We start from the raw sequence: 115,343 nt of genomic DNA on the forward strand, positions 1-115,343 counted from the left end.
AATCCTCCGCTACGCAATCAACCTAGTCTGTTCCATGGGTGCTGATGGCGGACAATCTGTGTTTCCCCGCTTTTGCCTATTAGGGCAAGGTCGATCTCCTGGGTTATTCCAAATGCTCAAGCATTGGCTTCAAGTTATGAAGATAGAAAAAGTACGGCTTGCTGACAGCGAACATTGGCGTTTTCCGCCATAAAATCAGTGATTTAGTTAGCTTGCCTTGAACGGGGCTAGGCTCTCTTGAAACTGTTCGATGAACTCTAGCGTCACCAGTGACGGTTGCTTCAAAATCGGACGCACAAGGGAAAGCGTATGTGACAAGAGCGGTTTGAACGGTCGGTAGCTCAATCCGTTGTCTGCATATTGGACGGCATCCAACTCGCTGACCACGGAAATCCCAACACCTTTTACAGCCAATTCACAAGCTGCCGTAAACTGCCTGACTTCGATGTGGGAGTTGAGTTTGACGTTGGCGCTTTGAAACGCTTTTGAAAGTTTTCCAAAAAAGTCGCTGTCGCGCCTTGTGTGAATAATCTTGGCATTCGCAAGATCCGTAGGTGACACCTCGGAGAGTTCTTCCAATTCATGTCCGGTAGGAAACACGCAAACTGTACGGACATCGATGTCTCTGCTTTCGACGGCCGGATGCCCGTTAAAGCTGTCTGTGATTCCGAAATCATATTGCTCACCGATCATCCACTCGAGAATGCGTTCTGGTCTGTCAGGCTCGATCGTCATGGTCACACCTGGCCGATTTTGTAAAAAGGTGGCGATGACGTTGGGAAGGTGACTGGTGGCGAACCCGGGCAAACATGCGATTCGGATGTGTCCCGCTTTGCGTTGGGTTATGTCCTGACTAACGTCCGAGATCTGCTTCATCAATTCCAAAACGCGCTCTACGCTGGGTTGCAGATAACGCACCTCCTGCGAAGGAACTAAGCGACCTTCGCGGCGATCAAAAAGTTGAAAGCCAAGCGATTTTTCCAGATCAGAAAGCAGTCGGCTGACCGCAGGCTGGCTTATCCCAAGATCCTTAGCTGCAGCAGTGACCGACCCGTTTGAGGAAACTGCCATGAGCGCTTCCAATTGGCGGATTCTAAAAGTTTGACTCATGCTTTGAACCTGGTTCGTTGTTTGCTTAGTAATTTCATAACGTAGTGTTATGTTTTTTTCAAAAATTTAATGCTTGAATTATAGATTTGTAACGTTAACGTCGTGAAATCGTCATGTGTGCTGATTACGCGTTGCGGTCGGTATTCAACGAAGCATCAACACTGATGCATGGGAGGAATCATGAATAAGCAATTTCTCGGCGCTCTCGCCGTAACTACTGCGTTGTCCCCCGTGGCGGCGATGGCGCAAACTGAAGTTCAGTTCTGGCACGCTTTCACCGGTCGATTGGGTGAGCTTGTTAAAGCGCAAGTTGATGAGTTCAACGCCAGCCAGGATGAGTTCGTCGTGGTCGAAAGCCACAAAGGCAATTACTCGGAAACTCTGAACGCAGGTATTGCGGCTTTCCGCGCCGGCGAGCAACCCCACATTCTGATGGTTTTCGAAGTGGGTACGGCAACGATGATGTCGGCCGAAGGTGCGATCAAACCCGTCTATGAAGTGATGGCTGAAAGCGGTGCGTCGTTTGATCCTGACGCGTACATTGGCGCTGTCAAAGGTTACTACACTACAACGGACGGTGAAATGCTCTCTCTGCCTTTCAACTCGTCCACACCGGTTCTGTGGGTCAATCGCGATGCCTTCGAAGCGGCGGGTGTTGATCCGGACACAGATCTATCGACTTGGGAAAAGGTTGGCGACGTACTTGAGCAGCTTAAGGCTGGCGGCGAGGACTGCCCGCTGGTGACCGCATGGCAAAGCTGGATTCACCTCGAGAACCTGTCGGCCTATCACGACGTTCCGTTCGCATCGCAGGACAACGGTTTTGCCGGTCTGGATACCGAACTGATGCTGAACGGTCCAGCGCAGGTTGCACACCTGACAGCAATGGGTGACTGGGCCAAGGATGGCAAGTTCATCTACACCGGGCGCAGAAACGAAGGTGGTGCAAATTTCCGGGCCGGTGAATGCGCGTTGTTCACGGAAAGCTCGGCCGGTTACGCCGGTATCAGCTCTGAAGCTGAGTTTGAGTTCGACGTAAGGCCGCTGCCCTATTGGGAAGCAGTCACCAGTGAGCCGCAGAATACCATTATCGGCGGTGCATCCCTTTGGGTTATGGAAGGCCATGATCCCGAGGAATACAAGGGCGTTGGAGAGTTCCTAAGCTTCCTTTCCTCGTCGGACGTTCAGGCTGCTTGGCACCAAAATACCGGTTATCTTCCAATCACGGCCGAAGCGGGTGAAGCTACTCGTGCTGCAGGTTTTTATGATGAAAACCCGGGCACCGACATCGCGGTAATCCAGATGACTGCGAAGGAACCAACCGCAAACTCGAAAGGTCTGCGTCTGGGCTCGTTCGACCAAATTCGCGGCATCATCGACGAAGAGCTTGAGGCCGTCTGGTCCGGTGAAAAGACCGCTCAGGAAGCGATGGATAGCGCAAAAGAGCGCGGTGACGCACTGCTGCGCCGGTTCGAATCCGCCAATCAATAAGTCGTAAACTGATGCGGGCCTATTAAGGGCCCGCATTTTCTTTCTTCGGTGGATTATCAAGATGGAAAAACGCGTCACCTTCCGCGGCTGGCTTTTGCCATTGGCGCTGATCGCCCCTCAGGTCATCATTTCCGCCGTTTTCTTCTTTTACCCCGCAGGCCAGGCCGTTTGGCAGTCTCTGTTCATACCTGATCCCTTTGGGTTGTCGTCCCAATTCGTCGGGCTCGGCAACTTTGAGTTCCTTCTGAGCGACAAGTTCTACCGCGCCTCTTTTGTGACAACAGCGGTGTTTTCAACGCTCGTAACGCTGTGTTCAATGATCCCGGCCTTGTTTCTGGCGGTCATCGCAGATCGTCTAATCAAGGGATCGGGCGTCTACCGGACATTGCTGATTTGGCCCTACGCCGTCGCCCCCGCCGTGGCTGGTGTACTGTGGCTGTTCATGTTCAACACGCGCGTTGGTGTCGTGTCTTGGTACCTCGGCCAGCTTGGCTATGACTGGAACCACGTTCTGAACGGCACCGAGGCCATGGGGTTGGTGGTTGTAGCATCGGCTTGGGGGCGCATCAGTTATAACTTCCTGTTTTTTTTCGCAGCTCTGCAATCGGTTCCGCGGTCGGTGATCGAGGCTGCCGCGATCGACGGAGCGCGCTTCTGGCGCCGGTTCTTCACAATTGTACTGCCGCTGCTATCTCCGACGGCGTTTTTCCTGCTGGTGGTGAATGTCGTTTACGCTTTCTTTGAAACCTTTGGCGTTATCCACACCATCACAGGCGGAGGCCCACAACAGGCGACGACCATTCTGGTCTACAAGGTCTTCTCAGACGGCTTCGTCGGGCAGGATCTAGGTTCATCCTCGGCGCAGTCAGTCATTCTACTAATCGTGGTCGGCCTATTGACCGTCATCCAGTTCAAATATGTGGAAAAAAGGGTGCACTACTGATGGCCGCCCAACAACACGGTATGGTCGAAAAACGCGGGATGGGGATCTGGTTGACCCATGCGCTAATGATACTTGGCGTTCTGATCATCTTCTTTCCGATCTGGCTGGCATTTGTGGCCTCGACCGTTACCCAGCCGGAAATCGTGTCACCGCCGATGCCGTTGGTTCCGGGTGATCAGTTCTGGGAAAACTACAAGGCTGCATTGTTTTCTGGCGTGAATGTGCCTGTCGCCACGATGTTGTTCAACAGCCTCGTGATGGCCATTGGTATTGCGGTGGGTAAGATCATCATTTCATTGCTGTCAGCCTTTGCGATTGTCTATTTTCGATTTCCCGGTCGAACGACGTTCTTTTGGCTAATTTTCCTGACGCTGATGCTACCGGTCGAGGTTCGCATTGTTCCAACTTTTGAAGTTGTCGCCGGGTTCGGCATGCTCAACAGCTACTATGGGTTGATCTTCCCACTTATCGCCTCGGCCACGGCAACGTTCCTGTTCCGGCAATTCTTTCTGACAATTCCAGATGAACTGGCCGAAGCAGCTCGAGTCGACGGTGCCCGCCCGATGCGGTTTTTCATTGATATCGTTGTGCCCATGAGCAGGACCAATATCGCGGCGCTGTTCGTGATCCTGTTCATCTATGGCTGGAACCAATACCTTTGGCCGCTGCTCATCACCACCGACCCTGAAATGAACACCATTGTGATGGGCATCAAACAGATGTTCCCGTCCGGCGATGATGTGGCCGAGTGGCCGGTCATCATGGCTACATCAATTCTAGCAATGATCCCACCGGTCATAGTGGTGGTATCGATGCAAAAGCTCTTTGTCCGCGGCCTTGTCGATAGCGAGAAGTAAGAAATGGCAACAGTAACCCTAGAGAACGTCAAAAAGAGCTTTGGCCCAACGGACGTCATCCACGGCATCGATATCGATATTGCTGATGGTGAGTTCATCGTGATCGTCGGACCCTCGGGCTGCGGCAAGTCCACGCTGTTGCGGATGGTTGCGGGTCTAGAAACCGTGACCGATGGCGAAATCCGAATTGGAGAAGAACGAGCCAACGACAAAGAGCCGATGGATCGCGACATCGCGATGGTGTTCCAGAACTATGCACTCTATCCACACATGTCTGTGCGCCAGAATATGGGGTACGGCCTAAAGATCGCCGGTCTGCCCAAGAGCCAGATCGACGAGAAGGTGACTGAGGCTGCCAAGCTGTTGCAACTGGAACCCTTACTGGATCGCAAACCAAGACAACTTTCCGGCGGCCAGCGTCAGAGGGTGGCAATGGGTCGGGCTATTGTCCGCGAACCAGCAGTATTCCTGTTTGATGAACCGCTGTCGAACCTAGACGCTAAACTGCGTGTTCAGATGCGTCTGGAAATTCGTGAGCTTCAGGAGAAGCTGGGCATCACCTCGCTTTACGTAACCCACGATCAGGTCGAGGCGATGACGATGGCAGACAGGATGATCGTCATGAACGGCGGTATCGCCGAACAGATTGGAACTCCGCTGGAGGTGTACGAAACACCGAGAACATTGTTCGCGGCACAGTTCATTGGCAGCCCGGCGATGAATGTGTTTGATGCCCGGCGTGAGAACGGGACAGTCAAGATCGGTGAAATAGAAGTTGGCCCATCTGCGGGTCCCGATAACGCGTTGAAGCTGGGGATCCGCCCAGAGCACCTGTTGTTGGATGATAGTGGTCCGCTAGAAGCGGCGATCCAGATGGCGGAACCGTTAGGGGCCAACACTCTGTTACACGGTCAACTCGCGAGAGGCGGCGGAGCGATCACCATAAGCCTTCCGGGAGTTCATCCGATCGAGGACCGACATCCGAATATGCGGTTTTCGGTCGCCTCTGAGCACATGCATCTGTTTGACCAATCAACCGGGGAAAGGCTGGAAAGCTAATGGGGTTTCCGCAGGTCGAAGCATTTCGTGGTGGAAACAACCTGATCCGTGTTGTGGGACATCGAGGAGCAAGAGGCGTTTTGCCTGAAAACAGCATGATTGGTTTTGATTTCTCGCTGTCCATCGGCGTACCGCTTCTTGAATTTGATGTCGTTCTAACAGCTGATGACGTTCCGGTCATAACCCACAATCATCGTCTGCACGCATCTGGCTTTCGCGACACCAATGGCCTGTTTCTGACCGGTGAAGAGCCGAAAGTCTCATCTCTGACTTTCGAGCAAATCCAACAATTCGATATTGGACGGTTAGACGGGCATTCTGACTATGGCCAACGTTTCCCGGATCAGGCGCAACTGGACGGCGTTCGTGTTCCAAGGCTGATAGACTTGCTCGATTTGGTAGCCGAAGCAAAATACGGCGATGCCTATCTGATGCTCGAACTGAAATCGGATCCTGACCTGGCTCACGATGCGATTTTTCGAGAGAACTTTGTTGGGCGAGTTCTTCAGGAGGTTCGCGCCAAAGGTCTATCTACGCGCGCGGTTTTACACAGTTTTGACTGGAACCTTTTGGAAGAATGCCAGCGGCAGGCTCCGGACATGCCGTCTTCTTACCTTACGCAGCTTCCGGAAAACGAGGACGAAGTGGGCGAAGATTCCTCGAAAGCGGTTTGCCCAGACTTTCGCGGTCGCTGCGACGAAATCCCATTTTTGGTCAAGCAAGCCGGTGGTTCGCTTTGGTGCCCATATTATGCGGATGTGACAGCAGAAAATGTGGCCCTTGCAAAAGAGCTGGGCTTATGTGTCGCCGTTTGGACTGTCAATGAGCACGAAGAAATAAGCAGGATGATCGACCTGCGCGTGGATGCAATTGTATCTGACTACCCTGGGCGGGTTCAAAGGCATCTGTCGGATTTGGGCATGGGGTGGCATATCGACAACCAGTGAATTCTGCGTCGCTAATTGGTGACGTTTTTTTGTGTTTCTACCAGTCACAATCGGAAAGGATCGGTCACATCATCACTTCAACCTGCTGTGGAGGGCGAGAAGCATAGTGGCTCAGCGTACTAAACAAGTTGCAGCATTGCCTCTGCAGTTGTTCGTCGACCGCCTCAAGGTACTCCTTATCACGTCGCGTGACACAGGGCGCTGGATCATGCCCAAGGGCTGGCCGATGGTCGGCGAGCAAGACTGGCGCGCGGCAGAAATTGAAGCGTTGGAGGAGGCTGGGGTGGAAGGTACAATTTCCCGCAAGCCGATCGGTGAGTTTGAGTACGCTAAGATTTTTAACGACGGTACCAGTGTCCTAGTGAAGGCCACCGTCTACCCGCTCTACGTCGATAAGGTGAAGCGCCGTTGGAAGGAAAGGCACGAAAGAAAAAGGCACTGGTTTTCACCGAAAGGAGCTGCGAAAGCACTCAAACAGCCAGAGCTGGAAGACTTGCTCTTAGACCTAAAAGACGACCCTAAAAAGAACAAATCAATTCGCGAATTGCTACCTTGAACCGATGCGTTGCAGTTTTTCCAGACTTAGGTCGATAGCTACTTTGCTCTGAAAAAACGGCTTAACCCTTTCATTCAGAAGTTGTTTTCTAGGCTTATAGCCAGCGGAAATCCTATATCATGGGATTAAGTGCCAAACTTCGACACCTCAGTGCTGCACGAAGGTTGATTGTCCGCATCGCAACTCGATGAAACCATCTTGAGGTTCATTCAATTCAAAAACTTCTTCTGGGGACAAGTTCAAGTAGATCCCTCGAAACACGCGCAGGGTTAAGCCGTGGCCAACAACTATGACAGCCCCCTCAAACGACTTGCCGGAATACCAAGCAAAAACCCGGTTATGTACGTCAGCATAGGATTCTCCGCCCGGCACAGGATAGTTCCAACGGTCAGAACTGCGCGCGTCCCATTCCAGGGGAAACCGCCTTATGATCTCGTTTTCCGTCAAGCCCTCCCATTGTCCAAAACTGCATTCCACCAAACGATTCTCATATTCGATGGTTTCTGGTGGCAGGCCAAGCTCTTCAAGGACGATGGAAGCCGTTTGTGCCGCTCGACCAAGTGGGCTTGAAATTACCGTCAGAGGGTGACGGCTGGATAGGCGGTGCCCCAGTCTTTTTGCACTCGCCAATGCCTGAGCGACCCCTCGCTTAGTCAAGAGCGAGTTCTGCCGACCTTGACGTCGTTTCTGCAAATTCCATTCGGTTTCACCATGGCGAAGCAAGAAAATAGTGGGGCTGAGTTTTTGGTTCAAAACGTATCTAAGCCATCCTGCACTGAAGCAAACCGAATTACCTGATTTCTCTTCCACGTAGTGCGCAGTTTAAACGGATGCCCCAGAATTCGATAGAGGCTTCGGATTTGTGCGGTTAAGTCTAGGGCGATAGAAAAAGTGGTCATACAACCTTCGCGCCAAGTGCTTTGTCGCTTCACTTGGACTGCTTTGGGCTCAGAGCAGCCGTTTTCTGGGCTCTGTTCGAGTTACCCCTACGCGGACTTTCTCTACATTCGTTTTTCGTGCCTTGCTGACGCAGCATTTGTTCGCGGCTGCGGCACACGTGCTGATGCAACGCAGCGCTTGTCGTCAATCCGGTCATTCACGAGTGTTGTTCTAGTTGGAACTGAGACTGAGCTTTCTCCGAACCGTGTTTAGAATCGAAAGACGACGACAATACGGACTTTTTTTCGCCAATGGGAATTGCGTGGCCATGGGAAGCGTTCAGATCAAAATCATGTTCGTTATTGACCGCTACAGCAACACTAAGATCGCGATTTGGCACCGAGGCAAATTGGCTGAGTGCGCTGTACGGAATCAGCCCGAACAAAATGAACTACAAGGGGAAGCGTTTGAAAATCACCCAAAGTTTGGGGCTACCGGCCAGCTTCGGTGGGAGGATGAAGATTCTGAGAGAAATACGGGGTGTCAAGAATTTTTGTCGGTTGCAACGAAAACCGCAATCGCCGTCGATTGGGCTTGGAATTGGTTGCGAAAGCGCGCAAAATTGTTGGGCTTCTTCGTAGTCAAGTAAGACTACGTATTATCTCGCTGGGCGTTGAATTTAAGGACATTGCAATTGCCAACCGAGCTCTATGTTTACCTGCTTATGGGGGCGGCAGCTGGTGGGCTCATCAACGGATTGGCGGGATTCGGCACAGCTCTTTTTGCACTTGGCTTCTGGCTAAATGTCATGCCGCCGGTTCAGGCGGTTTCAGTGGTTGTTGTGATGTCCGTCGCCAGCGGTTTGCAAGGCGTTTGGTTGGTACGAAGGTCCATTGCAAATCAGCCAAGGCGCCTCGCGCGCTTCCTGCTGCCCGCTCTTCCAGGGATACCGATGGGCGTAGCCGCTCTTTCGTACATTCCGGTGGAGACACTTAAGATGATCATCGCAGGTTTCATGCTGCTCTATGGCGGATTTTTCACTTTCCGCACCACGTTGCCAAAACTCGAACGCCCCGCACCAATAATCGAATGCATCGTCGGATTCTTTGGTGGCTTACTTGGAGGTGCCGCATCGTTGTCGGGCGCATTGCCGACGATGTGGTGCGCCATGTGTCCTTGGCCTAAGGCTGAAACCCGTGCTGTGCTTCAGCCTTTTAACGTGGCTGTCTTGGCGCTCGCGTGTATCATGTTTGCGGTCAACGGAGCCTATTCGTGGGATACGCTGATACTCATCGGCTTAGCGCTTCCTGTTACTATTGTCTTTGCCCAGATCGGGATCTCGCTGTTCAAGCGGCTGGACGATGATCAATTTCGTCGCTTGATCATCGCAATGATGTTTCTGTCGGGCATTATACTGATGCTGCGCGCGCTGATTACTTAATTCGAGGTGCCTTAAGGAAAAGTGTTCGCGCGAATGTGAGAAATTGCGGGTACTCTGGACATCGCGGAATACTCTGACTGTACTTCACTTGCCAGTTGCCTGAAGGCCAGCGCCCTAAGTGAGATCACCGGTTCCTAACGCCGCACAAAGCATCACCAATCTACGACCAAAAATAGAGAAGCTCGGCAATCCAGAACTCTGGATGAACTCTTGCTCTTCCAATGCCTCGAAATGCGGTTGCAGCACCGCTGTCTCTATTTCCAAGGATTAACCCGTGTCAGCCACGGACATCGGTCGATCTGACTTCACCAATGTCTCCAGGATAAACAATGGTATGAGGCACTCCGATTCCCGTGCGACTTCATCTTTATGCGCATCGATAGGCATACCTTCAAATGACCTCATCCGTGCGGTCGTCACTTTCGCCATAGCGTTTAAGGGTTGCAGGCCTGGTGCCCTCGTAGACCCGTGCTACGTTCTTAGCGATTTTGGCGTTTTCCCGTTCAAAAAGACAGTCACCGTACATGTCGGAGGCGACGATGAAGGGGCCCATGCGGTTGCATTTGAGAACCCACATCGCCTGCGCGAGGCCGAGTTCCTCGTTCCAGTGCACAGCCTCGACATTCTCAACGCCGCGCCCAAGAAGCGCACCCGTGCCGTATCCGACGGTCGACAGGTAGACTGCGCCATTAGGCACGAAGTATTCCTTGTAGTCCTTCGATGTCATGCCGCCCTTGCCGACGATTAACTTTGCCCCGGTCTTGGCCATCCATTCAGGCAACCATTTGGCAAAGCGGAAAGATGCCGTCGCCGTCACAGCGCCCATGTCAAAAGACCCATCCGGGTTGATTCGAGCGGCGGGTGAGCAGTGGAAGTTGGCGGCGGATTGGGAGGGCAACTCCATCGGGATATTCGCCTTTTCCTCTAGAGCGCGCATATAGACGCCTTCTCGAGCTGTGTACATCAGGCCATCAAGGTAGACGACATCGCCCAGGCGCAGATCTGCGATCTCTTCGTCGGCGGGGGTGGTGGACAGGATGATTTCACGCGGTGCGCTCATTCTGCTGCCTCCCGCATAGGTTCCCAGTCAATGGTTTCACGACGCTGATAGTCGGTGAACCAGTCTGGGTCCGTGCGATGTTCGACTTGCCCGTCCGCGTGGATGCGGGCGACGGCGCGGCGCGAGCTTAGACAGAACGCATGCACCGACATGGGCATTCCGCCCGTGTGGCAATACCCAACTTCGATATTACAATCGATTACCATGTTCTTGCCGACAAACCCCATGGCACCCATGCCGATAGAGTTGCCAAGTTCTTTGAATTCATCCTCCATCTTGGCGATTTCTGGATCGCTGTTACGCGATCCGACGATCCGCAACGTCGAGGCGCGTTTGCCCAGTGTCATGCAGATATCCTTGGATCCCCCCAACCCGATGCCGATGATGGCAGGCTGGCAGGCAAGGCCGCGTTTGCCGAAAGCCATAAGGCTGTCGAGGTAGAAACGCTTGATCCCCTGAATACCATCAGACGGGAACAGCATCCGGTAATCCGAACCAAAAAGCCCGCCCTTGTGGACGGTGATCAGATCTACCCATGCGCCCTCGGGCTCATAGCCATATTCGATCTCCGGCGCGCCGATGCCCACGTTGTTGTTGTGATCCGTCCGCCACAATGGATGCACTCGGTTCGGTCGTAGCGGAACACCGTTGGTGGCATTCGCCGTTGCGCGGCGCAGAGCGGCTTCAAGTGCGACCATACCGCCTTCAACCTGCGCTTCGTTGCCCATCTTGACGAACCAGCGCGGCACGCCAGTATCACCGCACATCGCGCGTCGGTCTTCCTTGGCGGCCTCGTAATTTTCCAGCATCGCCTTGAGAACAAACGACGACAGATCGCCGTCTTCTGTCCTAGCGGCCTCTTGCAAGCCATCGAGGTAGTCTTGCGGGATTTCAATAGCGGCCTTGTCCATCAGGGTTTCGGCGGTGGATTGGATCAGGTTTATGGGTATCATTGTGCTGCAACCAATGTTTCAGGCGCACCTTCGGGCAAGACAGTCTCGCCCGGACGCACGATGGTGAATTGAACGGGTTCATTGTTCACGGCCACCCTGCCGTTTTGCAGTGTTGCGACAGTAAATGCGCTGTCTTCCATCGCACCAGGCTCTGGATAGTCTTCACGGAAATGCGCCCCGCGGGAGTTTTCACGAGCAATCCCGGCTTTGGCAATGACCTCGGATACATCGCACAGTGAACGTAGATTTAGCCAGTCATGCCAAGTCAGGTTAAACGCTAGATTACTGTCCTCAACACCTACATCCATCAAGGCCTCAGAGACGCTTGCTATCCCTTTCAACCCGCGCTTCATGCCAGCCTCGGTGCGCATGACACCCACGTCGTCCCACATGATATTCTGCAACTGCTTTCGCAGCGGTAGGACAAGATCCGGCTTGCGGCTCAGCGGATAGATGGCGCGCTCGAACTCTGCCGCCAGCACATCTTCGTCTGGGTCACGCAGGCTCATGCCTGCCACATCGCGCCCCATCGTGTCGCCTGCGATACCGCCATAGACGGTGGAATTGGCCACACCATTCCCGCCTAAGCGGTTGGACCCATGGGCGCCGCCGGCGTCCTCGCCGGCGACATAAAGACCCTCCAACTCCGTGCGCGTGTCGACATCGACGACGACGCCGCCCATGAAGTAATGCGCCGTTGGCACAACTTCGACCTTACCGGCGGCCAGATCGAAGCCGCTGTCAGCGCAGCGGTTGACCATGCCTTTAAACTTCTTACGCACGTTATCCGGCCCAAGATGTGCCATTGAGATGAAGACGCCCTCTTGTTCGGGATTGTTGTTCTTGCGCATCTCGGCATAGATACCCCTACTGACCACATCACGGGTGGCACGTTCGCCTCTGTCGTCATAATCGAACATGAACCGCTGACCAGTGTGGCTGATGAGCTGTCCACCAGCGCCGCGCAGGCCTTCTTCCAGAACGGTGCCGGTCATGCGGGTATGATCCCCGGCAAGCAGCCCTGTTGGGTGAAACTGCACCATTTCCATGTCCCGCAAAGTTAGCCCCGCACGCAAAGCCATGGCCAGACCATCCATGGTCTTGTCACCGGATGGAGTGTGGTATTTGTACATGGTCGGCCCGCCGCCCGTGCCCATCATCACCGTTTTGGCACGCACCAGACGGAACTTGCCAGTCCGCATGTCGATCATCAGAACGCCCGCCAGCGCACGGCTGTCTTTGGTCGGGATTAGACCCACCGCGCGGTGTTCTTGCAGTTTCTCAACACCGGAGGCGAGGACCTTTTCCATCAACCGATTGATGATCTCGATCCCCGTCAGATCACCCTTGTGAACCGTCCGGTCCGCCGTTTGCCCGGCAAATGCCTTTTGGTGTAGCGACCCGTCCGCGTTGCGGTCAAAGAAACACCCGACCTCGTTTTCCAGCTCGCGAATGCGGATCACGGCCTGCTCACACAAGCGCCACGCCATGTCCTGATTGGGCAGCCATTTGCCGCCATTGATCGTGTCCATGAAGTGCCGTTCAACCGTATCGCCGCCCCCAAGGGCCACGTTGTACCCGCCCTGAACCATTCGAGTGCAGCCGCATTTTCCGATCAAGCCTTTCACCGCGATGGTGATTTTCGCCCCCTCTGGTGCTGTCTGCTGGGCGTGAAGTGCAGCGAACAAGCCAGCGCCTCCGGTGCCGAGGATAAGAATGTCGGTGTCGTGGCGTTCAATGTCAGAAACTTTCATGTCAAATCGCTTTCATGAAAAAGAGAATCGCAATGCAAAAAGATCCCGCCGTTGCACCTGCCGCTAGTGTCTTTTGGGGTGCGCTCCACGGCAGCCATTCCATCGCTATCAGACGCAAACCGCCAAACATGTGAATAGCCAGAAGGAAAACGAGACCAAACTCTGCGATCTTCACCGCGGCCGCTTCGGTGAGATGAAGGAAGCCGTCCAGCCTAACGGGGTCTGTCATCGCCATGGCCAGCACCCAGAAGTGTAGGGGCAGGAACAAGGCCAGCGCGAGCCCGGACAGGCGGTGCAGGATATAGGCAAGCCACAGGGGATGCGCGCGGGATGTGATGCCTTTTGCCGCCTTCATACGCCCACTCCTTGCGAAAAGGTCACCGCCCAAACGGCGCGCGCGCCAAGCGCTAACAAACCCAGTCCAACAAGCCACATGAACCCTTCCAACGCAGCGCCTTTCAATCCGCCCCATTCCAACGCGATAGCACGCAAGCCAATGGCGCCATGGATGGAAACCGCGACTACGAAGATGCCATAGAACAGAAACCAGAGCACAGACCCTTGGGTACGCTCCAAGATCTCAGCAGCACTCAACCCACCCTGAATGGCATAGATCATCACCGCCAGATGCCCGACCACAAAGGGGGCCATCAGCAGCGCGCTTAGCCGTTGAAACATGTAAAGCCGCAAACTCAGCATCAGCGCCCCCTCTTGAAGAAGTTTTTTGCGGTTTCTCGTTTCAGCCCCGCGATAGCTGACATCGGGTTCAGCTCATTCGGACAATACATCGTGCATGACCCCATCGAGTGACAGTTGTGACATCCACCACTGCCGGAAACAGCATCCAAAATCGCGACGCGCCCTTCGTCCTTCGCATCGTTCAGGAGGGTCCAGGCCCGCTGTAAAGCAGCCGGACCGAGGTAGTCGGGGTTGCTCGCCACTGTGTCACAAGCGGCGTAACACACAGAACAATTGATGCATTCAATTCCGGCATTCGCTTCGACCCTCGTGGCGCTTGTCTCATGCACCGGGGCAATCTCGTCATCTCGTGTGAGAGCGCCGTGATGCACACCTTCGGCGGCAACCCATTTGTCAAAAAACGGATCCATATCAACGGCCAGATCCTTGATGACGGGCAAGTTGCGCAACGGTCCGATCATCACCGCATTGCCATCAACAACCTTGGAGATGTGTGTGCGACAAGTCCAGCGCGGGACACCGTTGACCATCATCGCACAGCTGCCGCACATGCCGACACGACAGGCAAACCGATAACTCAAGGTCGGGTCCGCGTTTTGCTGCACCCAGGACACTACATCCAATACAGTCTGGTTCTCATAGGCGGGCACATCGAAAGTTTCGACGCGGTCTGCATCGCGCTGAATGGTGACTTTCAGAACCTCTGCCGTCATTTGGAGAAATCCGTAATCACTGCTGTTCCGGGACGCGTCGGGCCCTTCATCGAGCGCAATTCAGCACTTGCCCCAGATAGGGTGACTTCGCGATCCAACATGGGGGTAAGATCCACGTCGCCCCGTTCGATCATCTCCAACAAAGACGGGTATTTCCATGCAGGCATGCCGCGGGTCCCGAAAAAGGCCAATTGTTTGGAATAGATGGCACGCATGTTAACCTCCATTATGCCATCACCGGCGGGCATGCCCACATGCACGTGCCGACCAAGGGTGGCGAGACATTCAACAGATGCGTTCGTCGTCTGCGCGATGCCAAGCGCCTCAAGTGAGACCTGCGCACCGCCCTTGGTGATCTCGCGGATGGCGTCGGGAACATCCTCGGTCGCTGCGTTCACGGTTGCATCTGCGCCCAGCGTCAGCGCATGATCCAGCTTTTCCTGAACGACATCGACGACAACAACCCGCGCCCCCAGCATTTTGGCCAGAAGCAAAGCCGACAGGCCAATGCCGCCCGTGCCATGTACGGCGACCCATTCACCTGCCCGCACATTAGCGCGATCAGTCAATGCGTGCCACGCGGTTGTGACCCGACAGCCAAGACCAGCGGCCAGCGCGTCTGGCATTGTTTCAGGCAAGTGAACTAGGTTGTGGTCAAACGGAACGGCAACAAATTCTGCGTAGGCGCCCGGCGCGCCAAAACCGGGGACAATAGCACTTTCACAGGTGTTCGAGTGACCCGTCTGACACGCCAGGCAATCACCACAGCCCAAAATGAACGGGGCGATCAGTTTGTCGCCGATCTTGTGTTTGGCCTGCGCGCCTGCCTCGACCACTGTTCCGCAGTATTCATGCCCTAGGATTGAACCACTGGTGACTTTGGGATGACTGCCCACCCATCCATGAAAATCAGAACGACACACCCCGCAGGCAGCCACTTCGAGAACAACGCCGTTCTCGGGGCAGCTTGGGTCCTCTACCGTTTCAATGGAAAGATCTTCATTGAAGTCTCTGACAACAGCGGCGCGCATCGTTCATTCCCTTATTTGTTGAGCCAAGCTCTGTGCAGCTCCGTCCCCTCGGGACGCGGTGATTTCTTGTCAGGCGTCCAAACCGGCAACGCACATGTATTTGACAGACAGGTAATCCTCCGAACCCTGACTACCGCCTTCCTTGCCCATACCGCTTTCCTTGAGTCCTCCGAACGGAGCTTCGACGGTCGTGATCAGGCCGGAGTTGATCCCGATCAACCCATACTGAAGCCCATCATTTAGCCGAAAAGTGCGCCCGAGCGATTTGGTGTAGGCGTAAGCTGCAAGGCCGAACTCGGTGGCGTTAGCGGCTTCAAAAGCTTCTTGTTCGGTCTCGAACTTGAAGACAACGGAAAGCGGGCCAAAGATCTCTTCGGTTGCGCATTTCATGTCGGCGTTTGCAGCGGTGATCACTGTTGGTTCAAAAAAGGTGCCGCCTATCTCGTGCCTTTTGCCACCAGAGACGATTTTGCCACCCTTGGAAGTCGCATCCGCGATCATATCTTCCACTTTCTCGACGCCTGCCATGTCGATCATCGGCCCTTGTGCGACACCATCATGCGCGCCATCCCCGACAACCAATTCCTCGGACGCCTGCTTTAGCCGCGCGACAAAGGCGTCGTGAATACAAGCCTGTACGTAGAAGCGGTTCGTGCACACGCAGGTCTGGCCCATGTTGCGATACTTCGCGATCATTGCCCCTTCGATAGCCGCATCAATATCTGCATCGTTAAACACGATGAACGGTGCATTGCCCCCTAGCTCCATCGACACTTTCTTGAACGTGTCTGCAGATTGGCGGATCAACACTTTGCCAACGTCTGTTGACCCGGTAAAGGTGACCTTGCGCACATCAGGGCTGGCCATCATGGCTCCGGCGATTTCTCGGGCGGAGCCGGTCAGGATGCTGACGACACCGTCAGGAAAACCGACATCCTGGCACAGCTTGACCCAGGCAAGACCAGAATAGGGCGTAGCCGTCGCTGGTTTTGCAACTATCGTGCATCCTGCGGCAAGCGCGGGTGAGGGCTTTCGCGCCAACATGGAGGACGGAAAATTCCACGGTGTGATTGCCCCCACAACTCCCACAGGATGGCGTGTCACCATGAGTTTGCGATCGGCGGTCGGAGACGGCACAATCTCGCCTTTGGCGCGCCGCACCTCTTCAGCAAACCAGCGCACATAGGCCGCGCCGATGGCAATTTCGCCACGCGCCTCGGCAAGCGGCTTGCCTTGCTCTGCTGTCAGCAGCTGCGCCAGGATTTCCTGGTTGTCCATCAATGCGTCGTGCAACTTATGCAGCAGACCAACACGGAAAGACAGATTGCTGGTTGACCAGCCGTCGAACGCTTCCGTCGCTGCCGCAATCGCGCGATTGGTCTCGCTTATACCGCAACTAGGCACATGTTCGATGACTGTACCAGTTGCCGGGTTCGTCACCGAAATGGTCTCACCGCTTTCCGATCCGCTCCAAGCGCCGCCGATCAAGTTGGCCTGTTGCAACATGTCACCATAGTCACTCACGGAATTTCCCTCTAAACAAGCGATGAGAAGCGCACCGGACACAGCCGAAAAGCCACGATAGTGACTCTGATTAACAGTAAGACAATCTGTAAATAAGCGAAAAAATATTTATATTAAATTTAGTAAAGCTTTCAAAATACCATTTGGTCGTTATAGAGACAGTCATTAGCTCGTGCGGCCCCAAGGCCCCAAGCGGCCCGACATTGGCTGAAAAATCGACCCAATGGGTGAAAGGATTGGACATGACGATCCGGCAACTCCGAACCCTAGTTGCTATTGCAGACACCAAAACATTTGGTGAAGCCGCGAATGTCATTCACGTGACCCATGCCGCGATCAGTCAGCAAATGCAGGCACTTGAGGCCCAGCTGGACATTGAACTGTTTGATCGGAGCACGCGCACGCCAAAGCTTACCCCAGCGGCGCATCTGATCGTTGCAAAGGCCCGAACGCTAGTCGATGCTTATGACAATCTGGTACCGTCCGCCTTAGAAGACGGCGGCCTCAAAGGCATTATCACTCTTGGAACTCTGCGTACGACACTGACAGGGCTAACGCCAAAGGCGATGGCAGCCTTGAAATCCAAGTGGCCCGAAATTGGGCTTCACATTCGCCCTGGGCTGACAGGCGCCTTGCTAACAGAGATTGAACGTGGAGGCCTGGACGCTGCAATTGTTGTCAAACCAAACTTGATGCCTGCCGGTCTCACCTTTCGAGAACTGGCGCAAGAGCCAATGCAACTGATCGCATCCATCGACGAAACAGAAGTGGACCCGGTGGTTCTTTTGAAATCCAAGCCATTTATTCGATTCGATAGGAACGCTGTTGCAGGGACTCTAATAGACAATTGGCTTCTCTCGAAACGTATTCAGGTGGCTGAGACAATGGAATTGGATAGCCCAGAAGCGATTGTATCGATGGTACACGCCCGCCTTGGTGTATCCATCGTCCCTGATCTTGCGGTCAAGCCGTTTGATGCCGTCCCAGTAATGCGCATTGGCCTCGGCCCGGATGCGCCAATAAGAACGCTCGGCCTAGTTTACAGAGACAACCAAGTCAAAAAACGGGTTCTCGACGAGTTATTCGAGGCGCTCATGCATGCCATTGAGATATCGCAAAAGTGACAATCGCGAAATAAGGAAAGTATCTTGTTTCAAGAGCCGTCTCACTTTGACCTGATGAAAGAATATCACGGTAGTGAATCCGAGAAGGTATTTGCTTCAGTCCATTAGCGACGTGACAAATTTTCTGATTTCTGCCTTCGCATACCTGTTGCGAAGGAAAATAGGAGCTGCAACATAAATGATTGCGGCGACCATTATGGCACCCAAGCACCACTCCGGCAGAATGAAGACCAGAACGCAGCAGAGCAGGATCAGTCCTACGTCAACCCACCAAGATCCTTTATTGGGCAACGGAGAAAAAATGGTTTCGGCCGACAGTACTTCAGTTTCGTGTTCTGACCTTGCAAGTGTTGTGATAGCTCGGTACCCGTAAGCGTCAAAGCAAACCTTGTTGCGACTCCTGGGAATCAATTGCCAACCGTGCTGCACCGCAGTCCGCGAAATGTATTCCTCCAAAGCCCACTGTGAAGAAATTTGTTCGCCCATTCTGAATTGTTGGCAAAGGACGTTCTCTGGCTCGTGTGTTACGACTTCTGACATCAACCCTCCGCGTCCTGAAGTGCTTAGCATCCTAGCGTACAAATCAATTAAGCTCGAAGCCGCATGACCTAACGTAGTTACCAAAGTCAGCACGTTCGGGCTCGCTATACTGCCGAACTTTGTCTTCAGACCAGGAATACCTTTCGCTGTCCGCAAATTTCTTTGGAAATCTCTGTTTTTCATAGGGCTGCGACGTCGCGCGCTCTTCATCGTATTGCACAATTGTCTCCTTCAAATTGACCTCCCTATAATGGTCGACGTGACATGTGACCTGTAGTGGCAGCCGCTTAGAGATCTTCGGCGTTTGCGCGGGAAAACCAAATGCGAGGCCCGCAAATGGAAAAACATGGTCCGGCAGATCAAGCAGGTCAGAGACCGCCGCAGCCTTGTTTCGCACAGCGCTGATCGGGCAGCAGCCGAGTCCAAGCACTTCCGCCGCTGTCACGAAAGCGCCCAGCGTAATCGCTGCATCCCCCGTTGCATTGAAAAACGCGTCAAGATGGTCGTTTGCGAAGGGGACACCATGCCATTCGTGCAACAACCTTTGGCGACGGTTGTTGCCGCAAATGACGGCAATCATCGGCGCATCCGCGACCCAAGACTGACCCGACACAAGTGTTGCAAGACGTCTTTGGATATCTTCGGATTCCAGCAAGATGATATCACACTGCTGCAGATCGCTCTTTGTGGGCGCGGATAGGGCGATCGCGGAGATGGTGCGGACCCAATCGGATGGGATTGGCTTGTCCGTGAATGCACGACAAGAACCACGGGCCGCCATGGAATACAAAAGGTCCGATTGTGCGGTGCTTTCAACTTGTGAAGGTGCATCGCTGAAACGCGCCGCGAGGGCGCGTTGCAAGTCCGATTGGGGTGCCTTCGACATGCTGGTCCTTCTCTTTAGCTGCTTGTTTCTTAAAGTACACATAGAAGCTGAACGGTTTTTTGCTTGCTTAGCAACTGCAAGATGTTCCACCGGCACACGCGCCGCGTAGTTTCTTTTCCGTCATGAACGGCAATTGCCTGTTCGCACATAAACCCGCAAGCATTGCCGAAAATGTATCACCGCGCTAAGATACGCCGAAACCTGCGGCTCTCAAGCTTTGCCGCGAAAGCCGCGACAGGCAGATAAAGTAAATCGAAGCAGCAATGCATGACATTTCCCTGATCGCGTTTGCCAGCGCCGTCCTGCTGCTGGCAGGCGCAGTGAAAGGTTTCATTGGGCTGGGAATGCCGACCGTCGCGCTGGTTCTGTTAACGTTTAAGCTCGACGCAAGATCCGCCGTCACATTGATCCTGATCCCAATGTTGCTGAGCAACGTCTGGCAATTCTGGCGTGGACCTGACATGGTTGGATGCGCGAAACGGCATTGGCGCTACGCGGCCATTTTGATCCTATGCGTCGCTGGAACCGTCTGGTTCAGTCAATCCACTCCAGATCGGTTTTTGCGCGCTGTGCTAGGTGCGTTTGTACTGGCGTTTTGCTTTTTCAGCTGGCGTGACATGGTGCCTCCGATCCCGTCAAGCACAGTGCGCTTGTTCGAAATAATCAGCGCTTTGGTTGCCGGGCTGGTTGGTGGGTTGACTGCCGCATGGGCGCCACCATTGGCTATGTACCTGACCGGTCTCCGACTGGAGCGTGACGCATTTGTTCAGGCACTCGGGTTCTTAATCACGGCTGGTAGTGTGTCCGTTTTGGCGATGTTCATAGCTGTCGGGCACAGTTCGCAAGCGGATCTGGCAGTCTCGGTCTTCTTGCTGGTTCCGACCCTGATTGGGTTTTCCGCAGGTGAGCGGTTGCGGCATAGGGCAAATTCCGAAGCCTTCAAAGGCTTTTTCTTAGGCGCATTTTCGCTGCTGGGGGCGAATTTGTTGTTGGGCACTCTCTGGGGGTAGTGCGCAGCGGAATCATCGCACGCAGCACTGCGTCTGGATCTGTTGCAAACTTTTGACTGTTGACGCTCATAAGTTCTTCGAGTGATTGGATATCGAAATATTGAAGTTGAAAGTTTGTTATTATGATCTCTTTCAAAGGCGGGCAGTATCCGAAAGATGTGATCCTCTTCGCAGTGTTTTTCTATGTCCGATACGGTTTGTCATATCGCGATCTGGAAGAGATCATGCATGAGCGAGGCGCTGCAGTAGATCACACGACGCTGAACCGCTGAGTGACGCGGTATGCAGGCGCAATTGCTGAAGCGGCGCGTCGTCGAAGGGGGCCGTGCGACCGCTCCTGGAGAATGGACGAAACTTACATCAAGGTGAAAGGAAACTGGGTCTATCTCTATCGAGCTGTCGACAAGCACGGCAAGACGCTTGATTTCATGCTTTCGCAACGTCGAAACAAACCCGCGGCCACCAAGTTCTTTGCCCGAATGCTGGAGGTCAACGGCCTTCCGAGAAAGATTGTCATCAACAAAAGTGGAGCTAACACCGCTGGCCTCAAGGCCACCAACAAGATGCTGAAAGGTTTTGGTTGCCAGGTCCCAATTGAAATGGTCAGGCGAAAATACTTGAACAACATCGTGGAACAGGACCATCGTTTCATCAAAAGACGAACCCGCCTGATGTTCGGCTTCAAGTCTTTTGCTTCGGCATCAGCGACTCTGGCTGGCATCGAGGTCGCGCACATGATCCGTAAAGGCCATTTCACACCGGGACTCTGCCCGTTTCGTCAATTCTCCGAGTTGGCAATCTGACCCGGAAGCGATCGCAGATCTATTTGGCCGACCTAAAACTTTGCAACGAAACCGTGTCAACTCTTCGGTCAGTAAGAAACTTTGCAACAGATCCCCCTAGATAACACAATTTCTTGCTTAAGCTTATTTTAATGATCATTTTTTAAACTTATTGCACGTTACACGACACCTCACGTAAGCGCACCTTTTCTCACTCTTGGAGCATTAAGAGCCAAGTCGTAGCTGAGCGCTGGCAGAGAACGAGGCAAGGACGGTGTTGAGTACCCTGCCCTAGACCAAGGTTCAACTTGACCAAAACGTAACTCAAACAAAAAACTCCGCTCTGCGGCTGCCAATATTTGCCAAAACCTTTTGTCTAGCACATGACAAACCTTGCTGCGTGGCTGGACCCCCCAAAAGAGTTGCACAAGTTGGATGGTCTCTAACTGAAATCAATATCGTAAACCGCCAGACTCCACGCCCCGAGCTAAAGGCAAGAAGCATAGGAAAATCAGTGGAGCATCACATGAGTGTTTCAAAAAAATTGCTGCGAGCGGTGGTAACGTTATCCTTAGAAGGGCTGCATTCCAGAGGATTGGTTTAATCGCCAGCTTCAAACTTTGGCTTAGTTCCACGTTTGTGCGCTGCTTTGCGAAAAATAGCTTCTGCCTCAGCATAGGCCCTCAATGCCCGCTCTATCATACTCAAAACGAACTAGCTTGGCCCGATCCTGGATGCCGATACTGGCCCCGGCTTAATACGTCTCCAACAAAAAAGGCGCGAACTGCAGTCCGCGCCTTTGATAGATTACTGCCCTAATTCTTACCCGTGGGTAAGGTCATCTTCTTCAGGCAAAGCTTCAATAAAAGCGGCGATCGCCTCTTCCAGTTTGTTGCGATCCACCCGCGTGAAGTCCAAGTTGTATTTCAACTCAATACGCCCGCTGGAAGCAGAGCATTTCGCAACCCCTGCCCGGCCGGTTACTTGAAACGTAGTTTTCGCACGCCGAGGCTTACTGGAGCTTTCACCCTTAGGCTTCTTGTCTTCGCTGGCCTCTGACGCCCCTAAAAAAGACCTGAGAATCGCGACCTCGCGAACGCCGTCACGATCCGGTTCGCTCATCAACGTCTCGCTCACCTGCCGCACAAGATTTGGCGTTGCATCGAACTTGCGTTTAAGTTCCACGCCGACATTTCGCGGAATGTCATTTGGATGCATCAGCACTTTGTCCAACATCCTCAACAAACTGGCAAACGACCTGATATAGCTGCGCTTGGTGTAGCTTGCCGACTTGAACAACGTGGAAACGGCCTTGTCCACGTCCGGGCAATCATTTGACGGGTTTTCTGCATACGCTCGTGCGAGTGCGCCCATTTCCGCAAATGAGATATCCTTACGGATCAAGTTTTCATCCACCATGCGACGGTAGCTGTTGTCGAGGTCACTAGCCTCTGAAATGCCCGCCGGAATTCGGGCGTACACGTCCTTACCCGTTTCATCGAGCAATGCTCGATAAGCAGATAGGCGACGCATCCCTTGGATGAGTTCGAACCGCCCATCCGAACGACGTTCAAGTCGGATTGGATTGGACAGCCCAATGTCCCGAATAGAATCTTTGAGCTCGTCCAACTCTGGATCCGGTCCAGGCTTGCGATCTCGTGTCAGCTTTTCGGTCAAGACATTGGCCAGAGGTACATGTTCAGTGACCAAACCTTCGTTCCGAAGGCGGACCAACTCATGTGCCAGGCGATCGTTTTCTGCTCGAATGGTTTCTTCTGTCGATTGCTGATCCCGCAATGCATCGGCATTTTCAGAAATCGCCGCTGCCATCGGACCTCGGCGCTTCTCAAGAACTTTGTCCGGCACTTTCCCGACAGGAATGTCGTCCATTGCCGGTATGTCGATATCGAACATTCTGCGCTTGCGGCTCATGCCTCATCCTCCAGCTTGTCCCAGGCCGACAACATGACGCCCCGGAATTCTTCATATACGTTGTCAAATGTCGAACGCGCTCGACGCCAGGTTTCCCGTGTCATCTCGCGATAATCCATTTCATAAACCGAGCTAAGAAAGCGGCCCGACTGCTCAACTGCGCGAGTCATTTCCACCGGGTGCTCGGCGACGTGCTCACCAAAGACCTTTTTGAAAGCCTCGAACATCGCATGGTGAAGAGCGTTACCCGGCTCATATCGTGTGAGTAGGAACCGCAACTCACAAAATGTTTTCGGCAAGCCGATCTTACCCGTGGGTAAGGTTTTGTCGAAGCCGTAAGCCAGATCCTCCAGCGCCTCGGCAAGCTGACCTATGAAAGACGTGGTGGAATCGTACTCCCAGTATCCCGGGCCCGATGGAATATAAAGCATGTCAGCAGCAAAGACGGCATTCATGGATTGATAACCAATGGCCGGAGGACAATCGAAGATGATCAGGTCATAGGCATCATCGGGGATTTGATCCAGATATCGCGACACAGCCGCAAAGAATGACCACTCAGGGTTAAGATGCCGATACTGCGCCGAAGCAAATTCAACGAAGGCAGCATTGGCACAGGACGGGATCGCGTCGATCGTGGACCAGGAAGTCTTTCTGATGAAGTCCGAGATTCTGAGGTCACCAAGACCCATATCTGTAATTGACGGCGGCAGTTCACGGCGGGGTAGGGCAGTCCCTGATTGCGCGGCAACGGGGCGATTGTTCATACGTTCCGTTTCACGGATTAGATCCCGGGCCATGATGCCCCAGACAGTATAATCCTCGGCCACATCCGTAAGACCCATCGAATGGCTCAGCGTCGCCTGTGGGTCAAAGTCCACCACAAGCACACGATACCCATCCAGTGCAGAGGCGTGCGCAAGATGTAACGCCACGGTCGATTTTCCAGCTCCGCCCTTGAAGTTGGCAACAGCAGCGCGAATGGCGCGCTTGCCTTCGGGGCGCGGGGGCATCAGGGACTTCCGGTTCACCTTGAGACGTCGTCGCAACTCGTTCACCTCTTCCAGGCTGAACCACCTCTGGCGCCCATCCGGCTCGACCTCGCCACTGGGCAGGGACGGATCCGCCGCCAATTTGCCGCGAAAGGTCGACTGGTTGACTCGGAAGATCAGCTCGGAAACCTCCCAGCTTGAAAACCGGCGGAGTGTCTTCTCCATTTCGGGGCTAAAAGTCTGCTGGCGAATCCAGCCCTGCAGCTTGAGGGATTGGTTGCGCAATGCGCTCAGGTCTTCGTGCGTGTACATGCCTCTGATCTCTATATTTGGAACGTAAATTTCTGTTCGTTTCCTATTTACGACCGATTTGCACTTTACGCAAAAGAAAATATCATGAAACTGCAACCTTACCCACGGGTAAGAAAACAAGGCGTCTAAGCGCAAAAGCGATTCGGGAGATTCGGCCGCGCCGCTCAGCGAGTCATGTACCAGGAACCTCGTTATTTAGGGGGACAGGGAACTGTCAAATCCTATATATAGGGGGACATTAGAACTCTTTAAGGGGACGTACTGCATGTCCCCCTTCACCAGTGATTCACCAAATTCTTTTCTTTTTTGAAGGATGACCGACCTAAAGGTTGCCTCGACTTCAGACTCTTCTTGACAGAATCGAAGGTTTGGACGCTAATTAGGCCAAGATGGCGAAAAGCGTTGGAAAACAGCGCGGACATGGCGGGATAAACCCGTCTGAGGCAGAAGAAGCGGTGAGAACGGGTATGCAACTGGCTAAACCGGTCGGGCGTAATGCGGCGGCCTTAAAATACGATATACTCTCTGCGCTGACCATTCACGCCTTGTCAGGAGACAAACATCGACAGCGTAGTGTTCTGCGTATCATCGCCTTGATTACGACCAGATATAACTGGCGCAGCAATGAATTGTCGATTGGACGCGAAGAAATTTCGCGCCTTTGGGCAGTGAACGAAAGGACAGTAAAGCGCGAAATGTCCAAATTTCGCGCATTAGGGTGGGTATCCGTCAAAAGGCCTGCGGCGCGTGGCAGAGTCGCCGTATACGAGATTGACCTCAAACAGATCATGATCGACACGCAAGAGGTGTGGCCGATCATAGGTTCGGACTTCCATGCGCGTATGATGCATGAACCGGAGCCGGAAACAAATATTGTGCCGTTCACGATGAAACCCGCGCCCACCGAAGATGGCGAGAGCGATGTCTGGTCACAGGTCCAGTCGAATCTTCATGAACGAGATCCAGAACTGTGGGCAAGCTGGTTTCAACATTTATCCGAAGCTGAGCGGGCAGGGGGGACTGTGACCCTCGTTGCTCCTTCGCGGTTTATGGCTGATTACATTTCTCAAAAGTGGAACCAACGTTTGCTCGCAGCCTATAGCCGGGTCGATCCCAGCATTAGAGTTGTGCGGGTGGAGTCGGCGGAGTGAGGGGCATCCGCCCATACTGGCGCAAGCCATCTGACCAACAGGAGAGCTCGTCCATGTTTCTGAAAAACTGCTGGTATGTCGCCGCTTGGAGCAAGGATATCGGGCGCGAACTGAAGGCCGAGACCTTTCTAGGCGAAAACATTGTGTTCTACCGCCAGCAGGACGGCACCCCCGTCGCGCTTGAGGATGCCTGCCCGCATCGCAAGCTGCCGCTGTCTAATGGCAACCTGATTGGCGATGTTGTGGAATGCGGCTATCACGGTCTGAAATTCGACTGCTCGGGTAAATGCACCGATAGCCCGACCCAGCGCGGTATGACCCCGCGTAGAGCGGTTGTAAAATCCTACCCGGTGGTGGATCGCTATCGCTTTCTGTGGATCTGGATGGGCGACCCGGATCTGGCCGATCCTGACAAGATTTTCCCGATTGATAACTTCGATGACCCAAGCTGGGGCAAAACCGATGGCGGGGTGATGGATATTGACTGTCACTACCTGTGGGTCTGCGACAACCTGTTGGACCCAAGCCATGTAGCCTGGGTTCATGTGTCGTCCTTTGCAGGTGCAGGCACGGATGAAGAGCCGTTGGATGTGAATAGAACAGATCGAGGCGTAATCGTTTCGCGCTGGATCGAGAACAAGCCGCCGTCGCCTTATTACGCGAAACTGGTGGCCTTTGACGGTGATTGTGACCGACTGCAGCACTATGAGATGTGTATGCCTGCGATCGGGCTGAACAAATCCATCTACACGCCCGTCGGGACCGGAGGCTATGATAAGCAACCGGTTGCTGAGACATTCATCAACATCTCTTACAACTTCATGACCCCGATTGATGAGGATCGAACCCGGTATTTTTGGTTCCAGCACCGCAATTCCGATCCCGACAATGCCGAGGTGTCCAAATTCATGAATGATGGCGCGCGGATGGCGTTTCTTGAGGACAAAGAAGTGTTGGAAAAGGTTCATCTGGGCATGAAATACGCCAAGACGCCCCATATTGATCTGGGACTGGACGCGGGGGCCAAACTGTTCCGGAAAGCTTTGAACCGCGCGATTGAGGCTGAGGCTGGACCGATCGACATGGTTGAGCGGTTGTAAGGCTTGCTGGTCGGTTCTGAAACCCACTAGGCATCGAGAGGAAAGTGAAACCGGGGATGCACCGCATCCCGCCGCTCGAATCCGCAAGCCAGGTAGGCGGCTTGGGCTTTTGAATTGTCGGGGTGGGTGCCGACCATCATGTAGGAGCAGGACAGCGCGCGCGCCTTGTATATTGCGCCTTCGATCAGCCGCCGCCCGACGCCCATGCCGCGATGGGGCCGTTCGACAAAGGGGTGGTGCATGTCGATACCACGACGACCCAGCTGCAATTGGCTGAGCGGGCTCAGGACGGTGTAAGCTTCGCGACAGTAGCACAGCCATTACTTTCTCGAAGTAGGAAGAGTTGGAAGCTTGTCTTCTAACAAACTTCGATCATACGAAAGTGGCTGACTGCACACTTAGCAGACAGGTTCTGAAGTCAATATCAGCGTCGGCAGGTAGATCGAGTTCCAAAACTGTCAGCGCCCAAAGCCGCCCATCGCGGCAAGCCCCAACCGCAGTTTATCGCTCAGAAAAGGTGAAATCCAACCCAATTAGCGGAAGCAGAGACAGTTCAATCTTTGGCGTAGATGATTGTTCAGTCTGACAGCAATTGAACAACTTGGCCCGTTTCAGGTCTGCGTCTCGATTGTTCTGGCATTTCGATCACAAGAGAACGACCTGTATGGCAGGATTGACTATGCACGGGCGTCAAAGCACCAGAAGCTAAAGCTTCTTCGATCAGACACATATGTCCGATCAACATGCCTGCGCCGGCCTTGGCCTCTTCGACGGCAAGGCTGTAGAGCGAAAACTGAGGTCCACTTTGATCATCGCGCAGTTTATACCCAGTATTTTGGGCCCAAGTGGACCAATCGTCTTTCCAAGCCTGATCATGCAGTAGTGGAATGTCTTCAAATCCGTTTCCGCCTCGGGCGCGATCCAGAAGCGTAGGCGCGCAAACCGGAGCGATAATGTCCTTGCAAACAGCGATCTGCCTTGGCGATCCATCCGGCACGGCGAAGAAGATCGACAAATCGAACAGCTCACGCCCAAGAGTGGGCGGAGTTTCCATGGCTGTTACAGAAAAAGTGATGTCTGGCAATTGAGCTCTGATCTGACGCAGACGCTTGGGCAGCCAAAGTTGGGCAACACTGGGCAGGGATGCGATGTGAAAATCGGCCTTGGGCGTTAAGTTGCGCAACGCTCGGGCCGCATCGGCCACTTGGTCAAAGGCCGAGGTGAAATCCGCGACAAGTGACTGCCCTTCAGGGGTGAGCTCAACGCCCTGGGCATTGCGGCGAAACAGCGGGGACCCTGCCCAACCTTCCAGTGTTTTTATGTGTTGAGATATCGCGCCCGGTGAGACGCTCAACTCTTCGGCTGCCGCGGCAAAGCTTACGTGGCGCGCAGCAGCCTCAAAGGCGCGCATGGCGTTCAGAGGTGGTCCATTCGGGCGATTAGGAACAACGCTCATTTCAGAAGCCTTAGTTTTTCTACGCCAAGAAATATCAATTCTGCTTTGCGATGTCACGCGGCAGTCGTCACATTGAGAAAAACAGGAGATCGTCAGATGACACTTGCGCAAAGAGATTGGGTGCCCGCCGTAAGCGAAACCTTGGTTCAGGACATCGCAACAAAGGCCGCTGCGACACCGTCGGGTGATCTATTGGCCCGGATTGAGCATTTGGCAGAGGAAAACCGTCGCATCCACGAGAAAGAGTGCTTCAACCTAAACCCGGCAACCAATGTGATGAACCCCAAAGCCGAACTGCTTTTGTCTTCAGGCATTGGGTCGCGACCTTCCTTGGGTTACCCCGGCGACAAATATGAAATGGGGCTGGAAGCAATCGAAGAGATCGAAGTTATCGCCGCAGAACTGTGCGCCGAGGTTTTTGATGCCCAGTTTGCCGAAGTTCGCGTGCCTTCAGGCGCCATTGCCAACCTCTATGGGTTTATGGCGACTTGCAAACCAGGCGACACAATAATCGCTCCTCCCGCCTCAATTGGCGGGCACGTTACCCATCATGTAGCTGGTTGCGCCGGACTTTTTGGTCTGCGAACAATCGAAGCACCTGTGAACGCTAATGGCTACACCGTCGATCTGGATGGGTTGCGCGAACTGGCGAAGTCTGAGAGGCCCAAGCTGATCACGATTGGCGGCAGCCTTAATCTGTTTGAACATCCTGTGGCCGAGGTCCGCGCCATTGCGGACGAAGTAGGAGCATGGGTTATGTTCGACGCCGCCCATCAGTGTGGCATCATTGCCGGACGCGCGTGGTCCAACCCGTTGAAAGAAGGTGCGCATTTCATGACTATGAGCACCTATAAGAGCCTTGGTGGTCCGGCTGGGGGTCTGATCGTTTCAAATGAAGCCGAAATTGCGAAAGCGCTGGACGCGATAGCCTTTCCCGGCATGACTGCCAATTTCGATGCAGCCAAGACTGCTGCTCTCGCCGTCACGATGTTGGATTGGAAGGAATTTGGTTCGGCCTATGCGCGCGAGATGATCGCCATGTCACAAGCGTTGTCCCAAGCGTTGCACGAGCAGGGTGTTCCGATCTTCACTTGCCGGGATGGTTTTACAAATTCCCACCAATTCGCGGTTCTTGCGAAGGCTTTCGGCGGAGGTCAAACAGCATCCAAAAAGCTGCGGGCAAGCGGGTTCCTCGCATGTGGCATCGGCTTGCCGGTCGAACCCGTAGAGGCGGACATGAACGGCCTGAGGATCGGCACCCCAGAGTTGGTGCGGTGGGGTATGAGGTCCGACGACGCTGAGCGTTTGGCCGATCTGATCATGCGCGGCCTGAGTGGTGAAACTGTTCTAGCAGAGGTTTCCGACTGGCGCAGAGAGTTCGACCAGCTGCATTTCGTGAATTGAGATCAAAGCGGCCGTTTGAGTTGACCTCTCGAATTCCGGTCGCTTTGACAACATCCTTGGAGACGGCAAAGGGACGATTTGCCGCCGATCGTACTTGTTGGGTCGAGCGGGCTGTACAATCTCTGTCATCACCGTTAAGGGCGTGATCTTTCTTCTGCAAGGTGATCTATGCACAACCCCTTCGACCTGCCCAAGACGCTTTCGCAGGCGTTGACCCAAAAGGGTTACAGCGAACTAACACCCGTTCAAGTCGCGGTGACACAGCCTGAACTGGGCCAGCTTGATTTGTTGGTGTCAGCGCAAACCGGATCGGGAAAAACGGTGGGTTTTGGCTTGGCGATTGCGCCAGATTTGTTGGACGGCGATGGCCGATTTGATCGCCCCGCGTCCCCTTTGGCTTTGGTCATTGCGCCCACACGTGAATTGGCCATGCAGGTGCAACGGGAATTTGACTGGCTGTTTTCTGAGGCCGGGATCGTTACCGCATCCGCCGTTGGCGGCATGGATGCGCGTGCTGAACGCAGAGCGATCGAGCGCGGCGCGCATGTCATTGTCGCCACGCCCGGTCGACTTAGGGACCATGTCTCTCGGGGTGTGATCGATCTGAGCGATCTCAGGGCTGTCGTCCTGGATGAAGCGGACGAAATGCTGGACATGGGGTTCTCGGAAGATCTGGAGTTCATTCTGGACCACACGCCTGAAAACCGTCGCACATTGCTATTCTCGGCAACGGTGCCGCGCGGTATCGCCAAGCTTGCCCAGACCTATCAAAAAGATAACGCTCGCCGCATTGAGCTCGGCAACAAAGACGCCCAGCACGCGGACATTTCCTATCTTGCGCTGTCTGTGGCCCCGTCTGATATCGAAAAGGCAATCATCAACCTTTTGCGTTTTCATGATGCGCAAACGGCGATCATCTTTGCCAATACCCGGTCTATGGTGGCCCGCCTTACAGCGAAGTTTTCCAACAGAGGGTTTTCCGTGGTTTCGCTTTCGGGTGAACTGAGCCAAACGGAACGCACCCATGCCTTGCAGGCGCTTCGTGATGGCCGCGCGCGTGTTTGTATCGCAACAGATGTGGCTGCGCGTGGCATTGACCTTCCCCGGCTTGAGCTTGTGATCCACGCAGATCTACCATCCAATGCGGAATCTTTGTTGCACCGGTCCGGGCGGACGGGCCGTGCCGGACGAAAGGGTACATCCGTACTGATTGTGCCGGGGCGTCAAAGGTCAAAGGCACAGCGCCTATTGAAATCCGCCAAACTGGAGGCCGAATGGGGTACGCCACCCTCCGCCGAGGAGGTGCTTGCGCGCGATGAAGAAAGGCTGATGTCCGATCCGGGATGGGGTCAATCTCCAAGCGCCGAAGAACAGGCCTTTGCCCAACGCCTTTTGCAAGAACACTCTGCCGAGAAAATTGCTGCGGCGTTTCTGCGTCTCTACCGCGAGCGCAATTCCGCGCCCGAGATTTTGGGTGATGTGCCCGAACCGGGTGCCCGCAAAAAACGGGACGCTTCGGATTTCGGGCCCAGCACTTGGTTTTCGCTGTCTTTGGGCCGCAAACAACGCGCCGAGCCGCGATGGCTGCTGCCCATGCTGTGTCGTAATGCGGGGATTTCCAAAGATGCAATTGGGGCCATTCGTGTTCAATATCAGGAGACATTCGTTGAAATCCTGACCGATGCCGTGCCTGCGATGAAGAACGAGCTTGGCCCAGAGCTTGACCTTGAGCAGGGCGCGCGTTTGACCGAATTGCCCGGCGTCCCGGATTTCGACGCCTCACCAAAAGGCCCCCCTGCGGCACCAAAGACGCCGCGTGCAGATCGCAAAAAGGACGTATCGCGTCGCGACTCTAAGCCCGCTGTGGATCCAAACGCCGCTGAATCCGAACAGAGCGCGAAAAAGCCCTCAAAGCGCCAGGATAACGTTGACAAACCACAGTCTGGCAAGCCGAAGCGGAACCATGGCAAGAGCCAGGGCAATCCTGAGAAGAAAACAACCGTCAAAAGCAACGGTATCGAGACCAAGCGGCGCAAGAACGCGGCTGATCCGTCAAAACCCATGGGTTCTCGGAAAGAACGCGCCAAGGGCCGGCAGGATGGCGACAAACCCAAACGCTTTAAGGTGCGCGCAGGAAAAGGCCCGGATGCGCGGCCGATGCGCAAAGGGTCACGGAAAAAGTGAACCCCATTGTTGCTTTCTGGTGGCATTGCAAAAGGTGCATCAGCCGAGCCATATGATGGATGCGATAAGCCGGGTTGGGATCCAACTGATCTTAAAACCCAACCCGGCGCGTCTTTGTGATCTATTCGCCTATTCGTACGGTTTCGCCGCTTTCTATCGCTTTTTGTGCCGCGTGTCCCATCCGTACGGCCCAAAGACCGTCCTTCAGGCTGACGTCCGGTTTGGCCTTTTCACCGCGCAGCACGGCCAGAAACCCTTCGTGCTGATAAAAGGTTGACCCATTGTGGTCTCCGGCCGCCAATATTCTGGCGTCTACGGGTACATCTATTGTCGTGGGCCCCTTGGGGCTGCGGGGGCTTACAATAACTTTGGGCACTGGTGGTTCCCCCAGATGATCCGGCCAGAAGCGCCCTGGGCCGGGAACCAGCGCCTCGACCTTGGCCTTGGCTCCAACAGCCGAAATTTCTTCCTGATACCGGGAGCCTTCTGCAAACATGCACAGCTCTAACATGGCCCGTGCGCCCGAGGCGAAATCGACAATGACGTACCCGTGGTCCAGAATATCGGGTGTTTCGCCTTCGTAGCTTTCGTCCAGATGGTTGACGGCTTGTCCGCCGCTTGCGGTCACACGCACCGGGTCGGATTGCAGGATCAAGCGCATGAGGTCGAAGAAATGGCAGCATTTTTCGACAAATGTGCCCCCGGTATTGCGATTGAACCGGTTCCAGTGGCCGACCTTTTCCAGAAATGGGAAACGATGCTCGCGGATAGACAGCATCTTCACGCCACCTGTTGCTTCCGCCTTGTCGATCAATGCAGCAATAGGGGGCATGTATCGGTATTCCATCGCTACCCAGATGGGGCAGGGATAGCTACGCTCAACCTCTTCTAACCGGGCCGCATCCTGTGGGTCGGTGAACAACGGCTTTTCCACCAACAACGGCAGGGGTCGCGTTTCGGCCACTTCGCAGATCTGGTCTACATGCAAGTGATTGGGGCTTGCGATGACAAGGCAATCCAACTCCGCGACTGCCAGAAGCTCTTTGACCGAGCTCACCATCGCGGCATCCGGTGCGATGGCTTTGGCAGCCTTTGCCATCACCGGATCCGGCTCAAAGATCGCCGCCACGCGCGTCCGTTCCAACAGGCCGATATTGTGCAAGTGCTCTTGCCCCATCATGCCGCATCCAATCAGCCCGTAGTTGATGGTTCGGGTCATGCGTGTTTCCTTTTACTTCAAACGTTGGACGTAGTTGGCCCGATCTGGGTCGAACCATGTTTTTGAGAATTCAACGGGTTCAGCGGTCTCTGACCAGCTGAAACGCTCGATATACCCCACTGTTTGGCCTGCTGGTTTGGTGAAGCTTTCGGGCGTCCAATCGGGAAGCGATTGGACCGAGACCCTGTCTTCGGCCCGAATGATCCAAAATCCCAATTGGCGTTGATAGTAGCGGTAAAGAGAGTCGGACAAGAGGGTCCGGTCGATCAAACCTGCTGATTCGTCCAGCCAGATTTCTTCGACGGCTATGATTGTGTCATTCAAGTAGCGCATCCGACGCACGCGTGATCCGCGGGTTGACTGTCCGAACGGGGGCAGATCGGAAGGTTTTTCCAAGTGATCCACCGACAGGATATCCGCGCGCGGCAAGCCGCCACCTTTAGGCAATTCAAGCCGGAACATCGCATAGACGCTGTTCTGTGTTCCTGTTTCCCGAATGTAATTGCCCGAGCCTTGGATGCGCTCGAGCATCCCCTTTTTTTCTAGCTCGGCGAGCGATTTTCGCAGCGTCCCGACCGAGACATTTAGTTCTGCGGCCAGCTCGCGCTCGGGTGGCAGGCGCTCGCCGTCTATCAGCCGACCCGCCGCGATGTCGCGGATCAGAAGCTCCGCAATCTGGATGTAAACCGGAAGGGCATTTGGGTTTCGATTAGCAGAGGGCACAGTCAGTCGCTTCACTTAGTCGCGGAAAAAATTGATACACTATTGATCTACATCAAAGCGATTGCTACGCAAGAGAAAAAGCAAACGCTGCGCGGAGACCGACTCAGATGACTATCGTCCCCATCACTTCCCCTGATCTGGATGCGGCAGAGGTCTCGTGGTTTGCTGCGCTCTGCTCGGACGACTACCAGTTCCTTGGAGTGCCCGATGGCGATCTGCGGTCCAGTTGGGCGCATTGTTCCGGCATCGTAAAAGAGGCCGAAGCGCAAGGGTTCCGCAATATCCTGTGCCCATCCTCTTATCAGGTTGGCCAGGACACGCTGAGCTTTGTCGCGGGCTGCGCCCCGATCACTGAAAAGATTAATATGTTGGCTGCCGTGCGGTGTGGTGAGATGCAGCCCATCATGCTGGCCCGCACCATCGCTACGCTGGATCACATGCTGAAGGGGCGGTTGACGGTCAACATCATCTCATCGGACTTCCCCGGTGAGAAAGCCGATAGTGCGTTCCGTTATCAGCGATCGCGCGAAGTGGTTGAGATTTTGAAACAGGCCTGGACACAGGATGAGATCAATCACGCCGGCGAAGTGTATAACTTCTCGGGTCTGACAACGGATCCTGCGAAACCCTATCAGACTGGCGGGCCACTGTTGTATTTTGGTGGATATTCACCTTCGGCTTTGGATTTGTGTGGTGAACATTGCGACGTCTACCTGATGTGGCCCGAAACCAAGGATCAACTTGCCGAACGGATGAAGGCCGTTCACGCTGTGGCCGAGAACTACAACCGCACGCTGGACTACGGCCTGCGTGTCCACATGATCGTCCGCGATACCGAGGCTGAGGCACAGGAATATGCGGATTACATCGTCTCGAAGCTGGATGACGAATACGGTCGCGCCATTCGTGAACGGGCGTTGGACGCGACGTCGCTGGGTGTGGCGCATCAGGCCAAGAACCGCGATCTGGCAGATGAGTATGGCTATGTCGAACCCGGTCTCTGGACTGGTGTTGGCCGGGCGCGGTCTGGCTGCGGTGCTGCTCTGGTCGGATCGACCGATCAGGTTATGTCGAAGATCGAGGAATATCAGAAGATGGGCATCCGCGCTTTCATATTCTCGGGCTACCCGCACATGGATGAGGCCAAGCACTTTGGTGCTCGGGTGTTGCCCAACTTGAAGACCTGCTCGCTGCCCGAAGCTTACGGGCGCGTGCCAGCAACGACCCCAGCGACCCCACTGGGCAACGGAGAACGCCGCTGATGCAACGTGTGAAATTATCTGACTCGCTTGAGATGAGCCGTCTTGTCTATGGCATGTGGCGGCTGGGCGATGACAGCGACACGTCCACAGGGCATGTGGTAGCCAAGATTCAGGCTTGCTTGGATCAGGGCATCACCACCTTTGATCAGGCCGACATTTATGGTGGTTACGCAGCCGAAGCTGTTCTGGGCAATGCCTTGCGCGCCAACCCGAGCTTGCGCCAGAAGATGGAGATCGTCACCAAATGTGACATCATCGCCCCGGTGGGCCGTTACGCGGATGCGAAGGTGAAATACTACGACACGTCGCGCGCCCATATTCTGAAGTCGGTCGATACCTCGCTGACAGAAATGGCCATTGACCATATCGACCTGCTGTTGATTCACCGCCCTGACCCGCTGATGGACCACAATGAAACTGGTGCCGCTCTGGACGAGGTTGTCGCCAGCGGTAAGGTGGGCGCTGTGGGTGTATCGAACTTCCGCCCGTGGGACTGGTCGCTGCTGCAATCGGCGATGAAGACCAAACTGGTCACCAACCAGATCGAGATCTCGCTGGGCGAGATCAGCCCTTTCACCAATGGCGATCTGGCGTTTCACCAGCAACACGGCCATCCGCTGATGGCGTGGTCGCCGCTTGGTGGCGGCCTGTTGATGGCCGGAAACCCTCCGGTCGGCGTTGTGGCCGATGAAATCGCAGCCGAGTTCGGTGTGGATCGCGCCGCCGTCGCTGTGGCTTTCCTGCTGGCACATCCGGCCAACATCCTGCCGGTTCTGGGAACCAACAATCTGGATCGGATCAAACGCGCCTCGGACGCGTTGAAAGTCAAACTGGATCGCGAAACCTGGTATCGCCTCTATGAGGCGGCACTGGGGCATGAGGTACCATGATGAACGCAATCTCAAAGGACATGAACCACACCTTCGTTCCACATAAGGACGACACCCGTACCCTGCGCGACGCCTTTGGTCGCTTTGCCACTGGGGTGACCATCGTCACCTGCGACAGCGCGGATGGTCCGGTCTGTATTACGGCCAATAGTTTCTCATCCCTGTCATTAGACCCGCCGCTGATCATGTGGGCGGGTGACCGCAATTCGCGGCGCTTCCCCTATTTCCAAGAGGCCCGTCATTTCAGCGTTCACGTACTGTCATCCGAACAGGCCGAGCTGTGCTTTGGCTGCTCCAAGGATGCCTTCGCCCTGCGCGACATCGCGCATGAGCGCTGCGAGAACGGAACGCCGTTGTTGTCGGATTGCCTGGCGCGGTTTGAATGCGAACAACATGCATATCACGATGCGGGCGATCACGTTATTGTTGTGGGAAAAGTTCTTAGGGCCAGCATGGCGGACGGAGACGCGCTGACCTTTTATGCCGGGAAACTCGGCCAATTCGCGCAGCACTAAGCGCGATCTGACGGCCGTGGGACATACCCGCGGCTGAACAAGGGAGGATCCGCATGGGCGGACTGGCATCGGTGCTTGTGCCGATTGCATTCGTGAACGAAACCGTGCTGCGTCTGGGCCGCGCGGTTGGTGTCGTTGCGATTGCACTCATGGTCATTGCAATCCTGATTCAGGTGTTCTTCCGATATGTTCTGGGCAATGCGCTGCCCTGGCCGGATGAGGCCGCGCGGTTCTGCATGTTGTGGATGACCGGTCTGATGGCCCCCACGGCGTTTCGGCGCGGGGGTTTTGTGGCCATTGATATGCTAGAGCGCTTTTTACCGCGTTTTATTGGCCAAACGCTGAACCTCTTCCTGTTGGTAATCTCGCTCGCCGTGCTTTTGGTCGCCGTCAATATCGGCTGGTCCGAAGTGACTGGCTTTGGCGGTAGGTTCGCCACCGCAGCGCTATACCTGCCCACATCTTTCGGGTTCGACGAATGGTACCGCATCCCGCGTAGCTGGATGATGGCCTCGCTGTTGGTGGGGATCATCTTGCTGATCTCGGTGAATATCGAGTTGATCCTGCGATCTTTCATCACTCTGCTGGGCGGAGGTCACCTGTTGCCCGAAATTCCTGATGCGGCAGTGGGGGCCGAATAAATGCTGATCTGGTTCCTGCCCACCTTTCTGATTTTTCTGCTGATCGGTCTGCCGGTCTTTTTCGCCCTTCTGGCCGCGCCCGGTATCCTGCTGTGGCTGAATGGCCAAACCAACGACATCACGCTGCTCTACCGCAACGTCTATAACGGCATGGACAGTTTCCCGCTGATGGCGATCCCCTTCTTCATGCTGGCCGGAGAGCTGATGAACCGAGGCGGCATCACCATCCGTCTTGTCGAGTTTTCACAGGCGCTTATGGGCCATCTGCGTGGCGGTCTGGCACATGTGAACGTGCTGAGTTCGATCCTGTTTGCGGGCTTGTCCGGCTCGGCAGTCGCAGACACCTCCGCCCTAGGGTCCATGCTGATCCCGGCGATGGAGAAACAGGGTTATACCCGTAAATTCGCTGCGGCGATCACAGCGGCAAGTTCGGTGATCGGACCGATTATTCCGCCCTCGGGCATCATGATCATCTATGCCTACGTCATGGGCGAAAGCGTGGCTGCCCTGTTCCTCGCGGGTATCGTCCCCGGTGTGATGGTTGGTGTCGGCCTTATGCTGATGATCAAACTGATGGCTGACAAATATGACTTCCCGGTCGCCAGCCGGAAATACACCTGGCCCGAGCGTCGTCAGGCCAGCCTTAAAGCCTTCTTCCCGCTGATGACCCCGGTCATCATTCTGGGCGGTATTCTCGGCGGTATTTTCACCCCGACCGAGGCTGCAGCCGTCGCCGTAGGCTATGCTTTCATCATCGGCTTCTTCGTTCTGCGCACTTTGACATGGAAAGAGGTGCCCGAGGTTCTCAGCAACGCAGGCATGACCTCGGCCGTCGTGCTGCTGCTGGTTGGTGCGGCGATGGCGTTCAAAACTGTGGTCAGCCTCAGCCATGCGCCCGAGCAATTGGCTTCACTGATACTCAGCCTTTCGGAAAACCCGCTGATCCTACTATTTCTGATCAATCTGCTGCTTTTCATCGTCGGTATGTTCTTGGACGCCGGTCCCGCGATCATCATTCTCGGGCCCATCCTTGGCCCGATCTTCACCAGCCTCGGTGTTGACCCAATTCACTTCGCCATCATCATGAGCGTCAACCTGACCGTTGGTCTGGCCACCCCACCGATGGGCTTGGTCCTGTTCGTGGCCGCCGCCGTGTCACGCGAACGGGTTGAGACCATCGCCAAAGCGATCCTGCCATTCCTGGCGGTCGAAATCATAGTGATCTTCCTGATCACCTACATCCCCGCACTATCCATGACCATCCCGCGCATAACGGGGTTTGCCAACTAACTGAGTTCCACAGGGAGGAAACGCATGCTCAGAAACTTTATCAAAACCGCAGCGGTGGCCACATCGTTGGTGGCCGCGTCTGCCGTGGCCGCCACAGCCGCAGACTACACGCTGCGCGCCACTGCCAATTCGAACGAAAATGACGAGGACTACGACGGCCTGATCGTCTTCAAGAACTATGTCGAGGCCGCCTCGAACGGTGCGATCGAGGTCGAGCTGTTTATCGGCACGCAGCTATGTTCGAACGGGGCCGAGTGCTTGCAAGGTGTGGCAGACGGAACCATAGACATCTACATCTCCACCTCCGGCGGTGCGTCGGGCATTTTCCCATACGTGCAGGTTCTGGATTTGCCATATCTGATGGCCGATGACCGCATTGCAGAACATGTTCTGTCCGGTGACTTCACCCGTACCATGCGCAACATGGCGCTTGAGGACTCGGGCGGCGCGATCCGTTTGATGACCATTGGCAACACCGGTGGCTGGCGCAACTTCGCCAACACGCAGCGCCGCATTGCCGAGCCTGCGGATATGGAAGGGTTGAAAATCCGCACCGTGGTTGCTGACCTGCCGCAGGAATTGGTCAAAGCGCTGGGCGCCTCGCCCACCCCAATCCCGTGGCCCGAACTGTTCACCAGCTTCCAGACCGGCGTTGTTGAAGGGTCCAAGAACGGCATCACCGACATCATGGGCATGAAATTCCCGGATGCGGGTCTGCAGTACGTCACGCTGGACGGGCATGCATACATGGGTGCGCTGTGGTGGATGAACAACGCCAAGTTTCAGGAGATGCCCGAGGACATGCGCCGCGTCGTCGTTGACGGCTTCTATGCGCTTCAACAGGCTACCTTTGCCTCACCCAAGCGCAAGTCGATCCAAGCCTATGAGGATTTTGTCGCCGGTGGCGGCGATCTCTATGTGCTGACACCTGACCAGAAGGCTGCGTTCAAAGAGGCCGCAACGCCGGTCTATGACTGGTTCCAGTCCAATGTTGCCCGTGGGGATGAGATCTTTGTTGCGTTGACAGATGCGGTGGCGGCGGCTGAGGCCGATGTGAACGCGTCGCGCGATGCGGATCTGAACTAAGCTTCCGGGTCGGGCCCCTTAAGGCCCGGCCCTTACCGAAACGGGTACATCCACCCTTTGTAGTCGTTCACCAGAACATGCGCCCTTTCGATCTGCTCCGGCGACATTTTCTTGATTACTTCCTCAAGGCTGATCGCTGCGTCGGGATCGCCGCCAATCGCGCTGAGCGTGTACCACATGTAAGCCCTGACCAGATCAGGCGCGGGCATCCCAAGACCCAGCTCATAATACCAGCCAACCCCCGACTGGGCCCCCGGATGCCCCTTCATCGAGGCGCGCAGATACCATTCGAACGCGCGCTCATAGTCCCGTTCGACGCCCAGGCCCAGCCCGTACATCACGCCGATCAATTCCTCGGCCTCGGCATTGCCCGAGCGGGCGGCGGGCAGCAGTTCTTTGCGCGCGGCCTCAAACTCGCCGGCCTCCATCAAATCGCGCGCCTGTTCCAGTTCGGCGAGCGCCGGGCTGGCAAGCAGACAAAGGGCAAGTACAAACTGGCGCATGGGGTTGCTTTCCTCTTGGCCGGGAGCGCGGCGGCACAGGATGTGCCGCGCCCTCTGACAGATGATGATTTCCTGCCTTTTGATATGGAACAGGCCGCCATCGGTCATCAACTGTTTTACGACCCGATCCTGTCGGGCAATCAGAATATATCCTGCGCGCATTGCCATCATCCGGACTTCGGGACTTCAGATGGGCTGTCGCTTGGCATCGGGGAAGGCGGTGAAGGTCTGGGACCGGACCGTACTCCGGGCACCGGCGCAGACAGAATCCGAAAGCGTATCCCGCGTAACTCACCGGGGCTATGGAATCTCGGGGCGAAAGGTATCCACACGGTGTTTCACGATGGCCGCCTGAGCATCTCGGATGTTTATGAAAACGGGTTCAACTCACCCGCGCAGGAATGGTTGCCTGAAGGGTTGAACTCTTTGCTAGCCGCACAAGCGCTTTTTCCATTGACCGCACAGTTCGAAATGGCGGGAAATGTAGCCGAAAACCAAGTGACCGGGGCCGTCCACGATCGGATCGACAAAGGTTGGCCGATCCTTGCCAAACGCGTAAGAACCGATCCGTTTTACGGACCGGCGATGGTCGCGGCGTTCGGAGAAATCGAAACAACCGAGGACATTACAATCACGCAGGTCGCCAATGCCTTGGCAGCGTTCATGGCCATCGAATGGCGCAGCACGGACAGCCCATTCGACCAGTATCTGGCAGGGGACATGAATGCGTTATCAACCGTTCAAAAAGACGGGATGGATCTGTTCTATGGTAAGGCAAACTGTTCCGTGTGCCACGCGGGCCCGTTGATGTCCGATCAGGAATTCCACGCTTTGGCCATTCCGCCTTTTGGTCCGGGCCGAACCCGTCAATGGGATCCGTATGCGCGCGACGTTGGTCTTATGGGTGAAAGCAACCGGTTGGAAGATGCCTACAGGTTTCGCACCCCCATGTTGCGCAACGTTGCTTTGACGGCCCCTTACGGTCACAACGGGGCTTTCCCCGACCTTGAAAGCGTCATCCGCCATCATCTGAACCCTCAGGCAAGCTTTGATGCCTGGACGCCCGATATGGCCGGGTTGCCTCAGGTTCCGTGGTTGCACGACGCTGACTTTCTGGTTTGGGATGATCGACTGGAAATGGAACGCCAACGCAGCAAAACTGACATTGATCCGATTGAACTCTCGGAAGTGGAAATCCAGAATCTGATCGCTTTTATGGACGCTTTGACAGGTTCCAGTGTGGATGCACCGATTTTTGGCGTGCCCAGTGGATTTGTTCCTTAGCTGTCCTTGTTTTCAGCAGGGGTCGACAAAGCCACGCCTTCAACCGTGACCCGGTGCATCAGGCGTCGAAAACCGTGATAGTCGTTGATTGCCTTGTGCCATGTGGCTCTGTTGTCCCACATCGTTATGTCGCCCGCGCGCCAGCGCACGCGGCATTGGAACTCGGGTTGTTTGCAGTGTTCGTACAGCATCGCAAGAATTGCATCAGACTCGTCTTTGCTGAGCCCTTCGATATGCGTTGTGAAGACAGGGTTCACAAAAAGACCACGACGCCCGCTGAGTGGATGTGTGATGACAATGGGATGGTGCGCATCTTGTGTTGCGGCGTCTGCGTTGCCTAATCGACCGCTCTTGGCGGCTTCGCTGTCTTGTATGGCGGCACCAAAGACGTGACGTGAAGAATGCACAGCAGTCAGCCCGTCTAGAAACTGAAGCATTGGGGCCGAGAGTGCCTCATACGCGGCTGCCATAGACACAAACAGCGTGTCTCCTCCATAGGGCGGCATCTCAATCGCATGCAGGATTGATCCCATGGCTGGCGCTTCGTCATAGGAATGATCGGTGTGCCACCCTTCACCCACCGCTTCTTTCTGGCCCTTTTCTTTTAAGACCGTCGCAATCTCGGGATAGCCATTAACCGGTTTGAAGAAACGGTTGACGTTGATCGCGCCAAAGCTGCGAGCAAAGTTCAGATGGTCTTCAGGGGTGGCTGTTTGACCCCTTAGGACGATAACGGAATACTTGGCAAAGGCTTGGTGAATATCAGGAAATTGCCCGCTGTCTCGAATATCGGCGCCGTAGATTTCAGCGCCTAAGCCGCCGGTGAGTGGTGTGATGTCCATCGGGGTGCTCCTGCTTTTTCAAGATCAGGATAAAGGACGATTGGGCTTTGGAGAAACGGAATTAGCTAGTACTACGCCGTCGCGCATTCTGGACGGCAGCCCCCTGACCATAGCCCTAATCCAATGCGGATCTGGACGAATAGTAAAACGCAATGGCCTGAGTTCTGTTTTTCACGGCCAGCTTGTCATAGATATTGGACAGGTGAAATTTGACCGTGTTTGTCGAAATCTGCAGTTCTTTTGAAAGGTCCCGATTGGACATGCCTTGGGCCAAGGCTTCAAGAATGGCGCGTTCTTTGCGGGACAAGCTTTGGATAGGGTCCTGTTGCATTTTTCGAACGTCGATGAATGGAAAGACCATTTTGCCAGCCGCCACATCGGCGCAGGTTTCAAGCAAGCCTTCAACCTCGCCGGATCGCGCCGCAAAACCAGCGGCCCCGGCTTGCATGGCCAGCCGCGGCGTTTCGCTGGTCACATCCCCATACACCACAAACCGGGGTGCATTGGCCTGTTCTCGAAGAACCTCGATCAGCTTTGCCGCTCCGAGCACCGGGAGGTTCCAGTCGACCACCCCGACCTGAACCGGAACTCGCATGACGGTTCCCAGGAACCCTTCGGCGGTGGCTGACGTCGCCACCAACGAGAATCGCGGGTCGCGTTCAAAGATTTCAGACATGGCAGACAGAACCAGCGGATTGCCGTCTGCCAGCATGACATCAATAGGGGTACCTGGCGCGCCAATCATCTGTTTTTACCCAACTTTCGCAATTTACTACCCAAACGGGTAGGTGAAAACTCAGTATACCTTGGTATTTTTACCAATTCGGGTGGGAAATTCCCCATCCTTTTGGCCATCCTAAAGCAGTAGTAAGTTACGTTGCGTCATTGCGCAAGGCGGCGTTTTCTGTCCGGCAACGAAACACGACGGGTCCAAGAGCCCGACCAACGCCGAGGATGACAGACAATGACGTTTCAGATTTTCCCTCCTCTTGAGATCCCCGAGACTTTGGCCGCTGGCCCGGGACCGGGCAACACCGACGCCCGTGTCCTGCGCGCCTTCAGCAGCGCAGGCGTAGCGGATCACATGCAAGGTGACGTTCTGCGGGGCATGATCGAGTGCAAACACATGCTGCGGAAAATCTGGGGCACGTCCAACACGTATACTTTTGCGGTCGCAGGCACCGGTTGGAGCGCTCTGGACGCTATGTTCTCTGCCGTCATGCCTGGCGACAAGGTCGTGGCGTTTGCCAACGGGACATTCTCGGGTATCGACGCTCTGACCCTTCGGATCAAGGCAGCTACACCTCAAGAACACGCATCCAACCCGCTTGACCCACAAGCCGCCAGTGTCACCGTGATCGAGGTTCCGCACGGTCAGCCGGTGACAGGTGAACTGGTTGACGCTGCTTTGTCTGAGCACCAGCCCAAATGGGCTTTCATGGCGCATTGGGAAACCGGATCCGGGCGTGTCAATGATCTGCGCGGCTTTTCGGACGCCTGTGAACGCAATGGTGTCATGGGTCTGATCGACGCGGTGTCGTCGTTGGGTGCCGATGACTTTTCGATTGATGATTACCCCGGTGTCGCCGGGTGGGCGTCTTGCCCGCAAAAAGGTTTGTGCTGCCTGCCGCTGACTTATGCGCCAGTCAGCTTTACGGATGCTTATGTCGAAAGTTTGAAGGCGTCTGGCGCTTATTCTTATGTTCACAATCCGATCTTTGAAGCGCGCCATTGGGGCATTGTCGATGGGCAAGACGTAGAAAAAGGCACATACCACCGGACGCATTCGGGATACGCCGTTGCGGCGTTCCACGAAGCCCTGCGACTGACCCTGCAAGAAAGCCTGGCAAAGCGGGCCATGGCCTACCGCACCCATGAGAAGGTTCTGCGCGATGCGGTGATCGAAATGGGCTGCGAAGTGACATCGGACATGCCCAGCCTTGTTGTTCTGAACCTGCCACCGGAACTGGCGGGGCGAGAGATGGAGCTGGTTCAGAACTGCCGTGCACGGGGATTTGGCATCTGGCCGACTCTCAGCGCTCCGGTACAGGTGCGGATCGGAATCCTCAATCAGCTGAACCGGGACGCGGTCAGCCGGATCATACGCCTGTTTGCCGAAGCCCTTCGCGAGCTGGGCGGGGAGGTCGATCAGGATGCGATCGAGGCTTTACTTGAAAGCCGTTACGGCACTTCAATCGCGGCTTAACCACACTGCATGAACGGGAGGATTGCAGATGGATATTCATGAATACCAAGCGAAAGAACTTCTTTCCAATTTCGGGGTGGACGTCCCTGCTGGCGCGCTTGCCTACAGCCCGGAACAGGCGGCCTATCGGGCGCGCGAGCTGGGCGGTGACAAATGGATCGTCAAAGCGCAGGTCCACGCCGGTGGGCGCGGCAAGGCCGGAGGGGTCAAGCTGTGCAATACAGAGAACGAGATTTATCAGGCCTGCGATGACCTGTTTGGTCGTAAGCTGGTCACACATCAGACTGGTCCCGAAGGCAAGGGCATCTATCGTGTCTATGTCGAAGCGGCCGTGCCTATTGACCGCGAGATTTATCTGGGATTTGTTCTGGACCGATCCAGCCAGCGGGTGATGATTGTCGCCTCGTCAGAGGGTGGGATGGAAATCGAGGATATCTCGGCCGACCGTCCGGACAGCATCGTGCGATCCATTGTGGAGCCAGCGGTCGGGCTTCAGGAATTCCAAGCGCGTGAAATTGCGTTCAAGCTTGGTCTTGAACCCAAGCTGATCCAGCAGATGGTGCGCACACTGCAGGGGTGCTACGCCGCGTTCAGCGACTTGGACGCCACCATGGTTGAGATCAATCCGTTGGTCATCACCGGTGACGACCGGGTGCTGGCGCTGGATGCAAAGATGAGCTTTGACGACAACGCTCTGTTCCGCCACCCGCAGATTGCCGAGCTGCGCGACAAAAGCCAGGAAGACCCGCGCGAAAGTCGCGCGGCGGACCGGGGGCTGTCTTACGTGGGTTTGGAGGGAAACATCGGTTGCATCGTCAACGGTGCCGGTCTGGCAATGGCAACTATGGACACGATCAAGCTGGCCGGTGGTGAGCCCGCAAACTTCCTTGATATCGGTGGCGGTGCTTCGCCAGAACGGGTCGCCAAGGCGTTTCGGCTGGTTCTGTCGGACACCAATGTCCAGGCCATCCTCGTCAACATTTTCGCAGGCATCAACCGCTGCGATTGGGTGGCCGAGGGCGTCGTTCAGGCGCTGAAAGAATTGGATATCGACCTTCCGGTCGTTGTCCGGCTCGCTGGTACCAATGTCGAAGAGGGCCAGAAGATCCTTGCCAAGTCCGGGCTGCCGATCATCCGCGCCACAACACTGATGGAAGCAGCAGAACGCGCTGTAGGCGCATGGAAAAACGACCTTACCCAAGGCACCAGGATGAGGGCTGTGTAATGAGCATTCTTCTCGATCGCGACTCGCGTGTCATAGTACAGGGCATCACCGGCCGGATGGCGCGGTTTCACACCAAAGACATGCTGAAATATGGCACGAATGTCGTAGGCGGCGTCGTTCCCGGCAAGGGCGGCGAAACCGTCGAAGGCGTTCCGGTTTTTGACACCGTCAAACAAGCCGTTGAGGCGACCGGCGCGGATGCCAGCCTTGTATTTGTTCCTCCTCCGTTTGCCGCAGATTCGATCATGGAAGCAGCGGATGCCGGTATCCGGTACTGCGTTTGCATCACCGACGGTATCCCAGCGCAAGACATGATCCGGGTGAAACGCTACATGTACCGCTACCCCAAAGACAAACGTATGGTTCTGACCGGTCCGAACTGCGCGGGCACGATTTCGCCCGGTAAAGCTTTGCTGGGGATCATGCCGGGTCACATCTACCTTCCGGGGCATGTGGGGATTATCGGACGCTCGGGCACGCTGGGCTATGAGGCCGCAGCGCAGCTGAAAGAACGCGGAATTGGTGTATCGACCAGCGTCGGGATCGGGGGCGATCCCATCAACGGGTCTTCGTTCAAGGACATCCTTCAACGGTTCGAAGAAGACGAAGACACCCATGTCATCGCCATGATTGGTGAGATTGGCGGCCCGCAGGAAGCCGAGGCGGCAGAGTACATCCGTGACCACATCACCAAACCTGTGATCGCCTACGTTGCAGGTCTGACCGCTCCGAAAGGGCGGACCATGGGCCACGCGGGTGCGATCATCTCGGCCTTTGGCGAAAGCGCTAGCGAGAAGGTTGAAATCCTGTCTGCCGCTGGTGTGACCGTGGCGGAAAACCCTGCCGTAATTGGTGAAACAATTGCGCGTGTGATGGAGGCTGCGTGATGGTCAAACCTTCGGTTCTTGTGACCCGTCGCTGGCCTGCTGCCGTTGAGGCGCAGTTGGCCGAGAACTATAACACCGTGCTGAACACCGGGGACAAACCTTTGTCCCCGTCCGAAATCCGGCAGGCGTTGAAATCCTATGACGCGGTCTTGCCAACGGTAACCGACACGCTCAGCGCCGAGGCGCTGGACGTATCTGGTGCGCAGACAAAAATCCTTGCCAATTATGGAGTGGGCTACAGCCACATCTGTGAGCCGTCCGCCCGCGAGCTGGGTATGACCGTGACGAACACGCCTGATATTCTGTCAGAATGCACCGCAGATATCGCCATGACCCTGCTGCTGATGGTGGCGCGTCGGGCGGGCGAGGGTGAACGCGAGCTGCGTTCCGGCAACTGGACCGGTTGGCGGCCCACGCATCTGGTGGGGACCAAGGTCAGCGGTAAGACGCTTGGCATCATCGGCTACGGGCGCATCGGTCAGGAAATGGCCCGCCGTGCGCATCACGGCTTTGGCATGGACGTGCTGGTCTATAATCGTAGCCCGGTGGACCCGGCTGTATTGGCGCGGTGCAAAGCTACTCAGGTTGGGTCGATTGATGAGTTGTTGCCGCAATGCGATTTCGTCTCACTTCATTGCCCCGGCGGGGCTGCGAACCGCCACCTGATAAATGCGCGCAGGCTGGACCTTATGAAACCCGACGCGTTCCTGATCAATACGGCGCGTGGTGAAGTCATCGACGAACGGGCGCTGGTTCAATCGCTGGCTTTCGACATGATCGGCGGTGCAGCACTGGATGTGTTCGATGGTGAACCCCGTATCTGTGCGGATCTTCTGCAATGCGACAACCTTGTGATGCTGCCGCATCTGGGCAGCGCCACGCGCGAGGCACGCGAGGCGATGGGGTTCCGTGTACTCGATAACCTGCGCGATTTCTTCGAAGGCCGAGAGCCACGCGATCGGGTGATCTGACCTGCCAGCGCGCCTGAGGCTAATTGCCGATGCGGCCCACGGTGGCCGCGTCGCCGCCATCCACCGGAGGATTTACTTTTGAATGCACCGCAACGTGCCGATGGATTTTTCACCCAATCCCTGTCTGACCGCAACCCTGAGCTTTTTGGCTCGATCACATCTGAACTGGGCCGTCAGCGCGACGAGATCGAGCTGATTGCCTCTGAGAACATCGTCTCTGCCGCCGTGATGGAGGCGCAGGGCTCGGTCATGACCAACAAATACGCCGAAGGCTATTCCGGTCGGCGCTATTATGGCGGTAGCCAGTTCGTCTTCATCGCCGATTGGTTCATCGAAGTGGTCGACGGTCTGGCCGCGAATGGTGAAGACGGCAACGGCGCTGTCGAAGCCAAGGTCAAAGCCGAAGTCGCAGAGCTTTGCGCACGATTCCCGATCCATGCGAACTAGTAAGAAGAAGGACCAAAACATGAGCTTTCACCCCATTGAACAAGCCCCAGCGCGTCTGAACCGCAGCGAGCTTGCCGTTCCCGGTAGCCAGCCCGAAATGTTTGAAAAGGCGGCAAAATCGGATGTGGATGTCATCTTCCTTGATCTGGAAGATGCTGTCGCGCCTGACGAAAAGGAACAGGCGCGCAAGAATATCATTCAGGCGCTGAATGACATCGATTGGGGCAACAAGACCATGTCGGTGCGCATCAACGGGCTGGACACCCATTACATGTATCGCGACGTGGTGGATGTTGTTGAACAGGCTGGCACGCGGCTGGATCTGATCATGATCCCCAAGGTCGGAACAGCTGCTGACGTCTATGCCGTGGATATGCTGGTCACGCAAATCGAGGACGCCAAGGGCTATGGCAAGCGCATCGGGTTCGAGCACATCATCGAAACTGCGCTGGGCATGCAAAATGTCAGCGAGATCGCCGCTGCCTCGAAGCGCAACGAAAGTCTTCACTTTGGTGTCGCCGATTATGCGGCGTCGACACGTGCGCGGACAACCATCATCGGTGGTGTGAACCCTGATTATTCAGTTCTGACGGATGCGGATCCCGATGGAGGCCGTATGACACATTGGGGCGACATGTGGCACTACGCGCTTGCGCGCATGGTCGTGGCCGCACGCGCCAACGGGCTGCGGCCCATCGACGGTCCATTCGGGGATTTCCAGGACCCTGACGGCTATAAAGCTGCCGCCAAGCGCGCCGCTGTTTTGGGCTGCGAAGGGAAATGGGCAATCCACCCCAGCCAGATTGCTTTGGCAAACGAAGTTATGTCGCCGTCCGACGCCGAAGTGACCAAGGCGCAGCGCATTCTTGTCGCCATGGCCGAGGCGGAAGCGGATGGGAAAGGTGCTGTTTCTCTGGATGGTCGGTTGATCGACTATGCCTCGATCCGCCAAGCGGAAGTGCTGGTTGAGAAAGCAAGCCAGATTGCCGCAGCTTAAGAGCGATTAGGCAAAGGCCAGAACAGTTGCCCAAACGAAAAATCTGGTCTTTGCCACTTCGATGAAGCGAGAATGGGGCGCTTCGTCAGTCCATGCCATTGTCTTTGACAGGAATGCCCAAGCCAACTTTCTTGCGTCCCATCACAACTGACGTTCGAAACCGGCGAACGTTTGAATTGTCGAAAAACAACTTTTTGGTCAGCTCTTCAAAATCATCCATATCACGCGCCGCACAGATCAGGCAGAAGTCCGCATCACCTGTGATGTAATAGCACTGTTGCACCCTTGGCTCTGCCTGCGCCTGCCGCGAAAAAGCGTCGATCTGATCCTGGCGTTCGCGTTCTAATTCGACCATGACAACGAAGCTCATTGCAACGCCCAGTTTTTTCGGGTCGACAATTGCCACTTCCGAGTGAATAGCACCAGAAGCTCTGAGCGCCTTCAGACGCCTTTGAACGGATGCGACCGATAAGCCTGTTTCGGATGCAAGCGCCTCCAGCCCCATTTTGGCATCACGTTGCATCAGGTGCAGCAGGCTGCGGTCAAATTGGTCGAGTTTCACAAAGATTTCCTTGATGTGAAAAAGTTTCCCGGAAAATCGGCAAATGTGACCATAATAGATCGCAGCTTGTGCGTAAAACTCTGATCATGGAACACAGTAAGAAACTTGATGTGGCAAAGCCGCTGGCGTTGCTGGCGGAATGTCCAGCTTATAAACCAAGCCCGTTAGAAACCCGCAGTTTCCAATGGCGAACGATCCTGATCAAAGATGAAACCAACAGGATGGGCCTGGGCGCGTTCAAAGCTCTGGGCGGTGTTTACGCTGTTGCCAAGCTGATCGAAGCGCGTGTTGGTCGTTCTTTGACACCCAGCGCCTTTCTGAGCGATCCCGTAAAGGATGTGGCGCGATCGATGACTTTTGTGTGCGCCAGCGCAGGCAATCACGGCATGGCCGTGGCCGCTGGCGCGCAGCTCTTTGGTGCAACGGCGCGCATTTATCTTGCCGAAACAGTCCCCGAAGAGTTTGCTGTTCGTCTTCGGGCGAAAGGCGCAGATGTTGTTCGATCCGGCAGTGACTATGAGGCAAGCGTGGCCGCAGCCGTCGCTGACGCCGAAGCAACCGGTGCCATTCACCTCGCCGATGGGTCGTGGCCGGGATATACCGAGCCTCCGCGATTGGTGATGGAGGGTTATACTGTCATTGCTGAAGAAATGCGCAACGATTTAGAAGTGTCCGCAAATTGGCCGAGCCACGTGTACCTGCAGGCGGGCGTTGGTGGGCTGGCCGCGGGCATTGCCTATATGATCCGGTCGAACTGGCCGGTGCAGCCAAAGATCACAGTGGTTGAACCAGATGCTGCACCCTGTCTGAAGGAAAGCGCCCGAGCCGGAGAAATCCTTACGGTTGAAGGGCCCGTTTCAAATATGGGGCGTTTGGATTGCAAAACGCCATCCATGTTGGCTTTGGATATCTTAAAGCGCTGTGCAGACGATTGGGTTACAATCAGTGACCAACAGGCTCAGAACGCAGTAAACAGCGCCTTTGATTTGGGTTTCTCGACCACGCCATCCGGAGCGGCTGGGCTTGCCGCCTGCCTTGAGGGCGACGATGATTTGCCATTGGTCATCTTGTCCGAAGGGGGCGTTTCTGATGCTTGATCTTGTTGCGTTTCGTCGTGATCTTCATGCCCATCCAGAAACCGGGTTCGACCTTGACCGGACCCCCAATTTGATCGCGGCCGAGTTGGAGCGCGCTGGGCTTGAGGTCACCCGAGGCGTGGGTCGGACCGGGGTTGTTGCCACTTTGCGCCGTGGTCCTGATGAGACCGCAATCGGGTTTCGCGCCGATATGGACGCGCTGCCGATTCACGAGATGACCAATTTGCCCTACCGGTCAAAAACAGAGGGCAAGTTTCACGGCTGCGGTCATGACGGGCATAGCACGATGCTGCTTGGTGCTGCCTTGGCCCTTGCTGCGGACACATCGTTGGACAGGACCGTTCACTTTGTTTTCCAGCCGGATGAAGAGAACGGAAATGGGGCCGCTGCGATGATTGCTGACGGTTTGTTCGAACGCTTTCCTATGACCGCAGTTTTTGGGCTTCACAATATGCCGGGAATGGAGCTGGGCCACTTCGCCACTCAGGCAGGACCTTTCTGTGCATTCGAGGATAATTTTGAAATCCGCCTTAAGGGGCAGGGGGGTCACGCGTCCATGCCAGAGAAGGGCGTTGATCCGATCGTGACGGGATCTGCGATTGTATTGCACTTGCAGTCGATTGTATCGCGCTCGCTTCCTCCCGGCGAACATGGTGTGGTTTCAGTTACTGAGTTCCTGACAGACGGCGCGCGCAATATCCTGCCGAGTAATGTGACCTTGCGTGGGGATTGCCGGGGGTTTTCCAAAGACGTCTCAGACAACATTCAGCGCAGAATGCGCGCCATCGTTGATGGTGTGTGTGCTGCGCAAGAGGTGGCGGCGGAGGTCGATTATTCAACGTCGTTCCAGCCTTTGGTAAATGATACCCGGGCCACCGAGGTAATCTTGGGCGCAGCTCGCGATGTTGGTTCTGTTGACGCTGAATACGGTCGGGTGGGTTTCTCGGAGGATTTTGCCGAGTTTCTGGCGCACCGACCGGGCGCGTTCATTCTGATGGGAAACGGGTTGGACGGGAACAACGCCATGCCGCTTCACAACCCGTCATATGATTTCAACGATGACGCGATCCGACATGGAATTGCGTTCTGGACCAACCTTGCGCAACGCGGTTTTTGAGCCTGACGCAGTGGCCCTTCTGGTGATCCTTTGTCGGTTTTGTTTTGAAGTTCAGAGAATGACATATCAGGTCAGACACGTTTGGAAACTCGCTCATTGACCTTTGGACAGCAGAAGGCATCAATACGTCGACTGTTCGCCAGGTCTCGGATGCGCACATTGGTGCTTACTTTGTAACGCATGGCACGAATGATCGTGAGTTCACCTATTTCCGTGCAGTTTCCTCCAGCAGCCGTATGGGTCCAGACGATCTGCCGGTGACGGCGCTGCGGTCGGTGAAGGTTTTACATGTGTCTGGAATCAGCCAAGCTATTTCAAACACCGCTGCTGATGCCGTTTCCGGTAGTGTGTCGGTCAGAGGATGTTCAGACAAAGCACCTGGCGCACCAATAGCCAAAACCCGTGTTTCAGGTTGGCGATCTCCCCACGTACCGTGCCGTGCGATAGAATTGGTGGCATGAGCACTTGCGTCTTATCGCGAACTGTCGCTTTCACAAAGTTCCTTTACTTCCGGTTTTGAAGTCCGAAAAGCCCGATCCACGGTTGTGATGCCGGCGAAAACTAATGCGTATGCCCGGGTTAAGAGAGGCCAGATTGCTGCATAGTTGCGCGTTGGATCATTGATCGCGATGCCATGTCGCCGCCACGCAAGGTGTCGGCGGTTTGAAACGCATGGATTGCCTCGGTGAAACGTTTGGCCCTGAAATGGGACAAGCCGTCTTCGTACGCTTCGATCCAGTCGTGTGATCCTTCGAAATTGTCGGCCATCGCGATCAACTCAAACACAACAAGAGCTTCAGACCGGCCTTGTATCTCAACCGTCTCCAGCTCACGCACGACGATGGCATCGCCCGCCTCGCGCCGTGTTTCCGGGCCGATAATGATTGCAGTGCCGTAAGTTTTGTTGACCCCTTCCAGACGGCTGGCGACATTCACAACATCACCGATTGCGGTATAGTTCAACCGTTGCTCGGACCCGATATTTCCGACCAGAGCCTCGCCGCTGTTTAGCCCGATGCGAACATGAAGCGCGCTGTCGGTCTGGCTCTGCAGGCTGGAATTCTCGACCACGTCCACCAGCTCCAGCGCGGCACGGCAGGCGTGTTCGGCGTGTTTTGGGTTCTGCTTTGGTGCGCCCCAGAAGGCCATCACCGCGTCGCCAATAAATTTGTCGATCGTCCCGTCGTGGCGTTCTATTGTCGATGAGGCGGCGCTGAAAAAGGGCGCCATCAGTTCAACGATTTTGGGGCCGTGTTTTTCGGTCAGTCCCGTGAACCCGGACACATCGCAAAATAAAACGGAGATCTGTTTTGGCTCACCGCCCGGCTGGGTCTTGATGCCTTCCGCCACAAGCATCCTGACCAGATCGGTCGGTACGTATTTGCGGAAGGCCGACAAACCCACAGCCATGCTGGCGGTCGCGGCGGACAGGTTTTCAAGCTCTTTCAGGCGCGAGGGCCTGCGCGAGACCTGTTCAACGTCAAATTGTTCGATTCGGCTGAGGTCTTCGGCTACACGTGAAAGTGGGTTCGCGACGACGTGGCGCACAAACCAGATCGCCAGACCAATCGCGACAACAACGACGCCAAGCAAGATGTAAACCAGATTGATCAGAGTTTTGTCGATCCCCGACAGGAACGCGGATTCCGGAATCACTGTGGCTACCCGCCAGCCGTAGAATCCAAGAGGTGTCAGCGCCACCGCATAGGGCACATCCTCATAGATGATCCGTTTCGTCACAGGGCCTGGTGTTTTGTTGTCCGCGTCGGCCATCAGCCTTTCACCCGAGATTTTGGCAACCTCGTATAGTTCCCCCTCTCCCATTCGGGCTGGCGTGATTTCGTCGGCTTCGGGATCCGGTACCGCAATGACTTTGCCGTCGGCGTTGATGATAAAGGCCGCACCAAACTCACCAGGACGTAGTGAGCCCAGAAAGCGTGACAGGCGATCCGTATCAATCGCAACAGTCAACACGCCCTGTCGTTGTCGGCGTACGTCGATGGGCCCGGAAAAGGCATATAATGTTTTGTCGCTGCCGGGCAGATCCCGAACCTCGATCCAATCCGGTTTGCTGCGGCTTATGAAGTTGCTGTACCAAGCGTGTTCACGTGGGTCGTATTCGGTTTCTGTAAAGCTCCGTTCTTCGAACTGAATGTCACCGGGAATGAAAATATACCGATCCTTCCGCAGCATTCGGTTACGGATATTCTTGTCGATTTCCATCATCTCCAGCCCGCTGTCACCCAGCCGGTGGGCAGCAAAAAAGTTGCCATCGGGCCAGCCAAAGGTAAGCCACGAGATATTGGGCTGCGCTTGCAGCTGCGAAAGGAACACGAACTCGCGTTTGTCGGCCTGACGTGTCTGGATGACATCCTGGATGAAAATCGTGCGGACAGCGGCCCATGCGGCCTCGGCAGATCTGAGAGTTAGCCCAAGCTCGATGCGCACGGTGTTGGCAATCTGGCTGTTGATTTCAGCCGACAGCATGCGGCTGTTTTCGCGGGCTGTTGTCCACCACAGGGAATGCACCACAAAAGTTGACACGCCAATCGACAGGGCAACAAGTATAGATACGGCGATCCCTACGCTGACACGCATTCTAGCTCCACAACAGCCCATGGCGGCAGACGGTTCAATTGCTATGCCAAAGGGTCAAATTCAGCTTAGTGTCTGCCCCCTTCGGTTTCCAGACGGTTGAGCAGGATATGCCAACTTGTTTACTTGCCGTTGAATAGTTTGAGTGGTTTTCGACCTCTTTGGTTTTTAAGGGGGGGCAGGCAGGCACTTGCCGCAGGCTTTCCACGGTTTCAGGGGTTTGCTGGGCTTGCACCTCAGCCGGAACAGGACCTGCTATGGCAAGAAAGAAGACGCGAAGAAGGCTTTAAACATCCTCAACTGCGCATGAGCGAGAAATCCGGATCATAGGGTGAAAAAGGTATAACTTCTGCCGCGACCATATCTCCGCACATGTCCAAGTTCATTGTGGTGCCTGGACTGGTCAACTCGGGGGTTACGAAGGCGTAAGCCAGGTTCATCCCGACGCGATGACCCCAATCTCCGGATGTGATGGTGCCAACAACTGTGTCGCCCTCCATCAGCGATGCGCCGCCGTGGGCCGGGGCGTGTATGGCGTCGATCTTCAGCGTCACCAACGATCTTTTTGGGCCGCTGGCCTTGCGTTTCAGCAGCGCGTCTTTGCCAACAAACTGGCCTTTGTCCAAATTGACAAAGCGATCCAGCGCTGTCTCAAACGGGTCGAACTCGGTCAGCAGATCGGCTTTCCAGTGCAAAAAACCTTTCTCCATACGCATAGATTCAACCGCACGCGCGCCGAACAGTTTCAAACCATGCCTCTCACCGGCTGAACGTAGTGTAAGATAAGCGGCATAAAGCGAGGCATTTGGGACGTGGATTTCATAAGCGTGCTCGCCCGAAAAGCTGATGCCCATGACGGTGGCCGGGGCAAAGCCAATGAAGGTTTCGCGAACCGAGAGCCACGGGAAGGCCTCTTTCGACCAATCTCCACGCGCGCAGGCGGACAGGACGTTACGCGCGTTGGGGCCTGCCAGAACAAGGATCGTCTGGTCATTGGTCATCGACCGGATTTGCACATCCTCGTACGCGCGCAGATGCTGGGACAGCCAATCCATATCGTGGTATTCACTTGCAGCTGCCGATCCATACCAGACGCGGTCTGGCCCACGATCGCTGGCTGGAATGTTGGCGATTGTGGCCTCGCCCTTGATCATGCCCTGATGGTTCAAAAGATAGCCCAGACCGACACGGCCTGAACGCCTGGTGACGTTGCCACAGAACAACCGGTCAAGAAATGAATGGCGATCAGGCCCGGTGATTTCCAGCCGGTTAAATCCATTCACTTCGCACAGGCCGACATTCTCCTGCACGTTCTTAACTTCGCTTGCAACGACGTTGAAGGCTTCGTCAAAATTGAAGGTGAGGCTGGGATGAAAATCGGGCGACGGTTTGATGTAATCCACCCGTTCCCATCCGTTCACCACAGTAAACTCGGCGCCTTCCGCTGCCAGAATTGGCGTCAGCGGCGTCGTTTTGGCGGGGCGACCTGCGGGTCGGTGTTCGTGTGGGAAATGGAAACGGAATTCATTCTGATAGTCCTCGATGGCCTTAAGCGAGGTCAGTTCTACATTGGCATGTCCGGTGAAGCGGCGCGGATCGAGACACCAGGTGTCGTAACACGCCTCGCCATGCACGATTTGTTGCGCCAGCAGCCAACCGTGCCCGCCGCCTTCGCCAAGACCGGCACGCAAGCCGATAATGCAGAAAGCATTGCGCTTGCTCGGTATCGGCCCAACCAACGGTGCACCGTCGATTGTATAGGTGATTGGGCCGTTCACGACCGATCGAATGCCTGTTTCACGCAAGGCGGGCATCCGCTCGAACGCGCCTTCCAGCACATCCATGACCCGATCCAGATCATCCGGGCAGAGCGCATTAACAAAGTTTGGATCGATACCGTCCATGCCCCAGGGCTTGCAGTCCTGTTCATAAAATCCCACCAGCAGTCCGCCTTTTTCCTGACGGCTGTAGTAGTCGCTGATTGGGCATCGTAGCAGCGGCATCCGGTGTCCGGCCTCTGCAATGCCGGGGATGTCTTCGGTCAGGAAGTACTGATGCTCCATCGAGGCGACGGGGTGATGGACACCCATCATCGCACCCACTTCGTTGACACGGTAACCACAAGCATTGACGACGATGTCGCAGTCGATGTCGCCTTGTTCAGTGTGAACGGTCCAAGTGTCGTCTTTGTGCTGAGACAGGGCGGTTACAGGTGTATTGCGATAGACTTCAGCCCCCGCTTTGCGCGCGTGATAGGCCAGAGCCTGACATAGTTGCGCAGGATCAATATCGCCGTCCAGCGGATCCCATAGTCCACCAAGCAGGTTGGTGGTTGAGATCAGAGGATGACGGCGGGCGCATTCTTCGGCGTCGATAACCTCGAATTCCACCCCCATGCCCCGCGCCATTGACGCAAAATGGCGATAGCCCTGCATTTGCGCTTCGGTATTAGCCAACCGGATACCGCCATCGGCGTGGTGATAGTTGATTGGGTATTCCGGGTTTTCAGACAGATTCTTGTACAGATTAATCGAATGCGTTTTCAGGCCGACCATGGTTTGGTTCATACCAAAGTTGGTCACCTGCGCCGCTGAATGCCAGGTTGTGCCACTAGTCAGCTCGTTGCGCTCGACCAGAACGACGTCGCTCCAGCCTTCCTGGGTCAGATGGTAAAGCGTGGAACAGCCCGCAATGCCACCCCCAATGACAACAACCTTGGTACGGGATTTCATGTGACGCGTGCCTCCGACAAATCGTTTGCGGAGATAGGCCCGTATATTGGTGCAAGTCGCAATATGGCGCAGTTTTTTTCATAACATATCGAACTTTAACTTCGATTGTTTCGCATTAAGTGCAAGGTTGTTGAATTGTCGAAGTTTAAGCCTCTTCTTTCCCGCTTAAAACACGGTCGAAGGAGCAAGCATGGCAGGGCATCGCGTAAAGCGAGGGGGTCGACGCGAGCGGATGGCTCAACGTGCGTCAAAGCCCGCGATTGATCCTTGTCCGCCGGGACAAATCGGCGGCGTCTACAAGCCGCTGAGTGACACAGACCTTCACCGGATTTTCGACACAGCTTTGGATCTTCTGGAAAAGCTCGGTTTGGGCGAGGTGCCTGAGCGCCTGCACGCTGATCTTCTGGCGGTGGGTGCGATCGACAATGGCGAAGGGCGCGTGTTGTTTCCACCGGCTTTGGTGAATGAAGCCATCGACCAAGCGGCCAAGACTTTTACGCTTCATGGCAGGGATCCTGCGCGGTCAATTGAGGTCGGCGGTAACAAGGTCTATTTCGGTACAGGTGGAGCCGCTGTGCAGACACTGGACTTGGACAGCGGTACTTATCGGCCTTCAACTCTGAACGACTTGCACAACTTTACCCGGCTTCAGGACACGCTTGCCAATGTCAGTTGGTACACGCGATGTTGTGTTGCCACTGATGTGCCCGAAAATTTCGATCTGGACGTCAACACCGCATTTGCGTTGATCAAGAACACAACCAAACCAACGGCAACATCGTTCACGCTGGCCGAGTATGTGGCCCCAATTGTCGAGATGCTGGACATTGCAGCTGGCGGCCCGGGCGAGTTTTCCAAGCGACCATTTATGAAGGCACATATCAGCCCGATGATCTCACCCATGCGCTACGGTGAGGATGCGGTGGATGTGGTTTATGAATGCATTCGACACAATATCCCGATTTCTTGTATTACCGCGGCACAGGCGGGGGCGACTGCACCAGCCACGCTGGCCGGGTTCCTGGCGCAATCGCTTGCAGAGACGCTGGCCAGCCTGCTTATGGTGCATGCAATCCGGCCAGGATTTCCAATGGTATTCTCCAACTGGCCGCTGGTCATCGACCTGCGCACTGGCGCATTCTCAGGCGGCAGTGGCGAAACGGCGGTGCTGAATGCCGCATCAGCTCAGTTGTCGAATTGGCTGGGCCTGCCCTCGGGCATTGCGTGTTCGATGACCGATGCTAAGGCCATTGATGCCCAGTATGGTATGGAGAAAGGCCTGACCTCGATGGCGGCTGCCTTGGCCGGAGGCAATCTGATTTATGAAAGCTCAGGCATGACCGCCTCATTATTGGGGGCCAGTTTCGAAGCGTTTGTTCTGGATGACGAAATGCACTCGAACACGTACCGCGCATTGCGGGGGATCGAGGTGAGTGATGAAAACCTTGGGTTCGATGCGATCTGCGATGCGGTTCTGGGCGATGGCCATTTTCTAGGCGGTCAACACACCTATGCTGCGATGGAGCGGGACTATTTCTATCCGTCACTTGCCGACCGTGATGAGCCGCGCACATGGGCAGAAAACGGGGCTCAGGATGCATGGGCACGTGCCCGGATCCGAGCGCGGGAAATCCTGACGGTACACAACCCACACTATCTGACACCCGAGCAAGAGCGTGAAATTCGCGATCGGTTCAATATTTTGCACCCGTAGCACTTGGGCATTATCTGACAATGAGCAATTCAGTCAGCTGAGAAGTCGGAAGCTTTCGGCCAGCCAGGGCTTGCTCTGGGTTTGATGAGAGATAGCGTGCTCGGTGATCAGATTGCGCATCTTCTGGTCGACCAGTTCAAGCAGCGATCTGGAACAATCCGGTGTTGCGACGATGGCCAATGTGCGCGCGAAACTCTTACCGGGAAAACGATGCATGCTTAGGCTATTTTGAAACCGTTTGGCGCGGGAAAACAACAAAGGCGTCGTAATGGTCCATCCGGCACCCGCCGCGACCATTGCCATCAGTGTTTGATTGTTGCTGCATTCGAAGTTCGAAACAGAAGACAGACCGAGGCGGCGCATCTGCGACTCAATTTGCCGGGCAATGATCAGGTTGCTTGAGAATTTCAGAAAAGGCAGGGTACTGCGGCCGTCCACGATGTCTTCCACTGGGTCCTCGCACGTTCGTGGTAAGACCACAACAAACGGATCGCGCAGCAGAGGCCGCTCCTGCAGGTCACGCGCACGTTCAGTCGGAGATGTCGTGATCCCCAGATCAAGGTGCCTGTTGCGCAGCATTTCTATGATCGTGTGACTCGAGTCCGTTTGATACATGAAATTGCAACTTGGCATGTACTGCGACAGGAAAACGGCCAGTTCGGGCATGATGTCGCTGTCGAAATCTTCAATTGACCCAACCCGCAGCAAACTTGCCTCGGCTATGCTTCCGGCAGACGCCTCGGCCTTGGCCTTGCGAATGGCGAACAGGGCTTCGTCAATATTGCGCAGAAACACCTCTCCTTTAGGTGTCAGAACCATGGGCCTGCGAGAGTGGTTGAAGAGCTCGACCCCCAGATGATCTTCGAGATTGCGCAGGTGATGCGAGACCGTGCTGATGGTCAATCCCGTTTGTTTTGCGGTTGCCTGAAGCGATCCCTGGTGTGCGCAAATCTGGAAAAGTTCCAACCATTTGAGACTGAGATCTTTGGCGGCTGATTGGCGGGGCATATCGGTCTTTCCGGCATGTTTGAAAAAAGTGGCCTATTGTTTCGAAAGTATACAAGTTTTGTTACCATTTTTCGCAGCAATTCGATGATCTTTGGCCAACGGAAAACTCAGCAACCCATTTCACGACAGCCGACTTGGTTTTTCTCATGGCCGTGTGCAAAAACAAGAAGTTGGATCGCCTTGCGGTTTCGCCTCTGGTGCCCCTGACTTGGTCTATTGCTGATTGCGGTTCGCAGATCCGGCGGTAACCGCCCTCTGGCGGGCCTGGTGGGGCCAAAGCATCAACATTCGTTGAAATTTGATCTACTAACGGAGTCCTCGACCAACCAGTTGAAAACCAAGGCGGCGCGATCCGATGAGGTGTTGTGTAGCACCACGTAGAAATCAAGCGGGGCTGACAGTGTCTGCGGTAAAAGCTTGGTCAACTTGCCGGATGTGATCAAGCCTGCGGTCAGGCCTTCCCACCCCAGCACGGCACCCATGTCATCCTGTGCAGCTTGCAGGGCAATGGTGTAGTTGTTCACCCTGTGCCCCGATTTAAGCGACCCTGAATACCCAAGGCCGGCAGCCCATTCCTGCCAACCTGTCCAATCGGTGCCAGGTGCGTCCAGATGTATAAGCGGGACTTTGGACAGGTCCTGCAACTGGTCGATTTTGTGCTGCCGGACGAACTGAGGGCTCGCCAAAGCCATGATCCGGTCCCGAAACAGCACCTGACTTGTACCGCGTTCCCGAGAGGCATCGCCGTAACGGATACTGATGTCGCACTTTTGTGTGTCATACCCCAGATCGGTGACAACCTGAGTAACCGAGATATGCCCGTAGCTTTTCCAGAATTGCGCCAGTCGCGGTGTCAGCCATAGCGAACTGACGGCCGTGCTGGATCGGATCGTGACACCGGAGCGATCGTATTGTGAGCGCAGCTGCTTGAGCGCCTCGCTGATGCCTTCGAAACCGCGTTGCAGCGCTACCAGCAGATAGGCTCCGCTTTCGGTCAACTCGACCCCTCGATGGTGGCGGTGAAACAAAGCGCAATTGAGTTCGACCTCCAGCGCTTTGACCTGATGGCTGATGGCGGCGGGCGTTACGTTCAACTCAGTCGCGGCCTGTTTAAAGCTGACATGGCGTGCCGCGGCCTCAAAACTGATCAGTGAGCTGAGCGGCGGCAGTTCGTATGGGCCAATGGGCAAGGTGATCTGACCTGTATCTTGCAGTTTTAAGTTATTTTCCTCGTCATAGGATTATTCGCATTAGCTGAATTTGCCCAGAGTGAAAATTTTTACAATTGCCATCCTCGCCCATGAACGCGATGATTTGGCCAAAGAAGCACGTGTTGCACAGTGTCCCGGTCAAACCGAGTACCCGCCCGGCGGGACAACGTTGGCCGGGATTTGGCGCGTAACGGAAGAGGAGAATTCAAATGCAGTCACATGCAGAAGTGGTTGTTGTCGGGGGCGGGTGTGTCGGAGCCTCGATCCTGTACGGCCTGACCGAACATGGGTGCACCGATGCCGTAATGCTGGAACGGACGACATTGACCTCGGGCTCGACCTGGCACGCGGCCGGTCTGCTAGTGACTTTCGTGCGCTCGCACAATGTGTCGAAGATGACGATGGAAACCATCCGCATCTATACCGAGGTCGAGGAAAAGATGGGCAGCTCGGTCGGGTTGCGGAAAGTCGGTCAGCTGCGCGTTGCAAACACCGAAAAGCGCTGGGACGAGTTCCAGTCTTATATCTCGATCGCCGAGGCCGCTGGTGTGCCGTGTAAGCTGTTGACTCCGGAAGAGGTGGCCGAGGTTCATCCGTTGCTGAATCAGTCTGAACACATCCGGGGCGGTATCCTGCATACCGAAGACGGCTATGTGAACCCCGCTGACATCACCATGGCGATGGCAAAACTGGCGCGTGATGCAGGGGCGAAAGTTTATCAGAACACCGAAGCGCAGTCTTACGAAAAGTTGGGGAACGGGCTTTGGAAAGTGACCACCGACAAGGGTGAGATCACCTGTAAGCATCTGATCTTTGCCACTGGCAACTACGCGCGCGAAAACGCGCGGCGGGTGGGGCTGGATCTGCCATGTATTCCAATCGTACACCAATACTGGACCACCGAGACCGTGCCGCTGCTGAAGGAGCGTCGTGCACAGGGGCTGCCGGAATTCCCGATCCTGCGCGACGAGGATTATGGTGCATATCTGCGCGAGGATGTGGGGGGCATTCAGTTTGGACCCTACGAATTCACCAAAGACCTCAAGCTGTTTGCCGAAGACCGTGTGCCGCCCGACTTCGGCGCCGATCTGCTGCCTGAGGATTTCGACGCGGTGGAAACCCAATGGGAGCGTGCCATCGAGCGTGTGCCGACTTTGGGCGAGGTTGGTATCAAGGCCAACACACGCGGCCCGTTCCAGATGACACCGGACGAATTGCCTTTGGCGGGCCCTGCCCCCGGGCATGAAAACCTGTGGCTGGCCGAAGGGATGCCGGGAGGTATTTTGTGGGGCGGGACAGTCGGCAGTCGCCTGGCGCAATGGATTGTAAATGGCGATCCGGGTATGGACATGTCCGAACTCGACCCACGCCGTTTTTCCGACTACGCTTCGAAACGCTGGACCATGGACAAGGTGCGCGAGACCTGGGGCACCCATATGGACGCGCATGTTCCAGGAGAGGACTTCCCGGACGCGCGCCCGATGAAAACCATGGGGTCTTATGATCTGCTAACCGCGCACGGCGCGGTGTGGACCAGCTTCAACGGATACGAGTTCCCCCGGTGGTTTGCCAAATCCCCCGAGGAGGCGATCCCCGAGCACTCTTTCCGGCGCACCAACCATATGGAACTGGTACAGGCCGAGGTGCGTACGACCCGCGAAGAGGCCGGGTTCATCGAAATGTCGCCGATGACCAAGTTCACCGTGCGCGGCCCCGGTGCCGCAAAATGGCTGGACAGTCTGATGGCCAACAAATTGCCGAAGATTGGCCGCATGACCCTGTCGCTGATGTTGAACGACAAGGGCGGTATGGATGCGGAATACACCATCGTTCGATATGCCGAGGATGATTTCTATCTGATCTCGACCCCTAACTGGCGAGCGTACAACTGGGATCAGTTGCAGCGCCTGCTGCCCAAGGATGGCTCGGTCATGATGGAGGATATCTCGGAACAGCTGGGCGTTATTGCTTTGGCCGGTCCGAAAGCTCGTGAGATCCTGCAACCGCTGACGGACAACGACCTGTCGAACGAAGCTTTCCCGTGGCTGTCTGCGCAGATGGGTGAGGTGGGCTATGCCAAAGGTGTTAATCTGCTGCGCGTCTCGTATACCGGCGAGCTGGGATGGGAGCTGCACCACCCGGTCGGATATAACCGCCATTTGGTCGATCTGCTTCTCAAGGCTGGGGTGAAGCCCTTTGGCCTGGAAGCCTTGGAGTCGATGCGGCTTGAGAAATCCTATCGGGCGATCAACCGCGAGATTTGCAAGGATATGACACCCTACGAAGCTGATCTGGGCCGCTTTGTCGCCATGACCGAGAAAGTCAATGGCGAGGTGGTCGAGCGGGAATTCATCGGCAAGGCTGCGTTGCAAAAGCAAAAGGCAGAGGGTGGTTACAACACGCTGGTGACTCTGAAACTGCCGTTCTGCGATACCTCAGTCATGTTTGACGAAGGCGTCTATGCCGATGGCAAGCTGATCGGGCGCGTCACGTCGGGTGGATTTTCCTACTACTGCAACCACGACATCGCGATGGCCCTGGTGCCACAGGGCATGACCGCACCGGGTACGACAATGCAGGTGCTGATCCACAATGAAATGCGTGATGCCGAGGTGATCGACATCTGCGCTGTTGACCCGACCAGCGCACGCGCCCGGGCCTGAGAAGGAGAGCTGAAATGGCACAAGCAAGAGGACGGTCCAGCCGTGGCGGTGGGCGCGCGGCACGCGTTCAGGCCCGCACCAACCCACCCCCGGTCTATTTACCGACCCTGAACCGCAAGATTGGGCCGATCGATCTGCTTGGCCCCGAGGGGGTCGAGCGTATTCACAATGCCGCAATGACCATTCTGGAAACCACCGGCATTGAATTTCGCGATCCGGTGGCTTTGGCGGACTGGAAAAAATACGGCGCAGATGTGCAGGGCGAGCGCGTCCGGATCGGGCGCGACATGCTGATGGACCTGATCTCGTCAGTACCTTCAGAATGGGCTTATGCGGCACGCAACCCAGAGCGGTCTTTGCGTGTGGGTAACGAACACTCGGTCTTCGCGAACGCCTATGGCGCACCTTTTGTCTATGATCTTGACGGCGTGCGCCGCCCCTCGCAGTTGGAGGATGCGCAAAACTTCTTCAAGTTGAGCCAGATGAGCCAGTCGATGATGGTTCCGGGTATTCTGCCGGTGGAACCGCAGGATGTTCCGGTTCCGCAGCGCCATCTTGAGCTTGTGCATGCGGCGTTGACGCTGACGGACAAGCCGATCAAAGGTTCGGTATTGTCAGAGCAGGCAGCACGTGACTCGGTGGACATGACCCGGATCGTGTTTGGCGCAGAGTTTGTAGACAATAACGTAGTGATGGCTGCGCTGCTGAACTGCAACACGCCGCTGGTCTGGGATGAGACCATGCTGGAAAGCTTGCGCGTTTATGCTGCGGCCAACCAGCCTTGCCTGCTGTCGCCTTTCGTTTTGGCGGGGGCTTCAACGCCGGCCAGCCCGCAGGGTGGTGTGGCATTGCTGATTGCGGAATCCTTGGCGGGCATGGCCTATAGCCAGATCATCCGACGCGGCGCGCCGATGGTTCTGGGCGTGGCAATCATGGGTGTGTCGATGAAAACCGGCGCGCCGATGATGGGGTCGCCGGAGCCGGGTCTGATGAACCTGTTGGTGGGTCAGATGGCGCGGTTCTATCAGGTGCCCTGGCGGACTTGCACCATGTGGACCGGGTCAAAGTCACCCGACATGCAGGCCGGCTTTGACACGGCCAACACGATGTGGCCCGTGCTGCTTGGCGGGGCGAATTACATTGTGCACTCTGCCGGTTTTCTGGAAGGGGCGTTGGGGGTCAGCTACTCGAAATGGGTGCAGGACACCATGCAGCTTGAGAATTTCCATCGCTTTTTCAGTGGGCTTCAAGAGGAAAACCTGGATCTGTTGCTAGACGACATCGCCCGGATCGGCCCCGGAGGGCATTTCCTGGGTACGGACCACACGCGTGAAAACCCGATGCATATGAATCACTTGCAAAACAACGACAGTTTTGAACAGTGGGAAGCCGAAGGTTCGAAGACGGCAGAGGTTGTTGGCAATGAAGCCGCGCGGCGTATGCTGGACAACTATGTGCAGCCTCCGATGCCTGACGATCAACGCGGTGCGCTGGACGAGTTTGTTGCCAAAAAGCGCCGGGAATACAGCAGTTAACCCTGACGTGGGCGCTGACGCGCCCCGTTGAACCACACAAGGACAGGATCACCCCAATGACGGAAATCTCGACGAAGACGCTCTCACTCGAAGAGGTCAGGGAATTGGCCAGATCGATCCTTGTGGCAGCGGGTATGGATGCGCAAGGCAGCACCGTTCTGGCGGATATCGTCACCCGATCCGAACGGGACGGTCCCCGCAGTCATGGGTTGCGCATGCTACCGGTTTATGTTCAAAGTTTTACTTCTGGCTATGCCAATCCGGCGGCGTCGCCCAAGGTTGAGCGTATTGCGCCCGGTGTTTTGCGCGGGGATGGCGACAACGGGTACTATCAACTCGCAGCGGGGATGGCGCGGGACGAGTTGATTGCCATGGCCCGAGAAAACGGCATTGCCGCTTTCACTTGTGCCAATTGCCATCACCTGGCTGCGCTGCGTTTTGACACCGAACCTCTGGCCGAAGCGGGTCTGGTGGCGCTGGGCGTTGTGAACTCATTGTCAACGGTGGTGCCACAAGGCGGAGTGCGCCCGGTTTTCGGGACCAATCCGATGTCATTTGCGTGCCCGCGTGAAGGGGCTGAGCCGATTGTTTGGGATCAGGCGTCTTCGATGGTTGCGCTTATGGATATTCGCATGGCGGCGGCCGAAGGGCACGATCTGCCCCGCCCGGCGGGTTTGGCGCCGGATGGCCAACCTACGGCCGATCCGAATGCCATTCTCGAGACCCGCAGCCTGTTGCCCTTTGGCGAGCATAAAGGGGCCGCGATTGCCTTTCTGATCGAAGTTTTAGGCGCGGCGCTGGCCGGTGGCACCCTGTCAGTAGACAATGCCAAACGTGTGGAGCACGGCGCTTTGAACATCAAAGGCGGCTCCACTCTGATCGCGATTGATCCCACGCGCTTTGGGAACCCGGGTTTTGACGACTACGTCAAACGCATATGTGCCGAAATCGACGGCAACGGCACGGCTCGCGTTCCAGGTGACGGACGGTTGAAAAATCGCGCCGCTGCGCAGGAAAAAGGCGTGGTTGTCAGCGTAGAGTTGCTGTCACAGCTGCATGAAATTCAGCAGGAAAGCCTTTAAATGTCAGAAGTTGCGGTTGTCGGCGGCGGTATCGTCGGCATTTCCTGTGCTCTGGCGCTTCAGTCAGAGGGGCACCAGGTCACGGTTATGGAACCCAACACCGTTGGTGAGGGGGCCAGTTGGGCGTCGTGCGGCTGTATTGCGGTGGGGGAAATTGTTCCTCTATCGCAACCCGGAATGATGCTGAAAGTACCTGGGTGGTTGCTGGACAGCGAAGCGCCCTTGTCGTTGCGTCCAAGTTCAGCGTTGAAGTTATTGCCGTGGTTCTCACGGTTCACCGCCAACGCCCGCCCATCAAAAATGCGTGCCATTGCCTCTGATCTCGCGCGGCTGACATTCTCGGCCACCGCGGATTTCAAGGCGCAATTGCAGGACATCGGCGAACCTGAAATGCTGATAGAGCGACCCGTCATCAAGCTGTTCGACGATGATGCCGACAAGGCGACCATGGGGGCGGCTTTTGATCTGGCGCGCGAACTTGGCTGCACCATTGATGAAATCTCGGGCCATGATGCACACGAGCTTGACCCAGCGATAGCGCCCGATTTCAAATATGCGGCGGTGTTGCGGGACTGGAGTTATGTGACGGACCCTAAACGCCTGGTCGAAGCCTTGCACCAGACATTTTTGAAACGAGGCGGAACTGTAAAACGGGTAGGGGCCGTAGGGTTCGACCGCGAAGGCCGAAAGGTGCAATCGGTTAAACTGACCGACGGAACTGAGTTTTTTGCAGATCAATTTGTCTTGGCTGCGGGTGCACGATCCAAAGGCTTGGCGAAAGATCTTGGCGTACCAATTCGACTGGAGGGTGTGGCAGGGTATTCAACGGCATTGTCAGATCCGGGTGTGGAGCTGAAACACACGATTTTCTACCCTAAAGGCGGGTTCGGCGTTACGCCGTATGACGGAGCTCTGGCTGTCGCGGGTACAATCGAGTTCGCCAGTTTGGACGCAGCACCAAACTGGAACCGGGCGGATGTGCTTGTGCGACGGGCGCATCGGGTCTTGCCCGGCCTGAAGACGGACGTTGCCGAGCGTCGCGTCGGCTATCGCCCCTTCACTCCGGACACGCGACCGATCATCGGGCGCAGTCATCGTCTGGACAACGTCCAATTCGCCACCGGGCATGGTCAGCTTGGGCTGACTTTGGCTGCCACCACCGCCCGGTTGGTGGCAGATAACACGGCTGGGCGGAGACTTCATGTCGATGTAAAGGCTTTTTCACCTGATCGTTTTTCCTGAACCAGGCGCGAAGCTTGATAAGCTGTTGCGGTGAGCGGAATTCAGTAGCGGCTCAGGCCAGCCGCGCGCCATGTGTGTCGAAGCGATAGCTGCGATCTGGCGTATAGCCAATCTGTATCTCTTGGCCCGTGTCCACGTGATGCTGGCCAAAAAGGCGGGCTGTGACCTGATGGCCTTGCATCATCGCGATCACATTCGTGTCTCCGCCCAGATGCTCGACATGGGTCACTTTTGCGGCAAGCGGACCGTCATCGGCCAGAAAGAGATCCTCGGGGCGGACGCCCATTGTGATGTCCGCGCTGTCGCCAACCACGCTGGCGGGGAAGAAATTCATTGACGGTGCGCCAAGGAAACCGGCGACAAACTGATTGGCAGGATTGTTGTACAGCTCCATCGGGCTGCCGACCTGCTCAACGCGCCCATCGCGTAGCACGACGATCTTGTCTGCCAAAGTCATCGCTTCGGTCTGATCATGGGTTACATAAATCATCGAAGCGTCCAGCTGCTGGTGCAAATTCGCGATCTCAAGCCGCGTGTTCATACGCAAAGCCGCGTCCAGATTTGATAGAGGTTCGTCAAACAGGAACAGTTTGGGTTCGCGAACAATCGCGCGACCGATGGCAACACGCTGACGCTGACCGCCGGACAGCTCGGACGGGTAGCGGTCGATGTAAGGTTCAAGGTTCAACATCTTGCTCGCCTTGGCGACACGTTCATCAATGACCTGCTTAGTTTGGCCTTCCTGTTTCAGCGCCAGTGACATGTTCTTTCGCACATTCAGATGCGGGTAGAGCGCATAGCTCTGGAACACCATCGCGATACCGCGTTTGGAGGGCGGTGTGAGGTTCATCAGCTCGCCGCCAATGCGCACTTCGCCCGATGTAACATCTTCCAGACCTGCGATCACGCGCAATAGGGTGGACTTGCCGCAGCCCGAGGGGCCGACGAAGACGACGAACTCGCCGTCTTCCACTTCGATATTGATGTCCTTGAGAACCTCGACATTGCCAAAGGACTTGTTCACGTTCGTAAGCGTCAGGGCGGTCATTGGTGTGCCTCTTTCAGCGAAATGGGTTGGCCAGTACGGATGCTTTCGTCTGCTGCCAGACAGATGGCCAGCGATTGCACGGCGTCGTTCATGTGGCGGGTCAGATCGATATCCTCGACAATGGCGCGCAGCATATAGGCCTGCTCTGCGTCGCAAAGCTCCTGATGGCCGGGTTCATCGGGCATGTCGATCTGACTGTCCCCCTCGGGGCGGTGGACCAGAATGCCGCCGACCTTGGTGTGGCCGTCGATATCTGAGGATGCGCCCTCGTTGCCATCGGTGATCGAAACCGACCCGTTGGGCGAGACGATGTCTTTCACGAAAAACGCGGTCTCAGACATCATCGGGCCCCAACCGGCCTCGTACCAACCGACCGAGCCGTCCTCAAAGACCACCTGAAACTGTCCGTAATTGTACATGTCTTTAGCGATCTCATCGCTCAGGCGCAGCCCCATGCCATGTACGCGCACCGGGTCTGAGTCCGTGATCTGGCACATCACGTCGACGTAGTGCACGCCGCAATCGACGATAGGAGAGGTGGTCTGCATCAGCGCCTTATGCGTTTCCCACTCGGCCCCGCTGCTTTGCTGGTTGAGGTTCAGGCGAAACACATATGGCCCGCCAAGGTCACGCGCCTCGGAAATCAGGCGCATCCACGACGGGTGATGGCGCAGAATGTAGCCGATCACCAGTTTGCGGTTGGTTTGGGTGGCCTTTTCGACAACGCGTTTGGCATCGGCCACTGTGGTGGCCAGTGGTTTTTCAACGAAGACATGCGCGCCGGCTTCCATTGCGGCGCAGGCATAATAGGCATGGCTGTCGGAATAGGTGGCGACAACCACCAAATCCGGATTTGTTTCGGTCAACGCAGAGTGGAAATCCGAATAGGCGGGATAATGACCCAACTCGGGATGCTCCACATGACCGGACCTGTTCACCAGCCCCACGATTTGCGCGTCCGGATGCTGGTGATGGGCCAGCGCGTGGTTTAGGCCCATATTGCCAAGGCCTGCAATCAGAACTCGGGTCATTTGACAGCTCCTGAAGTGATGCCGCGGATCAGTTGGCGTGAGAAGATGACGTAGAGCACCAGCACCGGCAGGATCGCCATCGACAGGGCAGAAAGAACCGCATTCCAATCGGTGACGAATTGACCGATGAAGACCTGACTGCCCAGCGTCAGGGTCTTGGTCTCTTCAGCGGGGGCGAGGATCAGCGGGAACCACAGATCATTCCAGATCGGTATCATGTTGAACACAGCCACTGTCGCCATTGCCGGGCGCACTAGCGGAAGGACAAGACGGAAAAAGATTGTGTATTCAGACAATCCGTCGACACGGCCCGCATCTTTCAGGTCGTCCGAGACCTGTCGCATGAACTCGGACAGGATAAACACCGCCAACGGCAATCCTTGTGCCGTGTAGACAAGGATCAAGGCCCAAAGCGTGTTGACAAGCCCGGTGGCCACCATCATCTCGAGGATCGCGACGGTACCGATACGGATCGGAATCATGATCCCAAGCGCCAGATAGAGACCCATTAGCAGGTTGCCCTTGAACCGGTATTCACTGAGGGCAAAGGCCGCCATGGCACCAAAAAGCAGGATGAATGTCAGCGATACCACCGTAACGATCATCGAATTCTGGAAATAGAGGAAGAAATCCCCTTGTTTCATCACCGTCTGGTACCCGATCAGCGAAAAGCTTTCGGAATCGGGTAGGGCAAGCGGTTCACGGAAGATGGCGCGGCGGGTTTTAAAGCTGTTGATGATGATGACGAAGACCGGGAACAGGGCGATCAGCGTGTAAAGGATCAGCGCCCCATGCATGGCGGCTGTGTTCAGCGGGTTTTGGCGTGCTTTGTTCATGGCCATGCCCTCACAACTGGTACCTGCGCATCCGGGTCTGGATGCCGAATAGGTAGATGCAGACCCCCACGAGGATGATCGCGAACATGGCCCCTGCGATAGCGGATCCCATATGCGGATCACCCAGTTGCAATTGGAAGCCAAAGAAAGTGCGGTACATGAATGTACCAAGGATGTCGGTTGAGAAATCCGGCCCTGCCAGTGCCCCCTGAGAGACATAAATCAGGTCGAACGCGTTGAAGTTACCTACAAATGTCAGGATTGAAATGATTCCGATAGACGGCAGGATCAGCGGCAGTTTGATTTTCCAGAACGCGGAAGCTCCGGTAATCCCGTCAATCTCTCCGGCCTCTAGGATTTCTTCCGGGATCGACAGCAAGGCGGCATAGATCAACATCATCGGGATGCCGACGAACTGCCAGACCGACACCAGCGCCAGCGTTGTCAGTGCGTATTCTTCTTTACCCAGCCACGGTGCAAACAGTGATTTCAAACCAATGGCGTCCAGCATCGACGGAGCAATGCCCCAGAGTGGTGACAAGATCAGTTTCCAGGCAAACCCAACGATCACAAAGCTTAGGATCGTGGGGATGAAAATGGCCGAACGGTAAAGCGCGGCGAACCTCAGACGCGGATGTGACAAGATTGCTGCCAAGGCGATGCCGATGGGGTTCTGCACGAGCATGTGGATCAGGAAAAACCAGAAGTTATTTCCCAACGCGTTCCAAAACTGTTCGGACCAGATAGGGTCGAAAAACAGCGTGCGGAAATTCTGTATGCCCACATAAACGCGCGTCTGATCGACCTCGGTGAACAGTGCGAGGCGGAGCGTGTTGAACAAAGGGAAGATCATCACCCCCGTGTAGACCAGAACCGCAGGGGCAAGGAAAACGACGATATGCCAGCGTATGCGGCGGGTCTGCATGTTGGTCTCCGGGAAAAGGACCGGACGCGAAATCCCGCGTCCGGTGATGGTTAGCTGTCAGGTTTTACTGATGCGGCGCGTACCAACTGGCCAGACCGTCCTGCAGTTGCTGGCCCAGAGCCTCGGGGGTTTCGGTGCCTTTTATAGCAGCAACAGATGCGCCCCAGGTTTCATTTTCTAGATTCGGTGTGCCGCGCGACAGGATCTGGTAGGTCGAACGGATCGTGCTTTCGCACTCATCTCGCCAGCCCACGATTTCTTTTGCCAACGGGTCTTCCAGTTCGACCGGAGTGTTGGATAAGGGGAAGAACCCAGGAACCGCGTTGCCAAAGATGCTGGCGAATTCCGGGCTGGCGACCCAGGACAGGAATGTCCGCGCGGCCTCTTGGTTTTCACTGGCGGCATTCAGGCCGATGCCAATATCGGTGTGGTCCGAGATATAGCAGGTGTCACCTGCATTCTGGACCGGAGGCTTGAAGGCACCCATTTCGAAATCGGCCTGCGTGTTAAAGCCAGCGATTTCCCAACTGCCTGCCGGATAAATCGCGGCGCGACCGAGGGTGAACAGGTTCTGACTGTCAGGATAGGTCTGTGCCTCATAACCGTCCCCCAGATAGTCCGCCCATTTAGCAAGTGTTGCATAGGGTGCAACCCATTGCGGGTCGGTCAGTTTCTGCTCGCCTTTGATCAGCGCCTGACGGCCTTCCTCACCTTTCCAATAGTTCGGGCCGATGTTGTTGTAGCCCATCGTCGCGGCTTCCCACTGGTCGTTGGTGCCCATCGCCATCGGGATATAGGTGCCGTCTTCCTTGATCTTGTCCAAAGCAGCAAAGAACTCGGCCTCTGTGGTGGGGACTTCAAGGCCCAACTCGTTGAAGGCGTCTTTGTTGTAAATGAAGCCGTGGATCACCGACGCCATCGGCACGCAGAAGCTGGCGGATGCGTCATCGGTCTGCCATGCGGATTTCGCAACATCTGAGAAATTGCCCATGGCCTCGAGGTCGGACAGGTCGGTGAGATGCCCGCTTTCGTACAGCGCCAGCGAAGCATCAAACGGGCGGCAGGTGATCAGGTCGCCGGCCGATCCGGCCTCAAGTTTCGAGTTCAGAACCGCGTTGTACTCGGCAGGCGCGGAGGGTGAGAAGATAACCTTGATCCCCGGGTGCTCTGCTTCGAACGCTGGAATGATCTTTTCCTGCCAAAGGGCCAGGTCGTCGTTGCGCCAGCTTTCGATTGTCAGCGTAGCCTCTTGCGCATAGGCGCTTGTGACCAGCGCTGTGGTCATTAGTGCCAAGCTTAAAACTTTGCGTTTCATTTGGTTTCTCCCAGGTTGATGTTATCGTTTTTGTGTTTCAGTCGATTCATTGCGCGACGCAGATGGCCGTTTTCTTCATTCAGCAACGCGTGTGCAGCCTCGGCAGACCTGGCTCCAGCTGCAACAAGCGCGCCGATTTTGAGGTTGCCGTCAGCGGCGGTCAGCGCCGATGCGGCTTGTTCCGAGGTAACACCTGTCAGCTGACGCACGATTCCATTGGCGCGGGCGCGCAGTTTGTCATTGTCGGCACGCAGGTTGATCATCATGCCGTCCTGAATATGCCCCAACTCCATGGCCATCAGAGTCGATAACATGTTCAACGCTATTTTTTGCGCCGTTCCCGCGCCCATTCGGGTTGAGCCGGAAACCAGTTCGGGTGGTGTAGGCAGAAGGATCGCGTGATGTGCCAATTGCAACAGCTCGGTGCCTGCGTTGTTGGCGATACCTATAACTTTGGCGCCCTTATCGCGTGCGATACGCGCTGCCGCGACCGTGTATGGTGTTGTTCCGCTTGCCGATACAGCGATCAGAGTATCCCGGACGGTCAGGTCGGCAAGTTCATCTGTGAGAGTGGTCGAGATATCTTCGACGTCGCCAGGCATTTCCGCGTTGGAAGGTAAGCCACCCGCCATGTGGATGCGAACCTGATGTGCCGGGATTGAAAAAGTGCCCCCAAGTTCAAGCGCGTCTGCCGCAGCCATCAACCCGGAAGAGCCAGCAGCTAGATAACGCAGAACGCCTTCTGCCCGGATCGTTGCGGCCATGGTCACAGCCCCTTCGCAGATCGGGTCAACTGTGTCCAGCGGCGCCGATGCAGCCTTTGCTTGCGACTGTGCAAGAAGGGCGGCGACATCCGACAGCGGTCGCGCGTCCAGCCCGATCGCGTTTGGGTGCAACTGCTCTGTCACAGGCGTGTTCAAGTGATTCTCCCCCGGTCTATCGGCATCATACCTTTTAGATACCATTAGTCTACCACTTTGTTTACGGCATTAGAAAATACTAATTTTTCGATATCAGGTCACGTTTTGGCCTTCTAAATTTAAAAAAGGTATTATAAAGGTCTCTTCATGACTAGCGGCTCTGACAATCTGATTCTGGCAATAGATGGTGGTGGCACGCGGTGCCGCCTGGCCCTGTTCGATGGCGTTCAAACTTGGCGGGTTGAGGTTGGATCGGCAAACGTATCGACCGATTTCGAAACGTCCTGTGCGGAGCTTGTGAGTGGACTGGCTGTCCTTTGCAAACAGGCTGGTATTGAACTTGCAGAGATTGCACGAGCGCCAGCATACGTGGGCTTGGCGGGCGTCACCGGACAAGCCATTGCTGACCGTTTGGCCGCAGCCCTGCCATTTGCGCGCGTGCGCATAGAAGATGATCGCCCATCTGCTCTGCGTGGCGCGCTGGGGCCGCGTGACGGGTTTGTCGCGCATTGTGGCACCGGATCTTTTATAGCTGCGCAGCGAAGTGGAGCGACCGCCTTTGTCGGAGGATGGGGGCCGGTCTTGGGTGACCAAGCCTCGGCCCAGTGGGTCGGCAAGCGCGTTTTGTCGGAGGTGTTGGAGTGCGCTGATGGCATGCGTGCGGCGTCTGAAATGTCCGAACACTTGCTGCGCCAATTCAATGGGACCTCTGGTGTCGTAAAAGCCGCATCTATGATGACACCCACTGAGTTTGGCGCTTTGGCACCTGTCGTCACGCAGTTTGCAGGGCAGGGGGATACAGGTGCACAATCGATTATGCAGGCGGGCGCCGACTATCTGGCGGATAGGCTTGTGAAGATGGGTTGGAGCCCTGGTGCTGCAATTTGCCTGACGGGCGGAATTGGCCCGTACTATTCCACGTTTCTGCCTGAGGACATGCAGCAAGCCTTGGTGCAGCCATCAGGTGATCCACTGTCAGGCGCGATCGCTTTGGCGCAGGCTTTCAAAGAGGAGATCGAACATGAGCGTTGTTGATTTCCTAAGGCCCGAGGGATGGCTGGGGCAGACCGCCGGGCCACGTTATGTGCAGCTGCGCCAGCGGCTTGAGCAAGGCATCGAAGAAGGTATCCTGCCGCCCAACAGCTCTCTGCCGCCCGAACGTGAGATTGCAGAGTTGACCGACCTGTCGCGTGTCACTGTGCGCAAGGCCATTCAGGAACTGGTGCGCAAAGGGACGATAGAACAGCGGCAGGGTTCAGGCTCATTCGTGCGTGAACCAGTCGCCCGGGTCGAGCAGTCTTTGTCACACCTGACTTCATTTACCGAGGACATGGAGCGGCGTGGTTTTGAGACGACCTCAACCTGGCTGGAACGCGGAATTTTCCTGCCAGCACCGGACGAGATGCTGGCACTGGGTCTATCGGCCAATGATCAAGTTGCGCGAATTCACCGTCTTCGAGCCGCCGGAGGACGCCCGATGGCTCTGGAGCGCGCGGCGCTTCCTTTGGATATCCTGCCCAATCCGACCGAGGTGACCGGGTCGCTTTATGCCGTTCTGGAACGATCGGGCCATCGCCCGGTGCGTGCGATCCAAAAGATCTCGGCCATCAATCTTGAAGCAGCCGAAGCGCGTTTGCTGGACGTTGCCGAAGGAACCGCCGGGCTACGCATCCAGCGCACGTCATATCTGGAAAGCGGGCGTGTCGCAGAACTTACCCGATCCATTTATCGCGGCGATGCCTACGACTTCGTGGCCGAACTGCGCTTGTCAAACTGAAAGGCCGGACCTGATGTCCAACCAACTCACACTCATGCGACAGGAAATCAACGAAATTCCCACCGCCGTTGACCGTCTGCTGACTGACGGTTCCGAGGCGATCAAAGCAGCCGCACTTGAAGTGCGGTCGCGCGATCCGCGCTTTTTGATTTCCGTCGCGCGCGGTTCGTCCGATCATGCCTGCAGTTTTCTGAAATACACTTCTGAACTGCTGCTGGGCCTACCTATGGCCTCGGTGGGTCCAAGCGTCAAATCGATCTACGGTGTGGATATGCGCTGTCCCGATGCGCTGTGTGTCTCGGTTTCCCAATCCGGTCAGAGCCCCGACATCGTACGCCTTACACAATCACTGACCCAGGGCGGTGCCTATTCGGTTGCAATCACCAACGACACCGGCTCGGCCTTGGCGAATGTTGCTTCAGCCGCGTTGCACATTCATGCAGGGCCGGAACTGAGCGTTGCCGCGACCAAAACATTTGTGACTTCACTGGTTGCCGGGCTTTGGTTGCTGGCTGAGATTAAGGACGACGCCGCATTGTTGTCCGCGATCCGAAATCTGCCAAAAGACCTGGAACGAGCCATAACCTGTGATTGGGGAACGGTGATCGACGCGATCAATGGTCAATCGCTGTTCACTTTGGGGCGCGGAACGACTTGGGCGATCTCGAACGAAGCTGCGTTGAAATTCAAGGAAACCTGCCAGATCCATGCCGAAAGCTACTCCTCTGCAGAGGTGCTTCACGGCCCGGTTTCCATTGTGGATCAAGGCTTTCCGGTGCTTGCCTTTTCATCCGGCGACGCAGCTGAGGACAATTTAGCCGAAGTTGCCGATGCTTTGGCAGCCAAGGGCGCAAAGGTATTTGCAACAACGGATCGCGTGAAGGATGCGGTGTCGCTGCCACATGTTCGGACCGCGCATTGGATGACCGATCCTGTCGCCTCTATCGCATCTTTTTATAGTATGGTTGAAATCGTTGCCACCCGCCGTGGTATCAATCCCGACACACCTCGCCATCTTCGGAAAGTGACTGAAACGGTATGAGTGGCTCGATCATCACCTTTGTGGGCGGACCGATCTTTGACGGAAGGACGCTGTTTTCAAACCACGCCGCCCGGTTTGTAGATGGAACGCTTGACGCGATCGTACCTACAGATGATCTGCCATCGGAAACCCGGACCGAGGATCTGGCCGGTGACATTCTTAGCCCCGGTTATGTGGATCTACAGGTGAATGGCGGCGGCGGCGTGATGTTCAACGACGACCCATCGGTCGAGACGTTGCGGCGGATCGCTCGGGCGCATCGCGGGTTGGGTACGGTTTCTATTCTGCCGACCCTGATCACAGGCACGCCGGAAAAAACCACAGCTGCCATTCGAGCCGCGATACAAGCTGTACGCAGCCGGGTTCCGGGCATCGCTGGGCTGCACTTGGAAGGCCCGCATTTGTCAATACGCCGCAAGGGTGCCCATGATGGCGCACTAATCCGCCCGATGGAGAGTGCCGATCTGGACCAATTGTTGACAGCTGCCCGCGACTTACCTGCGCTGATGGTCACATTGGCTCCTGAAAATGTCGCGATTGATCAGGTCGAAGCTTTGACCAAGGCAGGGGTTATCGTCTCGCTGGGTCACACCGACGCCCCGTACGACACATGTGTGGCTTACGCGAAAGCCGGCGCAAGTTGCGCAACGCATCTGTTCAACGCAATGAGCCAGTTTGGCAGCCGCGAACCCGGTTTGGTGGGCGCAGTGCTTTCGACTGGGAACCTGTCTGCCGGGTTGATTGCGGATGCTGTACATGTGCATCCGGAAACGATGCGAGCCGCTTTTAAGGCCAAACGCGGGCCAGGAGAGATTTTTCTGGTGAGCGATGCGATGGCAGTGGCCGGAACGGATCTGAAAGAGTTTTACCTGGAAGGGCGGCTTATCCGGCGCGAAAAGGGCAAGCTGACATTGCAAGACGGCACTTTGGCTGGAGCCGATCTGGACCTGACCACGGCCATTCGAAACCTTACAACAAAGCTGGGTATGCCTTTGTCACAAGCGTTGACGGCAGCAACCCGTGTGCCGTCCAAATTGATTCATAAGGGATCATATGGGCAAAAGCCCTCGCTTTCCGAATTGATACGGATCGCGCCGGACCTCTCGAAAGCTATGCCGGTTCAGCCCCACTCTGCTGTTGCTCCAGCGGGTTCTTAGTTGTTGGCCGAGGCTTTAAGCCGAAGCATCGACGGACAACTGCTTCGTGGACAACAGCCTTGGTCATAAAGGCCGTGCTGAAACTAAGCCTCAACCGAAGTCTAAAGCGTTTCTTGCTGTTTTATATGTTCGATGAACAGTTTCAAAGGCATCATTGATCTGTACTCCCGAGGAAAATACAAGAAAATCCCGGGTGTTAGGCCAAGATGGTCTTCCAGAACAGGTTTCAAGAGGCCAGCATCGATTTCGGCCGCCACATAGGCCCTGAATGTGTACACCAGCCCCAACCCTAGCTTTGCCATATCGACCGAGGCAGGTAAGGTGTTTGTAATCAGATTTCCTTGTACTTGGACGGAATACGAGCCGTCTTTCGAGTTAAAACTCCAAGGCGCAATCTGGCCGGAGGAGTGAAACCTGTATCGGACACAGTTGTGTTCAAGAAGATCGCGCGGTTCTTTGGGCGTGCCGTGGGCGGTGAGGTACGCAGGGCTGGCTGTAACGGCAACGGGCAATGGTCGAGTAAGCCGAACCGCAACCATGTCTGGTGCAACACGGTCCCCTAGACGGAAACCGGCATGCAGTTCTTCGCCCAGAATGTCCGAAAGCGCATCCGTCAAAGACAGTTCCAACTCGATCTCGGGGAACTTGGCGCAAAAGCTGTTCAAGATCGGGCTCACGTACAGATGGTAGGCAAATTCTGGCATTGCCAGCTTAAGGGTGCCACGCGCGGCATGACCCGTGCTGCGCGCGCTTTCAACGGCCTCGGACAATTGGTCAAAGGCCGGGCCTGCGCCGCGTATAAGCGCACGTCCGGCTTCGGTCAGGCTGATCGAGCGTGTCGTTCGGATGAATAGTGCGGTGCCGAGCTGATCCTCCAGTGACTTCAACTGATGGCTCACTGTCGACGGTTTGACGCCAAGCGCTTCGGCTGCAGCTCGCAGCGACCCCTGTTGGGCTATGGCAGTGAAGACTTCGAGCGTCGCGAGCGGTAAGCGCATGGGATCTCCGTTCCAGAATATTATTCGAAATAATACATGAAAGAAGTGAAAGTTGAGGGAATTATCTTTCAAGAACGGAATAGTTAAATTCTCGTCATCACGGCATGGACCCGTAGAAAGCAGTGCTGTCGCCAAACGCCCGAGCGCCAGAGAGGACGAAAATGAAAACCCTGACCAAAACAGTAGCACTCACCATCGCAATCATAGCTGGAGGTAACGCCATGGCCGCCTCGCCGGAAGAGAACATCAAAGTGGTGCAAGATTTCTTTGCCGCCTATGGGGCAAATGATCTGGATGGCATCGCCGCCGTAATGGATGAAGAGGTCAAATGGCACATTCCCGGCCGTCATCCGTTGTCCGGCACTAAATCTGGGCGTGATGAGGTGCTTGCTTTCTTCGCGCAGTTGGGCGCAGCCGGGTTTCAGGCCGAGCCCATTTATTTCGGAGCGGATGAAACACATGTGGTCGATATTCACCGGGGTTGGTCAAATGCAGACGGCAAGCCAAATGTCGATACGACCTGGGCGCTGGTCTACCGTATCGAGGATGGCAAGATCGTCGAAGCGACCAACCTTTCCGCCGATCAGGATTCAGCCAACACGTTCTTCTGGTCGCAGTATAATCTAGCACCGTTGCCGGATCGGTTGGCTAAGTAACCCATGAAATGGCGACGCTCATGAACGACTATCCTGAAATTCGATCGTTTATAACAGATTGGTTCGCGGGGTTTGACCGGCTTGATCCGATTGATGCGTTTTTGCAAGACCTGCATCCTGACGTGGATTGGGACATGCCGGATATTGACGCTGCCCTTATAGGCCATGAACGGGTTCGCGCTTGGTACGCAAAAGTGCTTGCAACCCTGCAAAGCCCGACCGAACACCACGTGAGCAATATTGAGATCACGCCAGACGCGGCACAGTTCGAAGTTTTGTTTCGTGCCCAAACCATTGCAGGTGAGGCCATCGAAGCACGCGTTCAGGAAAACTGGCGGTTTGATGTGCGGCCAAACGGTCGCCCGTTTATCACATCTTATTCAGCGAAACTTCTGCAAGAGACAATCACATGAAAATCCTTGTCCTCACAGCACATCCGGACCTGAACACATCCCGCATAAACCGCGCCTGGTTCGACGCACTTTCGGACGCGAGCGACGTAACCGCACGTGATTTGACAGCCATCGGTGGTGCAGAGATGCGTTTTGACATTGAAACGGAACAAGCTTTGCTACTTTCGCATGACCGGATCGTGTTTCAGTTCCCGTTCTACTGGTATTCTGCACCTCCTGTCTTGAAAGCATGGATGGATCAGGTTCTGAGCTATGGCTTCGCCTACGGACCCGGCGGTAATCGATTGAAAGGGCGTGAGATTCTGATCCTGGTTTCTACGGGTGGCCCCGAGCACAGCTATCACGCAGGCGGTTACAACAACTATTCGATGGCCGAGTTTCTTAAACCTTACCAGCAGACTGCGAACCTTGCGGGTATGACGTATCTGCGCCCGTTTGTTGCCCATGGAATGGCTTTGGCCACCCAGGACCAGATTGAAGCGACCGTACCGGATATGTTGGCCCATCTGACTGACTCGGACCTGGACCCAAAAGTCAAACAGGCACACCTGTTGGAACAGCTTGAGGATGATCCGATCAAAGCTGCGGCCGTCAGTTGATCATGTACCCAGCAATCCCATTCGGGTCCTGCAACCCGCGTTGAATTTGCTGATCGTCTTTATGAGCGTCAGTGCGGGTTCTTTCCCGACGAAAGACATGTAAACTGCCTGCACGTCCATACTTGCCAGAGGGGACCGTGTCCGAGATTGACCCACTGAATCATTGGCTGATTTCCGAAGGGCGGCTGTTGGGGGATGAAACCGCAATCGTCAAAGGATATTGCGAAGGGCTTGTCCGGCTTGGTGTGCCGCTGGCAAGGGCGCGTATTGCGCAGAACTACTCGAACCCATTGCTCAGCGCTTGGGGTATAATCTGGACACCGGACAAAACCCGCCGTTACACGGTACCCACCACCGTGCTGTCGACAAGCGCATGGCATGGCAGCCCTTTTGAATACATCGTCACCCATCGTTGTCCGTTGCGTAAACGGTTATCGGATCTCAACCTTGCGACTGAGCACCCGATCTACTCCGAGCTTGCCGAGGCGGGTGCCACCGATTTTTTGGCCATTCCACTGGAACACGGAAATGGTTCGGTTCAAGGCACTAGTTTTACCTCGAATGCAGAAACAGGGTTTTCTGATGCGCATATCCGATACATTGAAGACTCTCGGTATGCCTTGGCGGCGGCCTTGGAACCCATCGCAATGCGTCAGTCACAAAAAAGCCTGCTGCAAACCTATCTGGGCCATGGTCCCGCTGAAGAGATCGGACAAGGGCACATAAAGCGCGGGGAACACAGAACCGTTTTTGCAGCGATCCTGTTTGCGGATCTCAGAGGGTTTACAGAAAAAGCCCAAGCCTGGCCCGAAGATCAATTGCTGGACATGATGGGCAACTATTTTGAAATGGTGGTTGCACCAATTCAGGATGAAGGGGGCGATGTGCTTAAGTTCATGGGCGACGGTATTCTTGCAGTTTTTGAGGCTGATAACGGCGACGAGGCGGCATGCCAATCCGTCGTCGCAGCCGCAAGTCAGGCATTGGTCAATCTTGATGCCTTTAACAAAACCGCAGGTGGCAGCGGCCGTAAGGAAATTGAATTTGTCATAGGTATCGATTTCGGGCAGGTCACATTTGGCAATATCGGCAGCCCTGACCGGTTGGATTTCACGGTCGTGGGGCAGACCGTCAACGTGGCCAGTCGCGTTCAGGACTTATGCAAGCAACTGGGCGAAAGGACGTTGCTGACCACACGTGTCACAAAGCACCTGAAAAACAGGGGTCAATCCGTCGGTTACCACGCTATCCGGGGATTGAGCGAAGACATTGAAGTTTTCAGAGTTCCCGCTCAGGTGTCCTGATGTCAAAGGCTTTAGACGTGAGTAGGCTATTCTATTAACGCTCGGAAAAGGCGTTGCGCATCGTCTGATGAATGGGTTTCAACATGTATGCGAGCAGAGTGTTTTCACCAGTATTCATTTCCGCCACCACCGTCATTCCAGCCAAAATTGGGCGCTTGTAAGCACCGGTTCCAACAAATTGATCGTTGAGTTGGATTGAAGCGCGAAAATAGGTGTCGCCGGTTTGATCATCTATCAGCGGAACCGGAGACACGGCGGTCACGCGACCCTTAGCTTTCCCGAAACGCCGCGCATCATAGGTATCCACCGTTACGCTCACCGGTTGGTCCAAGGTAACATGTCCAATCTCTCTGTTTGGGATACGTGCTTCAACCATCAGGTCCAGTTGGGACGGCAGCAGTTCGAAAACAGTTTCCCCAGGCGCTATGACTTCGCCTGCATTGGGGAAAGCGACCGATTGCACAATCCCCGCTTTGGGGGCGACAATGCGCAAGCCGTCGAGCTTTTGGTTCACAATCCGCAGTGAAACGTCCAATTCACTGCGCAAGTCGCGGAACTCTTCGACTTTGTTGAGGGTTTCTTCACGCAAGGTCAGGGTCTGTTCTGCAAGATCAGCCTTAGCTATCGTGAGAGCATTGCGCGCCTGTGCCAGGCGGACTTCGCCCTCAGAGGCCGCAGTCCGCAGCGCGTCCAACTGATCAGCGTCCCGAGCCAGGTCGCGGGCCGTCGTCAGCCCTTGATTGTGCAAACGGTGTGCACGGTCCAGTTCGGCTTTTTTTCGCGCGACTCGTTCCAAGGTAAACCTGTGCGACGCTTTGAGGATTTCTAGAGTCTCCTGCTGCTGCAAAATCGATACGCGTTTCATGCGCTGGCTTTCAGCGTAGATTTCCAAGGTCGCAGCCGCGCGGTGATGGTTCTGACGTCGCAGCGCGGCCAATTCTGCTACAGTGAGCGCATCATCATTCCCGAGCGTTTCTAGAATTGTGCGCCCATACGTCAGTTTGCGGTCCAGGGTCGCGATCTGTTCCTTTAGTCTTTGTTGCTCTTTGCTTAGATCCGGGTGCCTCAATTCAACCAGCACATGGCCGGCATGGACTTGGTCCCCGTCCTGTACGTGAACACGATCAACGATGCCGCCGTCCATAACTTCGATCTGGGTGTAGTCGCCCGTTGGGACGATGGCACCGGGTGCGCGCGTGACCTGGGGAACAGTTGCCCACCCAGCCAGTCCAATCAACGCGGCGACCATACCAGAGAAAACCACTGCAGTCAGCGCAGCAAACCGCGCAGGCCGCTGCTGAGACTTCTGCTTTGATTTGGCGAGCGGTCCTTCTGCCCGGTTCTTGTTCAACGTTATACGCATTGTTCAGCTTTCCATTGCTTTCATGACCGCCTGTACCTTTTTACGAGCCGCTTGACCGGTGTCGTTCACAACAACGCGGTCCCCATTTAGATAAATCAGCCGGTCAGCCATCTGCATCAAAGAGCGATCGGCGGTGGCGACCCAAACGGTTTTGTCAGCTTTTTGATCCTTGAGCCAAGTTTTGAACCTGTCACGACACGGTTGCGACAGTCCGTTGGTAGGTTCAGAGAATAGATAAACAGAGGATGACCGCGCCATGCTGCGGGCTAAAGCCAGAGATTTGAGCAACTCGCCGGACATGCCAGACATTTGCTGAACATTCAGTCGCGCGCGGTACCCGTCCGGCAAAGCCTTGATCTCATCACGAATACCCAAGGTGTCGAGCGCTTGCGCAATGTCACTTTCGCTGAGGGTCGGGGCAGCAAGGCAAAAATTTTGTGTTACGGTGCCGTGAAACAGGCATGTGTCATAGGTCGCATAGGTTACGGACTTGCGGAGCTCGTCGCGCGCGATTTGACGGATATCGATGCCATCATGCTCGATTACGCCTGCCACAGGCGTTGCCAAACCGCAGATTAGGTCAAGTACAGCGGTCCGGTTTGCTACACCCCGGCTCATGACGACAACAAGTTCACCTGGTTCGCAGTGGAAGCCAGCCGCCGTCAACAGCGCCGGGTTCAAAGGGTCGGGGCGATGGCTTACGCCCTGAAAACTGATTGCTCCGGTCATTGTTTTCTGATGAGACCGGCCCAGACCAAGTTCGAGTTCTTCTGGTAAGGCCAAAACCTGGTCCGCCTGTTTTTGGCTTTTCAAATGTCCGCTCAATTGTCCAAGCGAGGATTGAAACGCTTGCACTGGAGCCAGCACTTTCGACACCAGCGCAATCGAAGCGATCAAGGCGCCGAAACTCATGCTGCCCTCAACAGCGCCGTGGGCGCTGAGGATCGCACCGGCAGAACCAAGCGTGACAGTTGATTGTGAAAGGGCCTGTATAAAATTGCGCAATTGACGCGCACGAGCTGTCGCGTCTTCGGCTTTTTCGGCCAGCGGCATGCACCTCTCCAACCATTGGTCCTGCATCCCAAGATTGACCAGTGCACTTTGATGTGCGACGGCGTCCTCAATGCAGGACGTGCTGGCCCGAACTGCGTCGGCGGCTGTTTTGTCCAACTTCTGCTGAACAGGAAGTGACACAAAGCCAATCATCAGAAGAGCAACAGCAAGCCCCAATGTAAGTACCCCTACGGGTGGGGCAAGATATGCAAGCACGGCAAAGAAAAGCAGCGCAAACGGCAAGTCGATCAGAACGATCATGAGTTGACCGGTGAAAAGTTCGCGCAGGGATTCGAGCTGGCGAAAGCGGGCGATCTGTTGGTTTACGCCGGACTTTCGCAGCTGTGACAGTGGAAGGCGCATCAGTTTGGTAAATAGCCCAACAGCGAGTGCGCGTTCTCCGTTTTGGCCGACATGAGCCAGAGCTCTTGTTCGAATGTGCCGGAACATGAAATCCGAGATTGCAAGGATACCAACGCCAACGGCCAACGCGAACAAAAGATCCACCGAGCCTGAGGGGATCACCCGATCGTAAACTGCCATGATCAGAAGCGGTGCAAACAAGCCCAGCAGGTTGGTTAGAAATGCTGCGAGCAACAGACCAGGCAGCATTTCGCGCAATGCGCCGAATGCGGCCGCAACAGTTCTGAAAGCGGGTTGCGTGTCCTGGTACTTGTACTTCTCGATATGGATCAGCGTACAGGGTACGCGTCGTCGGAGGTGCTGGCGCATAGAGCCGGTGTTCAGGTCGGCAGTTTGCAGCTTGTCGCCGTTAAGGCCGAGAGCCACATAACAATCTCCGTGCGCGGGGATCACGAGTGCGGGGCATTCTGCCTTTGTAATATCGCTCTCACGGCAGGTTGCCTGAACATACGGAACGTTCAGGTTTTCAAGTGTCTGGACTAAATCCGCTGGGTCCAGTTCCTCGGACAGATGCGGGAAAGCCTCGGCGATTGCATCTGAATTGTTCTGCCAGCCGCCAACCAACAACAGTTGCTCCAGTAAAGCTGACGCGTCGCGCGTGTGGACCATGTTCATGCCACATCCTTTCTGTGCTGGGTGGCGATTTGGTCGGCCTGTGCGTCTGAAACCCAATCTGCAACGTTATCTCCTGCCTGAGGGGCAAGCTGAATCCTCAAATCTGCCAGTCGCTGCATGCGCGGATCTGGGCTGTCCATAAGGATGGTTGGCCTGTCAGGCAGTTTGGCAAGGCAGGCGGCAAAAGCATCACGTTCTGTAGTGTCGAGAACAGATGTCGGTTCGCTCATGATCAGGATTTTCGGGCGGAGTGCCAAAACGCGCACCAATGCTATGAGTTGGCGGTTTATGGGGTCATCCTCGAAGCTACTGCCTGACCCCAAGACGGTGTTGTAGCCCGTTGGCAGGCGATTGATCCGAAGGTCCAGACCCAACTGACAGACGAGGTCCTTGGCGCGCGCGATTTGTTTTTCGTCGCCAAAGGCGCTTAGGTTTTGCAACAATGTACCCGAAAGAATGGCTGGGTTCTCTTCCAGAACGACAATGGCATCATGCCCACGCCAGGAGATCAGGGATCTGCTGTGGATCTCGTCAACATAGGCTTCTTCGGAATGTAGTGTGGTTCGACCAGTCACTGAGTCATAGAACGCGCTGATCTGTCGGCGCGTTGGGCCGGTCACCAATGCAACTTGACCAGGCAATATCGTCAGAGTGTCCAACGCCATAGTTTTAGCCCCCTCTTGATCCGGTTTAAGGCCTTTAATCGTGATCCTGCCTTCGGTCGGGGTCGGCGTTTTGGTCACTGCCGGAACTGTCTCAAGTGCATCAATTTCGCGCAATTTCCGCCAGGAAAAGGCAACGTTTTCTGACTGGACCCACAGTGTCAAAAGTTTGGTCAGCGGCTGTACGATCCGTCCGTTAAGCAACATGCAAGCAGCCATCTCGGCTATCCCGATCTGTTGTTTGATCACCAGATAGGCACCCAGCAACCCCATGGCAGCCACTGAAACTTGACCAAAAACTGCCCCAAAGCTCTGCGCGAGCCCAGAGAAACGGATCAATTGGTGACTTACGTCCACTGTTTGGTCTTCGAGCATTTCGAACCGGCGGGTCATCTGCCGTTCCATCCGGTTGGCCTTGACCGTCTGGCCTCCGGAAAGCACTTCGGACAAAAATGCATACCTGCGATTGTCCAGCGTTTTGCGTCTGTCAAACAGCGCCCACTGCGCACGTTTGATCATCAAGGAGAACACGGTGACAGCTATCAGCCCAATGATCGGAACCAAAACCAGCCAGCCACCGATCAATGCGACCATCACTGCGAAAACTAAGGTAAATGGTAGATCGATCAGCAGCGCGTAGTTTTGCCCTGCGTTGTGATCTCGCAATTGTGCGATCGCGGAAAAGCGGTCGAGATAGTTCGAATTTGCCTGACGTGAAAACACAACCGGATTGGCATGTAGTATTTGGTTTATGAAACGACGGTAGTTTGAGACTGCTGCACTTTGTGACGTGATGTTCAGCAGAGTTGCCCTGCTCCAGCGCAGCGCCAGTTCTATTGACACTGACACCAACAGAATAAGTGTCAGCATGCGCAACGTCTCGACCGACTTAAACGGAATGACCCGGTCAAAGATCAGCAATATTGTGATAGGCATGATCAGCGCCGCAGTGTTCAGCGACAGTGAAGCGGCGAGAATAGGCACTTTGGTTGCGAGAGAACTGTCGCGCCCTCTGAATACCTTGTCTTTCATCTCAGCTCCGTTTGATTGCTTGGAACAAGAGGCGTGGAAAACCTTTCTGTTTCATAAAGTTGAGGGCTGTTCATAGAAAGGAATCGACTAAAATTCGCGCGATTGGCGAAAGGGTGGATTAACACTTACCCACTACTGTTCCGCTCCAGTGGATTGGAAACGGGGGCCTGAAATGGGTAAAGCAACCAACAGTGGAGCGGGGCTGACTTCTGCCATGTCAAAGGACCCGAGCGACAAGGAGGCATTTGCTTCCGAAGTTGCCAAAACCGGACAGATCACACCCCAAGATCAAAGCCGAAGCACACTGCATACCGGCGACCACCAAGAGGGCAGCCTGCCAGCACGCGGAGCTACCAAAGGGGCTCAGTCGCAATCGACGGATCATGGCAGTACCCAGGTGCGCGAAAGCCAGAATGCGACGGAAAACCCAAAGACTGATTTATTGCCCGAGGCATTGGTGCCGGACGCGCTTCAGGACGCTCACGTCGAAAGTCCAAAAGCCACAAATACCGTTCTCCGACAAAAGGATGGTGACATATCTGGTCTTGAGCAGAAGGATAGGTTTTCAATCGATGCGTCAGAGTCAGCCCGCAGCACGCCCGCTCAGCGCGCGAAGCCGGTTGAACTGGAGAGCCACGAAGGCGCCGAAGAACCTTTAGCGGAGATCAAGCCATCCGATACTACTACCCCCGGAATTTCGCTTGGCGGCAATGTTGTCGCTGAAAATGCTGATGGCGCAGTGGTGGGCGTTCTGTCCTTATCAGATATAGGGGATCACCACAGCTTGTCTGTCTCTGATAACCGGTTCGAGGTTGTTGATGGTGAATTGAAGCTTAAGGATGGTATTTCGCTGGATTACGAAGTCGAAGCGCAGATTGGCATAGAGATCACCGTCACCGACAAGGCAGGTTTTTCGCGTACGGAAAATTTCACGGTCCAAGTCACAGACACCAATGATGCGGTCAGCGGCGTGACCCTTTCAGACGCTTCAGTTGATGAAGCCGTCAAGGGGGCCGTCGTAGGCACTTTATCACCGCAGGATCAGGATGAAGGGGACAGCCACATCTATTCCGTTTCCGATGAACGGTTCGAAGTTGTCGATGGCACATTGAAACTGAAAGACGGGATCGCGCTGGATCATGAAGCCGAAACGCAGGTCGATGTTCTGGTCACCGTCACCGATTCCGGTGGAGCTTCGCATACTGAAGAATTGACCATCGACGCAAGTGATCAGAACGAAGCGCCAACTGGTCTGAGACTGAACATAATCACTGACAACCTAGTTCAAGACGGCAGCTTCGATGAGTTTGACCTTGATCCAGGTCGATGGAGCACCTTCAGTAATAACGGTTCAGGTCCCTGGGACAGCCAGGCTGGAATGGAAATTTGGGATAATCTGGCAGGGACCAAGGCTTCGGACGGTCAACAGCTTCTGGAGATGGACGCAGGCCGCGGCGTCGACAGCTTCAGCCAGACGATCCAGACCAGTAAAGGTCAGGTCTATGACCTGGGGCTTGATCTAAGGGAACGTCTGGCCAACGGGACGGATACAGTAGAAGTCTACTGGAACGACGTTCTAGTGGCCGAGCTTAATCCGGATACCACGGACTGGACCTCGTTTGACATGCAGGTGATTGGTACCGGCGAAGACCAGTTGGAGCTGCGAGAGGCAGCTGACGAGAATGATACATACGGAGCGTTGGTCGACAACATTACCCTGACTGCAACACCAAATACCATTGCCGAGAATACCAGCAGTGTAATCGTGGGTGAGTTGCGCTTCAATGATCCGGACGTGAATGACATCCACACCTATACAGTGTCCGACGATCGGTTTGAAGTTGTCGATGGTGTCTTGCGCCTTAAAGACAGCGCGGCATTGTCCTACGAAGACGACAGCACTGTGGAGGTCACAGTGACCGTAACGGATGCAGGCGGCTCTTCCACGTCCGAAACTCTTGAAGTGAACTTGGTGGACACGCCTGAGTTGCTCATTTCGACCGGATTTCAGGCGCAGTATTTCGACGTGGATCATCGATTGTCTTCACTGGAAGATATCGATTGGGCGTCGGAACCTACGCATCAGGAACTGGTTGCTGAAATTGACTACAAAAACAGCAGTCATTCATTTTGGGAGGACGGTTCCCGAGACACTTTTGGTGTCCAGGTCAGCGGCGCGGTTCAGGTTGAGCAAAGCGGAACGTATCGGTTCGACCTAAGCGGAGACGATGGAGCGCAACTGGTGGTCAATGGGAAGGTTGTGGTCGAAAACGATGGATTACATGCCTATCAGACCAAATCAGGTGAAGTTCACTTGGATGCAGGGGCGCATCACATCGAGGTGCGGTATTTCGAAAACTACGGCCGCGCTGGGCTGAAGCTGGAATGGGACGGTCCAGGCATGAATGGCCCGGAGCTTGTAGCACCTCCGGATATGGTTTCGGCTCAAACGGTTTCAGGCATGCCCATTGCGATAAATGTTGCCCACCCTGCTGCTGATCAGCATGCGGTTTCAACGCTTGCTTTGAAAGGGTTGCCTGAAGGTTCTGTCGTGGCATCTGGTCATCAGAGCGTGGTGGTGGGTGACAATGGACACGCCGAAATCACAGGGTTTGGCGCAGAAACGCTTTCCATCACTCCACCTTTCAATTTTGTTGGTCAAATTGACGTTCTCATTGTCATGTCGGGCGATGGACTGACCGAAATCAGTCAACCTGTCAGTTTCAATGTGGATGCGGCGCAGATTGCCGAGCCTAGCGCGGCTTTGAAAGGGGGATTCCACGCAGAGTTTTTCGACACAGACCATCGGATCGGGAAACTGGATGATGTGAACTGGGACGCCGATCCGACCCATTACGAGGTCACGCCGAACATCGACTACGATAATGGGCACGGGTCTTTCTGGGAAGAGGGTTCAACCGACACGTTTGCGGCCCGCTTTCAAGGGAAAGTGTCGGTTGAAGAGGAGGGTACCTATACCTTTTTCACGTCTGCGGACGACGGTGTCGTGCTTTATGTCAATGGGCATGAAGTTGTCAAAGACGACGGAAACCACGGCTATCGGACCGAATCTGGCCAGGTCGCATTGGAGCCCGGCACACATGACATCGAATTGCGATATTTTGAGAATTACGGTCGCGCTGGACTAAAGCTGGAATGGGACGGTCCAGGTCTAGATGGTCGCCAACCTGTTCGGGCAGATCAAGAGATCGCGGTTGATGTGAACGAAACAGCTTGGGTTGCAATCGATATTGGCCCCTCCAGCGAAGACACGACGGTTAGCGTTGAAGGCTTACCAGCTGCCACAATACTAAGCAGCGGAGAGGATGCCATGGTTACAGATGGGGGGCCTGCTGATCTGTCCGGCTGGAATCTGGATGCGCTGGAAATCTCTCCACCCCCCGGTTTTGCCGGAGTGATAGGCGGCGAAATCACGATTGATTCTACAGCTTTTAACGGTGCTCCTGTTACGTCCACATCAAACTTCGCAATTGCGGTTGGAGACATGCAATCCAACCCAGAGGCCGACGTTTCAGGTGAAACCGAAACTTTGCCAGACACGGGTGTCGCTGCGTCTCATGTCGGTTCAGAGATTGCTTGGGATGTCGCATTGGACGACACCGACGCGGCAGTTCAAAAAGCTCTGGATGGATCGCAAACGGACGTCATGGCGGAACCGGTGCTGGTTCAAGAGAGTTCCGACGTTCTGCAAATCAGTACAGACACGTATGAACGCGTGGAGTGGTAGGAACAGAGCCGCCGAACAAGATCGAACCTTTAACCGCTTAGCAAAACAGGTTGTCTCTTTGAGTCGGTCGCTGACCCATTTGAGTTTGACAGTTATCCCTCAAACGGATGTGCAGGCGTTTGTTGCCTGTCTTGCGAGCAATGTCAAAAACGTACCTGCCTCTTCAAATAAGGGTCGGTCAAATTGCGTTCAATCGACAGCTACAAATGGATCGGCAATGGCAACATTCGATGGTTTGATCCCGCAGATTGAAACGGCTCTCGCACTCAAAACAGACGCAACTACGTTCAACTGCTGTGCCGGGTCTGGTCAGCAGGGCCAAATCGATTTATCTCGCGCTATAAGCATCGCAAGTTCGATGCGGGTGGATGCAACTCATCCAGCGATTTTCTTTAGTTGGTTACGATCAGCATGCCGAGCTTTAACGTCAATGCGGATGCCCCCGTATTCGAGTAGCGAGAGCGACCATGACCATTCCGATTTCAGCGCTTTCAATAGGTTCTACAGGTGGGCGAGTGCTGCGCTAACGTTCTATTGCTTCTTCCTCTTTAACTCTGGCCGAATTGCTTCCGTATTGTTTGCGGGGTCCTGACTGGTCGTTTCAGTGTCAGCCAGTTGGCTTGTTCCAGCTACATCTGTGGCTTGAGCCCTGATCCGCTTGAGCTTACCAATCAAACTGTGAGCGGTAGGAAAATGCGCAAATCCCAGGTTGGATGATCTGAAATACAAGGAATGAAGGAGGCGTACATGAGCTTTAACGTCAAACTGTCTGGCGTTATGCCAGCGTTGGTCACCCCTTTTGGGGCAGATGGCGGGATCGATTTTGTTGCTTTCGAAAACCTGCTGTCTCATTTTCGCGATGCGGGTGTCGCGGGTTGGGTTCCGAACGGCTCGACCGGCGAGTATTTCAGCCAATCGACACAAGAACGTCGTCAGGTGCTGCAATTTGTGAAGGATTTCGCGAACGCAGATGAGATTTTGATCGCGGGCACCAACGCCCCGGCCACCCGCGAAGTGATTGAGCAGACGGCGATTGCCAAGGATATTGGCTATGACATCGTTTTGCTGGCGCCACCGTTCTACACAAGACCTACTCAGGACGAACTGATCGATCATTATGAAACAGTCTTGGCCGAGGTAGATGTCAACATTGTGCTTTATAGCTATCCGTTGAAGGATGGGGCGGATATTTCATTCGATCTGATGGACCATTTCGCTGACAACCCGCGTGTCATCGGCATCAAGGAAAGCTCTGGTGTTTTGCAGCGGGCTATTGACATCGTGTCGCGGTATGAAGGCAAGATCCAATTGATCTCGGGCTCAGACGACATTGCGCTGGATTTCATGTTCTGGGGTGCCGACAGTTGGATTTGCGGCCCATCTAATTGCATGGCCAAGGCTTGCTGCGAGTTAGACCGTCTGTACAAAGCAGGCGAGCTTGTGGCGGCCAGAGACCTGATGAAAAAGCTATACCGGGCCATGAACATTCTTGAAAGCGGCAAGTTCGTACAGAAAATCAAGTTTGGGGCCGAATTGCAGGGGTTGGATGTGGGGCAATGCCGTGCGCCGCTGGGGCCGCTGACCGAAGCGGAAAAGGCCGAGTTCACCGAGGCCATGCAGCCCATTCTGGCGATGTGAATCTTGTACGGGTCGAAGGACCAAAAACCTGAGATGACCGAATTTACAGAAATACCGGTGCTTGATCTGGCACCGCTGATCCGTGGCAAAGACACAACCCAACTGGCGCAGGCATTCCTTGAGGCCTATGGTCAGACCGGGTTTGGCTATGTGATTAATCACGGCGTGGATCCCAGTTTGCGCGCCGCCATCTTTGATGCGTCAAAGCGTTTTCATGCTTTACCAGTGGATGCGAAACAGTCGATCGCACTGGACAAAAACCATCGCGGTTATATTGCGATCAACACGTCAACAGATGTGAATTCCGATCTGGCCGAGGTCACAAAGCCTAACCAGTCGGCATCATTCATGATGATGCGCGAGGATGCAGAGGTTGACCCCGATGTCTACCTATCGGGGCCAAACCAGTGGCCCGATCTGGAAGGGTTTCGCGAAACCTGTGAAGCCTACGCGCGGGCTATGACTGAGTTGGGTCACAAGCTGCTGGGATTGGCGCTGGCTTCAATTGGGTCCGCAGATCGTTCGATCATGGCCGCGTTTGAAGAGCCAACGATTTGGTTGCGGCTTTTGCACTATCCGCCGCAGTCTGCGCACGCTCCGGAGGATCTTTTCGGATCGGCGCCTCATAAGGACTTTGGGGTGCTGACGTTGCTGGCGCAGGATGATGTTGGTGGCTTGCAGGTTCAGACTCCGGCGGGCCATTGGGTCGACGCGCCGCCGATGGAAGACGCGTTTGTGATCAATGTCGGAGACATGTTGCACCGGTTATCCAATGGCAAGCTCTTGTCTACGCCGCACCGAGTAATCAATTCCAGCGGGCAAGAGCGCTATTCGATTCCATTCTTTTTTGACCCGCATGTCTCCGCTAATATCGCACCACTCGCTGGGACCGGTGCGCCCAACTTCTCGGCTTTGAACTTTGGCGATTTTCTGAAGAACGAACTGGAAGCCAGTTATGAGGCGCATCAAGAGGGCGCCCCTGGCACATCGGGTTGACCATGGCTTAAGAACACTTTACGCCCGGCGTCCTTTGCTCAGACAATTCGGAGATAAGCGCCATGGCACCTTTCCGCCCGTGGATTGGCATTGACTTTGGTACGTCAAATTCAGCCGTTGCTTACGTTGTCTCAGATGTGCCCCGTCTGGTGCATTTCGATGCCAAGGCGCAAACACTTCCAACCACTTTCTTTTTTGATTTCGAAACGCGCGAAAGCCTGATTGGCGAACCCGCCAACAGGGCGCTTCTGGATGGTCTCGAGGGGCGTTTCATGCGGGCGCTCAAACGGGTATTGGGCACCACGCTGATGCATGAAAAGCGACAAATTCTGAATGAGCGCCTGACATTTGTTGAAATTATTGGGTCATTTCTGCGCAAGCTTAAGGAACGGGCCGAGGCCGAGCTTGGCGTGCCATGTACCCGCGTCGTCTCTGGGCGTCCCGTGGTCTTTCACGGGCAGAACGATCCGCGCGAGGAGCAAGCCGAAGCCGACCTGCGAGCCTGCTACGATGCCGCTGGGTTCACAGAGGTTCGTTTCTGCCCGGAACCCGCTGCGGCGGCCAGCTACCCTGATCGAGCAACGCGAAGCCTTTGTGCAGCCTCCGGCAGCAATCCGTGCGCTGGTAGAACCCACCTTGCTGGATCAGATCATTTTACCTTACGACAACTTGCTGAAATCAGGCGATGTTGTGCGGGGTCGTGCAGTGTCAATCTGTCAATCAGAGGTCACGTTAGACTCTGGCACATCCTGTCCGGCGGACTTGATCGTGATTGCCACCGGATCGTCATATGCCGCCCCTTTCAAACCATCGGGCGACAGTATCGCTGATTTTCGTCAAGCCAGCAAAGAGGTCAGTGCTCGTTTGGCCAAGGCGAATTCAGTGGTTATTGTCGGGGCGGGGGCCGTAGGAACGGAACTTGCGGGCGAGATTGCCTCAGCGCAGCCAGGTAAACTCATTACATTAATCGCGTCAGACGATACCTTGTTTCCAATGTATCCAATCAAGTTTGGCGCACAACTCAAACGCAAGCTGGAAGGCCTTGGTGTCACGGTCATTCTTGGCCAAAGAGCGCAAGACCTTCGCCATTTGGATAGGCCTTACGAAGGATCGGTGACACTTACGGACGGCCGGGTGATTGCGGCTGATCTTGTATTTCCGGTGATCGGATCAAAGCCTCAGACGTCATTGGTGCAATGCCTTCCGGGGGTGACTTCGGGATCTGGGGGTAGGGTCAGGACTGATAAGTGGCTGCGACCGTCCGACTATCCGAACGTTTTTGTGGCAGGCGACATCGCCGACGTGGGAGACGGCATGACGATTGTAGCCACGACTAGGCAAAACCCATGGCTTATCAAAACACTGAAAAAGGTGTCGGAGGGTTCATCCTTTGAAAACCTGAAACCATACAGCCCTTGGAAAAAAGCGCCAATTCTGGTGCCTTTGGGTCCAATGATCGGCAATAGCTGGCTGTTTGCAACAGTTGGTGACTGGATCACTCGTAAAAAGAAGGGGCAAATCTTTTCATTCCCAAATATCGAAAGGCATTTGGTGTTGTTAATACGAGAAAGTAGTTCTGATTATTGGAAACGAATTGTCCGCTCGCTCATAAAAAACCGGCATGCCAAGACAACGAAATTAGGCAAATCGTGTGTCACGAAGACCTCTTGAGGTTGCGTGCAATGGCGTGCCCGCACGGAAGAGCCCAAAAACCAGTCATTCCTTCGATTCAGGCACACCCAGTTTTCGCAGATCTTCTACCCATCGATTAAGATACGCCTCGCTCTCGAATGGCGCATTTTTCGCCTCTTGGATAGTGAATTCTGGATTGGCCGTCAGAAACTCATCGATAACGATCTGCGCATCACTGGAAAGGCCAAGACGCAAAAGAACTGGCGCGTAGGTGCGCTTCAATCCGTCCGGTATTTCGTTCATCTGTTCAATCGAAGCCTTTGCCTCTTCATACCTTTCAGCGAAGTACTGGGCCCAACCCAAGTTCCAAAGATACCAGTCTTGGTGGTGTGGGTTCAGTCGGATCGCCAGTTTCATGCGCTCAACGGCCTCAGGTGCTTTGCCGTCATAGACGAGTGGGTCAATGGAATCTGCAAGAACGGATGCCGAATTTGGATTCAGCGATATGGCCTTGTCATAAAGCGAAGCAGCCCGCTCGAGGTTTCCACTCTGAGTAGTTGCATTGGCCAAGACCCAATGACCCTTGAAATTGAAGGGTTCCAATTCAATGGCTTTCCGCGCCATCTCAAACGCGCGGTCCAGCGACTCCTCGCGTGTCAAAGAGTTCGTCCATCCCCAACGATACCCGTTGATGTGGGCCCAAGCGTTTTCGACATACGCCCCGGCAAAGTTCGGATCGAGCGCAATCGCTTTTGCACTGAGCTCCTCTGCCCTGATGTTTCCTTCTTTCGTGAAGGTAAACCACTCCTCTTGTGCGCGTTTGCGCAATTCATATGCACCAAGGCTTTCGGTTGGTTGATGCTTGAGGCGGCTATATTCCGCAAGATCAATGTTCGTAGAGAGAAGCGAAGCCACCGTTCGCGTTATCTCATCCTGTACTGAAAAGATGTCCTGTAGGTCTCGGTCATAGCTGTCTGCCCAGATGTTCTGGCCTGTCGTCGCATCAATGAGTTGGGACGTTACACGCAAGCGATCACCAGCAATCTGGACGCTCCCCTCAACGATGTAGCGGACACCTAATTCTTCTGACACTTTCTGTATATCCGCCGGAGTGTCCTTGTACGAAAACGTCGAGTTTCGGGCGACCACGAAGAAATCGGAAAAACGGGACAAAGCGGTCAGGATGTTCTCACTAAGTCCGTCGCTCAGGTAATCTTGGCTCGGGTCGTTGTTGAGATTGTCGAACGCCATGACCGCGATGGAGGGTTTGCCAGACAGGGCCACGGCGTGTTCATTCGAGTCCGGAAATTGCACCGCGGACCAAGGTTGCAGCCATGCGGTGACCAACAACGCCAGGAAAATTACGGCGCAACCCAACATGATCAGGCGATTTGTTGGCCTGTTCGAAAGTGGCACGATAGGAGAAACGATGGCTTGCGCCTTGTCATCCAGTTTTAGGCTGTACACGTGAACGGGGTCCGAGATGTTCTTGACCTCTCGCTTCCCCAAATCTTCGATAGTGAGATCAAGCTTGGAATGGACTTGTTCGAAAATACTGGCTGACATGTAAATGCCATCCGGAACAGCCAGACTTTCAATGCGTGCGGCGACATTTACACCATCCCCGTGAATGTCATCCTGATCTACAACGATATCGCCAACATTGAGACCGATCCGGTATCGCACTTGTGAGTCTTGAGGCAGGTCCGCGTTGGCGATCCCTATATAGTGCTGCATGTCCACTGCACACCGAACGGCCTCAACTGCACTTGCAAACTCAAGGAGCAAGCCATCGCCCATCAATTTAACGATGCGCCCATGTCGTGCAGCAACAACTGGTTCAAAGATCTGCTCGCGATGGGCCTTGACCCTTGCAAGCACACTCGCCTCGTCATTTCGAATAAGACGACTATAGCCAACCACATCGGCGGCAAGTATCGCTGCCAGACGTCTTTCCAAAGACTGAACTCCCAGAGTGGGCATCACGCTAAACAGGTTATTACATCTATGCCAGACGCACTAGTCGAACACATATCTCCGATGAGGCGATTTTTCAGTCGTTTGCAGAATTGTCGGCCGCAAAGTTGCGCCTGATAACGACGAGCGGTTATTCAATGAATGTCGGTTTCGGGACTGCCTATAGTCTATGACGGGAGGCAGTCGAGAACGGTGCTGCCGAGACCAAAGCCAACGTGCTTACCCCGGCCAAGCGAAAGTTTGCGACGACCTCATTAGGGCTTCAAGTGCGGGCGAGTGTTTTCGACCTGGAACTGTGAAAGCTGCAATCGTTCTTGAAACTTCCGGCTCTACAAGCGGGCGCTGTAACAAGCCCGGTAAACTAACCGAGTACTCAGGCATAAAGGCAAAACCAATGCCTGCAGCGACCATCGCTTGCACCCAATCTTCTCGCTCAGAGCGGAAGCGAGCGTACAGTTCCACGCCCTTCGACTGGCAGACCGACATCACCATCTCACGCAGCTCACAGGCCAGGCGATCCACGTAGTTTTCTTGCGATAAGTCTTGCAGCGAAACCGAATTGAGTTGTCCAAGACGGTGCTCGGGAGGGAATACAACCACATATCTTTCGACGTATAGTGGTCTCGCCCTGAACTCTTCTTCCAACTCTTCAGTCAGCGTCATCAAAGCGACATCGATATCGCCATCTGAGAGTTTTTTCTTTAAGTCAGGCGCGCTTGCTTCATTGACTGACAACTCCAAGCCGCTGTGGTTTTTCTCGAATTGAGCCAGAAACCGAGCCAGGCGAACATGCCCAATTGTGGATAGGACACCCAAGCGCAATGGCACCTTTTCGAGTAAGCGAAAATTCTGAGCCAGTGCTTGTGTAGCTGCTGCTTCGTCAACGATGTGCTGTAGATGCGGCAGCATTGACTTCCCAAAGTCGCTGACCAAAATTTTTCGACCTTCCCGATGAAAAACCTGTGCACCTAGTTCTGCTTCCAGAGACTTGACGCCCTTGGTCAACGCTGGTTGGCTCACGTTGCACTCTGCGGCAGCTTTGGTGAAATTCAGGTGTTTTGCCGCGGATAAAACGTATCTAATCTGAGACATCTCCATTTTGAGGCACCTCGTCACTTATGGCGATAGTCAACTATACCGCAGAATACACCGATTTATCCAAACCTGGAGTTATTAAGTCATAAGGTATCGATAGTTCCCTGCGTTACAGACCCGTGATGCAATAGACGCACTGGTTTTGACAGTTTGGAAAGGGAGCGAGATGTCTGTTTTTATGGTCGAAAGAAACCTCAAGGGTATAAGCATGGATGACTTGGGTGCTGCCCAGAAGGCAGCGATAGCGACAGCACAAAAAATGACCGCAGAAGGGGATAAGATAAGCTATGTCCGCTCAACTTTTGCCCCGGAAGACGGTCGTTGCATGTGCTTGTTTGATGGCGAAAGTGCTGAACAAGTTCGTCGACTGAACGATACCGCAGGTCTGCCATACGAGAGTGTTGTTGCAGCCATGGACTTGTCTGCATAACGACCATCTGGGTGTAAAATTCTTTTTTGATTGGGCCCAGAGCAAATGCTCTGAGGCCCTTAGAAAAGTTTAAACGGCTCGACATAGTACGGCAGGTTCGTCCGCTGAGCTGCTCGCCCCTGAACTGTCCAATGAAGCCGTCGTGTCATCCATTCTCATAAGGGTTGCCAGTTTCGACGTAAGTCGTCTTGGCGCTGACGGCGGCAATCCAGTCGCGGACAGCCTGGATAACAAATTCCGACCGGTGACACTTTGGGAATGAAGTTGTGTCAGAGACCATGGCTGCCTGCGAATGCATTGGAACCTTACGGGGCGGGGAACTGTTCTGAGAAAATATTCAGTTCCTTTATTTACCTGCTTGTTGCGCCGCAATCTGGGCAAGCGCACTGATAATGTCTTCGGCGTGGCGCTGATCTGCAAACAGCGCACGAAGCAAAGACGGCAAAGGGTAGTCAGGCCAAGCCTCCTCCAACAGAAGGACTGTTGCCCTTGCGCGGTCGTGTTCTCCCATCTTTTGATAGGCGGCGGCGAGGTACCCGATTGATATGGCGCTGACAGGATCACCCAGCCTGATGGACGTGTTGAACTGGTCAACGCAGCCCTGATAGTCCCCTAGATGAAAACTCGCTGACGCCAAAACGCTTCGGTAAGGGAACCTCCGATTGGTCGTATCGTCGTTTTGCGCGCGTCTGGCTGACGCGATGGCGCGTTCGAAGTCGCCGCCAAACAAGGCAAACAACGCGTCAAAATTTGTGACATGGATGTCTTCAGGTGCAAGGCTGACCGCGCGGTTTGATTGGGCGAGGGTGGTGTCGAAATCCCGCTGGGCAAAGGAGATAAGTGCAAGGGCAGAGTGGCTCCACCCTTCATCCGGTGCCAGTTCGACGGCTTTGTCGGCATGCGTTTTGGCCAGATCCAGCAAAGTGCGCCTTTCTTCGCTGGGCGGAGTGGTAATCGCAAGAATACCCAATGCTTGTGCTGACCCCGCGTAGCCACCAAAATACGACCCGTCCAGCGCAATGGCGCGCTTGAACATACCGCTGACGGCCTGCAACCGTGCGCGATCCAGAACCGGAAACATCAAGGGGCGCGCTTCTTCAGCAAGGTTAACCGCCTGTAGTTTGATGGGATTGGTGGAAAACAGCGCTTCTCGGACTGCTTGCTGTTTCCTTTCGGTTTCAGATTGGGAAGTGGTCACCGTTGATGCCTGAGGTTTGAGCTGAAGGTAAAGGCCGGTTGCGCACAAAGCGAATACGGTTGCTACAGCGGCACCGTGCCACCAATAGCGTCGTAAAGGACGTGGCGATCCGTTTTCCTGATCAGGTGAAAGTACCTCAAATCGGGGTACATACCCTCCGGGATCAACATGAATGCGCAAACACTCATCCTTGCCGGAGTTCGAATAATAGTTGGCTAATCGTCTGCGCATACGACCGGCATCGACACGTACAACGGCCATTGGATCGCCGCGCCCACCCAATGTTCTGCCGTATACGTCCTCGGCCACAGACTTGGCCCGGATGTCGTCGGCGTGGCCAGCTAACATAGTTTCAACAACATAGCGCAGAAAGGACTGAAGACGTTCAGCGCCGTCAAACTCCGGGCTGTTCAAAATCGAATCCAACGCCTGTTGGATCTGGATTTCAGTCAGGTTTTTCGGGATGGGATTGGGCCCCGATTCTGAACGCAAGCCTCTTGAAGTCATCGCATCTGTCGCTGTTGATTGTTTCGTAAGCACCTGAAAATAAACATGTTACGTCGTAACATACGTTAAGATACCTGAATATGTAAATGAATTTTGTGTATACTCGTTTTTAAAGGAGGGGGACTTGCCTTTTCGCTGAGGCCTGACCGAGATCAGACAGCTTGGGGATGGATATGAACTCATTGACATTAGTATTTCCAAACCAAGCGAATGAAATCGGTCGATTGCGCAGTTCGGACACGGTGTTTGCTCAAATCTGTGCAGATTATGAGAGTTTGATAGCACTGCTGCCCTGTGATGCTAGCGATCCAACTTATGCAGACTTAACCGATAGCCTTCGGGGGCTTGAGGACGAAATTCGGCTTTACCTCGCGTCCAAGTCCAAATCTCCCGAGGGCTAACCACACGTAAGAAAGGCGATCTGAATGCTGGCCAACATTTTGTTTTATTTGGGTCTTGTCGTTTCGCTGACCATTGGGTTCATGTATTTTCGCGACCTTGGAGACATCAGCCAGATGGTTTTGAAGGTAAAGCGGAACAACATGATCCGTTTCATTCGAAACGAAAACGCCTATATCGCTGCGGGCGTAAGTGGGTTGGCTTTGATGCTGGTTGGCCATTTTATGGGCGGCGGACCAGGCTGGTTGTTCTTTCTGGGTGTGCCTGCAGTAACTTTATTAATTTTATTCCTGTTCGTCTTCCCATGGGTCTGGGTTCACGTCGGTTTGCGTAACCAGCAAGACAGCGCCCGGTATTATCCGATCTCGGAAGCTAAGGACTTCATTAATCCGTCGGCCAGCGTTTTGGTGATCGAAAACAACGGCCATGCCCGCGCGCATTCCGACGGGCAGTTGATGCGCCCCCACCTGGCTGGCAATGCCGATGGACTTGGAGGCGATGACATCGTCATGACGTATTGCGCCATGGCGAACCTGGGTCTGGCCTACAAACCGCAGATCAATGGTAAGCGGCTTGATCTGGAAGTCATGGCCCAGCACGGCAACAACCTGATCCTGCGCGACAACCTCACTGGCGAACCCATTCAGCAGATCTATGGTCACTTTGATAGCGATACGTCCAAACAATCCGCCATGCAGCCCTGGCCCACTTTCCGGATGAGCTTTCGGGGATTTCAAAAGGCTTATCCGGACGGCGAGGTGTTTTTGAACAAGCCTTCTTCGAACCCTTTTCTAAAACTCTTCGATCTATTCACAGAAACTGTGTTCGCCTCGGGCATCGCGAAACAGCATCAAGAGGCAGCACCGGTCATGGATAACATGAGCCACAGCGACGACCGGTTGCCCAATAAGACCTATGTCTGGGGCGTAACAGTGGGTGACGATGCTGTGTGCTGGACCGATGAGTTCATTGCCGAGCATAAGGGTTTGATCAACGCCACTGTGGGCGGTCGTGATCTCGTCGTTGCCTATGATCCAGCCTATGAAAGCGTAGGGGTCTGGTACAATGACAGCGGTGAAGCGGTGACCGAAATCGACTTCTTCGGCAATTCGGATCGAGGAAAGCTCAGTCGCGTCGAGACCTTAAGGTCCGGAATGTTTTGGCATGTCTGGGTCGAGTTCTTCCCGGACACCGACATCAATTGCATCGGACCTCAGACCTTGGATGCAGAGGAGATGCAGAAACCCCCAAAACCCGAAACGCACACAGAATCGGAATAGAGCCAATGAGCAGGAGCGACATGAGACAAGTTGTTTACCTTTCGGCAAGCCTTTGTATTGCAGCCCAAATGGTGACGGCGCAGGAAGCGCCCATCATTCACGACGCTGAGTTTTACATACTGCAAGCCCAGCACGCCGAAAAATGGGCCGAGGATGATGCTGCGGTTGACGCGCTACTTTCCGAGTTTCGGGAGCGCAATAATGGCAATCCGCCAAATATCGTTTCCATCCTGATTGATGATCTCGGTTTCGGAGATATGGGCATACCGGAACTCAACGCAGTACGCGGCATCGAAACTCCGAACATCAACCAATTCTCGGACGAAGGTATGCGGATGGTGCGAATGTACACCGAACCATCCTGTACTCCGACACGGGTTGCTCAAATGACTGGGCGTCTTCCAGTACGCATCGGAATGGGGAACACGACTGTGGATATAGCTGGCTTCGGTCTTCCAGGAAAGGAAGTCACTCTTGCTGAGGTTCTTAAAGAAGCTGGCTATGCTACCAGCCATGTAGGTAAATGGCACATGGGTGACATCGCTGAGAGCTGGGCGATGAACCAGGGTTTCGATTACGCACAACATGCGATCCACCAACAAGGTCAGCTTACGATTTTCAACGACGATGCCATTCGCGAGCAAGTCTCAGTTGGTATCGGAGATTTTGTCCCTGAGTACGTACTCGACGAATGGTTCCGCCCAGACGCTTCAGCAATGATGACCGTCATCGAAGGCGAGGCAGGTGGACCAATCCGGGAGATTAGAATGCAACCTGGTGAACGTTGGGGCGCATTGAAATACGATGAGATGAACCAAGCGTATCAAGACAAGACGATAGAAGAGCTAAGACGTCTTGCGACCGGTGAGCAACCGTTCTTCCTTCAATACTGGCCGATGATCCCACTACATAACACGCGCACCGGAAGAACTGGGCCAGAGTCACCCAATGGTGGCCTCTACGCCGATAAGCTCCAGTTGCTCGATGAATACCTCGGGGAAATCTTCGCCGAAATGGAAAATCTGGACGTCGCGAAAAACACTGTCGTTGTTGTCATGGGTGACAACGGACATTTCACCAAATACTCACCTCAATCCGGCTTTACACCAATGATCTACAAAGGTGGCAAAGGCGACACCACCGAAGGCGGGGTTCGAGTTGACGCCTTTATTCGCTGGCCTGGTGTTATCGGCCCAGATTCAATGGTTAATAACATTTTACACGTCTCCGATCTCTATACGACACTGTCACGTATCGCTGGCGCAGATGGGTTCATCCCGCGCGATCGGCTGGTAGATGGCGTCGATCAGTCAGCTTCGATTCTGTTCGCTGATGAATCCAAAGGTCGCCGAGACTCGTTGATTGTGTATAACATTGATAAACCCGGAGCCATCATTAAGGATAAATTCCGAATGAACCTGCCGAAGGACCTCACAAACGGTATTTTGGCAGACTTCATAGACATTTATCGCGACACTCATGAAAAGTACCCTGTCTCGACTGAAGTCGGTGCTTGGGGAGGTCAGGAATTCGTTCGAATTCTCGCTCGTCACCAAGCCCGGAAGGAAAAATTCCCTGACGAGAAACCCGCATTCGGCATACCTTACGAGGGGATTGAAAACATTCGCCCTGAAACCGCCGCGGCAGTTGAGGCATTCAAAATCAAGCAATCCTCGGTCAGCAAATGAGGTGCGATTTGTCGAAGCATCACCAGCGTGGCCTGTTCCTGTGGAAGTGAAAAGCTAGGAGATTGGCACATGAACTTCAAAAAATCTGCTTGCGGCGCAAGCACAATTACTCTGACCTGTCTGCTGGCTTCTGCAGCGTCCGCTCAATCCTTGCCCCCGCCAGGGCAGGATGACGAGGGTTGGCGGCACACGCTTGGCTTTTACCTATTCACACCACTCAGGACCACCGGAACGTCCACCGTTGCGGGTGTCTCGGCTGATCTTGATCTTGATCTGGGTGATGTTTTGGAGGTTCTCGATTTCGCCGCCGCCGGGCGTTACGAGTCATGGAATGGCGATTTTGGTATCATTGTTGACGCCAATTATGTGGGCATAGAAGAAGACGCGACACTGCCCGGACCGATTGGGGCCTCGGTGAACGTAGATGTACGTCAAAAATGGTTCGGAATCTTGGGGGCTTATCGTATTGCGGATGGCACCTATGGCGCGGCCAATCAACGCTATACCATCGATCTTCAGGGGGGCATTCGGTACAACTCGATCCGGCAGGAGATTGACATCACAACACCGGGCCCAACAACACCACCGGTATTGGGCGGTGATCCGGGATGGGTCGAGCCCGTTATCGGTGCCCGCGGCATGTGGAGACTGAACGACCGTTGGACGGCTATCACGTCCCTTGATCTTGGTGGCTTCGGTGCGGGTGGTAACGATCTGCAGATCGGGGCGAATATCGGTTTTGACTACCAGCCGTGGGAAAGAACAGCGATCACATTTGGCTATCGGTACTTCAGTGTTGACTTCAGCGACACGCTGAGCACCGGTGCTTTCGCCTATGATGTTACCCAACATGGACCGTATTTTGGATTGAAAGTCTTCTTCAATTAAACGCCAAATGGCGAGGCCGACACGGCATCTTGCCTATTCATTTCACAAACCGCGCGGGGCAGGTGTATGGACTGGCGCCGCGTGCAGTTACGTTTTGCTCTCTTGAAGCAAAAATTGCGAACGATCCAGGCTCTGGCCAAGCTGAGCCGGTCTGGGTGTTGTTGCGCCAATCTGGGCAAGGGTCAGGCTCGTCTCCTGCGACAGCACATCCCAAAGGGTTCGCAACCCAGTCTCTCCTCCAGCAGCGATTGCATATAACAGAATGCGCCCCAGAAAGGCAAAATCAGCACCTGACGCCAGCACCTTCACAACGTCTTCACCGCTGCGCAGCCCACTGTCGTAGAACAATGGAAAATCCGAGCCAACCGCCTGACGAATGGCGGGCAGCGCGAGAGCGGGAGGGATTGCAGCATCTAGCTGCCGACCACCGTGGCTGGACACCTGTATGGCATCCACTCCCGCTTGTTTGAGGCGCTGTGCATCTTCGGCATCCAGAACGCCTTTGACGACCAGCTTGCCTGGCCATCGGTCACGCAACCGACTGAGATAGTTCCAATCGGCACGCGCGCGGGATTCGGTGCGATCAAAGGTGCCGTCTGGAAAATTTGCCATCTGTGGCTTGCCGCGGAACAAAGTGTTCAGCGACCAGCGTGGATGCAGCGCGAAATCGAAAAACTGCCTGGGCCCGATCCGAAACGGCATCTTGAAACCGTGGCGCAGTTCGCGCGGACGTCTGCCAACTTCTGGTACATCCAGTGTCAGAACTAGTGTGCGATAGCCTGCCGCTTCGGCCCGGTCCACAAGACCCATAGCGCTGCTGCCGTCGCCGCTGAAGTACAGTTGGAACCAGGCGTGCCCTTCAGCCACTTCGATGATCTTTTCCAACGGCGTCGAGGCTACGGTCGAAACCCCGTGCGGGATTTCGTAGTCAGCTGCCAGGCGCGCCAGCATAAGGTCCGCGTCGGGCGCAGCCAGATTGCACATCCCCATTGGAGAGATACCAAAAGGCCGTTTGGCAGCATGGTCAAAGACAGCCAAATCCAGGCTGCGCTGGCTGACATCCACCAGAACCCGCGTGCGCAGGCGAATGTCCTGCAAGGCGCGCCGGTTTAACTCCGCGCCGTGTTCTTCACCCGCGTTGCCATCCATGTAATCAAACACCATCCAAGGCAGACGCCTGCGGGCTATCCGCCGGGCATCTGCGCTAGAATGGATCTGGCCGGACGGCAACATGTTCGGGACCTCAGGCCTGAACAGCTTTCATGAACCGATCACGGATTACCACCGGGTCCATGGTGATGACGGGCATCTTGGCATTGCCGCTTTCGCATTTGGCCACGATGATGGTCATCTTGTTCCCGGCCAGAGCGTCTTCGATCGCCTGTTTTGTATCCTCGGCCCGGCATTCGACAACGTTTTCGCAGCCGCAGGCCGAAGCGACTGCCGCTAACGAGGTTTTCTGCCCCGCATAGGTCGGCTGATCACCGGTCGAACCATATGATCCGTTATCAACGATCAGCAGGATGAAATTGTCGGCCACGTTGTTCGCGATCGTGGGTAGAGTGCCGAAATTAGTCAGAACCGAGCCGTCACCGTCGATGGCAATCACCTTTTTGTCCTGAGCCAGCGCCAAACCCAATCCGATGCTTGAGGCTAGTCCCATTGTGCCCAGCATGTAGAAATTGGTGGGCTGGTCGTCGATGGCGTGCAGTTCCTGACTGGGGATGCCGATATTGCAGACCACCAACTGGTCGCGGATAACAGGGGCGATTTCTTTCAGAATCTCAGAGCGGATCATTGGTCTCCGTAGCCTCCCCAGAAGGACGCGTCGGTCAGGATGGCGACCGGCTTGTTGCACATGAAGGTGTATTTCAGGATTGTATCCAGCTCATCCGCGTCACTTTCCTTGTGGAAGTGATAGGTCGGGATGTTGAGTTGGGCCAGCAGAGCCTTGGTGTGCACCGCCATTTCAACCTGGCAGGCTACCGGTTCGCGCAGTTCACCCCGGTATGAGATCAGCATCGGCAGCGGCATCCGGTAGTACTGGATCAACGTGGCCAGCGTATTGATTGTCACGCCGATCGCGGTGTTCTGCATGATGATGGCGGGTCGCTTGCCCCCCATCCAGGCCCCGGCGCACAGACCCATGCCTTCGTCTTCTTTGTTTGAGGGGATGTGAAAGATCTCGGGGCGCGCTTCGACCTCGTCGATGACACCGGCCAACTGCTTGCAGGGCACGGTCGTCACGAAACTGATGTCATTGGCCACCAGATCATCAACGATTTTGCTGTGGATGGACATTCTCGATTCCTCTGTTCACTGACACTCATATCGCCCAAAACCTATGCTTTACTCAATGTAATAATACTTTATTATGAATAAAGTTTTGGTTTAGTTTAGTCATGCGCCGCGAAGAAATGGTTTCATGAGCATCACGCTGTACAAAACCCTGATTGCAATTGCTGACACAGGCAGTTTTGCTGCCGCCGCCGACAAGGTCTATGTCTCTCAGGCGGCGGTTGGTCAGCAGATGAAGCGGCTTGAAGATCACTTGCAAATTGCCTTGTTCGACCGAGGCGAGCGCACTCCCAAGCTCAATCAAACCGGCTGGGCGCTGGTACCCAAGGCCAGAGATCTGGTGCGCGCCTATGACACAATCCTGGAAGGTGTGGTTGGTGACACGGCTTTCGGCGGTGAGTTTAATCTGGGCGCTGTGTCATCGACCATTCGCAGCTTGATCCCGGTCACCGTCCGGCGATTGCTGGAGGCCTATCCGGAGCTACGAGTCCATGTGACGTCGGCTCTATCCGGAGATCTTCAGACGCAGGTAGAGCGTGGCGTGATCGATGCGGCGGTGCTGAGCGCGCCAGAAACTATGACCCCGGATCTGGAATGGCATCCTTTTGCGACCGAAGAACTGGTTCTGGTGACATCGCCCGAGGTGACCGAAACTGATCCGATCCAAATCCTTGCAACACAACCTTTCGTCCGACACGCCCGGGATGGGATGGTCGGTGTTCTGGCCGACACGTGGCTTGCCCAGAGCGGAATCCGGGTGAGCTATGCCATGGAAATGAAATCGCTCGAAGACCTCACGAGTATGGTGGCGCATAACTTGGGTGTCTCAATCGTGCCCAACCTGTGTATGCCCGATCCGGAATTCGGCCGATTGCGAAAAATCCCGCTAGGTGGCAAACCCGTTTCCCGCGCGCTGGGCGTTTTGCTGCGCGCCGACAGTCCCAGAAAGCGGTTGATTGATCTGTTCGTTGACGAAATCCGGACCTCTGTCGCGTACCATCCGGCTGTGTCCAAGGATTAGCCAAACTTTCTAATTGTATTAAGCACGGCCCTCTATGCCAGCTTCCTCATTAAAACTTGCTTCCTCTTCCTGTACCAAGGTTTCCGCTTGCAAGACGCCGGGTTGTGTCGCGCCGATGATGCCCACAACCTGCACTTCTCCGGTCTCGGCAGGCGCGGCAACCTTGACGCGCCGGATCAATGCGATCACGGCAACAGAAAGCCCGATGCCGGCTAAAAGAAACTGTAATCCCCTGCCTCCGAACAGGGAAATGGCGTTTGGACCCAATATGGTTCCGATGAGAAGTCCGATGTTCAGCAGCAAAACCATGGTGCCACTGGCGGGTACGATCTGAGACAGGCGGAGCTGATCATTCGCATGAGCGGTCAGGATTGAGTAGGTCGGGTACAAACCGATTGCAATCACGACAAAGCCGAAGACAATGTATTCGGGTGATGTGTTGGCTGCCATCCAAAGACCCGACACCAAGACGATAACGCCCAGACCAATAACAACATAACGCCTGTCGGTGTGGTCTGAAATCCAACCCACCGGATATTGCACGACGGCACCGGCAATCAGGGCAGCCACCAAAGCGCCTGATGCCTGCGCAGCCGAGAACCCCTGTTGCAGGGCATACAAGGGCAGGGTGATATAGTGTGCGGAAACACCGATACTGACCAACACAATCCCAATAACCGCGATGGGAGAGACCTTGTACAACCGTGTGACTGGCATGCGCTCAGGGACGGTATAGTCCGGTGCTTTGTTGCCTGACAAAAGCAATGGCACGATCGACAGCGAAATCAGGATCGAGACGGTTCCGAACAAGAGATTGCCAGTAGGATCAGGAAAGCCAACAAGAGCCGTACCCAACGCTGGTCCCGCAAGTTGGATGATGAAATAGAGCGACAGCACCTGCGCCCGCGTATTGTTTTCGGATTTGGCGTTCAGCCAGCTTTCGGTGATGACGTAAAGACCCGGGTAACAAAACCCTCCCAAAAAGCGCATCACGCTCCAACTGATGGCATCGCTGGTCAGCAGGTGTACGATCGCCGCGATAGAAACCAGTGACGCAAGTGCGGAAAATGCCCGGATGTGCCCGACGTTTTCCACCAGACGCGGCGCCATGGCCGTTCCGGCCAGCGCGCCCAGCGGATAGCTTGCTTGCATGACCGAGATGGTAAAATCACTGAACCCAAGACTTGCGCCGCGAATTGTAAGCAAGGTCGCCAACAGGCCATTGGCAACCATCAGCATGAGCATCCCCAAAAACAGGGCCCAGTTTTCATTTAATGCGCGTATCATGCCCCATGCCTATTGCGGGCCGGATCAGCAGTATATCAATCCCGCGACAAGCTGATGTCGCGACAAGCCACAGCAAGGCACCTGAAACGGGCCTTGCGAGATTGCCGATACTTTCAAAGAAAGTTCAGGCTGGCAGACAGCAGAGATCTAGGTGTCTCTTGAAACCAGCACTGCCCAAACCGTTGAATCGAGGCGGGGACCTCGCGCGCTGGCGAGAAATTCGGTGTCTCACATTGTGTCGGGAAAGGATTGGCGCGACGCCCAAAGCGCCACTACGGGCAGATTTTCGCATCGCAATTCCATGGCGAACGCGTCAAAGCGCTGGCGCAAGCGTTGGTGCCCTCGAACATACAAGCCATGGCAGAGCGACCGTTACTGCGCGCAGACCGGTAGACAAGATTTCTTTTGTCAAAAAGAGCGGCAACCGGCACTGATCTGAATTGCGCGTCCTGCACCTTGGCGGGCCAAGGTGGGTTCACTCCAGCGAGACCCAAAGCACCTTTGCGTCTTCTTTGCTGGTCGAAATGCAACCATGCCCCATTCCGCTGTCATAATAGAGCGAATCCCCGGCCTTCATTGGAAGTGGACGGTAATGCTCGGACAGGAAAATTAGCTCGCCGCTGAGGACATACATGAATTCTTCGCCCGAATGGTGAACCAGCGGATCGAATTCTGATATGTCTCGCGCCCGGATTGTTGCGATATAGGGCAACATGCGTTTGCTGGTCAGATCCGAGCACAAAAGTTCGTGCAGGTAAGTGGCGGTTTCTCGCGTGTCGCCCTGACCTTTGGCGGTGAAATCGCGCCGCCCTGCTATGCCTGACTGACCCGACTCCAAAAACAATTGTGGGGGGTTCATGTCCAGCGCCTGGGTCAGACGGCGCACGATCTCGAAACTTGGTTTGGTCTGGTTGTTTTCAATCTTCGACAGAGTCGAGCGACCGATTCCCGCAGCGCGCCCGGCCTCTTCCAAAGTCCAGCCTTTTTCCCGCCGTGCATCGCGAATGGACCGGCCCAACGCCGCGCCTTCGTCCTCTTCGTCTTGGACAGAACCTTCATTCCAATGGTCGTCGCCCATCATTTTCCTCCCAATTTACCACAGGTTACAGGTTCTCCTATACGCACGCAATATCGCGAATATGAGAAATATGTTGCCATTAAGAGCGTAGTTCCACTATAGGAAACAAAGTTTCGAATACAGGATTCGAAAGTGGAGGAAGAAACCATGTTCAAAACGTCGCTGAAAGATGCTGATCCTGTCATCGCTGCGTCGATTGACCGTGAGGGCGTGCGCCAGGCCGAGCAGATTGAGCTTATCGCATCCGAGAACATCGTCTCTCAGGCCGTGATCGAGGCGCAGGGCTCGGTCCTGACCAACAAATACGCCGAAGGATATTCGGGTCGCCGCTATTATGGCGGGTGTGAATATGTAGACGAGGTCGAATCCGAGGCCATCGACCGTTTGAAGAAACTGTTCGGGTGCGAATACGCCAACGTGCAACCGCATTCCGGTGCGCAGGCAAATGGCGCAGTCAAACTGGCACTGTTAAGCCCGGGCGATACAATTCTGGGCATGTCTCTGGATGCTGGCGGTCATTTGACCCACGGGGCGAAGCCGGCGCAATCAGGCAAATGGTTCCGGCCTATCCAATATGGCCTGACCGAGGCTGGCCTGATCGACTATGACCAAGTCGAAGCCTTGGCCAAGGCTGAAAAACCGCAGTTGATCATCGCAGGTGCGTCGGCTTATTCGCAAAAGATCGACTTTGCCCGTTTCCGTTCCATCGCGGACGAGGTCGGCGCATGGCTACTGGCCGACATGGCCCATATCGCGGGTCTGGTTGCAACCGGTTTGCACCCTTCACCTATTGGTCATGCGCATGTTGTCACGTCGACCACGCATAAAACCCTGCGCGGCCCGCGCGGAGGCATCATCCTGACCAATGACGAAGCGCTGGCGAAAAAGATCAACTCGGCCGTGTTCCCCGGTCTTCAGGGCGGCCCGTTGATGCATGTGATCGCGGGTAAGGCGGTTGCGTTTGGCGAGGCGCTGAAGCCTGAATTCAAAGAATACATGCAGCGCGTGGTCGATAGTGCTTCGACGTTGGCCAATGTGATGATCGCACGGGGATGTGACATCGTTTCTGGTGGTACCGAGAACCACCTGATGCTGGTCGATCTGCGCCCAATCGGCGTAACCGGCAAAGATGCCGAAGCCGCGTTGGAGCGTGCCGGGTTTACCTGCAACAAAAACAGCGTTCCGGGTGATCCTCAGAAGCCAACCGTTACCAGCGGTATTCGACTGGGTACCGCTGCCGGATGCAGCCGTGGCTTTGGGGCGGAAGAATTCAAACAGATTGGCAACCTGATTGGCGATGTTCTGGACGCATTGGCTAAGTCGCCCGACGGTGATGCCGCTGTCGAACAGGCGACCCAAGCAAAAGTCCGCGCGCTCTGCGCCAGCTATCCGATTTACTGAAAGACGACGAAATGACTTACGACCTGATTGTCATCGGCGGAGGGCCAGGCGGCTATGTCGCCGCGATCCGTGCGGCCCAGCTGGGTATGAAAGTGGCTTGCGTCGAGGGGCGCGGGGCTCTGGGTGGCACTTGTCTGAACGTCGGGTGCATACCCTCCAAAGCGTTGCTGAACTCCTCGGCGAAATTTGCCGAACTCTCCCATCTCTCCTCCCATGGCATTGCGGTCGGGGAGGCCAGCATTGATGTACCCGCGATGATGGGGCGCAAGGACAAGATCGTTGGCGATCTGACTAAGGGCATTGCGTTCTTGTTTCAGAAAAACGGAGTTGATCTGATCGAAGGCTGGGCCACCATTCCCGCAGCCGGTCAAGTCAAGGTGGGCGACGAGGTTCATGAGACTAAGAACATCCTGATTGCTACGGGGTCCGAGCCTACCCCATTGCCCGGCATCGAGATTGACGAACAGAACGTCCTGAGTTCGACCGGTGCGATTGCGTTGGACAGCGTGCCGGATCATCTGGTGGTGATCGGAGCTGGCGTTATTGGTCTGGAACTGGGTCAGGTCTGGGCACGTCTGGGAGCCAAGGTCACAGTTATTGAGTATCTGGACCGCATCCTGCCCGGCATTGACGGTGAAATAGCCAAATTGGCGCAGCGCGCGCTCAGCAAGCGCGGCTTGAAGTTCCAGTTGGGGCGTGCGCTGAAATTCATTGAAGAAACCACGACTGGTCTGAAATTGACCGTGGATCGTGTGGGCAAGGACAAAAAAGAGGTGATCGAGGCCGACAAGGTTCTGATCGCCGTCGGTCGCCGCCCCGTTACACGCGGGCTGGGTCTTGAAGACCTTGGCATCGCTGTGAGCCCGCGCGGCTTTATTGAAGTTGACGGCACGTTCCAGACCTCGGTTCCTGGCGTCTATGCGATCGGTGACTGTGTTCCCGGCCCGATGCTGGCGCACAAAGCCGAAGAGGACGGCGTTGCCTGTGTCGAAATGCTGGCCGGTGAAACGGCTCACGTCGATTACAACACTGTTCCGGGTGTGGTTTATACCGACCCCGAGGTCGCCTCGGTGGGCTTGACCGAAGAAGCGCTGAAAGACGCGGGTACCGAATACTCGGTTGGCAAATTTGCCTTCATGGCCAACTCGCGGGCGCGTTCGACCGGCGAAACCGATGGTGCGGTCAAGGTTCTGGCAGGTCCCAACGGCAAAATTCTGGGTGCACATATCTGCGGTGCACATGGTGGTGATCTGATCGCCGAACTGGTTCTTGCGATGACCAAAGGCGCCACCGTGTCCGAGGTCGCCTCAACCTGTCATGCACACCCGGCTATGGGGGAGGCGGTCAAAGAAGCCTGCCTGGACGCCCTGGGCCGCGCAATCCACGCGTAAGAAAGAGCAGACAGATGACTATCCAGCTTCGCCCTCGCCACCCTGAAAAGGCCAAAAAGGCTGACAGTGTCATCCCGCGCAAACCCAAGTGGATCCGCAAGAAAAAGGGCGATAGCGCCGAGTATTACGAAACCCGCCGCCTGATGCGCGAACATAACCTGGCGACCGTTTGCGAAGAGGCTGCCTGCCCCAACATCGGCGAGTGCTGGTCCAAGCGTCACGCCACCATGATGATCATGGGAGAGGTCTGCACACGCGGTTGTTCCTTCTGCAACGTCTCCACGGGCCGTCCCGATGCGCTGGATGCGTTTGAACCGGGTAGGGTTGCCGCGGCGGTGAAAAAATTGGGCCTGCGCCACGTGGTCATCACCTCGGTCGACCGCGATGATCTGGACGACGGCGGGGCCGAACATATCGCGCAGACCATTCGCGCCGTACGTCATAAGAATCCGGGCACCACGGTCGAGGTTTTGACCCCTGATTTTCTGGGAAAAGGTACTGCCTCAAATATCGTATTTGACGCGGCACCGGATGTTTTCAACCATAATCTGGAAACTGTGCCGCATCTTTACCCAACGGTACGCCCCGGTGCGCGGTATTATGCTTCGCTGCGTCTTCTGGATGATGCGAAACGCGCCAATCCCGAGATTTTCACCAAATCCGGCCTAATGGTGGGCTTGGGTGAAAGCCTGAATGACGTGCGGCAGGTCATGGATGACCTGCGCGCCGCTCAAGTCGATTTTCTGACAGTCGGCCAATACCTGCAACCGACCCCGAAACATCATCCAATTGACCGGTTCTGGTCACCGGAGGAGTTCGCCCAACTGGAACAGATCGCACGTTCCAAGGGCTTCCTGCACGTGTCGGCAACCCCGCTGACCCGTTCATCGTTCCACGCGGACGAAGACTTCGCTGCTCTTAAGCAAGCCCGCCAGCGGGCCATCGCAAACAGGGCATAACCAAACGCAAATGGGAGGGAAACCATGGAAGCGTTAACTTCAATCACAGGGGCCATTAATGGCGTCGTATGGGGGCCGTGGATGCTGGCGCTCATCCTTGGCGTCGGCTTCTTCCTACAGGTTGGTCTGAAATTCATGCCGATCCTGCGCATTGGCACGGGCTTCAGCCTGCTGTTCAAAGGGCGGGAAGGTCAGGGCGAAGGGCAGATCAGCCCGTTCAACGCGCTGATGACCTCGCTGTCGGCGACCATCGGTACAGGTAACATTGCCGGTGTGGCCACTGCTGTCTTCCTGGGCGGTCCAGGCGCCTTGTTCTGGATGTGGATGACCGCCCTGGTGGGCATGGCCACCAAATATGCCGAAGCTGTCTGCGCGGTGAAATATCGCGAAAAAGACGAGCTGGGCAACTATGTCGGCGGCCCGATGTACTACATCAAAAATGGTCTGGGCGCGAAATGGGCCTGGTTGGGCGTTGCCTTCGCTCTGTTCGGCGGCATTGCGGCCTTCGGCATCGGCAATGGCGTTCAAGCCAACGGTGTGGCGCAAGTTCTGGAAACAAACTTTGGCATCAATGAATCGATCACAGGCATTGTGCTGATGATCCTGACCGCCGCCGTTATTTTGGGTGGTATCACTCGCATCGGTGCTGTTGCAGGTAAACTGGTTCCGTTTATGGCCATTGCCTACATCGTTGCGGGCCTGCTGGTTCTGCTGATCAACATCGGTTCAATCGGCTCAGCGCTGAGCGATGTGTTCACTTATGCGTTCACGCCTTGGGCTGCCAAGGGCGGCGCAGCTGGTGCAGCGGTGTGGCTTGCCATCCGCTTTGGTGTGGCGCGCGGTGTCTTCTCGAACGAAGCTGGTCTGGGTTCTGCCCCGATCGCCCATGCCGCAGCCGAGACCAAGGGACCTGTAAATCAGGGCCTGATCGCGATGCTGGGGACGTTCATCGACACAATCATCGTGTGTTCGATCACGGGTCTGGCGATCATCGCTTCGGGCGCATTGGATGCGTCGGTTGCGGATTTCGTGGCCAATGGTGAAACCGAAGGATACAAAGCGATTTCCGGCGCAGCTCTGACGTCGCTGGCCTTTGAAACCACTCTGCCGGGTATCGGTGGGTACCTGATTGCAATCGCTCTGTCGATCTTTGCGTTCACCACTATCCTGGGCTGGTCCTTCTATGGCGAGAAATGCGTTGAGTTTCTGCTGGGTGTTAAATCCCTGCTGCCTTACCGCATCCTGTGGATCGTCGCGATCTACTTCGGCGCAACAGCAGATCTGGGCTTTGTCTGGCTGCTGGCAGATACGCTGAACGCCATGATGGCTATCCCGAACCTGATCGCTCTGGCCTTGCTGAGCCCGATCGTCTTCAAGCTGACGAAAGAGTTCTTCGCGTCGAACGGTCAATCGGAAGAGCCCGGCGGTCAAGCTGCCGAATAAGCTCGGCCCTGACGAATGCGGGGGGCCAAACTGGCCCCCCGGTTTTGAAACAGAAATCCATATCTCGAGGAGAGACGTGATGGCCACGAAAATCCTGCTGCCAATTGATCACACCGACGACCGCTCGTGGAAGAATGCCCTGCCGCTCGCACTTGAACAGGCCAAGTTCTATGGTGCCGAGCTGCACGCAGTTGCCGTCATCCCCGAGATCATCCAGCTGCCGAACCTGCCCGCCAACTATGGCGCGGGTGCCCGGGATCATGTGCGCAATGCAGTTCAGGCTATCCTAGATCATGGCAATGCCTCGGACGTGAACGTTCACATCGAAGAAGGCAGCGTATACCGCGAAATCCTGAAACTCGCTTACAAGGATGGCTTTGACCT

Annotated in this window: 102 protein-coding genes and 2 pseudogenes (1 of these 104 running past the window's edge); 60 read left to right on the forward strand and 44 right to left on the reverse strand. The window is 55.2% G+C overall.

Annotated features, from left to right (window positions below; all coding sequences use genetic code 11):
• Window positions 1–193 (forward strand): hypothetical protein (locus tag GS632_RS22030; protein ID WP_216601851.1); only part of this gene is annotated, 193 nt, incomplete at its 5' end.
• Between the two features lie 14 nt (window positions 194–207).
• Here GS632_RS22030 and GS632_RS18130 read toward each other — a convergent pair.
• Window positions 208–1,110, reverse strand: coding sequence for a LysR substrate-binding domain-containing protein (locus tag GS632_RS18130; protein WP_171180517.1), 903 nt, complete (start codon window positions 1,108–1,110; stop codon window positions 208–210).
• A 180-nt stretch (window positions 1,111–1,290) separates the two neighbouring features.
• On the opposite strand from GS632_RS18130, the gene ugpB reads away from it, so the two are divergent.
• The 6 genes from ugpB to GS632_RS18160 all read left to right on the forward strand — a co-directional run bounded on the left by ugpB (window position 1,291) and on the right by GS632_RS18160 (window position 6,963).
• Window positions 1,291–2,601: a sn-glycerol-3-phosphate ABC transporter substrate-binding protein UgpB gene (ugpB, locus tag GS632_RS18135; protein ID WP_171180519.1), complete on the forward strand. Its 1,311-nt coding sequence runs from the start codon at window positions 1,291–1,293 to the stop codon at window positions 2,599–2,601.
• A gap of 61 nt (window positions 2,602–2,662) precedes the next feature.
• A complete protein-coding gene (gene ugpA, locus GS632_RS18140) occupies window positions 2,663–3,544 on the forward strand; it encodes a sn-glycerol-3-phosphate ABC transporter permease UgpA (RefSeq protein ID WP_155150415.1) in 882 nt (293 codons plus the stop codon).
• A gap of 20 nt (window positions 3,545–3,564) precedes the next feature.
• A complete protein-coding gene (gene ugpE, locus GS632_RS18145) occupies window positions 3,565–4,401 on the forward strand; it encodes a sn-glycerol-3-phosphate ABC transporter permease UgpE (RefSeq protein ID WP_170353922.1) in 837 nt (278 codons plus the stop codon).
• Between the two features lie 3 nt (window positions 4,402–4,404).
• Window positions 4,405–5,460 (forward strand): sn-glycerol-3-phosphate ABC transporter ATP-binding protein UgpC, encoded by a 1,056-nt coding sequence (gene ugpC / locus GS632_RS18150; RefSeq protein ID WP_171238751.1) that lies wholly within the window; start codon window positions 4,405–4,407, stop codon window positions 5,458–5,460.
• Entirely contained in the window at window positions 5,460–6,407 is a 948-nt protein-coding gene (locus tag GS632_RS18155) for a glycerophosphodiester phosphodiesterase family protein (RefSeq protein ID WP_171180523.1), read from the forward strand. Before ugpC ends, GS632_RS18155 begins: the two co-directional genes overlap by 1 nt.
• 106 nt (window positions 6,408–6,513) lie before the next feature.
• Window positions 6,514–6,963, forward strand: a complete 450-nt coding sequence (locus GS632_RS18160) for an NUDIX hydrolase (protein ID WP_171238749.1) — start codon at window positions 6,514–6,516, stop codon at window positions 6,961–6,963.
• A gap of 147 nt (window positions 6,964–7,110) precedes the next feature.
• Here the strand turns inward: GS632_RS18160 and GS632_RS18165 are convergent, their stop codons facing one another.
• The gene (locus GS632_RS18165) at window positions 7,111–7,773 is read right to left on the reverse strand and encodes a histidine phosphatase family protein (RefSeq protein WP_171180525.1); all 663 of its coding nucleotides are present in this window, start codon (window positions 7,771–7,773) and stop codon (window positions 7,111–7,113) included.
• A 421-nt stretch (window positions 7,774–8,194) separates the two neighbouring features.
• Here GS632_RS18165 and GS632_RS18170 point away from each other — a divergent pair, with 421 nt between their 5' ends.
• Window positions 8,195–8,491, forward strand: a complete 297-nt coding sequence (locus tag GS632_RS18170; RefSeq protein WP_171180527.1) for a hypothetical protein — start codon at window positions 8,195–8,197, stop codon at window positions 8,489–8,491.
• A gap of 45 nt (window positions 8,492–8,536) precedes the next feature.
• Window positions 8,537–9,283, forward strand: coding sequence for a sulfite exporter TauE/SafE family protein (locus GS632_RS18175; RefSeq protein ID WP_371809148.1), 747 nt, complete (start codon window positions 8,537–8,539; stop codon window positions 9,281–9,283).
• Between the two features lie 391 nt (window positions 9,284–9,674).
• Here the strand turns inward: GS632_RS18175 and GS632_RS18180 are convergent, their stop codons facing one another.
• The 8 genes from GS632_RS18180 to GS632_RS18215 all read right to left on the reverse strand — a co-directional run bounded on the left by GS632_RS18180 (window position 9,675) and on the right by GS632_RS18215 (window position 16,999).
• Window positions 9,675–10,343: a fumarate hydratase C-terminal domain-containing protein gene (locus GS632_RS18180; protein ID WP_171180529.1), complete on the reverse strand. Its 669-nt coding sequence runs from the start codon at window positions 10,341–10,343 to the stop codon at window positions 9,675–9,677.
• The gene (locus GS632_RS18185) at window positions 10,340–11,296 is read right to left on the reverse strand and encodes a fumarate hydratase (RefSeq protein WP_171180531.1); all 957 of its coding nucleotides are present in this window, start codon (window positions 11,294–11,296) and stop codon (window positions 10,340–10,342) included. The genes GS632_RS18180 and GS632_RS18185 overlap by 4 nt, the downstream gene beginning before the upstream one ends.
• Window positions 11,293–13,050: an L-aspartate oxidase gene (locus tag GS632_RS18190; protein ID WP_171722236.1), complete on the reverse strand. Its 1,758-nt coding sequence runs from the start codon at window positions 13,048–13,050 to the stop codon at window positions 11,293–11,295. The genes GS632_RS18185 and GS632_RS18190 overlap by 4 nt, the downstream gene beginning before the upstream one ends.
• Before the next feature lies 1 nt (window position 13,051).
• Entirely contained in the window at window positions 13,052–13,405 is a 354-nt protein-coding gene (locus tag GS632_RS18195; protein ID WP_171209831.1) for a succinate dehydrogenase, read from the reverse strand.
• Window positions 13,402–13,749, reverse strand: a complete 348-nt coding sequence (locus GS632_RS18200; RefSeq protein ID WP_171238747.1) for a succinate dehydrogenase — start codon at window positions 13,747–13,749, stop codon at window positions 13,402–13,404. Before GS632_RS18200 ends, GS632_RS18195 begins: the two co-directional genes overlap by 4 nt.
• Window positions 13,749–14,462 carry a succinate dehydrogenase/fumarate reductase iron-sulfur subunit gene (locus tag GS632_RS18205; protein WP_171180539.1) on the reverse strand — a complete coding sequence of 238 codons (714 nt, stop codon included), beginning with the start codon at window positions 14,460–14,462 and terminating at the stop codon, window positions 13,749–13,751. Before GS632_RS18205 ends, GS632_RS18200 begins: the two co-directional genes overlap by 1 nt.
• Window positions 14,459–15,493, reverse strand: a complete 1,035-nt coding sequence (locus GS632_RS18210) for a zinc-binding dehydrogenase (protein ID WP_171621414.1) — start codon at window positions 15,491–15,493, stop codon at window positions 14,459–14,461. The genes GS632_RS18205 and GS632_RS18210 overlap by 4 nt, the downstream gene beginning before the upstream one ends.
• A gap of 69 nt (window positions 15,494–15,562) precedes the next feature.
• A complete protein-coding gene (locus tag GS632_RS18215) occupies window positions 15,563–16,999 on the reverse strand; it encodes an NAD-dependent succinate-semialdehyde dehydrogenase (protein WP_171238770.1) in 1,437 nt (478 codons plus the stop codon).
• Window positions 17,000–17,259: 260 nt separating this feature from the next.
• Here GS632_RS18215 and GS632_RS18220 point away from each other — a divergent pair, with 260 nt between their 5' ends.
• Entirely contained in the window at window positions 17,260–18,141 is an 882-nt protein-coding gene (locus GS632_RS18220; RefSeq protein WP_171180705.1) for a LysR family transcriptional regulator, read from the forward strand.
• 96 nt (window positions 18,142–18,237) lie between these two features.
• Here the strand turns inward: GS632_RS18220 and GS632_RS18225 are convergent, their stop codons facing one another.
• Both GS632_RS18225 and GS632_RS18230 read right to left on the reverse strand, forming a co-directional pair.
• Complete coding sequence (locus GS632_RS18225; RefSeq protein WP_171180543.1) at window positions 18,238–18,681, reverse strand: hypothetical protein; 444 nt, start codon at window positions 18,679–18,681, stop codon at window positions 18,238–18,240.
• Window positions 18,682–18,724: 43 nt separating this feature from the next.
• Complete coding sequence (locus GS632_RS18230) at window positions 18,725–19,657, reverse strand: nitroreductase family protein (RefSeq protein ID WP_348540121.1); 933 nt, start codon at window positions 19,655–19,657, stop codon at window positions 18,725–18,727.
• Between the two features lie 173 nt (window positions 19,658–19,830).
• Between GS632_RS18230 and GS632_RS18235 the strand changes: the two genes are divergently transcribed.
• Together GS632_RS18235 and GS632_RS18240 are read left to right on the forward strand one after the other, a co-directional pair.
• The gene (locus GS632_RS18235; protein WP_171180545.1) at window positions 19,831–20,577 is read left to right on the forward strand and encodes a sulfite exporter TauE/SafE family protein; all 747 of its coding nucleotides are present in this window, start codon (window positions 19,831–19,833) and stop codon (window positions 20,575–20,577) included.
• 122 nt (window positions 20,578–20,699) lie between these two features.
• Window positions 20,700–21,380 (forward strand): annotated as a pseudogene (locus GS632_RS18240) (IS6 family transposase).
• A gap of 801 nt (window positions 21,381–22,181) precedes the next feature.
• Here GS632_RS18240 and GS632_RS18245 read toward each other — a convergent pair.
• The gene (locus tag GS632_RS18245; protein WP_171180547.1) at window positions 22,182–23,291 is read right to left on the reverse strand and encodes a ParB N-terminal domain-containing protein; all 1,110 of its coding nucleotides are present in this window, start codon (window positions 23,289–23,291) and stop codon (window positions 22,182–22,184) included.
• A complete protein-coding gene (locus tag GS632_RS18250; protein WP_171180549.1) occupies window positions 23,288–24,595 on the reverse strand; it encodes an AAA family ATPase in 1,308 nt (435 codons plus the stop codon). The genes GS632_RS18245 and GS632_RS18250 overlap by 4 nt, the downstream gene beginning before the upstream one ends.
• Before the next feature lie 389 nt (window positions 24,596–24,984).
• On the opposite strand from GS632_RS18250, the gene GS632_RS18255 reads away from it, so the two are divergent.
• Window positions 24,985–25,746 carry a DnaA N-terminal domain-containing protein gene (locus GS632_RS18255; protein WP_245224505.1) on the forward strand — a complete coding sequence of 254 codons (762 nt, stop codon included), beginning with the start codon at window positions 24,985–24,987 and terminating at the stop codon, window positions 25,744–25,746.
• A 53-nt stretch (window positions 25,747–25,799) separates the two neighbouring features.
• Window positions 25,800–26,846 carry an aromatic ring-hydroxylating dioxygenase subunit alpha gene (locus GS632_RS18260; RefSeq protein WP_171180550.1) on the forward strand — a complete coding sequence of 349 codons (1,047 nt, stop codon included), beginning with the start codon at window positions 25,800–25,802 and terminating at the stop codon, window positions 26,844–26,846.
• Window positions 26,847–26,872: 26 nt separating this feature from the next.
• On the opposite strand, the gene GS632_RS18265 is transcribed toward GS632_RS18260, so the two are convergent.
• Window positions 26,873–27,115, reverse strand: a complete 243-nt coding sequence (locus tag GS632_RS18265) for an N-acetyltransferase (protein WP_171180552.1) — start codon at window positions 27,113–27,115, stop codon at window positions 26,873–26,875.
• A 308-nt stretch (window positions 27,116–27,423) separates the two neighbouring features.
• Complete coding sequence (locus GS632_RS18270) at window positions 27,424–28,302, reverse strand: LysR family transcriptional regulator (protein WP_171180554.1); 879 nt, start codon at window positions 28,300–28,302, stop codon at window positions 27,424–27,426.
• A 96-nt stretch (window positions 28,303–28,398) separates the two neighbouring features.
• Here GS632_RS18270 and glyA (GS632_RS18275) point away from each other — a divergent pair, with 96 nt between their 5' ends.
• Complete coding sequence (gene glyA, locus GS632_RS18275; protein ID WP_171180556.1) at window positions 28,399–29,706, forward strand: serine hydroxymethyltransferase; 1,308 nt, start codon at window positions 28,399–28,401, stop codon at window positions 29,704–29,706.
• Between the two features lie 168 nt (window positions 29,707–29,874).
• A complete protein-coding gene (locus tag GS632_RS18280) occupies window positions 29,875–31,890 on the forward strand; it encodes a DEAD/DEAH box helicase (protein ID WP_171722237.1) in 2,016 nt (671 codons plus the stop codon).
• A 121-nt stretch (window positions 31,891–32,011) separates the two neighbouring features.
• Here the strand turns inward: GS632_RS18280 and GS632_RS18285 are convergent, their stop codons facing one another.
• On the reverse strand, window positions 32,012–33,109 hold the full coding sequence (locus GS632_RS18285) for a Gfo/Idh/MocA family protein (protein ID WP_171238743.1): 1,098 nt from the start codon (window positions 33,107–33,109) through the stop codon (window positions 32,012–32,014).
• Window positions 33,110–33,121: 12 nt separating this feature from the next.
• Entirely contained in the window at window positions 33,122–33,832 is a 711-nt protein-coding gene (locus GS632_RS18290) for a GntR family transcriptional regulator (RefSeq protein ID WP_171180711.1), read from the reverse strand.
• A 107-nt stretch (window positions 33,833–33,939) separates the two neighbouring features.
• Between GS632_RS18290 and GS632_RS18295 the strand changes: the two genes are divergently transcribed.
• Genes GS632_RS18295 through dctP form a run of 6 tightly spaced genes read left to right on the forward strand, consistent with a single transcriptional unit; the run spans window position 33,940 to window position 39,516 of the window.
• Window positions 33,940–35,094, forward strand: coding sequence for an LLM class flavin-dependent oxidoreductase (locus GS632_RS18295; RefSeq protein WP_171180562.1), 1,155 nt, complete (start codon window positions 33,940–33,942; stop codon window positions 35,092–35,094).
• Entirely contained in the window at window positions 35,094–35,984 is an 891-nt protein-coding gene (locus GS632_RS18300) for an aldo/keto reductase family oxidoreductase (protein WP_171180564.1), read from the forward strand. The genes GS632_RS18295 and GS632_RS18300 overlap by 1 nt, the downstream gene beginning before the upstream one ends.
• Window positions 35,984–36,499 carry a flavin reductase family protein gene (locus GS632_RS18305; protein WP_171180566.1) on the forward strand — a complete coding sequence of 172 codons (516 nt, stop codon included), beginning with the start codon at window positions 35,984–35,986 and terminating at the stop codon, window positions 36,497–36,499. Before GS632_RS18300 ends, GS632_RS18305 begins: the two co-directional genes overlap by 1 nt.
• A gap of 53 nt (window positions 36,500–36,552) precedes the next feature.
• Window positions 36,553–37,140: a TRAP transporter small permease gene (locus GS632_RS18310; RefSeq protein ID WP_171180567.1), complete on the forward strand. Its 588-nt coding sequence runs from the start codon at window positions 36,553–36,555 to the stop codon at window positions 37,138–37,140.
• The gene (locus GS632_RS18315) at window positions 37,141–38,430 is read left to right on the forward strand and encodes a TRAP transporter large permease (protein WP_170337175.1); all 1,290 of its coding nucleotides are present in this window, start codon (window positions 37,141–37,143) and stop codon (window positions 38,428–38,430) included.
• A gap of 24 nt (window positions 38,431–38,454) precedes the next feature.
• Complete coding sequence (gene dctP, locus GS632_RS18320) at window positions 38,455–39,516, forward strand: TRAP transporter substrate-binding protein DctP (RefSeq protein ID WP_171180569.1); 1,062 nt, start codon at window positions 38,455–38,457, stop codon at window positions 39,514–39,516.
• 32 nt (window positions 39,517–39,548) lie between these two features.
• On the opposite strand, the gene GS632_RS18325 is transcribed toward dctP, so the two are convergent.
• Window positions 39,549–40,019, reverse strand: coding sequence for a tetratricopeptide repeat protein (locus GS632_RS18325; protein ID WP_171095376.1), 471 nt, complete (start codon window positions 40,017–40,019; stop codon window positions 39,549–39,551).
• A gap of 15 nt (window positions 40,020–40,034) precedes the next feature.
• Here GS632_RS18325 and GS632_RS18330 point away from each other — a divergent pair, with 15 nt between their 5' ends.
• Window positions 40,035–41,303, forward strand: a complete 1,269-nt coding sequence (locus tag GS632_RS18330) for a cytochrome-c peroxidase (RefSeq protein ID WP_171180571.1) — start codon at window positions 40,035–40,037, stop codon at window positions 41,301–41,303.
• On the opposite strand, the gene GS632_RS18335 is transcribed toward GS632_RS18330, so the two are convergent.
• Window positions 41,300–42,145 (reverse strand): TauD/TfdA family dioxygenase, encoded by an 846-nt coding sequence (locus GS632_RS18335; RefSeq protein WP_171180580.1) that lies wholly within the window; start codon window positions 42,143–42,145, stop codon window positions 41,300–41,302. The two genes, GS632_RS18330 and GS632_RS18335, sit on opposite strands and share 4 nt — an antisense overlap.
• Before the next feature lie 115 nt (window positions 42,146–42,260).
• Complete coding sequence (locus GS632_RS18340; RefSeq protein WP_245223249.1) at window positions 42,261–42,890, reverse strand: response regulator transcription factor; 630 nt, start codon at window positions 42,888–42,890, stop codon at window positions 42,261–42,263.
• Between the two features lie 219 nt (window positions 42,891–43,109).
• On the opposite strand from GS632_RS18340, the gene GS632_RS18345 reads away from it, so the two are divergent.
• From GS632_RS18345 to GS632_RS18370, 6 genes and pseudogenes are all read left to right on the forward strand, one after another.
• Entirely contained in the window at window positions 43,110–44,351 is a 1,242-nt protein-coding gene (locus tag GS632_RS18345; RefSeq protein ID WP_171238741.1) for an aminotransferase class V-fold PLP-dependent enzyme, read from the forward strand.
• Between the two features lie 28 nt (window positions 44,352–44,379).
• Window positions 44,380–45,576 carry a malate--CoA ligase subunit beta gene (locus tag GS632_RS18350; protein WP_171722238.1) on the forward strand — a complete coding sequence of 399 codons (1,197 nt, stop codon included), beginning with the start codon at window positions 44,380–44,382 and terminating at the stop codon, window positions 45,574–45,576.
• The gene (sucD, locus tag GS632_RS18355; protein WP_171180586.1) at window positions 45,576–46,463 is read left to right on the forward strand and encodes a succinate--CoA ligase subunit alpha; all 888 of its coding nucleotides are present in this window, start codon (window positions 45,576–45,578) and stop codon (window positions 46,461–46,463) included. Before GS632_RS18350 ends, sucD begins: the two co-directional genes overlap by 1 nt.
• Window positions 46,463–47,434: a D-glycerate dehydrogenase gene (locus GS632_RS18360; protein WP_171180588.1), complete on the forward strand. Its 972-nt coding sequence runs from the start codon at window positions 46,463–46,465 to the stop codon at window positions 47,432–47,434. Before sucD ends, GS632_RS18360 begins: the two co-directional genes overlap by 1 nt.
• A gap of 78 nt (window positions 47,435–47,512) precedes the next feature.
• A pseudogene (gene glyA / locus GS632_RS18365) lies at window positions 47,513–47,758 on the forward strand (serine hydroxymethyltransferase); the annotation flags it as partial.
• Window positions 47,759–47,900: 142 nt separating this feature from the next.
• The gene (locus tag GS632_RS18370) at window positions 47,901–48,878 is read left to right on the forward strand and encodes a CoA ester lyase (protein WP_171180590.1); all 978 of its coding nucleotides are present in this window, start codon (window positions 47,901–47,903) and stop codon (window positions 48,876–48,878) included.
• Between the two features lie 85 nt (window positions 48,879–48,963).
• Here the strand turns inward: GS632_RS18370 and GS632_RS18375 are convergent, their stop codons facing one another.
• Window positions 48,964–49,440, reverse strand: coding sequence for an Lrp/AsnC family transcriptional regulator (locus GS632_RS18375; RefSeq protein WP_371809149.1), 477 nt, complete (start codon window positions 49,438–49,440; stop codon window positions 48,964–48,966).
• A gap of 110 nt (window positions 49,441–49,550) precedes the next feature.
• Here GS632_RS18375 and GS632_RS18380 point away from each other — a divergent pair, with 110 nt between their 5' ends.
• The 3 genes from GS632_RS18380 to GS632_RS22400 all read left to right on the forward strand — a co-directional run bounded on the left by GS632_RS18380 (window position 49,551) and on the right by GS632_RS22400 (window position 52,115).
• A complete protein-coding gene (locus GS632_RS18380) occupies window positions 49,551–50,537 on the forward strand; it encodes a pyridoxal-phosphate dependent enzyme (protein ID WP_348540117.1) in 987 nt (328 codons plus the stop codon).
• Complete coding sequence (locus GS632_RS18385; protein WP_171621402.1) at window positions 50,530–51,654, forward strand: amidohydrolase; 1,125 nt, start codon at window positions 50,530–50,532, stop codon at window positions 51,652–51,654. Before GS632_RS18380 ends, GS632_RS18385 begins: the two co-directional genes overlap by 8 nt.
• A gap of 65 nt (window positions 51,655–51,719) precedes the next feature.
• A complete protein-coding gene (locus tag GS632_RS22400; RefSeq protein WP_371810115.1) occupies window positions 51,720–52,115 on the forward strand; it encodes a PfkB family carbohydrate kinase in 396 nt (131 codons plus the stop codon).
• A gap of 118 nt (window positions 52,116–52,233) precedes the next feature.
• On the opposite strand, the gene GS632_RS18395 is transcribed toward GS632_RS22400, so the two are convergent.
• Both GS632_RS18395 and GS632_RS18400 read right to left on the reverse strand, forming a co-directional pair.
• Window positions 52,234–54,252 (reverse strand): adenylate/guanylate cyclase domain-containing protein, encoded by a 2,019-nt coding sequence (locus tag GS632_RS18395; RefSeq protein WP_171180596.1) that lies wholly within the window; start codon window positions 54,250–54,252, stop codon window positions 52,234–52,236.
• A 293-nt stretch (window positions 54,253–54,545) separates the two neighbouring features.
• Window positions 54,546–56,981 (reverse strand): FAD-dependent oxidoreductase, encoded by a 2,436-nt coding sequence (locus GS632_RS18400; RefSeq protein WP_171722239.1) that lies wholly within the window; start codon window positions 56,979–56,981, stop codon window positions 54,546–54,548.
• 190 nt (window positions 56,982–57,171) lie between these two features.
• Here GS632_RS18400 and GS632_RS18405 point away from each other — a divergent pair, with 190 nt between their 5' ends.
• A complete protein-coding gene (locus tag GS632_RS18405) occupies window positions 57,172–58,695 on the forward strand; it encodes a trimethylamine methyltransferase family protein (protein WP_171180601.1) in 1,524 nt (507 codons plus the stop codon).
• A 33-nt stretch (window positions 58,696–58,728) separates the two neighbouring features.
• Here GS632_RS18405 and GS632_RS18410 read toward each other — a convergent pair whose 3' ends face one another.
• Both GS632_RS18410 and GS632_RS18415 read right to left on the reverse strand, forming a co-directional pair.
• On the reverse strand, window positions 58,729–59,703 hold the full coding sequence (locus GS632_RS18410) for a LysR family transcriptional regulator (protein ID WP_171180603.1): 975 nt from the start codon (window positions 59,701–59,703) through the stop codon (window positions 58,729–58,731).
• Window positions 59,704–59,984: 281 nt separating this feature from the next.
• A complete protein-coding gene (locus GS632_RS18415) occupies window positions 59,985–60,893 on the reverse strand; it encodes a LysR family transcriptional regulator (protein WP_171180605.1) in 909 nt (302 codons plus the stop codon).
• A 230-nt stretch (window positions 60,894–61,123) separates the two neighbouring features.
• Here GS632_RS18415 and GS632_RS18420 point away from each other — a divergent pair, with 230 nt between their 5' ends.
• The 4 genes from GS632_RS18420 to GS632_RS18435 are packed head-to-tail and all read left to right on the forward strand — an operon-like array spanning window position 61,124 to window position 67,436.
• Entirely contained in the window at window positions 61,124–63,577 is a 2,454-nt protein-coding gene (locus tag GS632_RS18420) for an FAD-dependent oxidoreductase (protein ID WP_171722240.1), read from the forward strand.
• A gap of 14 nt (window positions 63,578–63,591) precedes the next feature.
• Entirely contained in the window at window positions 63,592–65,112 is a 1,521-nt protein-coding gene (locus GS632_RS18425) for a trimethylamine methyltransferase family protein (RefSeq protein WP_171180609.1), read from the forward strand.
• A 56-nt stretch (window positions 65,113–65,168) separates the two neighbouring features.
• Complete coding sequence (locus GS632_RS18430; protein ID WP_171180612.1) at window positions 65,169–66,194, forward strand: Ldh family oxidoreductase; 1,026 nt, start codon at window positions 65,169–65,171, stop codon at window positions 66,192–66,194.
• Window positions 66,195–67,436: an FAD-binding oxidoreductase gene (locus GS632_RS18435; RefSeq protein WP_171180614.1), complete on the forward strand. Its 1,242-nt coding sequence runs from the start codon at window positions 66,195–66,197 to the stop codon at window positions 67,434–67,436.
• A gap of 52 nt (window positions 67,437–67,488) precedes the next feature.
• Here the strand turns inward: GS632_RS18435 and GS632_RS18440 are convergent, their stop codons facing one another.
• The 6 genes from GS632_RS18440 to GS632_RS18465 all read right to left on the reverse strand — a co-directional run bounded on the left by GS632_RS18440 (window position 67,489) and on the right by GS632_RS18465 (window position 73,511).
• Window positions 67,489–68,484 carry an ABC transporter ATP-binding protein gene (locus GS632_RS18440; RefSeq protein ID WP_171180617.1) on the reverse strand — a complete coding sequence of 332 codons (996 nt, stop codon included), beginning with the start codon at window positions 68,482–68,484 and terminating at the stop codon, window positions 67,489–67,491.
• Entirely contained in the window at window positions 68,481–69,515 is a 1,035-nt protein-coding gene (locus GS632_RS18445) for a Gfo/Idh/MocA family protein (protein WP_171722241.1), read from the reverse strand. Before GS632_RS18445 ends, GS632_RS18440 begins: the two co-directional genes overlap by 4 nt.
• Window positions 69,512–70,351, reverse strand: a complete 840-nt coding sequence (locus GS632_RS18450; RefSeq protein ID WP_171180621.1) for a carbohydrate ABC transporter permease — start codon at window positions 70,349–70,351, stop codon at window positions 69,512–69,514. The genes GS632_RS18445 and GS632_RS18450 overlap by 4 nt, the downstream gene beginning before the upstream one ends.
• Window positions 70,352–70,361: 10 nt before the next feature.
• Window positions 70,362–71,276: a carbohydrate ABC transporter permease gene (locus GS632_RS18455; RefSeq protein ID WP_171180623.1), complete on the reverse strand. Its 915-nt coding sequence runs from the start codon at window positions 71,274–71,276 to the stop codon at window positions 70,362–70,364.
• A 64-nt stretch (window positions 71,277–71,340) separates the two neighbouring features.
• Window positions 71,341–72,591, reverse strand: coding sequence for an ABC transporter substrate-binding protein (locus tag GS632_RS18460; RefSeq protein WP_171238737.1), 1,251 nt, complete (start codon window positions 72,589–72,591; stop codon window positions 71,341–71,343).
• On the reverse strand, window positions 72,588–73,511 hold the full coding sequence (locus GS632_RS18465) for an N-acetylmuramic acid 6-phosphate etherase (RefSeq protein WP_245223248.1): 924 nt from the start codon (window positions 73,509–73,511) through the stop codon (window positions 72,588–72,590). Before GS632_RS18465 ends, GS632_RS18460 begins: the two co-directional genes overlap by 4 nt.
• A 147-nt stretch (window positions 73,512–73,658) precedes the next feature.
• Between GS632_RS18465 and GS632_RS18470 the strand changes: the two genes are divergently transcribed.
• The 4 genes from GS632_RS18470 to nagA are packed head-to-tail and all read left to right on the forward strand — an operon-like array spanning window position 73,659 to window position 77,487.
• Window positions 73,659–74,546, forward strand: coding sequence for a BadF/BadG/BcrA/BcrD ATPase family protein (locus tag GS632_RS18470; protein WP_171180629.1), 888 nt, complete (start codon window positions 73,659–73,661; stop codon window positions 74,544–74,546).
• Window positions 74,533–75,288: a GntR family transcriptional regulator gene (locus GS632_RS18475; RefSeq protein ID WP_171180631.1), complete on the forward strand. Its 756-nt coding sequence runs from the start codon at window positions 74,533–74,535 to the stop codon at window positions 75,286–75,288. The genes GS632_RS18470 and GS632_RS18475 overlap by 14 nt, the downstream gene beginning before the upstream one ends.
• A gap of 13 nt (window positions 75,289–75,301) precedes the next feature.
• On the forward strand, window positions 75,302–76,330 hold the full coding sequence (locus GS632_RS18480) for an SIS domain-containing protein (protein ID WP_171236644.1): 1,029 nt from the start codon (window positions 75,302–75,304) through the stop codon (window positions 76,328–76,330).
• Window positions 76,327–77,487 (forward strand): N-acetylglucosamine-6-phosphate deacetylase, encoded by a 1,161-nt coding sequence (nagA, locus tag GS632_RS18485; RefSeq protein WP_171180635.1) that lies wholly within the window; start codon window positions 76,327–76,329, stop codon window positions 77,485–77,487. The genes GS632_RS18480 and nagA overlap by 4 nt, the downstream gene beginning before the upstream one ends.
• A gap of 101 nt (window positions 77,488–77,588) precedes the next feature.
• Here nagA and GS632_RS18490 read toward each other — a convergent pair whose 3' ends face one another.
• Window positions 77,589–78,485, reverse strand: a complete 897-nt coding sequence (locus GS632_RS18490; RefSeq protein WP_171180637.1) for a LysR family transcriptional regulator — start codon at window positions 78,483–78,485, stop codon at window positions 77,589–77,591.
• Between the two features lie 161 nt (window positions 78,486–78,646).
• Here GS632_RS18490 and GS632_RS18495 point away from each other — a divergent pair, with 161 nt between their 5' ends.
• From GS632_RS18495 to GS632_RS22405, 4 genes are all read left to right on the forward strand, one after another.
• Window positions 78,647–79,141 carry a nuclear transport factor 2 family protein gene (locus tag GS632_RS18495; RefSeq protein WP_209940242.1) on the forward strand — a complete coding sequence of 165 codons (495 nt, stop codon included), beginning with the start codon at window positions 78,647–78,649 and terminating at the stop codon, window positions 79,139–79,141.
• 20 nt (window positions 79,142–79,161) lie between these two features.
• Complete coding sequence (locus tag GS632_RS18500; protein ID WP_171180639.1) at window positions 79,162–79,554, forward strand: nuclear transport factor 2 family protein; 393 nt, start codon at window positions 79,162–79,164, stop codon at window positions 79,552–79,554.
• The gene (locus GS632_RS18505; RefSeq protein WP_171180641.1) at window positions 79,551–80,153 is read left to right on the forward strand and encodes an NAD(P)H-dependent oxidoreductase; all 603 of its coding nucleotides are present in this window, start codon (window positions 79,551–79,553) and stop codon (window positions 80,151–80,153) included. Before GS632_RS18500 ends, GS632_RS18505 begins: the two co-directional genes overlap by 4 nt.
• Before the next feature lie 137 nt (window positions 80,154–80,290).
• Window positions 80,291–81,457, forward strand: coding sequence for an adenylate/guanylate cyclase domain-containing protein (locus GS632_RS22405; RefSeq protein ID WP_171180643.1), 1,167 nt, complete (start codon window positions 80,291–80,293; stop codon window positions 81,455–81,457).
• Window positions 81,458–81,491: 34 nt separating this feature from the next.
• Here the strand turns inward: GS632_RS22405 and GS632_RS18515 are convergent, their stop codons facing one another.
• Genes GS632_RS18515 through GS632_RS18525 form a run of 3 tightly spaced genes read right to left on the reverse strand, consistent with a single transcriptional unit; the run spans window position 81,492 to window position 86,605 of the window.
• Window positions 81,492–82,820, reverse strand: a complete 1,329-nt coding sequence (locus GS632_RS18515) for an HlyD family type I secretion periplasmic adaptor subunit (RefSeq protein ID WP_171180645.1) — start codon at window positions 82,818–82,820, stop codon at window positions 81,492–81,494.
• A 3-nt stretch (window positions 82,821–82,823) separates the two neighbouring features.
• Window positions 82,824–84,911, reverse strand: a complete 2,088-nt coding sequence (locus tag GS632_RS18520; RefSeq protein WP_171722242.1) for a peptidase domain-containing ABC transporter — start codon at window positions 84,909–84,911, stop codon at window positions 82,824–82,826.
• Window positions 84,908–86,605 (reverse strand): ABC transporter transmembrane domain-containing protein, encoded by a 1,698-nt coding sequence (locus GS632_RS18525; RefSeq protein WP_171722243.1) that lies wholly within the window; start codon window positions 86,603–86,605, stop codon window positions 84,908–84,910. Before GS632_RS18525 ends, GS632_RS18520 begins: the two co-directional genes overlap by 4 nt.
• A 172-nt stretch (window positions 86,606–86,777) precedes the next feature.
• On the opposite strand from GS632_RS18525, the gene GS632_RS18530 reads away from it, so the two are divergent.
• The 5 genes from GS632_RS18530 to GS632_RS18550 all read left to right on the forward strand — a co-directional run bounded on the left by GS632_RS18530 (window position 86,778) and on the right by GS632_RS18550 (window position 94,658).
• Window positions 86,778–90,353, forward strand: a complete 3,576-nt coding sequence (locus tag GS632_RS18530; RefSeq protein WP_171722244.1) for a PA14 domain-containing protein — start codon at window positions 86,778–86,780, stop codon at window positions 90,351–90,353.
• Window positions 90,354–91,100: 747 nt separating this feature from the next.
• Complete coding sequence (locus GS632_RS18535; protein ID WP_171180659.1) at window positions 91,101–91,991, forward strand: dihydrodipicolinate synthase family protein; 891 nt, start codon at window positions 91,101–91,103, stop codon at window positions 91,989–91,991.
• A gap of 33 nt (window positions 91,992–92,024) precedes the next feature.
• Window positions 92,025–92,987 carry an isopenicillin N synthase family oxygenase gene (locus GS632_RS18540; RefSeq protein WP_171722245.1) on the forward strand — a complete coding sequence of 321 codons (963 nt, stop codon included), beginning with the start codon at window positions 92,025–92,027 and terminating at the stop codon, window positions 92,985–92,987.
• Between the two features lie 62 nt (window positions 92,988–93,049).
• Window positions 93,050–93,817: an Hsp70 family protein gene (locus tag GS632_RS18545; RefSeq protein WP_171722246.1), complete on the forward strand. Its 768-nt coding sequence runs from the start codon at window positions 93,050–93,052 to the stop codon at window positions 93,815–93,817.
• Window positions 93,699–94,658, forward strand: a complete 960-nt coding sequence (locus GS632_RS18550; RefSeq protein WP_371810117.1) for an FAD-dependent oxidoreductase — start codon at window positions 93,699–93,701, stop codon at window positions 94,656–94,658. The genes GS632_RS18545 and GS632_RS18550 overlap by 119 nt, the downstream gene beginning before the upstream one ends.
• Window positions 94,659–94,703: 45 nt before the next feature.
• Here GS632_RS18550 and GS632_RS18555 read toward each other — a convergent pair whose 3' ends face one another.
• Together GS632_RS18555 and GS632_RS18560 are read right to left on the reverse strand one after the other, a co-directional pair.
• The gene (locus GS632_RS18555; protein WP_171722247.1) at window positions 94,704–96,578 is read right to left on the reverse strand and encodes an adenylate/guanylate cyclase domain-containing protein; all 1,875 of its coding nucleotides are present in this window, start codon (window positions 96,576–96,578) and stop codon (window positions 94,704–94,706) included.
• A 237-nt stretch (window positions 96,579–96,815) separates the two neighbouring features.
• Complete coding sequence (locus GS632_RS18560; RefSeq protein ID WP_171180665.1) at window positions 96,816–97,694, reverse strand: LysR family transcriptional regulator; 879 nt, start codon at window positions 97,692–97,694, stop codon at window positions 96,816–96,818.
• A gap of 163 nt (window positions 97,695–97,857) precedes the next feature.
• Between GS632_RS18560 and GS632_RS18565 the strand changes: the two genes are divergently transcribed.
• Entirely contained in the window at window positions 97,858–98,121 is a 264-nt protein-coding gene (locus GS632_RS18565) for a DUF4242 domain-containing protein (RefSeq protein WP_171180667.1), read from the forward strand.
• Window positions 98,122–98,467: 346 nt separating this feature from the next.
• On the opposite strand, the gene GS632_RS18570 is transcribed toward GS632_RS18565, so the two are convergent.
• Window positions 98,468–99,811, reverse strand: a complete 1,344-nt coding sequence (locus GS632_RS18570; protein ID WP_171180670.1) for a lipopolysaccharide assembly protein LapB — start codon at window positions 99,809–99,811, stop codon at window positions 98,468–98,470.
• Window positions 99,812–100,251: 440 nt separating this feature from the next.
• Here GS632_RS18570 and GS632_RS18575 point away from each other — a divergent pair, with 440 nt between their 5' ends.
• The 3 genes from GS632_RS18575 to GS632_RS18585 all read left to right on the forward strand — a co-directional run bounded on the left by GS632_RS18575 (window position 100,252) and on the right by GS632_RS18585 (window position 104,081).
• On the forward strand, window positions 100,252–101,505 hold the full coding sequence (locus GS632_RS18575; RefSeq protein ID WP_171180672.1) for a DUF3179 domain-containing (seleno)protein: 1,254 nt from the start codon (window positions 100,252–100,254) through the stop codon (window positions 101,503–101,505).
• Between the two features lie 20 nt (window positions 101,506–101,525).
• A complete protein-coding gene (locus GS632_RS18580; protein WP_171722248.1) occupies window positions 101,526–103,193 on the forward strand; it encodes a sulfatase-like hydrolase/transferase in 1,668 nt (555 codons plus the stop codon).
• 69 nt (window positions 103,194–103,262) lie between these two features.
• Complete coding sequence (locus GS632_RS18585; protein ID WP_171180676.1) at window positions 103,263–104,081, forward strand: hypothetical protein; 819 nt, start codon at window positions 103,263–103,265, stop codon at window positions 104,079–104,081.
• Window positions 104,082–104,168: 87 nt separating this feature from the next.
• Here GS632_RS18585 and GS632_RS18590 read toward each other — a convergent pair whose 3' ends face one another.
• The 3 genes from GS632_RS18590 to comD are packed head-to-tail and all read right to left on the reverse strand — an operon-like array spanning window position 104,169 to window position 106,382.
• Window positions 104,169–105,314 carry an alpha-hydroxy acid oxidase gene (locus tag GS632_RS18590; protein ID WP_371809128.1) on the reverse strand — a complete coding sequence of 382 codons (1,146 nt, stop codon included), beginning with the start codon at window positions 105,312–105,314 and terminating at the stop codon, window positions 104,169–104,171.
• A 10-nt stretch (window positions 105,315–105,324) separates the two neighbouring features.
• Window positions 105,325–105,879: a sulfopyruvate decarboxylase subunit beta gene (comE, locus tag GS632_RS18595; RefSeq protein ID WP_171180678.1), complete on the reverse strand. Its 555-nt coding sequence runs from the start codon at window positions 105,877–105,879 to the stop codon at window positions 105,325–105,327.
• A complete protein-coding gene (comD, locus tag GS632_RS18600) occupies window positions 105,876–106,382 on the reverse strand; it encodes a sulfopyruvate decarboxylase subunit alpha (protein WP_171095649.1) in 507 nt (168 codons plus the stop codon). The genes comE and comD overlap by 4 nt, the downstream gene beginning before the upstream one ends.
• Before the next feature lie 124 nt (window positions 106,383–106,506).
• Between comD and GS632_RS18605 the strand changes: the two genes are divergently transcribed.
• Window positions 106,507–107,400 carry a LysR family transcriptional regulator gene (locus GS632_RS18605; RefSeq protein ID WP_171180680.1) on the forward strand — a complete coding sequence of 298 codons (894 nt, stop codon included), beginning with the start codon at window positions 106,507–106,509 and terminating at the stop codon, window positions 107,398–107,400.
• 18 nt (window positions 107,401–107,418) lie between these two features.
• On the opposite strand, the gene GS632_RS18610 is transcribed toward GS632_RS18605, so the two are convergent.
• A complete protein-coding gene (locus GS632_RS18610) occupies window positions 107,419–108,687 on the reverse strand; it encodes an MFS transporter (RefSeq protein WP_171180682.1) in 1,269 nt (422 codons plus the stop codon).
• A gap of 475 nt (window positions 108,688–109,162) precedes the next feature.
• Window positions 109,163–109,765, reverse strand: coding sequence for a helix-turn-helix domain-containing protein (locus GS632_RS18615; RefSeq protein ID WP_171180684.1), 603 nt, complete (start codon window positions 109,763–109,765; stop codon window positions 109,163–109,165).
• 147 nt (window positions 109,766–109,912) lie between these two features.
• Between GS632_RS18615 and glyA (GS632_RS18620) the strand changes: the two genes are divergently transcribed.
• The 5 genes from glyA (GS632_RS18620) to GS632_RS18640 all read left to right on the forward strand — a co-directional run.
• The gene (gene glyA / locus GS632_RS18620) at window positions 109,913–111,166 is read left to right on the forward strand and encodes a serine hydroxymethyltransferase (protein WP_171722249.1); all 1,254 of its coding nucleotides are present in this window, start codon (window positions 109,913–109,915) and stop codon (window positions 111,164–111,166) included.
• An 11-nt stretch (window positions 111,167–111,177) separates the two neighbouring features.
• The gene (gene lpdA, locus GS632_RS18625; protein ID WP_171238721.1) at window positions 111,178–112,557 is read left to right on the forward strand and encodes a dihydrolipoyl dehydrogenase; all 1,380 of its coding nucleotides are present in this window, start codon (window positions 111,178–111,180) and stop codon (window positions 112,555–112,557) included.
• Window positions 112,558–112,571: 14 nt separating this feature from the next.
• Entirely contained in the window at window positions 112,572–113,516 is a 945-nt protein-coding gene (gene lipA, locus GS632_RS18630; protein ID WP_171180691.1) for a lipoyl synthase, read from the forward strand.
• Between the two features lie 24 nt (window positions 113,517–113,540).
• Window positions 113,541–114,959 carry a sodium:alanine symporter family protein gene (locus GS632_RS18635; RefSeq protein ID WP_171180693.1) on the forward strand — a complete coding sequence of 473 codons (1,419 nt, stop codon included), beginning with the start codon at window positions 113,541–113,543 and terminating at the stop codon, window positions 114,957–114,959.
• Window positions 114,960–115,038: 79 nt separating this feature from the next.
• Window positions 115,039–115,343 carry the 5' portion of a universal stress protein gene (locus GS632_RS18640; protein ID WP_171180695.1) on the forward strand. It continues 118 nt past the right edge of the window, so the window shows 305 of its 423 coding nt (coding positions 1–305); its start codon is at window positions 115,039–115,041; its stop codon lies off the right edge, out of view.

The sequence above is a fragment of the Ruegeria sp. HKCCD7296 genome (genome assembly GCF_013110775.1).
Classification (GTDB): Bacteria; Pseudomonadota; Alphaproteobacteria; order Rhodobacterales; family Rhodobacteraceae; genus Ruegeria.

What these genes read in the sequence shown, in the direction of transcription:
- GS632_RS18225 (WP_171180543.1), bottom strand. Translation starts at nt 18,681, where the DNA reads ATGTCAGAAGTCGTAACACACGAGCCAGAGAACGTCCTTTGCCAACAA.
- GS632_RS18605 (WP_171180680.1), top strand. Translation starts at nt 106,507, where the DNA reads ATGAGCATCACGCTGTACAAAACCCTGATTGCAATTGCTGACACAGGC.
- GS632_RS18130 (WP_171180517.1), bottom strand. Translation starts at nt 1,110, where the DNA reads ATGAGTCAAACTTTTAGAATCCGCCAATTGGAAGCGCTCATGGCAGTT.
- GS632_RS18335 (WP_171180580.1), bottom strand. Translation starts at nt 42,145, where the DNA reads ATGGACATCACACCACTCACCGGCGGCTTAGGCGCTGAAATCTACGGC.
- GS632_RS18325 (WP_171095376.1), bottom strand. Translation starts at nt 40,019, where the DNA reads ATGCGCCAGTTTGTACTTGCCCTTTGTCTGCTTGCCAGCCCGGCGCTC.
- GS632_RS18345 (WP_171238741.1), top strand. Translation starts at nt 43,110, where the DNA reads ATGACGTTTCAGATTTTCCCTCCTCTTGAGATCCCCGAGACTTTGGCC.
- GS632_RS18235 (WP_171180545.1), top strand. Translation starts at nt 19,831, where the DNA reads ATGCATGACATTTCCCTGATCGCGTTTGCCAGCGCCGTCCTGCTGCTG.
- GS632_RS18430 (WP_171180612.1), top strand. Translation starts at nt 65,169, where the DNA reads ATGACGGAAATCTCGACGAAGACGCTCTCACTCGAAGAGGTCAGGGAA.
- GS632_RS18185 (WP_171180531.1), bottom strand. Translation starts at nt 11,296, where the DNA reads ATGATACCCATAAACCTGATCCAATCCACCGCCGAAACCCTGATGGAC.
- GS632_RS18255 (WP_245224505.1), top strand. Translation starts at nt 24,985, where the DNA reads ATGGCGAAAAGCGTTGGAAAACAGCGCGGACATGGCGGGATAAACCCG.
- GS632_RS18525 (WP_171722243.1), bottom strand. Translation starts at nt 86,605, where the DNA reads ATGAAAGACAAGGTATTCAGAGGGCGCGACAGTTCTCTCGCAACCAAA.
- GS632_RS18340 (WP_245223249.1), bottom strand. Translation starts at nt 42,890, where the DNA reads ATGATTGGCGCGCCAGGTACCCCTATTGATGTCATGCTGGCAGACGGC.
- GS632_RS18280 (WP_171722237.1), top strand. Translation starts at nt 29,875, where the DNA reads ATGCACAACCCCTTCGACCTGCCCAAGACGCTTTCGCAGGCGTTGACC.
- GS632_RS18470 (WP_171180629.1), top strand. Translation starts at nt 73,659, where the DNA reads ATGACTAGCGGCTCTGACAATCTGATTCTGGCAATAGATGGTGGTGGC.
- GS632_RS18480 (WP_171236644.1), top strand. Translation starts at nt 75,302, where the DNA reads ATGTCCAACCAACTCACACTCATGCGACAGGAAATCAACGAAATTCCC.
- GS632_RS18500 (WP_171180639.1), top strand. Translation starts at nt 79,162, where the DNA reads ATGAACGACTATCCTGAAATTCGATCGTTTATAACAGATTGGTTCGCG.
- GS632_RS18535 (WP_171180659.1), top strand. Translation starts at nt 91,101, where the DNA reads ATGAGCTTTAACGTCAAACTGTCTGGCGTTATGCCAGCGTTGGTCACC.
- GS632_RS18410 (WP_171180603.1), bottom strand. Translation starts at nt 59,703, where the DNA reads ATGCCCCGCCAATCAGCCGCCAAAGATCTCAGTCTCAAATGGTTGGAA.
- GS632_RS18580 (WP_171722248.1), top strand. Translation starts at nt 101,526, where the DNA reads ATGAGACAAGTTGTTTACCTTTCGGCAAGCCTTTGTATTGCAGCCCAA.
- glyA (WP_171180556.1), top strand. Translation starts at nt 28,399, where the DNA reads ATGACACTTGCGCAAAGAGATTGGGTGCCCGCCGTAAGCGAAACCTTG.
- GS632_RS18215 (WP_171238770.1), bottom strand. Translation starts at nt 16,999, where the DNA reads ATGTTGCAACAGGCCAACTTGATCGGCGGCGCTTGGAGCGGATCGGAA.
- GS632_RS18540 (WP_171722245.1), top strand. Translation starts at nt 92,025, where the DNA reads ATGACCGAATTTACAGAAATACCGGTGCTTGATCTGGCACCGCTGATC.
- GS632_RS18490 (WP_171180637.1), bottom strand. Translation starts at nt 78,485, where the DNA reads ATGCGCTTACCGCTCGCGACGCTCGAAGTCTTCACTGCCATAGCCCAA.
- GS632_RS18250 (WP_171180549.1), bottom strand. Translation starts at nt 24,595, where the DNA reads ATGTACACGCACGAAGACCTGAGCGCATTGCGCAACCAATCCCTCAAG.
- GS632_RS18565 (WP_171180667.1), top strand. Translation starts at nt 97,858, where the DNA reads ATGTCTGTTTTTATGGTCGAAAGAAACCTCAAGGGTATAAGCATGGAT.
- GS632_RS18460 (WP_171238737.1), bottom strand. Translation starts at nt 72,591, where the DNA reads ATGAAACGCAAAGTTTTAAGCTTGGCACTAATGACCACAGCGCTGGTC.
- GS632_RS18370 (WP_171180590.1), top strand. Translation starts at nt 47,901, where the DNA reads ATGAGCTTTCACCCCATTGAACAAGCCCCAGCGCGTCTGAACCGCAGC.
- GS632_RS18420 (WP_171722240.1), top strand. Translation starts at nt 61,124, where the DNA reads ATGCAGTCACATGCAGAAGTGGTTGTTGTCGGGGGCGGGTGTGTCGGA.
- GS632_RS18270 (WP_171180554.1), bottom strand. Translation starts at nt 28,302, where the DNA reads ATGAGCGTTGTTCCTAATCGCCCGAATGGACCACCTCTGAACGCCATG.
- GS632_RS18210 (WP_171621414.1), bottom strand. Translation starts at nt 15,493, where the DNA reads ATGCGCGCCGCTGTTGTCAGAGACTTCAATGAAGATCTTTCCATTGAA.
- GS632_RS18300 (WP_171180564.1), top strand. Translation starts at nt 35,094, where the DNA reads ATGCAACGTGTGAAATTATCTGACTCGCTTGAGATGAGCCGTCTTGTC.
- GS632_RS18575 (WP_171180672.1), top strand. Translation starts at nt 100,252, where the DNA reads ATGCTGGCCAACATTTTGTTTTATTTGGGTCTTGTCGTTTCGCTGACC.
- GS632_RS18505 (WP_171180641.1), top strand. Translation starts at nt 79,551, where the DNA reads ATGAAAATCCTTGTCCTCACAGCACATCCGGACCTGAACACATCCCGC.
- GS632_RS18610 (WP_171180682.1), bottom strand. Translation starts at nt 108,687, where the DNA reads ATGATACGCGCATTAAATGAAAACTGGGCCCTGTTTTTGGGGATGCTC.
- GS632_RS18260 (WP_171180550.1), top strand. Translation starts at nt 25,800, where the DNA reads ATGTTTCTGAAAAACTGCTGGTATGTCGCCGCTTGGAGCAAGGATATC.
- GS632_RS18350 (WP_171722238.1), top strand. Translation starts at nt 44,380, where the DNA reads ATGGATATTCATGAATACCAAGCGAAAGAACTTCTTTCCAATTTCGGG.
- GS632_RS18170 (WP_171180527.1), top strand. Translation starts at nt 8,195, where the DNA reads ATGTTCGTTATTGACCGCTACAGCAACACTAAGATCGCGATTTGGCAC.
- GS632_RS18285 (WP_171238743.1), bottom strand. Translation starts at nt 33,109, where the DNA reads ATGACCCGAACCATCAACTACGGGCTGATTGGATGCGGCATGATGGGG.
- GS632_RS18530 (WP_171722244.1), top strand. Translation starts at nt 86,778, where the DNA reads ATGGGTAAAGCAACCAACAGTGGAGCGGGGCTGACTTCTGCCATGTCA.
- GS632_RS18455 (WP_171180623.1), bottom strand. Translation starts at nt 71,276, where the DNA reads ATGCAGACCCGCCGCATACGCTGGCATATCGTCGTTTTCCTTGCCCCT.
- GS632_RS18615 (WP_171180684.1), bottom strand. Translation starts at nt 109,765, where the DNA reads ATGGGCGACGACCATTGGAATGAAGGTTCTGTCCAAGACGAAGAGGAC.
- GS632_RS18635 (WP_171180693.1), top strand. Translation starts at nt 113,541, where the DNA reads ATGGAAGCGTTAACTTCAATCACAGGGGCCATTAATGGCGTCGTATGG.
- GS632_RS18180 (WP_171180529.1), bottom strand. Translation starts at nt 10,343, where the DNA reads ATGAGCGCACCGCGTGAAATCATCCTGTCCACCACCCCCGCCGACGAA.
- ugpB (WP_171180519.1), top strand. Translation starts at nt 1,291, where the DNA reads ATGAATAAGCAATTTCTCGGCGCTCTCGCCGTAACTACTGCGTTGTCC.
- sucD (WP_171180586.1), top strand. Translation starts at nt 45,576, where the DNA reads ATGAGCATTCTTCTCGATCGCGACTCGCGTGTCATAGTACAGGGCATC.
- nagA (WP_171180635.1), top strand. Translation starts at nt 76,327, where the DNA reads ATGAGTGGCTCGATCATCACCTTTGTGGGCGGACCGATCTTTGACGGA.
- GS632_RS18245 (WP_171180547.1), bottom strand. Translation starts at nt 23,291, where the DNA reads ATGAGCCGCAAGCGCAGAATGTTCGATATCGACATACCGGCAATGGAC.
- ugpE (WP_170353922.1), top strand. Translation starts at nt 3,565, where the DNA reads ATGGTCGAAAAACGCGGGATGGGGATCTGGTTGACCCATGCGCTAATG.
- GS632_RS18305 (WP_171180566.1), top strand. Translation starts at nt 35,984, where the DNA reads ATGAACGCAATCTCAAAGGACATGAACCACACCTTCGTTCCACATAAG.
- GS632_RS18385 (WP_171621402.1), top strand. Translation starts at nt 50,530, where the DNA reads ATGCTTGATCTTGTTGCGTTTCGTCGTGATCTTCATGCCCATCCAGAA.
- GS632_RS18560 (WP_171180665.1), bottom strand. Translation starts at nt 97,694, where the DNA reads ATGGAGATGTCTCAGATTAGATACGTTTTATCCGCGGCAAAACACCTG.
- GS632_RS18440 (WP_171180617.1), bottom strand. Translation starts at nt 68,484, where the DNA reads ATGACCGCCCTGACGCTTACGAACGTGAACAAGTCCTTTGGCAATGTC.
- GS632_RS18520 (WP_171722242.1), bottom strand. Translation starts at nt 84,911, where the DNA reads ATGAACATGGTCCACACGCGCGACGCGTCAGCTTTACTGGAGCAACTG.
- GS632_RS18495 (WP_209940242.1), top strand. Translation starts at nt 78,647, where the DNA reads ATGAAAACCCTGACCAAAACAGTAGCACTCACCATCGCAATCATAGCT.
- lipA (WP_171180691.1), top strand. Translation starts at nt 112,572, where the DNA reads ATGACTATCCAGCTTCGCCCTCGCCACCCTGAAAAGGCCAAAAAGGCT.
- GS632_RS18155 (WP_171180523.1), top strand. Translation starts at nt 5,460, where the DNA reads ATGGGGTTTCCGCAGGTCGAAGCATTTCGTGGTGGAAACAACCTGATC.
- GS632_RS18515 (WP_171180645.1), bottom strand. Translation starts at nt 82,820, where the DNA reads ATGCGTATAACGTTGAACAAGAACCGGGCAGAAGGACCGCTCGCCAAA.
- GS632_RS18195 (WP_171209831.1), bottom strand. Translation starts at nt 13,405, where the DNA reads ATGAAGGCGGCAAAAGGCATCACATCCCGCGCGCATCCCCTGTGGCTT.
- GS632_RS18295 (WP_171180562.1), top strand. Translation starts at nt 33,940, where the DNA reads ATGACTATCGTCCCCATCACTTCCCCTGATCTGGATGCGGCAGAGGTC.
- GS632_RS18435 (WP_171180614.1), top strand. Translation starts at nt 66,195, where the DNA reads ATGTCAGAAGTTGCGGTTGTCGGCGGCGGTATCGTCGGCATTTCCTGT.
- ugpC (WP_171238751.1), top strand. Translation starts at nt 4,405, where the DNA reads ATGGCAACAGTAACCCTAGAGAACGTCAAAAAGAGCTTTGGCCCAACG.
- GS632_RS18190 (WP_171722236.1), bottom strand. Translation starts at nt 13,050, where the DNA reads ATGAAAGTTTCTGACATTGAACGCCACGACACCGACATTCTTATCCTC.
- GS632_RS18220 (WP_171180705.1), top strand. Translation starts at nt 17,260, where the DNA reads ATGACGATCCGGCAACTCCGAACCCTAGTTGCTATTGCAGACACCAAA.
- GS632_RS18425 (WP_171180609.1), top strand. Translation starts at nt 63,592, where the DNA reads ATGGCACAAGCAAGAGGACGGTCCAGCCGTGGCGGTGGGCGCGCGGCA.
- GS632_RS18395 (WP_171180596.1), bottom strand. Translation starts at nt 54,252, where the DNA reads ATGCGTGTCAGCGTAGGGATCGCCGTATCTATACTTGTTGCCCTGTCG.
- GS632_RS18590 (WP_371809128.1), bottom strand. Translation starts at nt 105,314, where the DNA reads ATGTTGCCGTCCGGCCAGATCCATTCTAGCGCAGATGCCCGGCGGATA.
- GS632_RS18585 (WP_171180676.1), top strand. Translation starts at nt 103,263, where the DNA reads ATGAACTTCAAAAAATCTGCTTGCGGCGCAAGCACAATTACTCTGACC.
- GS632_RS18545 (WP_171722246.1), top strand. Translation starts at nt 93,050, where the DNA reads ATGGCACCTTTCCGCCCGTGGATTGGCATTGACTTTGGTACGTCAAAT.
- GS632_RS18360 (WP_171180588.1), top strand. Translation starts at nt 46,463, where the DNA reads ATGGTCAAACCTTCGGTTCTTGTGACCCGTCGCTGGCCTGCTGCCGTT.
- GS632_RS18315 (WP_170337175.1), top strand. Translation starts at nt 37,141, where the DNA reads ATGCTGATCTGGTTCCTGCCCACCTTTCTGATTTTTCTGCTGATCGGT.
- GS632_RS18310 (WP_171180567.1), top strand. Translation starts at nt 36,553, where the DNA reads ATGGGCGGACTGGCATCGGTGCTTGTGCCGATTGCATTCGTGAACGAA.
- glyA (WP_171722249.1), top strand. Translation starts at nt 109,913, where the DNA reads ATGTTCAAAACGTCGCTGAAAGATGCTGATCCTGTCATCGCTGCGTCG.
- lpdA (WP_171238721.1), top strand. Translation starts at nt 111,178, where the DNA reads ATGACTTACGACCTGATTGTCATCGGCGGAGGGCCAGGCGGCTATGTC.
- GS632_RS18445 (WP_171722241.1), bottom strand. Translation starts at nt 69,515, where the DNA reads ATGACCCGAGTTCTGATTGCAGGCCTTGGCAATATGGGCCTAAACCAC.
- GS632_RS18205 (WP_171180539.1), bottom strand. Translation starts at nt 14,462, where the DNA reads ATGACGGCAGAGGTTCTGAAAGTCACCATTCAGCGCGATGCAGACCGC.
- comD (WP_171095649.1), bottom strand. Translation starts at nt 106,382, where the DNA reads ATGTCCATCCACAGCAAAATCGTTGATGATCTGGTGGCCAATGACATC.
- dctP (WP_171180569.1), top strand. Translation starts at nt 38,455, where the DNA reads ATGCTCAGAAACTTTATCAAAACCGCAGCGGTGGCCACATCGTTGGTG.
- comE (WP_171180678.1), bottom strand. Translation starts at nt 105,879, where the DNA reads ATGATCCGCTCTGAGATTCTGAAAGAAATCGCCCCTGTTATCCGCGAC.
- ugpA (WP_155150415.1), top strand. Translation starts at nt 2,663, where the DNA reads ATGGAAAAACGCGTCACCTTCCGCGGCTGGCTTTTGCCATTGGCGCTG.
- GS632_RS18405 (WP_171180601.1), top strand. Translation starts at nt 57,172, where the DNA reads ATGGCAGGGCATCGCGTAAAGCGAGGGGGTCGACGCGAGCGGATGGCT.
- GS632_RS18450 (WP_171180621.1), bottom strand. Translation starts at nt 70,351, where the DNA reads ATGAACAAAGCACGCCAAAACCCGCTGAACACAGCCGCCATGCATGGG.
- GS632_RS18200 (WP_171238747.1), bottom strand. Translation starts at nt 13,749, where the DNA reads ATGCTGAGTTTGCGGCTTTACATGTTTCAACGGCTAAGCGCGCTGCTG.
- GS632_RS18475 (WP_171180631.1), top strand. Translation starts at nt 74,533, where the DNA reads ATGAGCGTTGTTGATTTCCTAAGGCCCGAGGGATGGCTGGGGCAGACC.
- GS632_RS18400 (WP_171722239.1), bottom strand. Translation starts at nt 56,981, where the DNA reads ATGAAATCCCGTACCAAGGTTGTTGTCATTGGGGGTGGCATTGCGGGC.